The 115,343-nt window shown below is 54.3% G+C and carries 108 protein-coding genes, 1 other RNA gene and 1 pseudogene (2 of these 110 cut by a window edge); 41 read left to right on the top strand and 69 right to left on the bottom strand.

Translation table 11 applies throughout. The features are described from left to right. A protein-coding gene (gene acrR, locus OGV67_RS02950) for a multidrug efflux transporter transcriptional repressor AcrR (RefSeq protein WP_286464914.1) crosses the window boundary here: on the bottom strand, positions 1–278 show its start. 376 nt of this gene lie to the left of the window's left edge; 278 of the gene's 654 nt are visible here — the first part of the coding sequence; the start codon lies at positions 276–278; its stop codon lies off the left edge, out of view. A gap of 141 nt (positions 279–419) precedes the next feature. Between acrR and acrA the strand changes: the two genes are divergently transcribed. From acrA to OGV67_RS02980, 6 genes are all read left to right on the top strand, one after another. After that, on the top strand, positions 420–1,613 hold the full coding sequence (acrA, locus tag OGV67_RS02955; protein WP_049009804.1) for a multidrug efflux RND transporter periplasmic adaptor subunit AcrA: 1,194 nt from the start codon (positions 420–422) through the stop codon (positions 1,611–1,613). A gap of 22 nt (positions 1,614–1,635) precedes the next feature. Then, a complete protein-coding gene (gene acrB / locus OGV67_RS02960) occupies positions 1,636–4,782 on the top strand; it encodes an efflux RND transporter permease AcrB (RefSeq protein WP_012133513.1) in 3,147 nt (1,048 codons plus the stop codon). Between the two features lie 501 nt (positions 4,783–5,283). After that, positions 5,284–5,658, top strand: a complete 375-nt coding sequence (gene tomB, locus OGV67_RS02965) for an Hha toxicity modulator TomB (protein ID WP_012133514.1) — start codon at positions 5,284–5,286, stop codon at positions 5,656–5,658. Between the two features lie 27 nt (positions 5,659–5,685). Then, positions 5,686–5,904 (top strand): hemolysin expression-modulating protein Hha, encoded by a 219-nt coding sequence (gene hha / locus OGV67_RS02970; protein WP_002892050.1) that lies wholly within the window; start codon positions 5,686–5,688, stop codon positions 5,902–5,904. 183 nt (positions 5,905–6,087) lie between these two features. Next, the gene (gene maa / locus OGV67_RS02975; RefSeq protein WP_047458424.1) at positions 6,088–6,639 is read left to right on the top strand and encodes a maltose O-acetyltransferase; all 552 of its coding nucleotides are present in this window, start codon (positions 6,088–6,090) and stop codon (positions 6,637–6,639) included. A 113-nt stretch (positions 6,640–6,752) separates the two neighbouring features. Beyond that, positions 6,753–7,223: a YlaC family protein gene (locus tag OGV67_RS02980; RefSeq protein ID WP_115615350.1), complete on the top strand. Its 471-nt coding sequence runs from the start codon at positions 6,753–6,755 to the stop codon at positions 7,221–7,223. Positions 7,224–7,300: 77 nt separating this feature from the next. Here OGV67_RS02980 and ykgO read toward each other — a convergent pair whose 3' ends face one another. Together ykgO and OGV67_RS02990 are read right to left on the bottom strand one after the other, a co-directional pair. Beyond that, entirely contained in the window at positions 7,301–7,441 is a 141-nt protein-coding gene (ykgO, locus tag OGV67_RS02985) for a type B 50S ribosomal protein L36 (protein WP_003859006.1), read from the bottom strand. Position 7,442: 1 nt separating this feature from the next. Beyond that, a complete protein-coding gene (locus OGV67_RS02990; protein WP_012133519.1) occupies positions 7,443–7,703 on the bottom strand; it encodes a type B 50S ribosomal protein L31 in 261 nt (86 codons plus the stop codon). 225 nt (positions 7,704–7,928) lie between these two features. Here OGV67_RS02990 and pdeB point away from each other — a divergent pair, with 225 nt between their 5' ends. Beyond that, on the top strand, positions 7,929–9,479 hold the full coding sequence (gene pdeB, locus OGV67_RS02995) for a cyclic di-3',5'-guanosine monophosphate phosphodiesterase PdeB (RefSeq protein WP_115615004.1): 1,551 nt from the start codon (positions 7,929–7,931) through the stop codon (positions 9,477–9,479). Positions 9,480–9,518: 39 nt separating this feature from the next. On the opposite strand, the gene OGV67_RS03000 is transcribed toward pdeB, so the two are convergent. Then, complete coding sequence (locus tag OGV67_RS03000; RefSeq protein ID WP_012133521.1) at positions 9,519–9,872, bottom strand: DUF1428 domain-containing protein; 354 nt, start codon at positions 9,870–9,872, stop codon at positions 9,519–9,521. 79 nt (positions 9,873–9,951) lie between these two features. Beyond that, a complete protein-coding gene (gene yczE / locus OGV67_RS03005; RefSeq protein ID WP_012133522.1) occupies positions 9,952–10,566 on the bottom strand; it encodes a membrane protein YczE in 615 nt (204 codons plus the stop codon). Between the two features lie 86 nt (positions 10,567–10,652). On the opposite strand from yczE, the gene yczR reads away from it, so the two are divergent. Continuing rightward, positions 10,653–12,080 (top strand): MocR-like transcription factor YczR, encoded by a 1,428-nt coding sequence (gene yczR / locus OGV67_RS03010; RefSeq protein WP_071259887.1) that lies wholly within the window; start codon positions 10,653–10,655, stop codon positions 12,078–12,080. A gap of 20 nt (positions 12,081–12,100) precedes the next feature. Here yczR and OGV67_RS03015 read toward each other — a convergent pair whose 3' ends face one another. The 3 genes from OGV67_RS03015 to ffs all read right to left on the bottom strand — a co-directional run bounded on the left by OGV67_RS03015 (position 12,101) and on the right by ffs (position 12,854). Next, on the bottom strand, positions 12,101–12,316 hold the full coding sequence (locus tag OGV67_RS03015; protein WP_012133524.1) for a hypothetical protein: 216 nt from the start codon (positions 12,314–12,316) through the stop codon (positions 12,101–12,103). Beyond that, on the bottom strand, positions 12,313–12,564 hold the full coding sequence (locus tag OGV67_RS03020) for a hypothetical protein (protein WP_012133525.1): 252 nt from the start codon (positions 12,562–12,564) through the stop codon (positions 12,313–12,315). The genes OGV67_RS03015 and OGV67_RS03020 overlap by 4 nt, the downstream gene beginning before the upstream one ends. Positions 12,565–12,757: 193 nt before the next feature. After that, positions 12,758–12,854, bottom strand: an RNA gene (ffs, locus tag OGV67_RS03025) — signal recognition particle sRNA small type. Positions 12,855–12,938: 84 nt separating this feature from the next. Between ffs and OGV67_RS03030 the strand changes: the two are divergent. Further along, positions 12,939–13,328 (top strand): annotated as a pseudogene (locus tag OGV67_RS03030) (MGMT family protein). Positions 13,329–13,363: 35 nt separating this feature from the next. On the opposite strand, the gene OGV67_RS03035 reads toward OGV67_RS03030, so the two are convergent. Next, complete coding sequence (locus OGV67_RS03035) at positions 13,364–13,933, bottom strand: YbaY family lipoprotein (RefSeq protein ID WP_012133527.1); 570 nt, start codon at positions 13,931–13,933, stop codon at positions 13,364–13,366. A 215-nt stretch (positions 13,934–14,148) separates the two neighbouring features. On the opposite strand from OGV67_RS03035, the gene tesB reads away from it, so the two are divergent. After that, positions 14,149–15,009 (top strand): acyl-CoA thioesterase II, encoded by an 861-nt coding sequence (gene tesB, locus OGV67_RS03040; protein ID WP_012133528.1) that lies wholly within the window; start codon positions 14,149–14,151, stop codon positions 15,007–15,009. A 48-nt stretch (positions 15,010–15,057) separates the two neighbouring features. On the opposite strand, the gene amtB is transcribed toward tesB, so the two are convergent. The 5 genes from amtB to decR all read right to left on the bottom strand — a co-directional run bounded on the left by amtB (position 15,058) and on the right by decR (position 21,017). After that, positions 15,058–16,344 carry an ammonium transporter AmtB gene (gene amtB, locus OGV67_RS03045; protein WP_024130590.1) on the bottom strand — a complete coding sequence of 429 codons (1,287 nt, stop codon included), beginning with the start codon at positions 16,342–16,344 and terminating at the stop codon, positions 15,058–15,060. 31 nt (positions 16,345–16,375) lie between these two features. After that, a complete protein-coding gene (glnK, locus tag OGV67_RS03050) occupies positions 16,376–16,714 on the bottom strand; it encodes a P-II family nitrogen regulator (RefSeq protein ID WP_012133530.1) in 339 nt (112 codons plus the stop codon). A gap of 256 nt (positions 16,715–16,970) precedes the next feature. After that, complete coding sequence (locus OGV67_RS03055) at positions 16,971–18,749, bottom strand: SmdB family multidrug efflux ABC transporter permease/ATP-binding protein (protein ID WP_071259890.1); 1,779 nt, start codon at positions 18,747–18,749, stop codon at positions 16,971–16,973. Further along, complete coding sequence (locus OGV67_RS03060) at positions 18,742–20,514, bottom strand: SmdA family multidrug ABC transporter permease/ATP-binding protein (protein WP_071259893.1); 1,773 nt, start codon at positions 20,512–20,514, stop codon at positions 18,742–18,744. The genes OGV67_RS03055 and OGV67_RS03060 overlap by 8 nt, the downstream gene beginning before the upstream one ends. A gap of 44 nt (positions 20,515–20,558) precedes the next feature. Further along, on the bottom strand, positions 20,559–21,017 hold the full coding sequence (gene decR / locus OGV67_RS03065; RefSeq protein WP_012133534.1) for a DNA-binding transcriptional regulator DecR: 459 nt from the start codon (positions 21,015–21,017) through the stop codon (positions 20,559–20,561). 112 nt (positions 21,018–21,129) lie between these two features. On the opposite strand from decR, the gene OGV67_RS03070 reads away from it, so the two are divergent. Continuing rightward, entirely contained in the window at positions 21,130–22,185 is a 1,056-nt protein-coding gene (locus tag OGV67_RS03070; RefSeq protein ID WP_012133535.1) for a PLP-dependent cysteine synthase family protein, read from the top strand. A gap of 52 nt (positions 22,186–22,237) precedes the next feature. On the opposite strand, the gene cof is transcribed toward OGV67_RS03070, so the two are convergent. After that, positions 22,238–23,056: an HMP-PP phosphatase gene (cof, locus tag OGV67_RS03075; protein ID WP_286464919.1), complete on the bottom strand. Its 819-nt coding sequence runs from the start codon at positions 23,054–23,056 to the stop codon at positions 22,238–22,240. Positions 23,057–23,156: 100 nt separating this feature from the next. Between cof and OGV67_RS03080 the strand changes: the two genes are divergently transcribed. Continuing rightward, entirely contained in the window at positions 23,157–24,893 is a 1,737-nt protein-coding gene (locus OGV67_RS03080; protein ID WP_071259896.1) for an SgrR family transcriptional regulator, read from the top strand. A 27-nt stretch (positions 24,894–24,920) separates the two neighbouring features. Further along, on the top strand, positions 24,921–25,616 hold the full coding sequence (queC, locus tag OGV67_RS03085) for a 7-cyano-7-deazaguanine synthase QueC (RefSeq protein WP_049008410.1): 696 nt from the start codon (positions 24,921–24,923) through the stop codon (positions 25,614–25,616). 108 nt (positions 25,617–25,724) lie between these two features. Here queC and fadM read toward each other — a convergent pair whose 3' ends face one another. From fadM to bolA, 9 genes are all read right to left on the bottom strand, one after another. Next, the gene (fadM, locus tag OGV67_RS03090; RefSeq protein ID WP_012133539.1) at positions 25,725–26,123 is read right to left on the bottom strand and encodes a long-chain acyl-CoA thioesterase FadM; all 399 of its coding nucleotides are present in this window, start codon (positions 26,121–26,123) and stop codon (positions 25,725–25,727) included. Between the two features lie 92 nt (positions 26,124–26,215). Beyond that, positions 26,216–26,590: a helix-hairpin-helix domain-containing protein gene (locus OGV67_RS03095; protein WP_049008409.1), complete on the bottom strand. Its 375-nt coding sequence runs from the start codon at positions 26,588–26,590 to the stop codon at positions 26,216–26,218. Positions 26,591–26,739: 149 nt separating this feature from the next. Beyond that, positions 26,740–28,611, bottom strand: coding sequence for a peptidylprolyl isomerase (gene ppiD, locus OGV67_RS03100; protein ID WP_012133541.1), 1,872 nt, complete (start codon positions 28,609–28,611; stop codon positions 26,740–26,742). Positions 28,612–28,834: 223 nt separating this feature from the next. Continuing rightward, positions 28,835–29,107 (bottom strand): nucleoid-associated protein HU-beta, encoded by a 273-nt coding sequence (hupB, locus tag OGV67_RS03105; protein ID WP_003021629.1) that lies wholly within the window; start codon positions 29,105–29,107, stop codon positions 28,835–28,837. A gap of 209 nt (positions 29,108–29,316) precedes the next feature. Beyond that, complete coding sequence (gene lon, locus OGV67_RS03110) at positions 29,317–31,671, bottom strand: endopeptidase La (protein WP_012133542.1); 2,355 nt, start codon at positions 31,669–31,671, stop codon at positions 29,317–29,319. Positions 31,672–31,855: 184 nt separating this feature from the next. Beyond that, positions 31,856–33,130, bottom strand: coding sequence for an ATP-dependent protease ATP-binding subunit ClpX (gene clpX / locus OGV67_RS03115; protein WP_012133543.1), 1,275 nt, complete (start codon positions 33,128–33,130; stop codon positions 31,856–31,858). Positions 33,131–33,259: 129 nt separating this feature from the next. Continuing rightward, on the bottom strand, positions 33,260–33,883 hold the full coding sequence (clpP, locus tag OGV67_RS03120; RefSeq protein ID WP_003021624.1) for an ATP-dependent Clp endopeptidase proteolytic subunit ClpP: 624 nt from the start codon (positions 33,881–33,883) through the stop codon (positions 33,260–33,262). 247 nt (positions 33,884–34,130) lie between these two features. Beyond that, positions 34,131–35,429, bottom strand: a complete 1,299-nt coding sequence (gene tig / locus OGV67_RS03125) for a trigger factor (RefSeq protein ID WP_012133545.1) — start codon at positions 35,427–35,429, stop codon at positions 34,131–34,133. Between the two features lie 347 nt (positions 35,430–35,776). Continuing rightward, positions 35,777–36,094 carry a transcriptional regulator BolA gene (gene bolA / locus OGV67_RS03130; RefSeq protein WP_012133546.1) on the bottom strand — a complete coding sequence of 106 codons (318 nt, stop codon included), beginning with the start codon at positions 36,092–36,094 and terminating at the stop codon, positions 35,777–35,779. 304 nt (positions 36,095–36,398) lie between these two features. On the opposite strand from bolA, the gene OGV67_RS03135 reads away from it, so the two are divergent. From OGV67_RS03135 to OGV67_RS03170, 8 genes are all read left to right on the top strand, one after another. Next, the gene (locus OGV67_RS03135) at positions 36,399–36,977 is read left to right on the top strand and encodes a lipoprotein (RefSeq protein ID WP_012133548.1); all 579 of its coding nucleotides are present in this window, start codon (positions 36,399–36,401) and stop codon (positions 36,975–36,977) included. 44 nt (positions 36,978–37,021) lie between these two features. Next, the gene (ampG, locus tag OGV67_RS03140) at positions 37,022–38,497 is read left to right on the top strand and encodes a muropeptide MFS transporter AmpG (protein WP_115615005.1); all 1,476 of its coding nucleotides are present in this window, start codon (positions 37,022–37,024) and stop codon (positions 38,495–38,497) included. A gap of 458 nt (positions 38,498–38,955) precedes the next feature. Beyond that, on the top strand, positions 38,956–39,903 hold the full coding sequence (gene cyoA / locus OGV67_RS03145) for a cytochrome o ubiquinol oxidase subunit II (RefSeq protein ID WP_115615006.1): 948 nt from the start codon (positions 38,956–38,958) through the stop codon (positions 39,901–39,903). A gap of 19 nt (positions 39,904–39,922) precedes the next feature. After that, the gene (gene cyoB, locus OGV67_RS03150) at positions 39,923–41,914 is read left to right on the top strand and encodes a cytochrome o ubiquinol oxidase subunit I (RefSeq protein ID WP_012133551.1); all 1,992 of its coding nucleotides are present in this window, start codon (positions 39,923–39,925) and stop codon (positions 41,912–41,914) included. Further along, positions 41,904–42,524: a cytochrome o ubiquinol oxidase subunit III gene (locus tag OGV67_RS03155; RefSeq protein WP_012133552.1), complete on the top strand. Its 621-nt coding sequence runs from the start codon at positions 41,904–41,906 to the stop codon at positions 42,522–42,524. The genes cyoB and OGV67_RS03155 overlap by 11 nt, the downstream gene beginning before the upstream one ends. Then, positions 42,524–42,853 carry a cytochrome o ubiquinol oxidase subunit IV gene (locus OGV67_RS03160; RefSeq protein ID WP_012133553.1) on the top strand — a complete coding sequence of 110 codons (330 nt, stop codon included), beginning with the start codon at positions 42,524–42,526 and terminating at the stop codon, positions 42,851–42,853. Before OGV67_RS03155 ends, OGV67_RS03160 begins: the two co-directional genes overlap by 1 nt. An 11-nt stretch (positions 42,854–42,864) precedes the next feature. Continuing rightward, positions 42,865–43,755 carry a heme o synthase gene (cyoE, locus tag OGV67_RS03165; protein WP_072025291.1) on the top strand — a complete coding sequence of 297 codons (891 nt, stop codon included), beginning with the start codon at positions 42,865–42,867 and terminating at the stop codon, positions 43,753–43,755. Between the two features lie 167 nt (positions 43,756–43,922). Further along, on the top strand, positions 43,923–45,287 hold the full coding sequence (locus OGV67_RS03170; RefSeq protein WP_012133555.1) for an MFS transporter: 1,365 nt from the start codon (positions 43,923–43,925) through the stop codon (positions 45,285–45,287). 91 nt (positions 45,288–45,378) lie between these two features. Here the strand turns inward: OGV67_RS03170 and OGV67_RS03175 are convergent, their stop codons facing one another. Further along, on the bottom strand, positions 45,379–45,870 hold the full coding sequence (locus OGV67_RS03175) for a YajQ family cyclic di-GMP-binding protein (RefSeq protein ID WP_012133556.1): 492 nt from the start codon (positions 45,868–45,870) through the stop codon (positions 45,379–45,381). Between the two features lie 124 nt (positions 45,871–45,994). Here OGV67_RS03175 and panE point away from each other — a divergent pair, with 124 nt between their 5' ends. After that, positions 45,995–46,906, top strand: coding sequence for a 2-dehydropantoate 2-reductase (gene panE, locus OGV67_RS03180; RefSeq protein WP_115615007.1), 912 nt, complete (start codon positions 45,995–45,997; stop codon positions 46,904–46,906). Beyond that, on the top strand, positions 46,869–47,459 hold the full coding sequence (gene yajL, locus OGV67_RS03185; RefSeq protein ID WP_012133558.1) for a protein deglycase YajL: 591 nt from the start codon (positions 46,869–46,871) through the stop codon (positions 47,457–47,459). Before panE ends, yajL begins: the two co-directional genes overlap by 38 nt. Positions 47,460–47,564: 105 nt before the next feature. On the opposite strand, the gene thiI is transcribed toward yajL, so the two are convergent. After that, positions 47,565–49,013, bottom strand: coding sequence for a tRNA uracil 4-sulfurtransferase ThiI (gene thiI, locus OGV67_RS03190; RefSeq protein WP_286464921.1), 1,449 nt, complete (start codon positions 49,011–49,013; stop codon positions 47,565–47,567). A gap of 195 nt (positions 49,014–49,208) precedes the next feature. Between thiI and xseB the strand changes: the two genes are divergently transcribed. From xseB to yajO, 4 genes are read left to right on the top strand one after another with little or no spacing between them, the layout of a single operon-like run. Continuing rightward, positions 49,209–49,451, top strand: coding sequence for an exodeoxyribonuclease VII small subunit (gene xseB, locus OGV67_RS03195; protein WP_012133560.1), 243 nt, complete (start codon positions 49,209–49,211; stop codon positions 49,449–49,451). Further along, positions 49,452–50,351, top strand: coding sequence for a (2E,6E)-farnesyl diphosphate synthase (ispA, locus tag OGV67_RS03200; RefSeq protein WP_115615008.1), 900 nt, complete (start codon positions 49,452–49,454; stop codon positions 50,349–50,351). It begins immediately after the preceding gene. A gap of 32 nt (positions 50,352–50,383) precedes the next feature. Further along, the gene (gene dxs / locus OGV67_RS03205) at positions 50,384–52,246 is read left to right on the top strand and encodes a 1-deoxy-D-xylulose-5-phosphate synthase (RefSeq protein WP_047458486.1); all 1,863 of its coding nucleotides are present in this window, start codon (positions 50,384–50,386) and stop codon (positions 52,244–52,246) included. 56 nt (positions 52,247–52,302) lie between these two features. Beyond that, positions 52,303–53,277: a 1-deoxyxylulose-5-phosphate synthase YajO gene (gene yajO / locus OGV67_RS03210; protein ID WP_024130596.1), complete on the top strand. Its 975-nt coding sequence runs from the start codon at positions 52,303–52,305 to the stop codon at positions 53,275–53,277. A 60-nt stretch (positions 53,278–53,337) separates the two neighbouring features. Here the strand turns inward: yajO and pgpA are convergent, their stop codons facing one another. From pgpA to nrdR, 6 genes are all read right to left on the bottom strand, one after another. Then, the gene (gene pgpA / locus OGV67_RS03215; protein ID WP_012133564.1) at positions 53,338–53,853 is read right to left on the bottom strand and encodes a phosphatidylglycerophosphatase A; all 516 of its coding nucleotides are present in this window, start codon (positions 53,851–53,853) and stop codon (positions 53,338–53,340) included. Next, on the bottom strand, positions 53,831–54,808 hold the full coding sequence (thiL, locus tag OGV67_RS03220; RefSeq protein WP_012133565.1) for a thiamine-phosphate kinase: 978 nt from the start codon (positions 54,806–54,808) through the stop codon (positions 53,831–53,833). The genes pgpA and thiL overlap by 23 nt, the downstream gene beginning before the upstream one ends. 75 nt (positions 54,809–54,883) lie before the next feature. Further along, on the bottom strand, positions 54,884–55,303 hold the full coding sequence (gene nusB / locus OGV67_RS03225; RefSeq protein ID WP_000801129.1) for a transcription antitermination factor NusB: 420 nt from the start codon (positions 55,301–55,303) through the stop codon (positions 54,884–54,886). Positions 55,304–55,322: 19 nt separating this feature from the next. Next, entirely contained in the window at positions 55,323–55,793 is a 471-nt protein-coding gene (gene ribH / locus OGV67_RS03230; RefSeq protein WP_001021161.1) for a 6,7-dimethyl-8-ribityllumazine synthase, read from the bottom strand. Between the two features lie 85 nt (positions 55,794–55,878). Beyond that, positions 55,879–56,982, bottom strand: a complete 1,104-nt coding sequence (ribD, locus tag OGV67_RS03235) for a bifunctional diaminohydroxyphosphoribosylaminopyrimidine deaminase/5-amino-6-(5-phosphoribosylamino)uracil reductase RibD (protein WP_115615009.1) — start codon at positions 56,980–56,982, stop codon at positions 55,879–55,881. Between the two features lie 3 nt (positions 56,983–56,985). Further along, entirely contained in the window at positions 56,986–57,435 is a 450-nt protein-coding gene (gene nrdR / locus OGV67_RS03240) for a transcriptional regulator NrdR (protein WP_012904816.1), read from the bottom strand. A 152-nt stretch (positions 57,436–57,587) separates the two neighbouring features. Between nrdR and OGV67_RS03245 the strand changes: the two genes are divergently transcribed. Both OGV67_RS03245 and OGV67_RS03250 read left to right on the top strand, forming a co-directional pair. After that, positions 57,588–58,127, top strand: coding sequence for a SadB/YajI family lipoprotein (locus OGV67_RS03245; protein ID WP_024130597.1), 540 nt, complete (start codon positions 57,588–57,590; stop codon positions 58,125–58,127). A 300-nt stretch (positions 58,128–58,427) separates the two neighbouring features. Further along, a complete protein-coding gene (locus OGV67_RS03250) occupies positions 58,428–59,282 on the top strand; it encodes a nucleoside-specific channel-forming protein Tsx (protein ID WP_012133569.1) in 855 nt (284 codons plus the stop codon). Positions 59,283–59,358: 76 nt separating this feature from the next. Here OGV67_RS03250 and yajD read toward each other — a convergent pair whose 3' ends face one another. The 6 genes from yajD to queA all read right to left on the bottom strand — a co-directional run bounded on the left by yajD (position 59,359) and on the right by queA (position 65,335). Continuing rightward, the gene (yajD, locus tag OGV67_RS03255) at positions 59,359–59,706 is read right to left on the bottom strand and encodes an HNH nuclease YajD (RefSeq protein ID WP_047458501.1); all 348 of its coding nucleotides are present in this window, start codon (positions 59,704–59,706) and stop codon (positions 59,359–59,361) included. A 165-nt stretch (positions 59,707–59,871) separates the two neighbouring features. Next, positions 59,872–60,843 (bottom strand): protein translocase subunit SecF, encoded by a 972-nt coding sequence (gene secF / locus OGV67_RS03260; RefSeq protein ID WP_024130598.1) that lies wholly within the window; start codon positions 60,841–60,843, stop codon positions 59,872–59,874. Positions 60,844–60,853: 10 nt separating this feature from the next. Beyond that, positions 60,854–62,701 carry a protein translocase subunit SecD gene (secD, locus tag OGV67_RS03265; protein ID WP_048902403.1) on the bottom strand — a complete coding sequence of 616 codons (1,848 nt, stop codon included), beginning with the start codon at positions 62,699–62,701 and terminating at the stop codon, positions 60,854–60,856. Positions 62,702–62,728: 27 nt separating this feature from the next. Then, positions 62,729–63,061: a preprotein translocase subunit YajC gene (gene yajC, locus OGV67_RS03270; protein ID WP_012133573.1), complete on the bottom strand. Its 333-nt coding sequence runs from the start codon at positions 63,059–63,061 to the stop codon at positions 62,729–62,731. 22 nt (positions 63,062–63,083) lie between these two features. Beyond that, entirely contained in the window at positions 63,084–64,211 is a 1,128-nt protein-coding gene (gene tgt, locus OGV67_RS03275) for a tRNA guanosine(34) transglycosylase Tgt (RefSeq protein ID WP_012133574.1), read from the bottom strand. 53 nt (positions 64,212–64,264) lie between these two features. Then, the gene (gene queA / locus OGV67_RS03280; protein ID WP_012133575.1) at positions 64,265–65,335 is read right to left on the bottom strand and encodes a tRNA preQ1(34) S-adenosylmethionine ribosyltransferase-isomerase QueA; all 1,071 of its coding nucleotides are present in this window, start codon (positions 65,333–65,335) and stop codon (positions 64,265–64,267) included. 236 nt (positions 65,336–65,571) lie between these two features. On the opposite strand from queA, the gene acpH reads away from it, so the two are divergent. Further along, positions 65,572–66,153: an ACP phosphodiesterase gene (gene acpH, locus OGV67_RS03285; protein ID WP_024130599.1), complete on the top strand. Its 582-nt coding sequence runs from the start codon at positions 65,572–65,574 to the stop codon at positions 66,151–66,153. Between the two features lie 149 nt (positions 66,154–66,302). Continuing rightward, positions 66,303–66,905 (top strand): peroxiredoxin, encoded by a 603-nt coding sequence (locus OGV67_RS03290; RefSeq protein WP_012133577.1) that lies wholly within the window; start codon positions 66,303–66,305, stop codon positions 66,903–66,905. Between the two features lie 151 nt (positions 66,906–67,056). Here OGV67_RS03290 and OGV67_RS03295 read toward each other — a convergent pair whose 3' ends face one another. Beyond that, positions 67,057–68,451, bottom strand: coding sequence for a DUF3999 domain-containing protein (locus OGV67_RS03295; RefSeq protein ID WP_115615011.1), 1,395 nt, complete (start codon positions 68,449–68,451; stop codon positions 67,057–67,059). Beyond that, on the bottom strand, positions 68,448–71,078 hold the full coding sequence (locus tag OGV67_RS03300) for a DUF2339 domain-containing protein (protein ID WP_115615012.1): 2,631 nt from the start codon (positions 71,076–71,078) through the stop codon (positions 68,448–68,450). Before OGV67_RS03300 ends, OGV67_RS03295 begins: the two co-directional genes overlap by 4 nt. 304 nt (positions 71,079–71,382) lie before the next feature. Between OGV67_RS03300 and OGV67_RS03305 the strand changes: the two genes are divergently transcribed. After that, positions 71,383–72,285 carry a LysR family transcriptional regulator gene (locus tag OGV67_RS03305; RefSeq protein WP_024130600.1) on the top strand — a complete coding sequence of 301 codons (903 nt, stop codon included), beginning with the start codon at positions 71,383–71,385 and terminating at the stop codon, positions 72,283–72,285. Here OGV67_RS03305 and malZ read toward each other — a convergent pair. The 5 genes from malZ to phoB form a co-directional block, all read right to left on the bottom strand. Continuing rightward, the gene (gene malZ / locus OGV67_RS03310; protein ID WP_115615013.1) at positions 72,279–74,096 is read right to left on the bottom strand and encodes a maltodextrin glucosidase; all 1,818 of its coding nucleotides are present in this window, start codon (positions 74,094–74,096) and stop codon (positions 72,279–72,281) included. The two genes, OGV67_RS03305 and malZ, sit on opposite strands and share 7 nt — an antisense overlap. A gap of 190 nt (positions 74,097–74,286) precedes the next feature. Continuing rightward, entirely contained in the window at positions 74,287–75,660 is a 1,374-nt protein-coding gene (gene proY / locus OGV67_RS03315; RefSeq protein ID WP_071259923.1) for a proline-specific permease ProY, read from the bottom strand. Between the two features lie 76 nt (positions 75,661–75,736). Continuing rightward, positions 75,737–77,056: a branched-chain amino acid transporter carrier protein BrnQ gene (gene brnQ, locus OGV67_RS03320; RefSeq protein ID WP_012133587.1), complete on the bottom strand. Its 1,320-nt coding sequence runs from the start codon at positions 77,054–77,056 to the stop codon at positions 75,737–75,739. A 408-nt stretch (positions 77,057–77,464) separates the two neighbouring features. Beyond that, the gene (gene phoR, locus OGV67_RS03325; RefSeq protein ID WP_012133590.1) at positions 77,465–78,760 is read right to left on the bottom strand and encodes a phosphate regulon sensor histidine kinase PhoR; all 1,296 of its coding nucleotides are present in this window, start codon (positions 78,758–78,760) and stop codon (positions 77,465–77,467) included. A 67-nt stretch (positions 78,761–78,827) separates the two neighbouring features. Beyond that, entirely contained in the window at positions 78,828–79,517 is a 690-nt protein-coding gene (gene phoB, locus OGV67_RS03330) for a phosphate response regulator transcription factor PhoB (RefSeq protein WP_012133591.1), read from the bottom strand. 187 nt (positions 79,518–79,704) lie between these two features. Here phoB and sbcD point away from each other — a divergent pair, with 187 nt between their 5' ends. Both sbcD and sbcC read left to right on the top strand, forming a co-directional pair. Continuing rightward, on the top strand, positions 79,705–80,913 hold the full coding sequence (gene sbcD, locus OGV67_RS03335; protein ID WP_058669151.1) for an exonuclease subunit SbcD: 1,209 nt from the start codon (positions 79,705–79,707) through the stop codon (positions 80,911–80,913). Further along, positions 80,910–84,053 (top strand): exonuclease subunit SbcC, encoded by a 3,144-nt coding sequence (gene sbcC, locus OGV67_RS03340; RefSeq protein WP_115615014.1) that lies wholly within the window; start codon positions 80,910–80,912, stop codon positions 84,051–84,053. The genes sbcD and sbcC overlap by 4 nt, the downstream gene beginning before the upstream one ends. A gap of 105 nt (positions 84,054–84,158) precedes the next feature. On the opposite strand, the gene mak is transcribed toward sbcC, so the two are convergent. Beyond that, a complete protein-coding gene (gene mak / locus OGV67_RS03345) occupies positions 84,159–85,067 on the bottom strand; it encodes a fructokinase (RefSeq protein ID WP_047458524.1) in 909 nt (302 codons plus the stop codon). A 125-nt stretch (positions 85,068–85,192) separates the two neighbouring features. On the opposite strand from mak, the gene rdgC reads away from it, so the two are divergent. After that, the gene (gene rdgC, locus OGV67_RS03350; RefSeq protein ID WP_024130604.1) at positions 85,193–86,104 is read left to right on the top strand and encodes a recombination-associated protein RdgC; all 912 of its coding nucleotides are present in this window, start codon (positions 85,193–85,195) and stop codon (positions 86,102–86,104) included. Between the two features lie 37 nt (positions 86,105–86,141). Here the strand turns inward: rdgC and ppnP are convergent, their stop codons facing one another. The 5 genes from ppnP to OGV67_RS03375 all read right to left on the bottom strand — a co-directional run bounded on the left by ppnP (position 86,142) and on the right by OGV67_RS03375 (position 88,839). Further along, positions 86,142–86,426: a pyrimidine/purine nucleoside phosphorylase gene (gene ppnP / locus OGV67_RS03355; protein WP_024130605.1), complete on the bottom strand. Its 285-nt coding sequence runs from the start codon at positions 86,424–86,426 to the stop codon at positions 86,142–86,144. Between the two features lie 70 nt (positions 86,427–86,496). Next, positions 86,497–87,174 carry an AroM family protein gene (locus OGV67_RS03360; RefSeq protein ID WP_012133600.1) on the bottom strand — a complete coding sequence of 226 codons (678 nt, stop codon included), beginning with the start codon at positions 87,172–87,174 and terminating at the stop codon, positions 86,497–86,499. Positions 87,175–87,435: 261 nt separating this feature from the next. After that, on the bottom strand, positions 87,436–87,627 hold the full coding sequence (gene yaiA / locus OGV67_RS03365; protein ID WP_012133601.1) for a protein YaiA: 192 nt from the start codon (positions 87,625–87,627) through the stop codon (positions 87,436–87,438). Between the two features lie 26 nt (positions 87,628–87,653). Further along, on the bottom strand, positions 87,654–88,199 hold the full coding sequence (aroL, locus tag OGV67_RS03370) for a shikimate kinase AroL (RefSeq protein WP_047458531.1): 546 nt from the start codon (positions 88,197–88,199) through the stop codon (positions 87,654–87,656). A 181-nt stretch (positions 88,200–88,380) separates the two neighbouring features. Then, positions 88,381–88,839 carry a YaiI/YqxD family protein gene (locus OGV67_RS03375; protein WP_012133603.1) on the bottom strand — a complete coding sequence of 153 codons (459 nt, stop codon included), beginning with the start codon at positions 88,837–88,839 and terminating at the stop codon, positions 88,381–88,383. A 138-nt stretch (positions 88,840–88,977) separates the two neighbouring features. Here OGV67_RS03375 and proC point away from each other — a divergent pair, with 138 nt between their 5' ends. Further along, the gene (gene proC / locus OGV67_RS03380; protein ID WP_047458533.1) at positions 88,978–89,787 is read left to right on the top strand and encodes a pyrroline-5-carboxylate reductase; all 810 of its coding nucleotides are present in this window, start codon (positions 88,978–88,980) and stop codon (positions 89,785–89,787) included. A gap of 15 nt (positions 89,788–89,802) precedes the next feature. On the opposite strand, the gene adrA is transcribed toward proC, so the two are convergent. The 9 genes from adrA to OGV67_RS03425 all read right to left on the bottom strand — a co-directional run bounded on the left by adrA (position 89,803) and on the right by OGV67_RS03425 (position 98,910). After that, positions 89,803–90,900 carry a diguanylate cyclase AdrA gene (gene adrA / locus OGV67_RS03385; RefSeq protein ID WP_012133605.1) on the bottom strand — a complete coding sequence of 366 codons (1,098 nt, stop codon included), beginning with the start codon at positions 90,898–90,900 and terminating at the stop codon, positions 89,803–89,805. A 107-nt stretch (positions 90,901–91,007) separates the two neighbouring features. Next, positions 91,008–91,328 carry a phosphate starvation-inducible protein PsiF gene (gene psiF, locus OGV67_RS03390; protein WP_012133606.1) on the bottom strand — a complete coding sequence of 107 codons (321 nt, stop codon included), beginning with the start codon at positions 91,326–91,328 and terminating at the stop codon, positions 91,008–91,010. A gap of 142 nt (positions 91,329–91,470) precedes the next feature. Continuing rightward, complete coding sequence (gene phoA / locus OGV67_RS03395; RefSeq protein WP_115615015.1) at positions 91,471–92,886, bottom strand: alkaline phosphatase; 1,416 nt, start codon at positions 92,884–92,886, stop codon at positions 91,471–91,473. A gap of 160 nt (positions 92,887–93,046) precedes the next feature. Then, positions 93,047–93,307, bottom strand: coding sequence for an anti-adapter protein IraP (gene iraP, locus OGV67_RS03400; RefSeq protein ID WP_012133608.1), 261 nt, complete (start codon positions 93,305–93,307; stop codon positions 93,047–93,049). A gap of 230 nt (positions 93,308–93,537) precedes the next feature. After that, positions 93,538–94,530 carry a DNA-binding transcriptional regulator IdnR gene (gene idnR / locus OGV67_RS03405; RefSeq protein ID WP_115615016.1) on the bottom strand — a complete coding sequence of 331 codons (993 nt, stop codon included), beginning with the start codon at positions 94,528–94,530 and terminating at the stop codon, positions 93,538–93,540. Positions 94,531–94,613: 83 nt separating this feature from the next. Beyond that, complete coding sequence (locus OGV67_RS03410; RefSeq protein ID WP_024130608.1) at positions 94,614–95,903, bottom strand: MFS transporter; 1,290 nt, start codon at positions 95,901–95,903, stop codon at positions 94,614–94,616. Positions 95,904–95,926: 23 nt separating this feature from the next. After that, positions 95,927–96,691 carry a gluconate 5-dehydrogenase gene (gene idnO / locus OGV67_RS03415; protein ID WP_012133612.1) on the bottom strand — a complete coding sequence of 255 codons (765 nt, stop codon included), beginning with the start codon at positions 96,689–96,691 and terminating at the stop codon, positions 95,927–95,929. A 172-nt stretch (positions 96,692–96,863) separates the two neighbouring features. Then, positions 96,864–98,057 (bottom strand): multidrug efflux MFS transporter, encoded by a 1,194-nt coding sequence (locus OGV67_RS03420; protein ID WP_115615017.1) that lies wholly within the window; start codon positions 98,055–98,057, stop codon positions 96,864–96,866. A 169-nt stretch (positions 98,058–98,226) separates the two neighbouring features. Beyond that, positions 98,227–98,910, bottom strand: coding sequence for an extensin-like domain-containing protein (locus OGV67_RS03425; RefSeq protein ID WP_115615018.1), 684 nt, complete (start codon positions 98,908–98,910; stop codon positions 98,227–98,229). Positions 98,911–99,016: 106 nt separating this feature from the next. Here OGV67_RS03425 and ddlA point away from each other — a divergent pair, with 106 nt between their 5' ends. Next, the gene (gene ddlA, locus OGV67_RS03430; protein ID WP_115615019.1) at positions 99,017–100,114 is read left to right on the top strand and encodes a D-alanine--D-alanine ligase; all 1,098 of its coding nucleotides are present in this window, start codon (positions 99,017–99,019) and stop codon (positions 100,112–100,114) included. 105 nt (positions 100,115–100,219) lie between these two features. Here the strand turns inward: ddlA and OGV67_RS03435 are convergent, their stop codons facing one another. After that, entirely contained in the window at positions 100,220–100,432 is a 213-nt protein-coding gene (locus OGV67_RS03435; protein ID WP_024130610.1) for a DUF2754 family protein, read from the bottom strand. Between the two features lie 267 nt (positions 100,433–100,699). Between OGV67_RS03435 and OGV67_RS03440 the strand changes: the two genes are divergently transcribed. Next, on the top strand, positions 100,700–101,008 hold the full coding sequence (locus tag OGV67_RS03440; protein ID WP_024130611.1) for a YaiY family protein: 309 nt from the start codon (positions 100,700–100,702) through the stop codon (positions 101,006–101,008). A gap of 36 nt (positions 101,009–101,044) precedes the next feature. On the opposite strand, the gene OGV67_RS03445 is transcribed toward OGV67_RS03440, so the two are convergent. After that, the gene (locus tag OGV67_RS03445) at positions 101,045–102,139 is read right to left on the bottom strand and encodes a DUF1615 domain-containing protein (RefSeq protein ID WP_115615020.1); all 1,095 of its coding nucleotides are present in this window, start codon (positions 102,137–102,139) and stop codon (positions 101,045–101,047) included. An 18-nt stretch (positions 102,140–102,157) separates the two neighbouring features. Further along, positions 102,158–103,378: a peptide antibiotic transporter SbmA gene (gene sbmA / locus OGV67_RS03450; protein ID WP_047458548.1), complete on the bottom strand. Its 1,221-nt coding sequence runs from the start codon at positions 103,376–103,378 to the stop codon at positions 102,158–102,160. Positions 103,379–103,771: 393 nt separating this feature from the next. On the opposite strand from sbmA, the gene ampH reads away from it, so the two are divergent. Continuing rightward, positions 103,772–104,929, top strand: a complete 1,158-nt coding sequence (ampH, locus tag OGV67_RS03455; RefSeq protein WP_049011959.1) for a D-alanyl-D-alanine-carboxypeptidase/endopeptidase AmpH — start codon at positions 103,772–103,774, stop codon at positions 104,927–104,929. Here the strand turns inward: ampH and iprA are convergent, their stop codons facing one another. After that, the gene (iprA, locus tag OGV67_RS03460; RefSeq protein WP_047458555.1) at positions 104,930–105,553 is read right to left on the bottom strand and encodes a hydrogen peroxide resistance inhibitor IprA; all 624 of its coding nucleotides are present in this window, start codon (positions 105,551–105,553) and stop codon (positions 104,930–104,932) included. It abuts the gene before it with no gap. 86 nt (positions 105,554–105,639) lie between these two features. Then, positions 105,640–108,561: an autotransporter adhesin EhaB gene (gene ehaB / locus OGV67_RS03465; protein ID WP_012133624.1), complete on the bottom strand. Its 2,922-nt coding sequence runs from the start codon at positions 108,559–108,561 to the stop codon at positions 105,640–105,642. 494 nt (positions 108,562–109,055) lie between these two features. Between ehaB and hemB the strand changes: the two genes are divergently transcribed. Next, complete coding sequence (gene hemB / locus OGV67_RS03470; protein ID WP_115615022.1) at positions 109,056–110,030, top strand: porphobilinogen synthase; 975 nt, start codon at positions 109,056–109,058, stop codon at positions 110,028–110,030. A 168-nt stretch (positions 110,031–110,198) separates the two neighbouring features. Then, positions 110,199–111,914, top strand: coding sequence for a bifunctional ornithine lipid synthase OlsF (olsF, locus tag OGV67_RS03475; RefSeq protein WP_049011960.1), 1,716 nt, complete (start codon positions 110,199–110,201; stop codon positions 111,912–111,914). A 108-nt stretch (positions 111,915–112,022) separates the two neighbouring features. On the opposite strand, the gene tauD is transcribed toward olsF, so the two are convergent. The 4 genes in view from tauD to tauA are tightly spaced (at most 10 nt apart) and all read right to left on the bottom strand, a layout consistent with a single transcriptional unit that may run on beyond the window. Continuing rightward, complete coding sequence (tauD, locus tag OGV67_RS03480) at positions 112,023–112,874, bottom strand: taurine dioxygenase (protein ID WP_104869012.1); 852 nt, start codon at positions 112,872–112,874, stop codon at positions 112,023–112,025. Beyond that, complete coding sequence (gene tauC / locus OGV67_RS03485; RefSeq protein ID WP_286464929.1) at positions 112,871–113,698, bottom strand: taurine ABC transporter permease TauC; 828 nt, start codon at positions 113,696–113,698, stop codon at positions 112,871–112,873. Before tauC ends, tauD begins: the two co-directional genes overlap by 4 nt. Further along, the gene (tauB, locus tag OGV67_RS03490) at positions 113,695–114,462 is read right to left on the bottom strand and encodes a taurine ABC transporter ATP-binding subunit (RefSeq protein ID WP_012133630.1); all 768 of its coding nucleotides are present in this window, start codon (positions 114,460–114,462) and stop codon (positions 113,695–113,697) included. The genes tauC and tauB overlap by 4 nt, the downstream gene beginning before the upstream one ends. A gap of 10 nt (positions 114,463–114,472) precedes the next feature. Beyond that, a protein-coding gene (gene tauA, locus OGV67_RS03495; protein ID WP_115615023.1) for a taurine ABC transporter substrate-binding protein crosses the window boundary here: on the bottom strand, positions 114,473–115,343 show its 3' portion. 92 nt of this gene lie beyond the right edge of the window; the window shows 871 of its 963 coding nt (coding positions 93–963); its start codon lies beyond the right edge, outside the window; its stop codon occupies positions 114,473–114,475.

Below are 115,343 nucleotides of genomic sequence, written 5' to 3' on the forward strand. Positions count from 1 at the left end.
AAAATTTCTCTTAATACTGATAGTGGATCGTCGGGGAATTTTGCCTGATACTCAATCTCAAGCTCACCAATATTGGATTCTGATAGCTCCCAGATTTCACTGAATAAATCCGACTTGTTTTTGAAGTGCCAATAGATTGCACTGCGTGTGACGCCAGCGGCTTTTGCAATCTCCGCGAGCGAAGTGGATGATACCCCTTGTCGCGAGAACAAACGCAGAGCTACATCCAGGATGTGTTGCCGAGTTTCCTGTGCTTGTTGTTTGGTTTTTCGTGCCATATGTCGGTGAATTTACAGGCGTTAGATTTACATACATTTGTGGATGTATGTACCATAGCACGACGATAATATAAACGCAGCAATGGGTTTGTGGACTTTTGACCATTGATCAATTTGAAATCGGACACTCGAGGTTTACATATGAACAAAAACAGAGGGTTTACGCCTCTGGCGGTCGTTCTGATGCTCTCAGGCAGCTTAGCGCTAACAGGATGTGACGACAAACAGGCCCAACAAGGTGGTCAGCAGATGCCAGAAGTTGGGGTTGTGACGCTCAAAACTGAACCTCTACAGATCACTACTGAACTCCCGGGTCGCACCAATGCATACCGTATTGCGGAAGTTCGTCCTCAGGTAAGCGGAATTATCCTGAAACGTAACTTTACGGAAGGCGGCGACATTGAAGCGGGTGTGTCTCTCTATCAGATTGATCCTGCGACTTACCAGGCGGCTTACGAAAGCGCCAAAGGCGATCTCGCTAAAGCGCAGGCGGCTGCAAATATCGCTCAGTTAACGGTTAAACGTTATCAGAAACTGTTGGGTACGAAATACATCAGCCAACAAGACTACGATAGCGCGCTGGCAGATGCGCAACAGGCGAATGCGTCCGTTGTGGCGGCAAAAGCGGCCGTTGAAACCGCACGCATTAATCTGGCGTATACCAAAGTGACCTCCCCGATTAACGGCCGGATCGGTAAATCATCCGTAACGGAAGGCGCGCTGGTACAAAACGGCCAGGCTACCGCCCTCGCGACAGTACAGCAACTCGACCCGATCTATGTGGATGTAACGCAGTCAAGCAACGACTTCCTGCGCCTGAAGCAGGAGCTGGCGAGCGGCAAACTGAAGCAAGAGAACGGCAAAGCGAAAGTCGAGCTGGTCACCAGCGACGGCATTACCTATCCGCAATCCGGTACGCTTGAGTTTTCTGACGTCACCGTCGACCAAACCACCGGTTCTATTACGTTACGCGCAATCTTCCCTAACCCGGACCATACCTTACTGCCTGGTATGTTTGTTCGCGCACGTCTGGAAGAAGGCACCAATCCTGATGCATTGCTGGTTCCCCAGCAGGGCGTTACCCGTACGCCACGCGGTGATGCCAGTGCGTTGGTTGTCGGCGCCGATGACAAAGTGGAAACCCGTCAGATCGTCGCAAACCAGGCGATTGGCGATAAGTGGTTAGTCACTGATGGACTCAAATCGGGCGATCGCGTGATTGTTACCGGGCTGCAAAAAGTGCGTCCTGGCGCGCAGGTTAAAGCGCAGGAAGTCACCGCTGATAATCAACAGCAAGCCGCAAGCGCTAACCCGTCTGAACAGTCTAAGTCTTAACTTAAACAGGAGCCGTTAAGACATGCCTAATTTCTTTATCGATCGCCCTATATTTGCGTGGGTGATCGCCATTATCATCATGTTGGCAGGGGGCCTCGCGATCCTCAAACTGCCGGTAGCGCAATATCCAACGATTGCGCCGCCCGCAGTGACGATCTCCGCGACTTACCCTGGCGCTGATGCGAAAACCGTGCAGGACACGGTGACGCAGGTTATCGAACAGAACATGAACGGTATCGATAACCTGATGTACATGTCCTCAAACAGTGACTCCACGGGTACCGTGCAGATCACCCTGACCTTCGAATCCGGTACGGATGCAGATATCGCGCAGGTTCAGGTGCAGAACAAACTGCAACTGGCCATGCCGCTGCTTCCCCAGGAGGTTCAACAGCAGGGTGTGAGCGTTGAGAAATCATCCAGCAGCTTCCTGATGGTTGTGGGCGTCATTAACACCGACGGCACCATGACCCAGGAGGATATCTCTGACTACGTTGCGGCGAACATGAAAGACGCCATCAGCCGTACGTCAGGTGTGGGTGACGTGCAGCTGTTTGGTTCGCAGTACGCGATGCGTATCTGGATGGACCCAACGAAGCTGAACAACTTCCAGCTCACGCCAGTGGATGTGATTAACGCGATCAAAGCGCAAAACGCCCAGGTTGCGGCCGGTCAGCTTGGCGGTACGCCGCCAGTGAAAGGCCAGCAACTGAACGCCTCCATCATCGCGCAAACGCGTCTGACCTCTACGGAAGAGTTCGGTAAAATTCTGCTGAAAGTGAACCAGGACGGCTCCCAGGTTCGCCTGCGCGATGTAGCAAGAATTGAACTGGGCGGTGAGAACTACGACATCATTGCGAAGTTCAACGGACAGCCTGCGTCTGGTCTGGGGATCAAGCTGGCGACCGGTGCGAACGCGCTGGATACCGCAAACGCCATCCGTGCAGAACTGAAGAAGATGGAACCGTTCTTCCCGTCAGGGATGAAGATCGTTTACCCGTATGACACCACCCCATTCGTGACGATCTCCATTCACGAAGTGGTGAAAACGCTGGTAGAAGCCATCATCCTCGTGTTCCTGGTCATGTACCTGTTCCTGCAAAACTTCCGCGCGACGTTGATTCCGACAATCGCGGTGCCGGTGGTGCTGTTGGGGACATTCGCCGTGCTTTCGGCGTTCGGTTTCTCGATAAACACGCTAACAATGTTCGGGATGGTGCTCGCCATCGGCCTGTTGGTGGATGACGCCATCGTGGTGGTAGAGAACGTTGAGCGTGTAATGTCCGAAGAAGGATTGCCGCCGAAAGAAGCCACGCGAAAATCAATGGGCCAGATTCAGGGCGCGCTGGTGGGGATCGCGATGGTGCTGTCAGCGGTATTTATCCCGATGGCCTTCTTCGGCGGGTCTACAGGGGCTATTTATCGTCAGTTCTCCATCACCATTGTGTCCGCAATGGCGCTGTCAGTGCTGGTGGCATTGATCCTGACGCCAGCCCTGTGCGCCACCATGCTTAAGCCGGTTGCCAAAGGCAGCCACGGGTCAACCAAAGGTTTCTTTGGCTGGTTCAACAACATGTTCGAAAAGAGCACGCACCACTACACCGACAGCGTAGGCAACATCCTGCGCAGCACCGGTCGTTATCTGCTGCTCTATCTGATCATCGTGGTCGGCATGGCTTACCTGTTCGTTCGCCTGCCAAGCTCCTTCTTGCCGGACGAGGACCAGGGAGTCTTCCTGAGCATGGCGCAGCTGCCAGCGGGCGCAACCCAGGAGCGTACGCAGAAAGTTCTCGATGAGATGACCGACTATTATCTCACCAAAGAGAAAGATAACGTTGAATCCGTCTTTGCGGTTAACGGCTTTGGTTTTGCTGGTCGTGGTCAGAACACCGGTATCGCGTTCGTCTCGTTGAAAGACTGGGCCGACCGTCCGGGGGATGAGAATAAAGTCGATGCGATCACCGGTCGCGCGATGGGCGCATTCTCCCAGATTAAAGATGCGATGGTGTTCGCCTTTAACCTGCCAGCGATTGTCGAACTGGGTACGGCAACGGGCTTCGACTTCCAGTTGATTGACCAGGGCGGCCTCGGTCATGAAAAACTGACGCAGGCGCGTAACCAGCTATTTGGCGAAGTGGCAAAACACCCGGATCTGCTGGTCGGCGTTCGTCCGAACGGTCTGGAAGATACGCCGCAGTTCAAGGTCGATATCGATCAGGAAAAAGCGCAGGCGCTGGGTGTTTCCATTAGCGATATTAACACGACGCTGGGCGCAGCATGGGGCGGCAGCTATGTGAACGACTTCATCGACCGTGGTCGTGTGAAGAAAGTTTACGTCATGTCTGAAGCGAAATACCGTATGTTGCCGGAAGATATCGGAAACTGGTATGTGCGCGGTAGCGATGGTCAGATGGTGCCGTTCTCGGCCTTCTCCTCCTCGCGCTGGGAATACGGTTCACCGCGTCTGGAACGCTATAACGGTCTGCCTTCAATGGAAATCCTCGGCCAGGCGGCACCAGGTAAGAGTACCGGTGAAGCAATGGCGATGATGGAAGAGCTGGCAAGCAAACTACCATCCGGCATCGGCTACGACTGGACCGGGATGTCTTATCAGGAACGACTGTCCGGCAACCAGGCGCCTGCCCTGTACGCCATTTCACTGATCGTGGTCTTCCTGTGTCTGGCGGCGCTGTATGAAAGCTGGTCTATTCCGTTCTCCGTTATGCTGGTGGTGCCGCTCGGGGTTATCGGCGCGCTGCTGGCGGCAACCTTCCGTGGCCTGACCAACGACGTTTACTTCCAGGTGGGCCTGCTCACAACCATTGGGTTGTCGGCGAAGAACGCGATACTTATCGTCGAATTCGCCAAAGACTTAATGGATAAAGAAGGCAAAGGTCTGATAGAAGCAACGCTGGAAGCGGTACGTATGCGTTTACGCCCGATCCTGATGACGTCTCTGGCGTTTATCCTCGGTGTTATGCCGCTGGTTATCAGCTCTGGCGCAGGTTCCGGCGCGCAGAACGCTGTGGGCACCGGCGTAATGGGCGGGATGGTCACCGCAACAGTTCTGGCTATCTTCTTCGTTCCGGTCTTCTTTGTGGTGGTACGCCGCCGCTTTAGCCGCAAGAGCGAAGACATTGAGCACAGCCATTCGGTAGAGCATCATTGATTCATCTCCTGTGAAAAGGCCGCGCAAGCGGCCTTTTTTCTGGATAAAAATCATAAAAAGCGCTTATTGTTAGTTTGTTTATTCACCGTAGAATAAATAAGACATATAATCCCCAGCGTGCTAAAGGCTATTCTTAGAGAGTCTGGTCATTTCTTATTTTTTCCGTTAATTAAGAAATCATTAAGATTATTCCTGGTATATCGTGAGTGTAACAGCCTTCTTAACAATCGTTGTTAGCACAAATGACGATAACTCAATGATTGCAAAAACAATAAAAAGATCGCCTCATTTCAGGCATCGTCTTTTACGGTTAAAATGTAAAATTGCGTTGGGGCAACATACTTTTACCTAATTGTAATTTTTCGTAATAGGACGATGAAATCTTTTTTAGAGTGGATTATAGTTAAAACATCAGGAGAAGAGCGCAAGTTCCAGGTCAGTTAGTTGTATCCATCCCGAAAGGTGTTCGGTTAGTTCAAGCCACTAAGAAGGGGATGCGTTATGGATGAGTACTCACCCAAAAGACATGATATCGCACAGCTTAAATTTCTCTGTGAAACCCTGTATCATGACTGTCTTGCAAACCTTGAAGAAAGCAACCACGGTTGGGTTAATGACCCTACTTCGGCAATCAATCTTCAGCTCAATGAACTGATAGAGCATATTGCAACCTTCGCACTTAATTATAAAATTAAGTATAATGAGGACAATAAGCTGATTGCACAGATAGATGAATATCTGGATGACACCTTTATGTTGTTCAGCAGTTACGGCATTAATGCGCAGGATCTGCAAAAATGGCGAAAATCAGGAAACCGCCTGTTTCGCTGCTTCGTCAATGCCACCAGGGCGAATCCTGTTAGCTTGTCATGTTAAAAATTATTACAATCATAGGTAAGATTTATGTCCGATAAACCATTAACGAAAACAGATTATTTGATGCGTTTACGACGCTGCCAGACAATAGACACGCTGGAACGTGTAATAGAGAAAAATAAATATGAATTGTCTGACAATGAATTGGCTGTATTTTACTCAGCAGCAGATCACCGTCTTGCAGAATTGACGATGAATAAGCTCTACGACAAGATTCCCACCTCCGTGTGGAAATTCATTCGCTAATTTTTGCATAACGCTATGGAGAATACGTTCGTTCTGCCTGACCGAGGGTTTCCCTGTATTTACCGTTAATTCCTATTTTACGTCTCGTGATTTAGATCACATCAAGGTAACGGGAACGTTCCCTTAAAAGGCGTTGCGCTTTACTGTACTGCGGCAGTTAATCCACAAACAGAAGAGTGCATAATGAGCGAAGAAAAGCAGAAGATGATTGCCGGTGAGTTATATTGCCCGGCCGATGAGACATTGCGCAACGACCGCCTGCGGGCGCGCCAGTTGCTTCATCGATACAACCACTCCGCACCGGACGAGAAGAATGCGCGACAGGCTATTCTGAGCGACCTGCTAGGCCAGAGCGACGGTGCGTATATTGAGCCCTCCTTCCGCTGTGATTACGGTTACAATATTTACCTCGGCAAAGCATTTTACGCTAACTTCGACTGTGTGATGCTGGATGTCTGCCCGATTCATATCGGCGACAATTGTATGCTCGCGCCTGGCGTGCATATCTATACGGCGACGCACCCGCTGGATGCCACAGAACGCAACAGCGGTAGGGAACTGGGTAAACCTGTAACCATCGGGAATAATGTCTGGATCGGTGGTCGCGCCGTGATTAACCCTGGCGTCACCATTGGCGACAACGCCGTTGTCGCATCGGGCGCCGTCGTGACCAAAAGCGTTCCGGCCAACGTTGTGGTCGGTGGAAATCCCGCGCGAATCATTAAAACGCTGTAAAGCGAATTGTAACTGTTATGATAAATTGTGGTTAATCTGTTACTTTTTTCATGAAGTTCGCCCTTCTAAAATGGGCTGTTCCCTGAATGTTACAGAAATCACAAAGGCAAATGATGACAGAAATACAGCGCCTGCTGACGGAAACGATTGACGATCTCAATGCTCGCGAGAAACGCGACAACAGACCGCGTTTCAGTATTAGTTTTATTCGCAAACATCCGGGGCTGTTTATTGGCATGTATATCGCCTGGTTTGCCACGCTGGCCGTCATGCTGCAATCAGACACGCTGGTGGATTCAGTGTGGCTGCTGGTCGTATTATTCGTCCTGTTGAATGGTTTTTTCTTTTTTGATGTCGCCCCGCGTTATCGCTACGAGGATATCGACGTGCTGGATTTCAGGGTTTGCTATAACGGAGAATGGTATAACACGCGCTTCGTTCCCCCTGCGCTGATCCACGCTATTCTTCAGTCACCGCATGTTGGCAGCGACCAGAAAGCACAATTACAGAAGATGATAACGCGTAAAGGCGAACTCTCTTTCTACGATGTTTTCACGCTCACTCGCACAGAGGCAAGCCGCTAGTTTTCTCACTGTTGCAGATGTAAAAAGTGCGTACCGTCCCTGGCACGCACTGTAGTCCCTGCAATGTTGGCAAATCATTAACGTCTTTTTTTACGACCCTGCACCGCTTTAAAACGTGGATTGGATTTGCAGATCACATATAAACGCCCTTTGCGTTTAACTATCTGGCAGTCCGGGTGCCGCTGCTTTGCGCTACGCAATGAATTCAGTACCTGCATCTTATCCTCGCTTAGCGCCAATAAAATTTCCGAAACGTTTCTGGAAACGTGCTGCGCTGCCTTCGTTATCAAAGGTTTTTTGTTTTCCGGTGTAATAAGGGTGTGATTTAGAAGACACCTCAATGGTGACATACGGATAGGTCACGCCCTCAAGCTCAATCTCACGCTCGGTTTTGATCGTTGACCCCACCTTAAAGTATTCATTCGCACTGGTATCGTGGAACACCACGGTGCGATAGGCAGGATGGATATTCGGTTTCATGACAGCCTCAATATTATGTTATAACGTAACAATAAAATACGCCGCAAATTGCCGCTTTTCAACCCTCATGATGATGTGGTTATCCTTCAACATTGTACGTTTTAAGTCGAAACAAGCCCTTATTGAGCCAGAAAGAGCAAAAGCAGTTAGAATAACGTGATTAAACGAAGGGCTTTTTTACGTTCAGATATACTCGCCATATGCTGCATCAATAAGGATATCACCGTGACAACACGACATTTGGTCAGCCTGGTCACAGGGGTGCTCATTCTGTCTGTCCTTGCCCCTGTGGGATTAAGCCTCTGGCTCGCTCATCGCCAGGTTGAAAAGAAATTTATTGAGGAACTTAACGTCTATTCATCACGCGTAGCCTTACGCGCTGACAAAGTTGCCTCCCAGAGCAAACTGGCGTTAGGCCAGCTAAACGCCTTTCGCGGTACGCCTTGTAGTAATGCGCATTTACTGACAATGCGCCGAATATCTTACAGTCTGCGCTACATTCAGGAAGTGCTATACCTCGACCAAAATATGCCTGTTTGCTCATCGCTGGAGCAAAAAAGCGCCCCCTTCGTTTTCCCCAAACCGGAAAAGATCACCCAGGACGGCTACCGCATATGGCTTACCTCGCAAAATGATTTAGGGCTCAAGCGCTTTATGGTCGCTGTGGGTAAAGGACACTATGTGGTCATGATGGACCCCGCCTCCTTCATTGATGTGATCCCATTTAGTTCATGGCATATTGATGCCGCTATTATTGGCGAAGCAAATAACATCGTGGCCGCCAGTAGCAATCGGCTCGATCCCGACATTATTCGACAATTGCAGCAGTCGCCCGGTCAATACCGGGAAGATCGCAACAGTGTCTACACGATTCAGCGCTCTCCCGAAATGAACATCGCCATCGTGACCTGGGCCTCCACGCTGCCGCTACAAAAGAACTGGTATCGCCAGGCGTTTACCTGGCTGCCGCTGGGGATGATGGCGAGCCTGCTGGCGGCGGCGTTTATTCTGCGCATTCTTCGCCGCTTACAATCACCACACCACCGTTTACTGGACGCCATCCATAACCGTGATATTAAGGTGCATTATCAGCCGATTATTTCGCTGAGTAGCGGGAAGATAGCAGGCGCGGAAGCGCTGGCTCGCTGGCCGCAAACCGACGGCAGCTACCTTTCGCCGGAAATATTTATTCCCCTCGCAGAACAAACGGGGCTTTCCGAACCGCTCACCCACCTGATTTTAGAGACCGTTTTTGAGGAGATGGGAACATGGCTGCGACAACACCCTGAGCAGCACATTTCTATCAATATTGAGGCAACGACCCTTGCGTCGGAGAAACTTCCGGTACATCTCAGTCAGTTGCTTAACCGGAGTCAGATTTCACCGTCGCAAATCGCGCTGGAGTTGACCGAGCGTGAGTTTGCCGATCCCAAAACCAGCGCGCCAGTCATTGCCAGATACCGCAAAGCCGGTCACGCGATTTATCTTGATGACTTTGGCACTGGCTATTCCAGTCTTTGCTACTTACAGAATCTGGACGTGGATATTCTGAAGATCGACAAGTCCTTTGTTGATGCGCTGGCCTACAAAAATGTGACGCCGCATATTATTGAAATGGCGAAAACGCTGAAGCTGAAAATGGTGGCGGAAGGTATTGAAACGACGCATCAGGAGGACTGGTTACGCCAGCACGGCGTGCAGTATGGTCAGGGATGGCTTTACAGCAAAGCGCTGCCCGCCGCAGAATTTATTTTGTGGGCGGAAAAACGGATTTAGAATGGGGACGGCTGGCGGCACGCCGCACAGCCTGTCGCTTCAGTCATCCAGAATGGGAGAGAATCCGCCGTAAATCATGCGCTTGCCATCAAAAGGCATGGCATCGCCAAACTCCTTCATTCGTGGGTCTGACATCATTTTCTGATTCGCCGCGTCGCGAACCTCTTTCGAAGGGTATTCAATCCAGCTAAACACCACCTCTTCGTGATCTTCCGCTTTCACCGCCATGCGAAAGTCAGTCAATTTGCCGTCCGGCACATCATCAGCCCAACACTCAACGACGCGTAACGCCCCAAACTCTTTAAAGAGAGGAGCCGCTTTTGCCGCCATTTCCCGATACGCCTCCTTGTTTTCAGCAGGTACGGCAACCACAAAACCATCAACATACTTCATGAGAAAAACCTCCGAAGCGTACTGCGCGGCAAGCCAATTCTGGCCGCGTCAGTCGTTGTTAAGTCTAGTCGCCATCGCGTTACTCTGCTGTGGGCGAATGACGAACCCGAATGCGTGCCCGGGGTTGATAGCGAAACCACGGCAAGCAGATCTGAATCAGCGGCCCGATAGCCAGCGCATACAATACCGTACCGACGCCCAGCGTCCCCCCCAGCAACCAGCCGCTCAGTAATACCGAAACTTCAATCGCCGTGCGGATGGCGCGTATCGACCAACCGGTGCGCGCGTGAATCCCGGTCATCAGGCCATCTCGCGGGCCTGCGCCGAAACCGGCCCCAATATACATGCTGGTCGCCAGCGCGTTGACCACTACAGCGGAGATCAACAGAACACTGCGGACAAGCAACGACTCAAAAGCGGGCAATACGGCCAGCGCAACATCCGCCGCCAGTCCAATAACGATCACGTTGCTGATGGTGCCAAGACCCGGGCGTTGACGCAGCGGAATCCACAGTAATAACACCAGCACGCCAACGGCGATAATCACCATGCCAATGTTCATTGACAGCAAATTCGCCACGCCAAGGTGGAAAACGTTCCACGGATCGGCCCCTAAGTCCGCACGCACAAACATTGCTGTCGATACGCCATAAAGAGCCAGACCGGTATACAGTTGAATCAGACGACGCAGCATTCTTCCATTCTCCCCGTTCAGATACCTTTCATCTTCACCGCAATTGGCACTATGATTAATGTCCAGTTTTAAAAAAGTGGACTGCTATGTCATCACGCCGCTATGGAAGCCAGTCTCTTCAGCGCCTGCTTGGGCACTGGCAGGAGACTCCCTCACGTACTCCTGTCTGGCGTCAGCTGGCGGAGGCCCTGCGTCTGCTGATTCTTGATGGCCGACTGGCGCTCGATAGCCGACTGCCCGGCGAACGCGAACTGGCCGCCGTATTGAAGATCAGCCGAACAACCGTCGCCAGCGCAATGGCGCAACTTCGGGAAGAAGGCTATCTGGAAAGCCGTCAGGGTAGCGGTTCGCGGGTGATCTTACCGGATGCCATCCACCCTGTGCCCACGCGCGGCGGAGCCAATATGGCATTGGATCTCTCTACCGCCGCGCTCAGCGCAGGCCCTGAAATTCACCAGGCTTACCAGCAGGCGCTTTGCGCAATGCCGCAGCATCTGCTGAGTTCCGGGTATCTGCCGCAAGGCCTGCTCTCTTTACGTGAATCTATCGCCCGGCACTATTGCGAGCGCGGCTTGCCAACCCGCCCTGATGAAATCATGGTGGTCAATGGCGCCGTGAGCGGGCTGGCGCTGCTCCTGCGACTCCTGACGGGCCCGGGCGATCGCGTGGTGGTGGATCACCCGACCTACCCGCTCGCGATCGCCGCGATTCAGGGAGCCTCCTGTCGCCCCGTTGGCGTCTCATTGCCCGAACAGGGCTGGGACACCGCCGGTCTGATGGCGACCATTGCGCAGACCGCGCCGAGAATGGTTTATCTGATGCCGGATTTCCATAATCCCACCGGGCGCTGTATGGATGCCGCCACGCGGCAAGCGGTCGCGGATATTGCCGCCAGAACGCATACCACGCTGGTTGTGGACGAGACGATGGTTAATTTGTGGTACGACGCCCCGCCGCCGCCCCCACTCGCGCATTACAATGCCGACGCGCCGATTATTATGCTGGGATCGGCAGGAAAAAGTTTCTGGGGCGGGTTACGTCTGGGGTGGGTTCGCGCCTCATCACGGACAATCGCCGCGCTGGTACAAACCCGGGATACGTTTGATTTAGGATCGCCGGTACTGGAGCAGTTAGCGACCGGCTGGCTGCTTGATAATGCCGCCAGCTTTCTTCCTGACAGACGGCAGTTGCTGTCCCAACGACGCGACCTGTGTTGTGAACTGATGCACGCGCATTTTCCTGAATGGCGCTTCAGGCAGCCGCAGGGCGGACTCTCTTTTTGGGTGGAGTTACCCGACACGCTGGCCACGCTCTTTGCAACGCGCGCTGAAAGCGAAGGGATTCAACTGGGCACCGGTACGCGTTTTGGTCTCGCGGGTGCGTTTGATCGTTTCTTACGTATGCCGTTCACCCTGCCGGATGAAACACTGCGATCGGCTTTTCAGACATTACAGCCGATATGGGACAACCTGCGCTCACAAAACAGCGCAGGGAAAATACGCAAAATTATCTAATATGGCCTGTCATCGTCGTTTTATTGCTGGCGTGGGACGGGGAAACCTTTCAGGGAAATAATGAAGTTCTCGCCGTCTTTCTTTATTTTTGCCCCGGCATCGCACCAGTCGGAGGCAATACGAAAGAATTCATCACTACCAACATTCCAGTTAAGACGAACATGCTTCACATAGCCGGAACGCAGTAATTCGCAGGCTTCGCCATAATTACTGGCGATTGAGAGTTGTTGTTTCATTTTTTCTTCTTGAGTAATCTGCGTAATGCTTTGATTTCTTTAGGAGTAAGCGGCTCATCCACGGATTCTTCCGTATGCTGACTGTCGATATCACTCGCCGAGACTCCCGCCTCTTCTGCGGCCTCAAATGCAATCAGCAGCAGTTTTTCTGTGGTGATACTTAAGTTCTCATTATTTGCTTCGGCATAATGGCGAAGCTTCTCTTTTAACGTCTCATCGATTTTGACATTTAGTACAGCAGTAGCCATCGTAAAGAGTCCTTGTAAACAGGCAAAACACGTCGTGTGCGACACAGCTATCGTCACCGCGTGAATATCAGGGCACAAACTGATTAATAACGTCCCGATAACACTCTGCCAGCATTTGATGACAAAATAATGACGTTAATATGACAAGAGGAGGAAAATGAAGAGGTTGCCGGACGGCAGAATTGGGTGGGGGCCCTGCCAGCTACATCCCGGCACACACGTCATCTGCTCTGGCTGCTTCCTTCCGGACCTGACCTGGTAAACAGAGTAGCGTTGCGGGAGAACCAACAGAGCCCCCATTGAGAGCGTTGTTAACCAACGCGCAGGCGCATTATCACTGCTGGCCCCTGTAAATGCAACCCATCCAATATCGGATGCTGTTTTCTTGCGCAATGAGGCTTCACTCCCCGGCGATTCACGATTATGCTGGAAGATTATCGCAGGAATGAATGATGGACAGACAAGACACTTTCCCCCAACGCGTCTGGCAAATCGTGGCCTCAATCCCCGAAGGGTTTGTCACGACTTATGGCGACGTCGCCCGCCTCGCCGGTTCACCTCGTGCCGCGCGTCAGGTCGGCGGCGTATTAAAACGATTGCCGGAAGGCAGCACCCTCCCCTGGCATCGGGTCGTGAATCGTCATGGCGCCATCTCCCTGACCGGGCCAGACCTGCAACGCCAACGTCAGGCGTTACTGTCAGAAGGCGTGGTGGTCTCGGGGAGTGGGCAAATCGATATGCAACGATATCGCTGGATTTATTAACCCTCTCCGGCCGGAGAGGGTTGTCCTGTGAGAGCTTAGTACTGTGTCGGCGCCGGTACGGCGGAAGACGGGTTCACCTGCGTCGGTGACGTTGACGGTACGGTTGTCGCTGCGCCGCCGCTGGCCTGAACAGGCACTGCCGTTTGCTGAACCGGCACCAGCGTCAGATCCGCTTTCGTGCCGCCCTGATTAATGACTGGCTGTACGGTATCGGTGATAAAGACCAGTTTGTCATTAATCGTCACGGCGGCGCTCAACAGAATCCGCGCATTTGGCTGGATGTCAGCCGGGTTAAACGGCAGTACAAAGCTAAATGGCGACTGTTTCCCCTCGGTGCGCACCGCTTTCTGCGACAGCACTTTCGACGGCGCATCCGCCAGTGAGGCATCAGACAGCGTCACGGTCAGTACGGCATCCGGTGGCAGGGCCACTTTCTGACGGATCCAGACAGTACCGGAGACATTAGGTTGCTGAATAGTTGACTGTGTAGCCACGCCAGAAGTATTTGGGTCAGGCGCAGGCGTCTGGATATCTGCGCTTCTGTCTGCGCAGGCTGCCAGAGCAACCGCAACCGCTAAACCACTTACCATGTGCACGAGTTTCATTAAATTCTCCTTATCATCAATGCATCAGCGGGAGGTGCTTTACCCGCCGGAAGAGTGGTTAACAAAGACATAACGTGACTAAGTGTGGCATATCTCACTTATTTTTGCCTGGAATTAGTCCGTAATTCAGACTATTGCACCCATCGGACCACTTTCAAAATTGCGTTATACTCTGCCTACCTCGCTTCGGCGCCGTTGTTACCTGGAGAGCACGTATGAGTCAGGCACTGAATAATTTGCTGTCATTGTTAGATCTGGAAAAAATTGAAGAAGGACTCTTTCGGGGCCAAAGTGAAGACTTAGGATTACGTCAGGTTTTTGGTGGTCAGGTGGTCGGTCAGGCGCTGTATGCCGCCAAAGAGACCGTACCTGAACAACGTCTGGTTCACTCTTTTCACAGCTACTTTCTGCGCCCCGGCGACAGCCTGAAGCCCATTATTTACGATGTGGAAGTTCTGCGCGACGGCAACAGTTTCAGCGCGCGTCGCGTCGCCGCCATCCAGAACGGGAAGCCTATTTTCTATATGACAGCCTCCTTCCAGGCGCCGGAAGAGGGATTTGAGCATCAGAAAACCATGCCGGACGCCCCTGCGCCGGAAACGCTGCAATCGGAGACGGAGATCGCCCGCTCATTGGCGCATCTGCTGCCGCCCGTGCTGAAAGAGAAATTTATCAGCGACCGCCCGCTGGAGATCCGCCCGGTGGAGTTCCACAACCCGTTAAAAGGCCACGTTGCGAACCCGACGCGTCAGGTCTGGATCCGCGCCAACGGTACGATACCGGATGATATCCGCATTCATCAGTATCTGCTGGGTTATGCTTCCGATCTGAATTTCCTGCCCGTCGCGCTGCAACCCTACGGCATCGGCTTCCTGGAGAAAGGTCTGCAAATTGCCACGATCGACCATTCAATGTGGTTCCATCGCCCTTTCAACATGAACGAATGGTTGCTGTACAGCGTAGAGAGCACCTCGGCTTCCAGCGCCCGTGGTTTTGTTCGTGGGGAGTTTTACACGCGGGATGGCGTGATGGTCGCGTCGACCGTTCAGGAAGGCGTGATGCGCAATCGCAATTGAAAATGGCCGAATGGCGACGCACAAGCGTCGCCTCCGGCCTGTTGATGATCAGGCGTTATACGCATTCTCGCCGTGGCTGTTGACGTCCAGACCTTCGCGCTCCTGCTCTTCCGGTACGCGCAGCCCAACGGTGATATCCGCCAGTTTGTAGCCGATAAACGCCACTACGCCAGACCAGACGATGGTGATAGCGATACTCTCCAGCTGCACCAGCAGCTGATGCCCCATCGTCACGCCTTCGGCAAACCCTACACCGCCGAGGGTGGTGGACGCAAAGATCCCGGTCAGGATACACCCAACGATGCCGCAAACGCCGTGGATGCCAAACACATCGCAAGGATCGTCCACACGCAGCAGACGTTTAAGCATCGTCACGCCCCACAGACCCGCCAGCCCCGCAACGACACCGAGAATCAACGCGCCGCCGACGCCAATGTAACCACAGGCTGGCGTTATGCCGACCAGTCCCGCGATAGCGCCGGAGCAGGCGCCCAGCAGAGACGGTTTACCGCGCAGCGCCCACTCGCCGAAAATCCACCCCAGAATAGCGGCAGCCGTTGCCACCACGGTGTTAACAAAGGCCAGTGCAGCAATCTCGTTCGCCATGCCCGCCGACCCGGCGTTAAAGCCAAACCAGCCGATATAGAGGATCGCGGTGCCGGTGAAAACCATCGGCAGGTTATGGGGTTTGAACGCCTCTTTACCAAAGCCGACACGCTTGCCAATCAGATAAGCGCCCACAAGACCAGCAATCGCCGCATTGATATGCACGACCGTACCGCCCGCAAAATCCAGCGCGCCGTGAGAAGCCAGCAAACCGCCGCCCCAGACCATATGCGCAATCGGGATATAGGAGAGCGTCAGCCACACCACCACGAAAATCAGTACCGCAGAGAAGCGGATACGTTCAGCCAGCGCCCCTACGATCAGCCCGACGGTAATGCAGGCGAAAGAGCCCTGGAAAGCAACGTGAATATACTGGTAGAAACTGCCCATCACTGCCGTAAGTTCAATATTTTTCAGCATCACCCAGTTGAAGTCGCCAAAGAAGTTGTTCCCCTCGCCAAAGGCCAGCGAATAGCCGTAAACAACCCACAAAATACAGACCAGCGCGAAGGTGACGGCAACCTGCGTCAACATCGACAGCACGTTCTTTCCACGGATCAATCCGCCATAGAACAGAGCAATGCCCGGAATGGTCATGAACAGCACCAGCGCGGTGCAAATCATCATAAAGGCATTGTCGGCTTTATCCACAACCGCCGGAGCCGCCATTGCCAGACCTGGAAGCAAAGCCAGTGAAGCAAGGCCAGTTTTCATCGTTGCTATCTTCATCTTTTCGTTCCCTATCACTGTGTGCCAGGAGTTACAGTGCCGCTTCGTCGGCTTCGCCGGTACGAATACGAATGACACGTTGCAGCTCAGCGACAAAAATTTTGCCGTCGCCAATTTTTCCGGTGTAGGCCGCCTTGCTGATGACCTCAATGACTTCATCAAGCTGGTCGTCGGCAATCGCCACATCAATCTTCACTTTGGGCAAGAAGTTGACGCTGTATTCCGCACCGCGGTACAGCTCGGCATGGCCTTTCTGACGCCCGAAGCCTTTCACTTCGGTGACTGTCAGCCCTTGAATACCAATCGAAGACAGTGCTTCACGGACGTCTTCCAGTTTGAACGGTTTGATTACCACGGTAACCAGCTTCATAGATCCCCTCCTGTCAGAATTCGATAATGTCTGCCGCTTCACGACAGGGATATTGCAAGGGGTGTGCCAGAAATGAAAAACGCGGGATAATTCAGGCTTGTAGGGTGCGGCAGAGGAAGGAGAAGAAAAAACGCACTATAACGGTGCATGGTACGTTACATTTTTGCACCAGATTGTTGATTGCCGGTTGGCGGCGTAAGCACCTTATCCGGCCTACAAGAGCGCATTGTCCGTAGGCCTGATAAGCGCAGCGCCATCAGGCGCTGAGCGATTCCTCACGCGCGCTGGCCGCCAGCTCTTCACCGGCAAGCTGTAGTTGGTACATCTGCCAGTAACGCCCTTGCGCTTCAAGCAGTTGTTGATGCGTACCGCGCTCGACCGCCTGCCCGCGATGCAGCACCAGAATGGTGTCCGCATCAACAATGGTTGACAGGCGATGTGCAATCACCACCAGCGTGGTGTGTTCACGCACTGCCGCCAGCGCTTGCTGAATCGCCTGCTCAGTACCGGAGTCAATGCTGGCGGTGGCTTCATCCAGAATCAGAACCTGCGGCGTATCAACCAGCACCCGCGCCAGCGCCAGCAGCTGTTTCTGCCCGACGGACAGATTATTGCCCTGCTCGCCCAGCCGGGTGTGGATACCCTCGCTCAGACTACGCGCCAGCTCCGCCAGTTGCACGGTTTCCAGCGCCTGCCAGACCTGTTCCTCAGAAATATCGCGCCCCAGCGTGACGTTTGCCAGGAACGTATCCGCCATCACCACCGGGTCCTGCTGCACCATCGCGACTCCCTGACGTAAAACCCCGTGGCTCAACGTTGACAGCGAACGGTCGTCAAGGCGAATGTCTCCCTGTGTAAGCGGGTAATACCCCATCAGCAGGCTGGCGAGGGTACTCTTGCCGCTGCCGGTATGCCCGACCAGCGCCACAAAGCTGCGCGACGGAACGGAGAGCGTAATGTTTTGCAGCACCAGATTGTCGTCACGGTAGGCGAAGGAGACATCATCAACGTCAATCCTGCCCGACTGCAACGGGCGCTCATCCCGACCATAATCCTGGCGTGGGCCGTCCATCAGTTCGAATACGCGCTCCCCCGCCACCGCAGCCTGTTGCAACATCGACTGTTGGGTCGTCAGTTCAATCAATGGCTCGTTCAGACGCCCCAGATAGCTGATAAAGGCGTACAACACCCCGACTTCAATGGTGCCGCGCGAGGTAAAGCTAAACAGCATCAGTAATCCGCAGAGGATCAGCGCGGAGAAAAGGCTGAGCAGCGGGCGCAATAAAAAGCCGTCCAGTCGCAGGGTCTGCATCCGCGCCATATAGTGCGAGCGGCTGGCCTCCCCCATTCTCTCGCCGAACCGCGCCTGCTGGCGGAACTGCTGAATAACGCTCATGCCGTTAATGACCTCATTGAAGCCATCATTGATGTCCGCCAGATATGTCCGCACGCGGCGCACAATCGGCGTGCTATAGCGCTGGTAAATCACCATCACCACCAGCACCGCCGGGAAAATCGCCATCGCGACCAGCGCCATCCGCCAGTCGAGGCTGAACATGGCGACCAGCATCGCGCCAATTAACGCCGCGCTACGCAGCACCGTCGCCACGACCGTGACGTAAAGGTCGCGGATGACTTCCGTATCATTGGTCACGCGAGAGATCAGTTGCCCCACCGGCTGCGTGTCAAAGGCGCTCAGTGGCTGGCGCAAAGCGGCATCCATCACATCGGTACGCAGTTGTTGCACTACGCCGACGGCCGCCTGATTAAACAACAGCGACTGCGCATAATGCAGCCCCGCCGCCAGAAACTGTAAGCCAATGTACGCCGCCACCAGCCCCGCGACCGTGCCCAGCGGCAGGTGGCTCTTCGCGACCATATTGTCGATAAAGTAGCTGATAAGTAACGGGCCGCTGACTTCCGCCGCCGCCGCGATCCACAGCATCACCACGGCGATGGCAAGCGGTTTACGCCACGGCGAACCATACGCCAGCAGCCTTTTCAGGGTCGGCCATAACTGTCCAAAACTACGCATCTGCCGTCTCCTCGTTGATTTCAGGAGCGTCAGTCAGCGTCGCCTCCAGTTGCTGATAGCGATACATATCGCGATACCAGCCCGTTTGCAGCACTAATTCATCATGATCGCCACGCTGGGCGATATGGCCATGCTGCATCACGATAATCTCGTTGGCTTCCGTCAGAGCGGATAAGCGGTGCGCGCTAATAATCACGGTGCGCCCCTCTCCCCACTGGCGTAAATTATGCAGAATCTGGTGTTCGGTACGGCCATCCACCGCCGACAGCGCATCATCCAGAATCAGGATTTCCGCATTGAGCAGTAACGCGCGCGCAATAGAAATGCGCTGTTTTTGCCCGCCGGACAGCATGACGCCGCGTTCGCCCACTTCGGTGTCATATCCTTGAGGCAGACGCAAAATATCCTCATGCACGCTGGCCAGCCGCGCCACCTGTTCAATCTCTTCCTGCGTCGCGTTTGGGCGCCCCAGCGCGATGTTATTGCCGACCGTGTCGGAGAACAGGAACGGCGTCTGGCTGACGACCGCCAGGCGACTGCGCCAGCTATCAAGCTGCAAGCGCGTCAGCGGAATATCATGAAAACGGATATCCCCCTGCGTAATATCGAAATGGCGCTGAATAAGCGAAAGAAGAGTGCTTTTCCCCGCGCCCGTCGGCCCGCAGATCCCCAGCATCTGCCCTGGCTCAAGCTGGAATTGCACATTTTCCAGCGCCGGATGCGCGGTTTGCGGGTAGCTGAATTCACGAATGGAGACCGTCAGCGCTCCCCGCCCTTCCGGCACCGCCTCCGTTCCGTCGTTGACGACCGGCGCTTCCGCCAGCATCGCGCGGATACGGCTGTACGCTGCGCTACCGCGTTCCACAATGTTAAACATCCAGGCCAGCGCTAACATAGGCCAGATCATCAGCCCGAGGTACATCATAAAGCTGGTCAATTCCCCAAGCGTCAGCGTACCGTGCACTACCATCCAGCTTCCGCCGCCGATGGCGAGCAGATTAGCCATGCCGATGGCAATATAAATCGTGGGATCAAAACGGGCGTCGATACGCGCTACCCGCATATTTTTCTTCCCGGTGTCTTCCGCGTCCGCCGCAAACAGCGACGACTGTCGATCTTCAAGGCCAAAGGCTTTGATCATGCGAATGCTAGTCAGGCTCTCCTGGGTACGATCGTTCAGACTGGAAAACGCCGCCTGCGCCAGTTTGAAGCGGTTATGCAGACGGTCGCCGTAGCGCTTGATCATCAGCGCCATAATCGGCATAGGCAGCAGCGCGAACAGCGTCAGTTGCCAACTGAGCTGCGTTGACATCACGATCAGCACGGCGCAGCCCATCACCAGCGAATCCACCAGCGTGAGCACCCCTTCACCGGCGGCAAAGACGACACGATCGACGTCGTTAGTCGCGCGCGCCATTAAGTCGCCGGTGCGATGTCGCAGATAAAATTCAGGATGCTGACGACTGAGCTGGCGGTAGTAATCTTCACGCAGTTCAACCGCCAGTTGATAAGAGGCGCCGAACAGCAACACGCGCCAGACATAGCGCAACAAATAGACGATTACCGCAACCATGGCCATCGTGCCCACCCACATCAATACCTGGCCGGTAGTGAAATGTTGCGCAGTGACGCCATCCACAACGATCCCGACCACTTTGGGCGGGATCAGCTGAAGGACAGCGATAATGATAAGCAAGGCCACGGCGCCGAGATAGCGACGCCACTCCCGACGGAAGTACCAGCTTAATTGAGCAAATAATCGCACGCGTTATATCCTGACATGATTTCCGGCAATATTTTCCGGGAGAATTATTCAATAGGCAGAGCGGTTGTGTACTTAATCTGTTCCATCGCAAAGCTCGACGTTACGTCTGACAATCCCGGAACACTGTTCACCAGACGTTTGTAGAAGTCGTCATAACGCTTCATATCTGCTACCTGAACCCGCATCAGATAGTCGTATTCCCCGGCCATACGCCAGAACCCCAGCACTTCCGGCATTTCGGTGACCACCGTCACGAAGCGGCTGTACCATTCACTGCTGTGATGCTGGGTTTTGATCAGTACGAACGCCGTTAACCCCAGACCCAATTTCTCTGGGTCCAGCAGCGCGACTTTACCGAGGAGAATGCCGTCGTCTTCCAGACGTTTCAGCCGTTTCCAGCAGGGTGTGGTGGTCAGATTAACGGCATCGGCCAGCGCCTGCAAAGAGAGGGTGCAGTCCTGCTGCAACAAAAGCAGCAGCTTACGGTCAATTTTATCTAACATACCCACCCCACAGAGAAGATTTTTCTCCTTACATTCTATTTTAAAGGTGAAATGGCAACAATTTTTTCCGTGCTTTTCGCTAATCTGGGCACAAAATGACAAATGGAAATTAATGATGAATAGCACCTGGGTTAAAAACGCCATTAATGAAATTAACGCTGACTATCAGCGTTCAGCCGACACGCATCTGATCCGGTTGTCGCTACCGGCGTTTCCGGGCATCCAGATCTACCTGAAGGATGAAAGCACCCATCCGACCGGCAGCCTGAAGCACCGTCTGGCGCGTTCATTGTTCCTGTATGGGTTGTGTAACGGCTGGATTAAAGAAAACACAACCATTATTGAATCCTCCTCCGGTTCAACGGCGGTTTCCGAAGCCTGGTTCGCCCGACTGCTCGGCCTGCCGTTTATCGCGGTAATGCCTTCCTGCACGGCAAAACGCAAAATCGAACAAATTGCGTTTTATGGCGGTCGCTGCCACTTTGTCGAAAGCGCCTGCGAGATTTACGCCGCCTCCGAGCAGCTGGCGCACGAACTGAACGGTCACTATATGGATCAGTTCACCTATGCCGAACGCGCCACCGACTGGCGCGGCAATAATAATATCGCCGACAGTATTTTCCATCAGATGCAGCGTGAGCCGAATCCGGTGCCGAAGCATATCGTGATGAGCGCGGGGACGGGCGGCACGTCAGCGACAATTGGCCGCTATATTCGCTGTCATGGGTATGACACGCGCCTGATGGTGGTTGACCCGGAAAACTCGGTCTTCCTGCCCTACTGGCAGGATCGCGACGCCACATTGCGCAGCCCGGTGGGCAGCAAAATTGAGGGGATTGGCCGCCCGCGCGTGGAACCCTCCTTCATCCCGGATGTGGTGGACGAAATGCTGCGCGTACCCGACGCCGCCAGCGTCGCGACCGCGCACTGGCTGGAAACACAGCTGGGCCGTAAAGTGGGTGCCTCCACCGGCACTAATATGTGGGGAACGTTGCAGATTGCGGCCAGAATGCGCGACGCCGGAGAGACCGGTTCTCTCGTCACGCTGCTGTGTGACAGCGGCGAACGCTATCTCGACACCTATTACAATCCCCAGTGGGTTAACGATCACATTGGCGATTTAGCGCCGTGGCAGGCGGAAATTGCCCAACTGCTGAACGTCCGTTAAGCGGCATAAAAAAAGCCAGGCTTTACGGGCCTGGCTTGCTGGAAAGGATCGCTCATTCGGGGGAATAAGGTAGATGCGGATTATCCAGCCAATGCGTTAAAAAGTGAGAGACCGCCTGATTACGACAATGGCCAATCACTGAAAGATGAGGCAGTTCAGCGATCAGTTGCGGCATCGCGTTGCCCATAATCAAACCACGTCCCACGCTCTCCAGCATTTCGCGATCGTTCATCGCATCGCCAAACGCCATGCATTCCGTCAGCGACAGCCCCAAATGGTCGCTTAATACCGCCAGCGCGGAACCTTTATTACAGCCGAGCGGCAGCACTTCCAGGCAATCCACAGCGGAAAAGCAGAGATTCGCCCGCTCACCCAGCGCCTCATTCAGTTGAATACGCAGCCGGATCAGATCGTCGTGATCGCCACAGAAACAGATCTTCGTGACCTGGTGGGCCGGGATACGTTTGACATCCACGATCTGATAGTGGAACCCGCTGTAGACATGCGCCTGTAATAGCGCGGGGATCGCGCTCCCCGTAAACCAGCCGTTATCGTTGAATACGTGCATACTGGCCCGGGTATCCCACGCCTGGTGCAATACGCGATCCGCAATGGCGGGGTCCAGATCCTGGCGATGCAGCATATCGCCTTCCTGCGAATGAATGCGCGTCCCGTTGCCGGTTATCAAAAACGCATCCATTGAGATGGCCCCCAGAATATGCCGCATTTCCAGCACATGCCGACCGGTCGCAAACGTCAAAGTGATATCGCGTTCACGCAGGCGCGCCAGCGTTGCAAGGGTCCCATGACCCAGATGGTGGTTTGGCATCAAAAGCGTGCCATCCATATCAAATGCAGCCAGACGAGCCATCTCTTTCTCCACACTGTGACGCAATTAACTTGTGATTGAGTATCACCTGAGATATACGGAAGTAATAGTGAATAGATAAAATGAATTGTTCCGGGTTTCAATGAGACTTCTCAACCGTTTAAAACAATATCAACGTCTCTGGCAGCCCTCGGCCGGAGAACCTCAGTCGGTCACCGTTGGGGAACTGGCGGAGCGCTGTTTTTGTAGCGAACGCCACATCCGTACGCTACTACGCCAGGCGCAGGAAACCGGTTGGTTAACATGGGAGGCGCAATCCGGGCGGGGTAAGCGCGGTAAACTGCAATTTCTGGTCACGCCGGAGTCACTGCGCAATACCATGATGGAGCAAGCGCTGGAAAAAGGTCAGCAGCTTAATGTGCTGGAGCTGGCACAGCTGGCGCCAGGCGAACTGCGTACCATGCTGCAACCGTTTATGGGCGGGCAGTGGCAAAACGACACGCCGACCCTGCGTATTCCCTACTATCGTCCGCTGGACCCGTTGCATCCGGGATTTCTGCCCGGTCGCGCAGAACAGCATCTTGCGGGACAAATTTTCTCCGGCCTCACCCGCTTTGACAACGCCAGCCAGCGCCCCTGCGGGGATTTAGCACATCACTGGGATATCTCCGCCGACGGTATGCGCTGGGATTTTTATATTCGCTCTACCCTGCACTGGCATAATGGCGATACGGTAGAAACTGCGCAGCTGCACGCGCGCCTGCTGATGCTGCTTGACCTGCCAGCCCTCAATAAATTGTTTATCAGCGTCAAGCGTATTGAAGTCACCCATCCGCAATGCCTGACGTTCATTCTCCATCGCCCTGATTACTGGCTGGCGCACCGTCTGGCAAGCTACTGTAGCCACCTGGCGCACCCGCATCAGCCGCTGTCAGGCACCGGACCTTTTCGGCTGACGTTATTTACGCCGGAGCTGGTACGCCTGGAAAGCCACGACAATTACCACCTTTGCCATCCGCTGCTAAAGGCGATTGAATACTGGATCACGCCTCAGCTTTTTGACCAGGATTTAGGCACCAGCTGCCGTCATCCGGTACAGATTGCCATCGGCAACCCAGAGGAGCTGGCCTCACTTAGCCAGGTAAGCAGCGGTATTAGCCTGGGATTTTGCTACCTGACGCTTAAAAAAGGCTCGAAACTCAGCCTGCAACAGGCGCGTCGCCTGGTAGACATCATTCATCATACGTCGTTATTACAGACGCTGCCGGTAGATGAAAATCTGATCACGCCCAGCAACGCGCTGCTGCCAGGCTGGGTAATGCCGCAATGGAAGGGGCTGGAATCCGTTGAATTACCGAAAAAACTGACGCTGGTCTACCACCTTCCCGTTGAGTTGCACACCATGGCGGAGCAACTCCAGCAATATCTGGCAACGCTCGGCTGTGAATTAACGTTGATTTTCCACAATGCGAAAAACTGGGATAACTGCCCTTCGCTGGCAAAAGCGGATCTCATGATGGGCGACAGGTTGATTGGCGAAGCGCCGGAATATACGCTTGAGCAGTGGCTACGCTGCGATCAACTCTGGCCGCATGTGCTGGATGCCCCTGCTTTCGCCCATCTTCAGGCCACGCTGGATGCCTTACAAACTCAGCCCGGTGAAGACGACCGCTATACTGCGTTACAACAGGTATTCACGAGTCTGATGAATGACGCCACGCTTACGCCGCTTTTTAACTATCACTACCGTATTAGCGCGCCGCCGGGCGTCAATGGCGTTCAACTCAATCCACGCGGCTGGTTTGAGTTTGAGAAAGCATGGCTTCCGCCGCCGCGCGGTGAAGAAGCTGGTCGCGGCCATCCACAGGCGCTACCATAGCGTTTTTCGTTTTTGTCAGGATAAGTTATGAAACGTGCCGTCGTTGTATTCAGTGGAGGCCAGGACTCCACAACCTGTCTGGCGCAAGCGCTGCATCAGTATGATGAAGTGCACTGCGTCACCTTTGATTATGGTCAGCGCCATCGCGCTGAGATTGATGTTGCACGTAATCTGGCCTTAAAACTCGGCGCGCGTGCGCATAAGGTGCTGGACGTAACGCTACTGAGCGAACTGGCGGTCAGTAGCCTGACGCGCGATAACATTCCCGTACCGGACTATGAACCGGATGCCGACGGTATTCCGAATACGTTTGTCCCTGGGCGTAATATTCTGTTTCTGACTCTGGCGGCGATTTACGCTTATCAGGTGAAAGCCGAAGCGGTGATCACCGGCGTTTGCGAGACGGATTTCTCCGGCTACCCGGACTGCCGCGATGAGTTTGTCAAAGCGCTGAATCATGCCGTCACCCTGGGTATGGCGAAGGATATTCGCTTTGAAACCCCGCTGATGTGGATTGATAAAGCCGAAACCTGGGCACTCGCCGATTACTGGGGCAAGCTGGATCTGGTGCGCGAAGAGACGCTGACCTGTTATAACGGCATCAAAGGTGACGGTTGCGGGCAGTGCGCCGCCTGTAATCTGCGCGCCAACGGTCTGAACCATTATCTGGCGGATAAACCGGCAGTGATGGCGGCAATGAAGCAGAAAACAGGGTTAAAGTGATCGTTTTGCCGGATGGCGGTGCACGCACCTTATCCGGCCTGGCGACATTCACCGTGGTCAATGTCGCCCGCAGGCCTGATAAGCGAAGCGCCATCAGGCAACTTTCCGTTACTTCACCATCTGCTCCAGTTTCTCGCGTAACTCACCTTCCAGCGGCAATGCTTTCTGCGTTTTCAAATCAATACAGACAAAAGTAATCTGCGCGTCCACCACAACCTGCCCTTCCGGCTCAAGCGTAATGACCTGGCTTAAAATGCCGCTCTTCCCGTTTAACTGCTGCACCTGACTGGTGACGGTCAGCAGATCGCTCAGCACGGCAGGGCGACGGTAGTTAATATTAATATTCACCACCACAAAAGCGATGTTGCGGGCCGTCATCCATTGAAAGCTGTCACTGTTTTCCAGCCCATCCCAGCGTGCTTCTTCAAGAAACTCAAGATAGCGGGCATTATTAACGTGCTGATAAACATCAAGGTGATAACCACGGACTTTGATTTGTGTTTGCATAGCGCAATAACCTTACGTTGTTGTTATAGGAACAGAGGCCATAACTGGTATGACCTCATTATCCTGGCAAACTTTTGCCACAGTGCAAGTTATTACAGCGTCAGCACCGCCAGATTGCGTTCCACCAGCGAACTCCCCATCCCCGGAACCTGCTTTAAATCATCCACCGTTTTAAACGGCCCATACTCTTCCCGATAGTTGACTATCGCCTGCGCTTTTTTCAGCCCGACGCCATTCATCACCCGCGCCAGATCTTCCGCTGAAGCCGTGTTGATACTGACCCTCGCGCCTTCATCATCGCTGGCCTTTGCAGGCACGGAGGCTTTAGTCTGCGCGGACGCAGACGAATCCGCCTTTGTTTGTACCGCCTGATTTTTCTCTACCGTTCCGGCAGCCAGCGCGTTGTGCGTCATGCCTGCGCAGGCCAGAGTCATCGTGACCAGCAGTGCGTTGATTCCATGTTTCATACTGTTTTCTCCTTGTGTGTTAACAGTGGCATCACGATAGCGGGGCGGCGAAAGGCAAACAAATAGCAAATATCAGAAATGGAAAAGGCCGCGAAGGCGGCCTTTGAGGGTTACAACTTTTTGCAGTTTTTTGCGAAGCGTCTCGGTGATTACTGCTGTTCCAGCGCATCGCCGACTTTGATTTTCGCCGCTTTACGCAGGTTACTCATCAGCGCTTCAAAGGTAATCTGCGCGTTATTCTGGGTAATACCCTGAACCATCGCTTTTTTCTGCTCTTCCGGCATAGAGCCCGCTTTCACGTCGTCCAGCGCCAGCAGCACAACGTTGCCCTGCATATCGTTAGCGACGCCATAGCTCGGCTTATCTTTCTCTGGCAGACCCAGCGCAAACGCAGCCTGGCTTACCGGGTCCTGCCCGGTACGGCTCAGCGTTTTCGCTTCGCCAAAGCTCAGACCGGCCGCTTTCATCGCTTCTGCGCCTTTACCCGCTTTCAGCTCAACCAGCAGTTTGTCAGCATCCAGTTTTGCCTGCTGCTCTGCTTTGTTGTGCTTAACGAGCGCAGCCACCTGCTCTTTCACGTCAGCCAGAGGCTTAACCGCTTCAGGTTTATGCTCGCTGATGCGCAGCACGAATGCGCGGTCGCCATCCACGGTGATGATATCGGAGTTGCTGCCCGGCGTACCGTTCTCGCCAACCAGACCACCGTTGAAGATAGCATCGGCAACCGGTTTAAAATTCAGCTCTTCTGGCAGGTTGTCATGGCTGAACCAGCCGGTTTCAACCGCTTTCACGCCAGCGGCCTGTTCCGCGCCCGCCAGAGATTCGGTATCGTTGCTCGCCGCATCGCTGACTTTTTGTTGCAGCGCGTAATAGGCATCCAGCGCTTTTTCCTGCTTCACTTTCGCGGCAATGTCATCACGCGCTTCGCTCAGCGGTTTCACTTTCGCAGGCTGAACATCATCCAGACGCGCAACCAGGAAGCCAACAGAGGATTTAATCACGCCAGACAACTGGCCTTTTTCTTTCAGACCGGCATTTTTCAGTTCGTCCGGCGTGGTGGCGTCTTCCAGCCAGCCCATATCGCCGCCGTTGCGCGCAGAGATAATATCTGCGGATTTCTCTTTCGCCAGCGCGGCAAAATCACCGCCTTTGTTCAGCGCGTCCAGCACCGCTTTCGCTTCATCTTCCGTTTTAGTCTGAATGACGCTGTAACGGTTACGCTGCGGCTGGGTGAACTGATCCTGATGCTGGTCATAGTAAGACTGGATATCCGCATCGTTGACCGTTTCCTGCATAGCAGCCGCATCCAGCTTGATGTAGCTCACGCGGAACTGCTCCGGGGTCATAAAGCGGTTCTTGTTCTGCTCGTAGTAGCTGGACACTTCCTGATCGGTAGCCTGCTGCTTCGCAGCCAGTGCGTTCACGTCAATCGTCGCTTCACGCACCACACGCTGCTGCGCGACTAACGCCGCCAGCTCGTCCGTTTCACCTTTCAGCATGAAATCAGTACCGGCAACGCCAGCAATCAGTTGCTGGGTGGTGAGCTGGTTACGCAATGCCTGAGCATACTGATCGGCGGTCATCCCCATCTGATTCACAATCGCGTTGTAGCGGTTGTTATCAAATTTGCCGTCAACCTGGAAAGCCGCCGTTGAAAAGATGGCCTGCTTAACCTGTTCGTCGCTGATGCTGAGTTTAAGCTCATGCGCGTATTGATCCAGCAAGGCTTCATCGATAAGACGATTCAGTACCTGCTGACGCAACGTTTTCATGTAGCCTTCATTCGCCGCCAGTTCAGAATACTGATCGCCCAGCTGCTGCTGCATACGATTACGTTCGCTGTTAAACGCATTCTCAAACTGCGAGCGGCTGATTTCCTGGTCATTCACTTTTGCGGCGTAGTTATTGCTTCCGCCAATCAGGTAACCACTCACGCCGGTCAAAATGAACGACACGATAATGATACCGAAAATAATCTTGAGCACGAGACTGTTAGCAGCCGTGCGTAAGCTGTCCATCATGGTGTAACCACACTCCGCTGTAGGTGACTGTTTTGCGTATTCATACTTCACGCAGCATAGCGTTTTCTGAACGCTGCGCGGAAAGCTGTATTGTGACAAGAAACCGGGGTAATTGTCAGCCCACAACCAGCATAAACTCAAATAAAGTAGTACTGGACAAATAAAAAAGGCACATCAGATGATGCGCCCTTGTACTTTGTCACATCCCCAGGGGGAGAAGCTCTTAGTTTACCGCGTCTTTCAGCGCTTTACCTGCACGGAAACCCGGCACTTTAGCGGCGGCGATGGTGATCTCTTTACCTGTTTGCGGGTTGCGACCAGTACGGGCAGCACGCTCTTTAACAGCAAAAGTACCAAAACCTACCAGCGCTACATCATCACCTTCTTTCAGTGATTCAGTGACAGAAGCAATAATTGCATCTAACGCACGTCCAGCCGCAGCCTTAGAGATATCAGCCCCTGCAGCAATTTTGTCGATCAGTTGAGATTTATTCACTCTTCTCTTCCTCTTTTATAATTTATATCGCACCGGAATCCTTCAAAGTGCGACCGCGCAGCAGTTATATCAGGCCTGCCATGCCCTTACAACACCCGTTAATGATGGCAAGCCCGATCCGTCATCTAAATTAGCTATACAAAAAAAGGCTGGCAAGCACGAAATGCCCTGCCAGCCCTGTTTTTCTTAGCGCTATTTGCGCGAGGTCACTATTTTGCGGTGACAACCTGTATGCCGGACGGCTCATTTTGCAACGCAAGAGTCAGAACTTCCTCAATGCGTTTCACCGGATGAATGTCCAGATCGGCAATAACGTTGTCTGGAATCTCTTCCAGATCGCGTTTATTCTCAAACGGAATTAACACGGTTTTGATCCCGCCACGGTGCGCCGCCAGCAGTTTCTCTTTCAGGCCGCCGATAGGCAGTACCTGGCCTCGCAGGGTAATTTCCCCGGTCATCGCCACATCAGCGCGAACAGGATTACCCGTCAGGCAGGAGACCAGCGCGGTACACATCGCAATACCGGCGCTCGGGCCGTCTTTCGGCGTCGCCCCTTCCGGTACGTGAACGTGGATGTCGCGTTTTTCGTAAAAGTCTGGATTAATACCCAGTTTTTCCGCACGCGCACGCACCACGGTCAGCGCAGCCTGAATAGATTCCTGCATAACCTCACCGAGAGAACCGGTGTAAGTCAGTTTGCCTTTACCCGGCACACAGGCGGTTTCGATGGTCAGCAGGTCGCCGCCCACTTCCGTCCATGCCAGACCCGTTACCTGACCCACACGGTTTTCGTTGTCCGCACGACCATAGTCAAAGCGCTGTACGCCGAGGTAGTCATGCAGGTTATCGCCATCGATCACAATGTGTTTCAGCGACTTATCCAGCAGCAGCTGTTTCACGGCTTTGCGGCACAGTTTGGAGATTTCACGCTCCAGGCTACGCACGCCCGCTTCACGGGTGTAGTAACGGATAATGCCGATAATGGCGCTATCCTCAACCGTCAGCTCACCTTTCTTCAGCGCGTTACGCTCGATCTGTTTCGGCAGCAGGTGCTGTTTAGCAATGTTCAGCTTCTCGTCTTCGGTATAACCGGACAGACGAATCACTTCCATACGATCCAGCAGTGGCGCCGGAATGTTCATGGAGTTGGAGGTGGCAACGAACATCACGTCGCTGAGATCGTAATCCACTTCCAGGTAGTGATCGCTGAACGCCACGTTTTGCTCAGGGTCCAGCACCTCAAGCAGCGCAGAGGCCGGATCGCCACGCATATCGGAAGACATTTTGTCGATCTCATCGAGCAGGAACAGCGGGTTTTTAACGCCCACTTTGGCCATTTTCTGGATCAGTTTACCCGGCATAGAGCCGATGTATGTCCGGCGGTGGCCGCGGATTTCTGCTTCATCACGCACGCCGCCGAGCGCCATACGGATATATTTACGCCCGGTCGCTTTGGCGATGGACTGGCCCAGAGAGGTTTTACCTACCCCCGGCGGCCCAACCAGACACAGGATCGGCCCTTTGATTTTGTTTACACGGCTTTGTACCGCGAGATACTCAAGGATGCGATCTTTCACACGCTCCAGACCGTAATGGTCTGTGTCGAGAATTTCCTGCGCCTGACGCAGGTCTTTTTTGACCTTGCTACGCGCGTTCCACGGCACCTGCACCATCCAGTCGATGTAGCCGCGTACAACCGTCGCTTCCGCCGACATCGGAGACATCATTTTCAGCTTCTGCAATTCTGCTTCCGCTTTCTCTTTTGCCTCTTTCGGCATTTTCGCCGCGTCGATTTTACGCTTCAGCGCTTCATTTTCATCCGGCGCGTCGTCCATCTCGCCCAGTTCTTTCTGAATGGCTTTCATTTGCTCATTCAGATAATACTCACGCTGAGATTTCTCCATCTGCTTTTTAACGCGGTTGCGAATACGCTTCTCAACCTGCAACAGATCGATTTCAGATTCCATCATCGCCATCAGATACTCCAGACGTTCGTTAACGTCGGACATCTCCAGCACGGACTGCTTATCCGCCAGTTTCAGCGGCATATGGGCAGCGATGGTGTCCGCCAGACGCGCAGGATCGTCAATGCTATTGAGCGACGTCAGCACTTCCGGTGGGATTTTTTTGTTCAGCTTGATGTAGCCTTCGAACTGACTGATGGCAGTGCGCACCAGCACTTCCTGCTCGCGCTCATCAATCGCTGGCGATTCAAGGTATTCCGCCTTAGCGGAAAAGTGTTCGCCGTTATCTGACAGCGCAGAAATACGCGCGCGCTGCAACCCCTCAACCAGCACTTTGACAGTACCGTCAGGCAGTTTCAGCATTTGCAAAATTGAGGCCACGGTCCCGACGGTGAAAAGATCGTTTACACCCGGCTCATCCGTTGATGCTTCTTTCTGGGCGACCAGCATGATTTTTTTATCATGGTCCATAGCCGCTTCCAGACAACGGATAGATTTTTCCCGCCCTACAAATAAGGGTATGACCATGTGCGGATAAACCACCACATCGCGCAACGGCAATACGGGGATTTCAATGCGTTCAGAGCGCTCAGGATTCATAGAACTCTCTCTTAGTTTAGTGTCCGCCAGGTAATCAGACTGCGCGACTGTGCTTCACGCAGCCATTAACATGTATGTCAGTATATGGGGATGTTTCCCACACATTCAACGCCATGTTTACGGAAAAATAAAAGGGGGGATAAAATCCCCCCTTTTTCGTTAACTGATTGTATGAGTTGGTTAATTATTCACCAGATGCCTGCTGCGCTTCCGGCTTGCCGTAAATCAGCAACGGCTTGCTCTGACCGCCGATGACGGACTCGTCGATAACCACTTTTTCGACGTCTTCCATAGAAGGCAGATCGTACATGGTATCAAGCAGCGCCGCTTCAACGATGGAACGCAGACCACGGGCGCCGGTTTTACGCGCCATCGCTTTCTTCGCGATAGCATCCAGCGCTTCGTCACGAAATTCCAGATCGACGCCTTCCAGGTTAAACAGCGCCTGATACTGTTTGGTCAGGGCGTTTTTCGGCTCTTTCAGGATCTGGATCAGCGCTTCTTCACTCAGCTCATTCAGCGTCGCCACAACCGGCAGACGACCAATGAACTCAGGAATCAGACCAAATTTGATCAGATCTTCCGGCTCAACCTGCGCCAGCAGTTCGCCTTCGCTGGCCTTGTCGGATTTCGCTTTGACCGTTGCGCCAAAACCAATGCCGGAGCCGGTTTCAACACGATTAGCAATCACTTTATCCAGACCGGCGAACGCGCCGCCGCAGATAAACAGGATCTTAGAGGTATCAACCTGCAAGAACTCCTGCTGCGGATGCTTGCGTCCTCCCTGTGGCGGAACGGCGGCAACCGTCCCTTCGATCAGTTTCAACAGCGCCTGCTGTACGCCTTCACCGGAAACGTCACGGGTAATGGACGGGTTGTCAGACTTACGGGAAATCTTGTCGATTTCATCGATGTAGACAATACCACGCTGCGCTTTCTGCACATCGTAATCGCATTTTTGCAACAGCTTCTGAATGATGTTCTCAACATCTTCGCCCACATAACCGGCTTCGGTCAGGGTGGTGGCATCCGCCATGGTGAACGGTACGTCCAGCAGACGCGCCAGCGTTTCGGCCAACAGCGTTTTACCGGAACCGGTCGGCCCGATCAGCAGAATGTTACTTTTGCCCAACTCAACGCCATTGCTGGTGTCGCCGTTGCGCAGACGTTTGTAGTGGTTGTATACCGCGACCGCCAGCACTTTTTTCGCCTGCTCCTGGCCGATAACATAATCGTCCAGATGGTTGCGAATTTCATGTGGCGTCGGCAGCGCACTGCGTTCACGGTGCGGTGCCACTTCCTTAATCTCTTCGCGAATGATGTCGTTACATAGATCAACACATTCGTCGCAGATATACACGGATGGACCGGCAATCAGCTTGCGCACTTCATGCTGGCTTTTGCCGCAAAAAGAGCAGTACAACAATTTGCCCGAGCCATCTTTGCGTTTATCTGTCATGAGTCAAAACCTCTTCTTTGTTCTTTGTGCCGCACACGACGACGCAAATGCCATTCTCAGGCGCAAGTCGCTTGTCAGCGTTGTGCCGCCCCTGGATAGTATTATAGCGGCACACCTGCGCCCTGGGCATCAATTACGATGGGTCAAAATCGAGTCGACCAGACCGTACTCCACCGCTTCAGACGCGGAGAGGAAGCGGTCGCGCTCGGTATCACGTTCAATCTGCTCAAGAGACTGACCCGTATGGTGCGCCATAAGTTCATTCATGCGCCCTTTCACCTTCAGGATTTCACGGGCATGAATTTCAATATCTGTCGCCTGGCCCTGATAACCGCCGAGAGGCTGGTGAATCATGACGCGAGAGTTAGGCAGGCAGAAACGTTTGCCTTTTGCGCCAGCAGTCAGCAGGAACGCGCCCATAGAAGCCGCCTGGCCCATACAAATCGTGCTAACGTCCGGCTTAATAAACTGCATGGTGTCGTAGATAGACATCCCTGCGGTGATAACCCCGCCTGGGGAGTTAATGTACAGGTAGATATCTTTTTCCGGGTTTTCCGCTTCCAGGAACAGCATCTGCGCCACAATCAGGTTAGCCATATGGTCTTCGACCTGGCCAGTCAGAAAAATGACACGTTCCTTAAGTAGACGAGAATAGATATCAAAAGAGCGCTCACCACGTGAGGTCTGTTCAATGACCATCGGCACCAGCGCCATATGGGGTGCAAAGTTATCTCGTTCGCCGCTGTATGACATTTCCGTCTCCTGGATAAAAATTGAAAAAACCTGCTGTACCGATTGTAACCTTATGGACGGATTATCAGCTAGTCCCTCTGTTATGGGTACGGCATCGCCATAATTCAAGCATAACAATCTTTTGTTGTAACGCTAACACTGAAACGCTGTTTTCGCACTCTTCCATGCAAAATGCGTGACAAAAAAAAAGCCCGCCACCTGGAGGTGACGGGCCCTTGTGCGAATTTCGTGCTAATTAAGCGACGAATTACGCCTGCTGGTTCATCAGTTCGTTGAAGGAAGTGGCTTTTTCAGTCACTTTCGCTTTCGCCAGAACGGCTTCAACGGCCTGCTCTTCCAGAGCGACGTTACGCATGTTGTCCATCAGCTCTTTGTTTTTGCTGTAGAACTCGATAACTTCTTTCGGATCTTCGTACGCAGAAGCCATCTCTTCGATCAGACCTTTAACGCGCTCTTCGTCAGCTTTCAGCTCCTGAGTGCGAATCACTTCGCCCAGCAGCAGGCCGACAACAACGCGACGCTTAGCCTGTTCTTCGAACAGTTCACGCGGCAGTTCCAGCGCTTGTTTCTCGTTGCCGCCGAAACGCTGTGCAGCCTGACGACGCAGAACGTCAACTTCGCTGTCGATCAGCGCAGATGGAACGTCGATGTCGTTCGCTTTCACCAGGCCTTCAATCGCCTGAGACTTCACGCGGTTACGCACAGCGCCTTTCAGCTCGCGTTCCATGTTTTTACGCACTTCAGTACGCAGACCAGCAACAGAACCATCTTCAACGCCGAAACGCTTGATGAATTCTTCGGTCAGTTCCGGCAGCTCGCGCTCTTCAACTTTCTTCAGGTTGATAGCGAATTTAGCAGCTTTACCTTTCAGGTTTTCAGCGTGATATTCTTCCGGGAAGGTCACGTCGATAGTGAACTCTTCGCCTGCTTTGTGACCTTTGATACCGTCTTCAAAGCCCGGGATCATACGACCCTGGCCCATCGCCAGTACGAAGTCAGACGCTTTGCCGCCTTCGAACTCTTCACCGTCAACAGAACCGGTGAAGTCGATGGTTACACGGTCTTCTGCATCAGCAGCGCCGTCTTTGTCTTTCCAGGTTGCCTGCTGTTTACGCAGGGTGTCCAGCATCACGTCAACATCGGCGTCGGTCACTTCAACAACCGGTTTTTCAACTTCGATGGATTCCAGACCGGTCAGTTCAACTTCCGGGTAGACTTCAAATTCTACAGCGTAGGTGAAGTCTTCGCCCAGTTTGTATTCGCCCGGAACATAGTTCGGTGCGCCAGCCGGGTTGATTTTTTCTTTGATGATCGCGTCAACGAAGTTACGGCTCATCAGGTCACCCAGAACGTCCTGGCGAACAGAAGCGCCATAACGCTGAGCAACAACATTCATCGGTACTTTGCCCTTGCGGAAGCCGTCAATACGCACTTTCTTCGCTACGTTGACCAGCTCGCTTTTCACAGCGGTCTCGATGCTGTCAGCAGCGATAGTAATCGTTACACGGCGGCCAAGGCCTTGAGTGGTTTCAACTGAAACTTGCATCTTGTTACCTCAAAAAATCACAGTGCTCGGTCAACTCTACTCCGCAAGCACAGGTTGTTGGCTTCGCGGAACCGGGATGTTCTCATAATCAATCACATTCCCTGTCGTCAGAATCATCCCGAAGACATTCCGAAAAATAAGACGCCGCATTATAGCGGCATCACTTTTATGAGTCGAGAACGGTTATCGCGCGTTGCTGCGGCTTTTTTCACAATTCCCGGCTAATTTTGGTCTGAATACTGTACATCTCGCTCAAAATTCAGACAAAACAAAACGGCCCGCAGGCCGTTTTCACATAATCTGTAGCAACATACTGGAAAAGCGCCAACAGTTGCAAATGCGTTTTTCTACGCGATGCTTCCTGCGCCACGGCAAGGAGGCGATGCGAAGATCGTATCCTGCAATCCTTCCCACTCCTTAATGGTATAGGTATGCAGGGCCAGCGCATGTACGGTTGTGGAGAGTTCTGCCGTTAACGTACCGTAAATCATCCGGTGGCGATTAAGAAAACGTTCGCCAGTGAAGCGATCGCTGACCAGCACAACCTTAAAGTGGCTCTCAGAGCCTGCCGGAACATTGTGACGATAGCTTTCATCCACAACTTCGAGGAACACGGGTTCGAACGCTGCCCTTAATTTTTCTTCTATTTGCTCACGTATCATCATGAAATATCTCCTCCGACAACGCTGAGATGTCACCCATCCCTTTAAATACTAGCCGCTTTTACCGTTTACATTACATCATGACAACAAAAATTTAGCGTTCGTCTGATATTTTCATTCAAACGTATGAAGTTTACTGACTTATCCATTCATTTGGTTGCGAAAACCCGAAGTAAGGTGTACCGAGGGTCAGAAAACAGACAACGCGATGAATTTACATGCGTTGACCACTTCCCCTCGCCGTTGGCAATGTTATGATGGCGGGAATTTTTATCTATCACGCTTAAGAGTCACTGAGAGCCCGAACATGTTAAAGAAAATCCTCTTTCCATTAATTGCTCTGGTTATGCTGGCAGGGTGCGCAACACCGCCGACAACCATTGACGTATCGCCGAAAATCACACTGCCGCAACAAGATCCAAGCCTGATGGGCGTTACTGTGAGCATCAACGGCGCCGACCAGCGTCAGGATCAGGCGCTGGCGAAAGTTACGCGTAATAACCAACTGGTTACTCTGACCGCCTCCCGCGATCTGCGCTTCCTGCTGCAAGAAGTGCTGGAAAAACAGATGACCGCACGCGGTTATATGGTGGGGCCAAACGGCGCTGTTAATCTGCAAATCATCGTAAATCAGCTGTATGCCGATGTATCTCAGGGTAACGTTCGCTACAACATCGCCACCAAAGCGGATATCGCCATCATCGCGACGGCGGCAAACGGCAACAAGATGACGAAAAACTACCGTGCGAGCTACTCTGTTGAAGGCGCATTCCAGGCGTCCAACCAGAATATCGCCAACGCGGTTAACAGCGTCCTGACCGACACCATCGCTGATATGTCTCAGGACACCAGCATTCACGAATTCATTAAGCAGAACGCACGTTAATTTCTGTCCAGATGGCCCGGCGCTTGTCGGGCCTGTAGATGCCCATGCCCAACCAATATTTACGTATTTTTCAGCAACCGCGTTCAGCTATCCTGTTGATTCTGGGGTTTGCATCAGGTTTACCCCTCGCACTCACCTCCGGCACGCTACAGGCCTGGATGACCGTTGAGAATATCGATCTCAAAACCATTGGTTTCTTCTCTCTGGTGGGCCAGGCCTACGTCTTTAAATTCCTCTGGTCTCCGGTCATGGACCGTTACACGCCGCCTTTTTTAGGTCGTCGTCGCGGCTGGCTGGTCACCACGCAGATTCTGCTGCTGCTCGCCATTGCGGCGATGGGTTTTCTGGAACCCGGCACGCAGCTGCGCTGGATGGCGGCGCTGGCGGTTATCATCGCCTTCTGTTCCGCATCTCAGGACATTGTCTTTGACGCGTGGAAAACGGATGTTCTGCCTGCGGAAGAACGCGGCGCCGGAGCGGCGATTAGCGTACTGGGCTATCGGCTAGGGATGCTGGTCTCCGGTGGGCTGGCGCTGTGGCTGGCGGATCGCTGGCTCGGCTGGCAGGGGATGTACTGGCTGATGGCGGCGCTGCTTGTGCCCTGTATTATCGCCACGCTCCTGGCCCCTGAACCTGAAGATTCCATTCCAGTGCCTAAAACGCTGGAACAGGCGGTCGCCGCTCCGCTGCGCGACTTTTTTGGCCGCAACAACGCCTGGCTGATCTTGTTGTTAATCGTGCTGTATAAGCTGGGCGATGCGTTCGCCATGAGTCTGACCACCACCTTTTTGATTCGCGGCGTTGGTTTTGATGCCGGTGAAGTCGGCGTGGTCAATAAAACGCTGGGACTGCTGGCGACGATTGTCGGCGCGCTGTACGGCGGCATCCTGATGCAGCGCCTTTCCCTTTTCCGCGCGCTGCTGATTTTCGGCATTCTGCAAGGCGTTTCCAACGCCGGTTACTGGCTGCTTTCCGTGACGGACAAACATATGTTCAGCATGGCCGCAGCGGTCTTCTTCGAGAACCTGTGCGGCGGGATGGGAACGGCGGCCTTTGTCGCATTGTTAATGACGCTGTGCAACAAATCGTTTTCCGCCACCCAGTTTGCCCTGCTCTCCGCGCTCTCTGCGGTGGGACGCGTGTATGTCGGCCCCGTTGCCGGATGGTTTGTCGAAGCGCATGGCTGGCCCACGTTTTATCTCTTCTCCGTCGCAGCGGCCGTGCCTGGCCTTCTGCTTCTGCTGGTTTGTCGTCAAACCCTTGAACACAGTTGGGAAAGCGAAAGCTTCATCCCCCGTACGGAATTTCGCGGGGCGTATGGTCTGGCGCTGCTGACGCTAATGGTCGGTTGCGGCCTGCTGGCGGTATGGCTGTTGCTGCTGACGATGAACGCCGTGGACTACACTCGCTTCTCCTTCCTGCCCGAACTGCTTGAGGCGGGGGTCATGGTGGCGATATGCGGCATTTTGTTCGGCGGGGTGCTGGATTATCTGGCGCTACGCAAAACACGTCTTGTGTAAGCGGGCAACGTTATTTGCCGTTGTAATAACAGAGCGAAATTATAACGGCTAAATAAGCAGCAGTTGCGAAAAATAATATTTGTTGTTTTGTGCGCAATAGCATCTGGAAATTATTGACGCCTTTTATAGATTTTATTTTCCTTACTCGATTCAGCCAATATAGTTTTATTTTTTGTTTTTCATTTGTCTCTTTGTTGATAATTAATTGTTAAACAATTGTTTTAATTTTACATTGGTTATACCAATTACCCTGCAAGTCCTGCCTTCCTGCCCTCTTTCGTTATAACGTGATGTTGCAACAGGTTCTTAAAGTCAACGCGACATATCCTGCAACATATGTGACATGCCCGGCAGAACCCAGTAACACAGATCCAATCATGTTTACAGTAATGTAACCTTCCCGTAAAATGCCCACACACTTTAAACGCCACCAGGTCCCGTGGAATTGAGGTCGTTAAATGAGACTCAGGAAATACAATAAAAGTTTGGGATGGTTGTCATTAATTGCAGGCACTGCATTACTCAGTGGCTGTAATTCTGCACTTCTTGACCCCAAAGGACAGATTGGACTGGAACAACGTTCACTGATACTGACGGCTTTTGGCCTGATGTTGATTGTCGTTATTCCCGCCATCTTGATGGCTGTTGGTTTCGCCTGGAAGTACCGTGCGAGCAATAAAGATGCGAAGTACAGCCCGAACTGGTCACACTCCAATAAAGTGGAAGCTGTGGTCTGGACGGTGCCGATTCTGATCATCATTTTCCTTGCTGTACTTACCTGGAAAACCACTCACGCTCTTGAGCCAAGCAAGCCGCTGGCGCATGACGAGAAGCCCATTACCATCGAAGTGGTTTCCATGGACTGGAAATGGTTCTTCATCTACCCGGAACAGGGCATTGCAACCGTGAATGAAATCGCCTTCCCGGCGAACACTCCGGTTTATTTCAAAGTGACCTCCAACTCCGTGATGAACTCCTTCTTTATCCCGCGTCTGGGTAGCCAGATTTATGCCATGGCCGGTATGCAGACTCGACTGCATCTGATCGCCAACGAAGCCGGTACCTATGATGGTATTTCCGCAAGCTATAGCGGCCCTGGTTTCTCCGGTATGAAGTTCAAAGCTATCGCCACGCCGGACCGCGCCACATTCGACCAGTGGGTTGCTAAAGCTAAACAGTCACCGAACACCATGAGCGACATGGCTGCGTTCGAGAAAGTGGCTGCGCCAAGCGAATACAACCAGGTGGAATATTTCTCCAACGTGAAACCGGATTTGTTTAAAGACGTCATTAACAAATTTATGGCTCACGGTAAGAGCATGGACATGAGCCAACCGGAAGGTGAGCACAGCTCGCATGAAGGCATGGAAGGCATGGACATGAGCCACGCGGAATCCGCTCACTAAGGGGCCGAGGAAGAAAACGATGTTCGGAAAATTGACACTGGATGCAGTCCCGTTCCATGAACCTATCGTCATGGTTACGATCGCTGCCATTATCGTCGGGGGTCTGGCGCTTTTAGCCTTGATCACTTACTTCGGTAAGTGGACCTACCTATGGAAAGAGTGGCTTACTTCGGTTGACCACAAGCGTCTTGGCATCATGTATGTCATCGTCGCAATTGTTATGTTGATACGCGGCTTTGCCGACGCCATCATGATGCGTAGCCAGCAGGCGCTGGCTTCTGCGGGTGAAGCGGGCTTCCTGCCGCCGCATCACTACGATCAGATCTTCACCGCTCACGGCGTGATCATGATCTTCTTCGTGGCAATGCCATTCGTTATCGGTCTGATGAACCTGGTGGTTCCGTTGCAGATCGGCGCGCGTGACGTTGCGTTCCCGTTCCTGAACAACCTGAGCTTCTGGTTCACCGTTGTCGGCGTTATCCTGGTTAACCTGTCTCTGGGCGTTGGTGAGTTCGCACAGACCGGCTGGCTGGCTTATCCGCCGCTCTCGGGAATAGAGTACAGTCCGAGTGTCGGGGTCGATTACTGGATCTGGAGTCTCCAGCTATCCGGTATCGGTACGACGCTGACCGGTATCAACTTCTTCGTGACGATTCTGAAGATGCGTGCGCCGGGCATGACCATGTTCAAGATGCCGGTATTTACCTGGGCATCGCTGTGCGCGAACATCCTGATTATCGCCTCCTTCCCAATTCTGACTGTCACCATCGCGCTGCTGACCCTGGATCGCTATCTGGGCACCCATTTCTTTACCAACGATATGGGCGGCAACATGATGATGTACATCAACCTGATTTGGGCCTGGGGCCACCCGGAAGTGTACATCCTGGTTCTGCCGGTCTTCGGGGTGTTCTCCGAAATCGCTGCAACCTTCTCGCGTAAACGCCTGTTTGGTTACACCTCGCTGGTTTGGGCGACCGTGTGTATCACCGTTCTGTCGTTCATCGTTTGGCTGCACCACTTCTTCACCATGGGTGCGGGCGCGAACGTAAACGCCTTCTTCGGTATTACCACGATGATTATCGCAATCCCGACCGGGGTTAAGATCTTCAACTGGCTGTTCACCATGTACCAGGGGCGTATCGTCTTCCACTCAGCGATGCTGTGGACGATCGGCTTTATCGTGACCTTCTCGGTCGGCGGTATGACTGGCGTTCTGCTGGCGGTTCCGGGCGCGGACTTCGTTCTGCACAACAGCCTGTTCCTGATTGCGCACTTCCATAACGTTATCATCGGCGGTGTGGTCTTCGGGTGCTTCGCCGGTATGACCTACTGGTGGCCGAAAGCGTTCGGCTTCACGCTGAACGAGACCTGGGGTAAACGCGCATTCTGGTTCTGGATCATCGGCTTCTTCGTGGCGTTTATGCCGCTGTACGTGCTGGGCTTCATGGGGATGACCCGTCGTCTCAGCCAGCAGATTGACCCGCAGTTCCATCCAATGCTGCTGATTGCCGCCTGTGGCGCCGCGCTGATTGCACTGGGCATCCTGTGCCAGCTGATTCAGATCTTCGTTTCTATTCGCGACCGCGAGCAGAACCGCGACCTGACCGGCGACCCGTGGGGCGCGCGTACGCTGGAGTGGGCAACCTCTTCTCCGCCTCCGTTCTATAACTTTGCCGTTGTGCCGCACGTTCACGAGCGTGATGCCTTCTGGGAAATGAAAGAAAAAGGCGAAGCGTACAAACAGCCTGCGCATTATGAAGAAATTCATATGCCGAAAAACAGCGGTGCGGGCATCGTTATCGCCGCCTTCTCCACTATTTTTGGTTTCGCCATGATCTGGCATATCTGGTGGCTGGCGATTGCAAGCTTCGCAGGCATGATCATCAGCTGGATTGTTAAGAGCTTTGACGAGGACGTGGACTACTACGTACCAGTCCCGGAAGTCGAAAAACTGGAAAACCAGCATTTCGATGAGATTTCTAAGGCAGGGCTGAAAAATGGCAACTGATACTTTAGCGCAAACGCACGCGACTGCCCACGCGCATGAACACGGGCACCACGATGCAGGCCAGACCAAAATCTTCGGATTTTGGATCTACCTGATGAGCGACTGCATTCTGTTCTCTATTCTGTTCGCAACCTATGCCGTTCTGGTGAACGGCACCGCAGGCGGCCCGACAGGTAAGGACATTTTTGAACTGCCGTTCGTTCTGGTTGAAACTTTCCTGCTGTTGTTCAGCTCCATCACCTACGGCATGGCGGCTATCGCCATGCACAAGGATAACAAGAGCCAGGTTGTCTCCTGGCTGGCGTTGACCTTCTTGTTTGGTGCCGGATTTATCGGGATGGAAATCTACGAATTCCATCACCTGATTGTTGAAGGCATGGGCCCGGATCGCAGCGGCTTCCTGTCTGCGTTCTTCGCGCTGGTCGGTACGCACGGTCTGCACGTCACCTCCGGTCTTATCTGGATGGCGGTGCTGATGGTGCAGATCGCCCGTCGCGGCCTGACCAGCACTAACCGTACCCGCATCATGTGCCTGAGCCTGTTCTGGCACTTCCTGGATGTGGTGTGGATCTGTGTGTTCACTGTTGTTTATCTGATGGGGGCGATGTAATGAGTCATTCTACCGATCACAGCGGCGCGTCCCACGGCAGCGTAAAAACTTACATGACAGGTTTTATTCTGTCGATCATCCTGACGGTCATTCCGTTCTGGATGGTGATGACGGGTACAGGTTCCCCGGCCGTGATTCTGGGGACTATCCTGGCGATGGCAGTGGTGCAGATTCTGGTGCATCTGGTGTGCTTCCTGCACATGAATACGAAATCAGACGAAGGCTGGAACATGACGGCCTTTGTCTTTACCGTGCTGATCATTGCCATTCTGGTGGTGGGCTCCATCTGGATTATGTGGAACCTGAACTACAATATGATGATGCACTAAGAGCGGCGGTTATGATGTTTAAGCAATACCTGCAAGTAACGAAACCAGGCATCATCTTTGGCAACCTGATCTCGGTGATTGGGGGATTCCTGCTGGCTTCTAAAGGCAGCATCGACTATCCCCTGTTTATCTATACGCTGGTCGGGGTGTCACTGGTTGTGGCGTCGGGTTGTGTATTTAACAACTACATCGACAGGGATATCGACAGGAAGATGGAAAGGACCAAGAATCGGGTGCTGGTCAAAGGCCTGATTTCTCCTGCTGTCTCGCTGGTGTACGCCACCTTGCTGGGTATTGCTGGCTTTATGCTGCTGTGGTTTGGCGCGAATCCTCTGGCCTGCTGGCTGGGGGTGATGGGCTTCGTGGTGTATGTCGGCATTTATAGTCTGTACATGAAACGCCACTCCGTTTACGGCACGCTGATTGGTTCTCTCTCCGGCGCTGCGCCGCCGGTGATTGGCTACTGCGCCGTAACGGGCGAATTCGACAGCGGCGCGCTGATTCTGCTGGCGATCTTTAGCCTGTGGCAGATGCCGCACTCTTACGCCATCGCGATTTTCCGCTTCAAGGATTATCAGGCTGCCAACATTCCGGTTCTGCCGGTGGTGAAAGGCATCTCTGTGGCGAAGAACCATATCACGCTGTACATCATCGCCTTCGCCGTTGCGACGCTGATGCTCTCCCTGGGCGGCTATGCCGGATATAAATATCTGGTGGTCGCGGCAGCCGTGAGCGTCTGGTGGCTCGGTATGGCCCTGCGCGGTTACAAAGTGGAAGATGACAAAGTCTGGGCGCGTAAGCTGTTCGGCTTTTCCATCATTGCCATCACTGCGTTAAGCGTGATGATGTCCGTCGACTTTATGGTGCCGGACTCACACAGCCTGCTGGCTTCGGTCTGGTAACACCCGCCCCGCAACAAATCTTCTGCCGGATAGTGGCTTACGCCTTATCCGGCATTTTATTGCCTGATAAAATCCCCCTCACAAACGCAACATTTGTTCATTAAGCACGTATTTACCCCACCCGTTTACCGCTTTACACTAGTCGCGGATTTTATACAGAGGTGGGAATGAACGATTACAAAATGACGCCGGGTGAGTTGCGCGCCACCTGGGGTTTAGGGACTGTATTTTCTTTGCGCATGCTTGGCATGTTTATGGTCCTGCCGGTTCTGACCACCTATGGTATGGCGCTTCAGGGCGCCAGCGAAGCCTTGATCGGCATTGCTATCGGTATTTACGGCCTGGCGCAAGCCGTTTTCCAGATCCCCTTTGGGTTACTCTCAGACCGCGTCGGGCGTAAGCCGTTAATTATCGGCGGTCTGGCCGTGTTCGTGCTGGGTAGCGTGATCGCCGCGCTGTCTGACTCCATCTGGGGGATTATTCTTGGCCGCGCGCTGCAAGGCTCTGGCGCAATCGCCGCCGCCGTCATGGCGCTGCTGTCTGACTTAACCCGCGAGCAAAACCGAACCAAAGCGATGGCGTTTATCGGCGTCAGTTTTGGTATTACCTTCGCCATTGCGATGGTGCTTGGGCCGATCGTCACCCACAAACTGGGGCTGAACGCCCTGTTCTGGATGATTGCCGCACTCGCCGCGCTCGGCATCGCCCTGACCGTTTGGGTTGTCCCTAACAGCACGACCCACGTATTGAACCGTGAATCCGGCATGGTGAAAGGCAGTTTCAGCAAAGTGCTGGCCGAACCTAAGCTGTTGAAGCTTAACTTCGGCATCATGTGTCTGCATATTCTGCTGATGTCGACCTTCGTCGCCCTCCCCGGCCAGCTTGCCGCTGCCGGTTTCCCCGCCGCCGAACACTGGAAGATTTATCTGGTCACAATGCTGATCTCATTTGGCTCCGTAGTCCCGTTCATTATCTACGCCGAAGTCAAACGCCGGATGAAGCGGGTCTTTCTGCTGTGCGTCGCGTTGATACTGATTGCCGAAGTCGTGCTGTGGGGCGCAGGCGTGCACTTCTGGGGGTTAATTGCCGGGGTACAGCTGTTCTTCCTCGCTTTTAACCTGATGGAAGCCCTCCTCCCCTCGCTGATCAGCAAAGAGTCTCCTGCCGGTTATAAGGGCACTGCGATGGGCGTTTACTCCACCAGCCAGTTCCTCGGCGTCGCGATTGGCGGCTCGCTGGGCGGCTGGGTGAATGGTCTGTTCGGCGGTCAGGCGGTATTTCTGGCTGGCGCATTGCTGACCGTCGTCTGGCTGGCGGTAGCAAGTACGATGAAAGAACCGCCGTATGTCAGCAGCTTACGCGTGGAAATTCCGCCGGAGATTGCCGCCGATGACGCGCTAAAACAGCGTCTGCTGGCGACTGAAGGTGTGAGTGAGGTACTGATCGCAGAGAAAGAGCATTCCGCCTATGTGAAGATCGACAGCAAAGTGACCAACCGTTTTGAGGTTGAGCAGGCGATCAGGCTGGCGTGAGAAGTGCCGGATGGCGGCTACCGCCTTATCCGGCCTACAAGACCGCATTGTCCGTAGGCCGGATAAGCGCAGCGCCATCAGGCATCACAACTTAATCGCGGAAGTTTTTGAACTGGAACGGCTGTCCCAAATCCCCGCCGCGCACCAGCGCCATGACGGATTGCAGATCGTCACGGGATTTTCCGGTCACACGGATCTCTTCCCCCTGAATTTGCGCCTGCACTTTCAGCTTGCTGTCTTTAATCAGCTTCACGATCTTCTTCTGAACCGCGCTTTCAATGCCCTGCTTCAGCTTCGCTTCCACAAACCAGGTTTTACCGCTGTGGACGAACGCTTCCGGCACATCCAGCGAACTGCCTTCAATGCCGCGCTTGAGCAGCTTCGCGCGCAGAATATCCAGTAGCTGATTCACCTGGAAATCCGATTCGCTCAGTACTTTGATGGTTTTGTTCGCGTCGTTTAATTCAAACGTGGCCTCAACGCCACGAAAATCAAAGCGTGATTCAACTTCGCGAGTCGCATTATCTACTGCGTTACGCGCTTCCTGAAGATCGACTTCAGAGACAATATCGAAAGATGGCATCTTTTCCTCTCCCTTCGTTTTTGATGCGAAGCATAATACCCGTAACGAGACATAACGAGAAGCTTAGCTGATGGCGCTATACTTAGGCCATAACACTTGGCGCTGTTGCAGGTGAGGAGGAACAATGAAAATTACCGTACTGGGATGCGGAGCCTTAGGGCAACTTTGGCTTACAGCGCTGTGCAAACATGGACATGAAGTACAGGGTTGGCTGCGCGTACCGCAACCCTATTGCAGCGTGAATCTGATAGAGACGGACGGTTCAATATTTAACGAATCCCTGACGGCGAACGATCCTGATTTTCTGGCCAACAGCGATCTGCTGCTGGTCACGCTGAAAGCCTGGCAGGTCTACGATGCCGTAAGAGGTCTGGTTGCCATTCTGCCTGAAACCACGCCGATCCTGCTGATTCACAACGGGATGGGCACAATCGAAGAGTTGCAAAACATCCCGCAGCCGTTACTGATGGGCACCACGACGCATGCCGCCAGACGCGACGGGAATGTCATCATTCATGTCGCCAACGGCACTACCCATATTGGCCCGGCGCGTGAGCAGGACGGGGACTACAGCTATCTGGCCGATATTTTGCAGGGCGTGCTGCCTGACGTCGCCTGGCACAACAACATTCGCGCAGAGATGTGGCGCAAACTGGCGGTAAACTGTGCGATTAATCCCCTTACCGCGCTATGGGACTGCCCCAACGGCGAATTACGCCACCACCCGGAAGCGGTAATGGCGATATGTCAGGAGGTCGCTGCGGTTATCGAGCGCGAAGGACACCATACGTCGGCGGACGATTTACGTTATTATGTCGATCAAGTGATTGAGAGTACGGCAGAAAATATCTCGTCTATGTTGCAGGACATGCGTGCCCTGCGTCATACCGAGATCGACTATATTACGGGTTATTTGTTAAAACGCGCCCGCGCGCATGGCATCGCCGTCCCGGAAAATGCCCGTCTGTTTGAAATGGTAAAGCGAAAGGAGAGTGAGTATGAGCGCATCGGCACTGGTATGCCTCGCCCCTGGTAGTGAAGAGACCGAAGCGGTCACCACTATCGATCTGCTGGTTCGTGGCGGTATTCAGGTCACGACCGCGAGCGTCGCCAGCGACGGAAATCTCACCATTGTCTGTTCGCGTGGCGTAAAACTGCTGGCGGATGCGCCGCTGGTCGAGGTGGCCGACGGCGATTACGACATCATTGTATTGCCTGGCGGCATTAAGGGCGCGGAGTGTTTTCGCGACAGCCCGTTGCTGGTCGAAACCGTTAAGCAGTTCCACCGTTCCGGGCGTATTGTCGCCGCGATTTGCGCAGCGGCCGCCACGGTTCTCGTTCCGCACGATATCTTTCCCATCGGCAACATGACCGGCTTCCCGGCGTTGAAAGACAACATTCCCGCCGAACAGTGGCAGGATAAACGTGTGGTGTGGGACCCGCGCGTGAAGCTGCTGACCAGCCAGGCGCCAGGGACGTCGATTGACTTCGGACTGAAAATTATCGATCTGCTGGTTGGCCGTGAAAAAGCCCATGAAGTGGCGTCACAGCTGGTGATGGCGGCGGGAATTTATAATTACTACGAATAGCGCCGGATGGCGGTGCGTAGGCCGGATAAGGCGGTTACGCCGTCATCCGGCAATACGTTGCGCCTGATAGCGCGATGCATATCAGGCCTGCAATCATGCTAACAATTACGGACGATACACCTTCACATTCTGGAAGCCCTGCTCACGCAGATAGAGCGCCTGCAAACGGCTCATCACGCCGCGCTCACACCACAGCAGCCAGGTTTTGCTCTGGTCAAGATCGCCAAACTTCGTGCTCAGCTTGTAGAACGGCAGAGAAACCACATCCACGCCTTCGATTTTCAGCGGTTTGTCATCCTGCTCATCAACGGAGCGAATATCCAGAATCACGTCGTTCGGGCCAAAGCCGCTGACGGTTTCCACTTCCACCACGTCCTGCCCGGTCTGTTGGGCGATTTCGCGAATATCGACATTGCTCGCTTCCTCAACCACTTTATCGAGAATGCTAAAGTCGAAGTGCTCTTCTTCCGCTTCAATCTTCGCCTTGATCGCTTTCACCGTCGGACTTTTCGAAATAACGCCGCAGTATTCTGGCATCGTGCGGGCAAAATCTTCCGTACCAATCTGGCGCGCCAGGTTGATGATGTGCTCTTTGTCGTAAGAGATCAGCGGGCGCAGGATCAGCGTATCGGAAACGTTGTCGATAAGACGCAGGTTAGTCAGCGTCTGGCTGGAGACCTGCCCCAGCGCTTCCCCCGTCACCAGCGCCTGTACGCCGTAGCGCTCTGCCACTTTCGACGCCGCGCACACCATCATGCGCTTCAGCACCACGCCCATCTGACCGTCATCGACTTTTTCGAGGATCTCGCCGACCACCGGTTCAAAGTTGATGGCGACAAAACGCACGCGATGCGAACTGCCAAAGCGGTTCCACAGGTAATGCGCCACCTGGCGAACGCCGATTTCATGCGCCGCGCCGCCGAGGTTAAAGAAGCAGTAGTGTACGCGGCAGCCGCGACGCATCAGCATATAGCTGGAAACGCCGGAGTCAAAACCGCCGGAGATCAGCGACAGGACATCTTCCTGGGTGCCGATCGGGAAACCGCCGATACCTTCGTAACGGCCTTTAATCAGCAGCAGACGATCGTCTTCCACTTCCAGATGTACCGTCACATCCGGGTTGGTCAGCTTCACGCGCGCCGATTCAATATGCTGATTTAAACCGCCGCCGACGTAACGTTCCACCTCAATGGAGCTAAACTCATGCTTACCACGACGTTTAACGCGCACACAGAAGGTTTTGCCCTCAAGCCGATCGCGATACTGCACCAGCGCTTTCTCAAAGATATCGTGCATATCAGTGAACGGCACATCTTCGACTTCGAGAATATGGTGGATGCCCGGAATACGGGTCAGCGCGTCGCGAATCGCCAGGCGTTGATTTTCATCTTTGGCGCGAACTTCAATGTTATCCCAGTGGCGAACAACGGCGAGGGTCTCATCGTAGTGCTTTAACACGTTACGGATGTTCCCGGTCAGAATTTTTATAAAGCGCAAACGCACAGATTGGCTTTTGATAGTGATTTCCGGGAACAATTTAATGATAAACTTCATGGCGGCAATGGTTCTTAAGCAAGCATCAAGGCTTGTCGTGGAGAAAAGAGTACAGCAGCCCATACATGGAGCTGCATCCAGGCGCGGAAGTATACCACCATCATGGTCGTCCTGTGCACATTGCGCGTTATTTGATAATTGCTCTGAGTCCGTTACCATATCAGAGCTGAAAATATTGAGAGTCAGATATTCATTATGCCGAAGAAAAATGAGGCGCCCGCCAGCTTTGAAACAGCGCTGAGCGAGCTGGAACAGATTGTTACCCGTCTGGAAAGCGGCGACCTGCCGCTGGAAGAGGCGCTGAACGAATTTGAACGTGGCGTGCAGCTGGCGCGTCAGGGGCAGGCAAAGTTGCAACAGGCCGAGCAGCGTGTGCAGATTCTGCTGTCTGACAATGAAGATGCATCTCCTGAGCCTTTTACACCGGATAATGAGTAAATGGATTTTTCGCAGCAGCTACAGGCCTGCGTCGAGCAGGCCAACCAGGCGCTGAGCCGTTTTATCGCACCACTGCCCTTTCAGAACACTCCCGTGGTCGAAACCATGCAGTATGGCGCATTATTAGGCGGTAAACGTCTGCGCCCGTTCCTGGTTTACGCAACGGGCAGGATGTTTGGCGTAAGCCTGTCCACGCTGGATGCCCCGGCAGCCGCCGTTGAGTGCATTCACGCTTATTCGTTGATTCATGACGATTTACCCGCGATGGACGACGACGACCTGCGTCGCGGTCTGCCGACCTGCCACGTCAAATTTGGCGAAGCGAATGCCATTCTGGCCGGAGATGCCCTGCAAACGCTGGCGTTTTCTATCATCAGCGATGCCCCGATGCCGGAAGTGGCCGACCGCGACCGCATTGCTATGATTTCTGAACTGGCGAACGCCAGCGGCATCGCCGGAATGTGCGGTGGCCAGGCGTTGGATCTTGATGCCGAAGGGAAACGGGTGCCGCTGGAGGCGCTGGAGCGTATCCATCGTCATAAAACGGGCTCGCTGATTCGCGCTGCGGTTCGTCTTGGCGCGCTAAGTGCCGGAGAAAACGGACGAAACGCCTTGCCGATACTCGATAAGTACGCAGAAAGTATCGGCCTTGCCTTCCAGGTCCAGGATGACATTCTGGATGTGGTGGGCGATACTGCAACGTTGGGTAAACGTCAGGGTGCTGACCAGCAACTTGGCAAAAGTACCTACCCTGCACTTCTGGGCCTTGAGCAAGCCCGGAATAAAGCCCGGGATCTGATCGAAGACGCCCGCCAGTCGTTAACGCAGCTGGCAGACCTCTCACTCGATACCTCGGCACTGGAAGCGCTAGCGGACTACATAATCCAGCGTGATAAATAAACAAACAACAAGTCTTACTTAATAGGCCTCTGATGAGTTTTGATATAGCCAAATACCCGACCCTGGCACTGGTCGACTCCACTTCGGAGTTACGCCTGCTACCAAAAGAGAGTCTGCCGAAACTCTGCGACGAACTGCGCCGCTATTTACTCGACAGCGTCAGTCGTTCCAGCGGACATTTCGCCTCCGGGCTGGGCACGGTGGAGCTCACCGTGGCGCTGCACTATGTCTATAACACCCCGTTTGACCAGTTAATCTGGGACGTGGGGCATCAGGCTTATCCGCACAAAATTCTCACCGGGCGTCGTGATAAAATAGGCACCATTCGTCAGAAAGGCGGTTTGCACCCCTTCCCGTGGCGCGGTGAAAGCGAATACGACGTACTGAGCGTCGGCCACTCCTCTACCTCCATTAGCGCAGGTATTGGCATTGCGGTCGCCGCAGAAAAAGAAGGCAAAGACCGTCGCACCGTTTGCGTCATTGGCGACGGGGCGATCACCGCCGGGATGGCGTTCGAAGCGATGAACCACGCGGGCGATATCAAGCCGGACATGCTGGTCATTCTCAACGACAACGAAATGTCGATCTCGGAAAACGTCGGCGCGCTGAACAACCACCTGGCGCAGCTGCTTTCCGGCAAGCTCTACTCGTCCCTGCGTGAAGGCGGGAAGAAAGTGTTCTCCGGCGTGCCGCCTATCAAAGAGCTGCTCAAACGCACCGAAGAACATATCAAAGGCATGGTCGTGCCAGGCACGCTGTTTGAAGAGCTGGGCTTTAACTATATCGGCCCGGTCGATGGTCACGACGTGCTGGGGCTGATTACCACGCTGAAGAACATGCGCGATCTGAAAGGCCCGCAGTTCCTGCATATCATGACCAAAAAAGGTCGTGGCTATGAACCGGCGGAAAAAGATCCGATCACCTTCCACGCGGTGCCAAAATTCGATCCGTCCAGCGGCTGCCTGCCAAAAAGCAGCGGCGGCCTGCCGAGCTATTCAAAGATCTTCGGCGACTGGCTGTGCGAAACCGCCGCCAAAGACAGCAAGCTGATGGCAATCACCCCGGCAATGCGCGAAGGTTCCGGCATGGTGGAGTTTTCACGTAAATTCCCCGACCGCTACTTTGACGTGGCGATTGCCGAGCAGCATGCAGTGACCTTTGCCGCCGGTCTGGCGATCGGTGGTTATAAGCCGATCGTGGCGATCTACTCCACCTTCCTGCAACGCGCCTACGATCAGGTGCTGCATGACGTCGCGATCCAAAAACTGCCGGTAATGTTTGCTATCGACCGCGCCGGTATCGTCGGCGCTGACGGGCAGACGCACCAGGGCGCGTTCGATCTCTCTTACCTGCGCTGCATCCCGGAAATGGTCATTATGACGCCGAGCGATGAAAACGAGTGCCGCCAGATGCTGTACACCGGCTATCACTATAACGATGGCCCAACGGCAGTGCGTTATCCGCGTGGCAACGCCGTTGGCGTGGAACTGACGCCGCTGGAAAAACTGCCGATCGGCAAAGGACTCGTCAAACGTCAGGGTGAAAAACTGGCGATTCTGAACTTTGGTACGCTACTGCCGGAAGCGGCAAAAGTCGCCGAATCCCTGAACGCGACCTTAGTCGATATGCGCTTTGTGAAGCCGCTGGATGAAACGTTGATTCTGGAGATGGCTGAGCGTCACGAAGCGCTGATCACGCTTGAAGAGAACGCCATTATGGGCGGCGCAGGCAGCGGCGTTAACGAAGTGCTGATGGCGCATCGTAAAGTCGTTCCGGTACTGAATATCGGCCTGCCGGACTTCTTTATCCCGCAGGGTACACAGGACGAGGCCCGCGCGGAACTCGGTCTGGATGCCGCCGGAATTGAGGCCAAAATCAAGGACTGGCTGGCATAATCCCCTCCCCGCTCCTGCTATGCTTAATCAATAACGGGTATAACAGGAGCGGAACAATGCAATACAACACCTTAGGAAAAACAGATCTACGGGTTTCTCGCCTTTGTCTGGGCTGCATGACGTTCGGTGAACCGGATCGCGGCAATCACGCCTGGACGCTACCGGAAGAAAGCAGCCGCCCCATCATTAAGCGCGCGCTTGAAGGCGGTATTAACTTTTTTGATACCGCCAATAGCTATTCCGCAGGCAGCAGCGAAGAGATTGTGGGTCGCGCGCTGCGTGATTTCGCCCGCCGCGAAGAGGTGGTGGTCGCCACCAAAGTTTTTCATCGCGTCGGCGACCTGCCAGAAGGATTATCCCGCGCGCAAATCCTGCGTTCCATTGATGACAGTCTGAAACGTCTGGGTATGGACTATGTGGATATCCTGCAAATTCATCGCTGGGATTACAACACGCCGATAGAAGAGACGCTGGAAGCGCTGAATGATGTGGTGAAAGCCGGTAAGGCGCGCTATATCGGCGCCTCCTCCATGCACGCCGCGCAGTTTGCCCAGGCGCTGGCGCTGCAAAAACAGCACGGCTGGGCGCAGTTTGTCAGTATGCAGGATCATTACAATCTCATCTATCGCGAAGAAGAGCGCGAAATGCTGCCACTGTGCTATCACGAAGGGATCGCGGTGATTCCGTGGAGCCCGCTGGCACGAGGACGACTGACGCGCCCGTGGGGAGAAACCACCGCACGTTCGGTATCCGATGAGTTCGGCAAGACGCTGTACAGCGAGAGCGATGAGAATGACGCACGGATTGCAGAGCGTCTGACGGGCGTCAGTGAGGATCTTGGCGCAACGCGTGCGCAGGTGGCGCTGGCATGGCTATTGAGTAAACCAGGCATCGCTGCGCCGATTATCGGTACATCGCGGGAAGAACAGTTGGATGAGTTGCTCGGCGCGGTGGATTTGACGTTGAAGCCAGAGCAGATTGCCGAGCTGGAAACGCCGTATAAACAGCATCCGGTGGTCGGGTTTAAATAATATTGCCCGATGAGCATGTAGGCCGGATAAGGCATGTATGCCGCCATCCGGCCTACAGGTTTAAAACAATCCGATGGGCCAATGGTGCCCAATGAAATAAAGCAGACCGGCGGAAATAACCCCTGCGACGATATCGTCAACCATTATTCCCATTCCGCCGTGTACGTTACGGTCGAACCAGCGAATCGGCCAGGGTTTCCACATATCCAGAATACGGAAAATCACAAATCCGGCGGCAACCCACTGCCAGTCCATCGTAGGGAGCGCCATCAGGGTGATCCACATCCCGATAAACTCATCCCAGACAATGCTACCGTGATCGTGAACGCCCATATCCTTCGCCGTTCGGTGGCAAAGATAAACGCCAATACAGATCCCCAACATCACCACCAGCGAGTAGAGCTGCCAGGGCAGAAATGTCATCAGATACCAGAATGGGATCGCCGCTAACGACCCCATTGTTCCCGGAATAATCGGGCTGAGGCCGCTGCCAAACCCGGTAGCCAGCAAGTGCCACGGGTTACGCAGGCTCAGCCGACTTTTGGCAACATCTTTATGGCGTGGCAAAATGGTCATATCCTTTCCAGTCAAAAGTGACAGGCTTTCCGTCACGCATGAAGCTGATGCCTTCCACATCCGCACTCATTTGTCCGATGCAGGTAAACGGTACGCCAAGATTCCCCAGCGCCACATCCAGCGCGCCACGGTTCAACTCCGGTACAGTGAAGCATAATTCATAATCTTCACCGCCGGAAAGCGCCCAGCGCAGCGCCTGCCCGGGATCAACATGACGGGTAACCGCCTCAGAATACCGCAGCGCATCCACATCCACCCGCGCACCACAGCCGCTGGCGTTAACGATATGCCGCAAATCAGAAATCAGGCCATCGGAAAGATCGATCGCCGCATTCGCCAGGTCGCGCAGAGCTTGCCCCTGCAAAATACGCGGCGTCGGGCGCAGGTGCCGCTTAATCAAGTAGTCTGCGTCTTTCGCATCCGCCACCTGTAAGCGATGCTGTAAAATCGCCAGCCCAGCGGCGCTGTCCCCCGGCGTGCCGGTGATGTAAATCCTGTCGCCAGGTTTTGCCCCGGAACGCTTGAGCGCGCGTCCCACGGGCACATAGCCATGAATACCCAGCGTCATCGACAGCGGCCCACGCGTGGTGTCGCCGCCAATCAGCTGCATATCGTAGTAATTCAGCAGGTCAAACAGGCTGTCGCTAAACGCTTCCAGCCACGCTTCGTCAACGTCCGGCAGAGTCAGGGCCAGCGTCAGCCAGGCCGGATCGGCCCCCATCGCCGCCAGATCGCTTAAGTTAACCGCCAGCGCTTTCCAGGCCAGATCGGCAGGATCGATATCAGTCAGGAAATGGTTGCCCGCCACCAGCGTATCGGTACTGATCGCCAGCGTCTGTTTTTCAGGAATATTCAGGAGAGCGCAATCGTCACCGATACCGGTTTCGACGTCGAGACGAGAGCTTCTAACACGGTCAAAATAACGGGCAATCAGGGAGAACTCGCCGCATGCCATACGTTATGCCTCAGCAGAAAAAAAGAAAAGGCCGGAGATAGCGGGAATACATCCCGCCACCAGCCGACCTGGAGATTACTTTTTGTTGGGGCGAATCACAGGTGCTGCTTTGTCCAGTACGCCGTTGACGAACTTGTGGCTGTCTTCGGCACCGAAGGTCTTCGCCAGTTCAATCGCTTCGTTGATGGCCACTTTATATGGCACATCGCTACGTTTAGACAGTTCAAACAGCGCAATACGCAGCACAGCTTTTTCTACCTGACCCAGCTCTTCCAGCAGACGAGATAGGTACGGTTTCATCAATCCGTCCAGGTACGCGCTGTTAGTCGCCACCCCGGACAGCAGTTCACGGAAATACAGAACGTCGACATCTTTTACGTCCTGTTCCGCCAGGAACTGGTATTCAACATCAGCGATGTCGTTCTGGGACAACTGCCAGGAGTAGAGCGCCTGAACGGCACACTCACGAGCGCGGCGACGAGCAGCAGGTTTCACGGATTTCCCCTTACAAAAATCAGGCCTTGATGGCTTTCAATACATTAATCATTTCAAGCGCGGTCAGTGCGGCTTCCGCACCTTTGTTGCCAGCTTTAGTGCCAGCACGTTCAATGGCTTGTTCAATACTTTCAGTGGTCAGAACACCAAAGGCTACCGGGATTTCGCTGTCCTGGGCGACGTGCGCCAGGCCGTTGCTTGCACCGCCAGCCACATATTCAAAGTGCGCGGTACCGCCACGAATCACTGTACCCAGCGCAATCACCGCGTCATATTTACCGGTTTTTGCCAATGCGCCAGCCGCCAGCGGCAGTTCATACGCGCCAGGAACCCAAACCACGGTAATATTTTCATCTTTTACCTGACCAATACGCTTCAGGGCGTCAATCGCGCCTTCTAGCAGGCTGTCATTGATAAAATTGTTGAAACGCGCAATGGTGATGGCGACGCGAGCGTCCGGGGTAGCAACGTTAGCTTCAATAATGTTCATATTCTTCCTTCGGGTTCGATATGGCCCCGCAGGGGGGCGGATTTTATCATAATACTCGACGCGCCGCTTCTCTATTTCGAAGCCTTTACGCGGGAATCAAATGCAGGCAAACATCCGGGCCTACATGGCGTATCTCGTTGAATTTAAAATGGGGTGCCTCGCTCAGTTTCTCAAGCCCCGGCAGCACACATAATCCTCGCGCATCACTTCCTAACAGTTTAGGCGCAACATAGACGATAAGCTCGTCCACCACGCCCGCCTGCAACAACGCGCCCGCAAGCACTGGCCCGGCCTCCACCCAGATGCTGTTAATCTGCTGTTTACCCAACAGCATCATCAGCACCACCAGATCCAGATGACCGTTATGCTCCGGCACCCGCAGGCTGCGAACCGTCTCAGGCCAGATGCGGGAATCGTCCTGCGTACGGGCAAACCAGGTTTCTCCCGGCTGCTGCACAATACGGTGCTCCGGCGTCACGCGGTTTTGGCTATCGAGGACAATGCGAATCGGCTGACGCAGGTTTTCCTGCGGATAGAGAGTCTGGGTTGAGGCATCCAGTTCAGGCCACCGAACCGTTAACGCCGGGTCGTCAGCCAGCACCGTCGCGCTGCTGGTCAGAATCGCGTGGCTTTGCGCCCGTAAACGCTGCACATCGCGCCGCGCCTGCGGGGAGGTAATCCACTGGCTTTCACCGCTGGCCATCGCCGTGCGGCCATCCAGCGATGCGCCGAGCTTGAGCTGCACATACGGGAAGCCGGTGCGCATCCGCTTGAGGAAACCTTTGTTCAGCTGTTCCGTTTCGCTCATCATCAGCCCGTGGCTAACGTCGATCCCCGCCTGCTGCAAACGGTACAGCCCACGTCCCGCGACCTGCGGATTGGGGTCCTGCATCGCCGCAACGACCCGCGCCACGCCAGCGGCAATCAACGCATCGCAGCACGGCGGCGTACGGCCATGATGGCTGCACGGTTCAAGCGTGACATACGCGGTCGCGCCTTTGGCTTTGTCTCCCGCCATACGCAGCGCATAAACTTCAGCATGCGGTTCACCCGCGCGATGATGGTAGCCTTCGCCAACAATTTCGCCATCTTTGACGATCACACAGCCTACATTCGGGTTCGGGTGCGTGGTGAAACGCCCGCGCTGCGCCAGCTTCAGCGCACGCGCCATGTAAAACTCATCCAGCATGGCTTAATCCTGTAGGCGAGCAATCTCTTCGCCGAATTCTTTGATGTCTTCGAAACTCCGATAGACGGAGGCAAAGCGGATGTAAGCCACTTTATCGAGCTTTTTCAGTTGCTCCATCACCAGGTTGCCAATCATTTTGCTGGGAACTTCGCGTTCCCCGGTGGCTCGCAGCTGTGATTTGATGTGATTCAACGCCATTTCGACGTCATCAGAGCTGACAGGGCGTTTTTCCAGCGCTCTTAGCATACCGCTGCGCAACTTCTCTTCGTTGAAAGGTTCACGCACATCGTTACTTTTCACTACGCGCGGCATAACAAGCTCTGCCACTTCAAAGGTAGTGAAACGTTCATTACAGACCAGACACTGCCGACGGCGGCGTACGGAAGAGCCCTCACCCACGAGACGAGAGTCAATAACCTTAGTGTCTACGGCGAAACAGAATGGGCAATGCATACGGCGTCCTGACCAGGTGGTTAACAGAAATCTATTTTACCCTGAACTGGCGCGACAACAAAGGCGGAGCACTTTTGAGACAAAGGATCGATACCTTACGCCCCTTTGCGATCTACCATTAGGGTATCGCGACCATGAAGGAAATAATCTACATGACAAGACGTTACCTAAGAATTCTCCTGGTGGGAAGCCTCTTTAGCCTGAGCGCCTGCGCGCAGCAGAGCGAAGTTCGCCAGATGAACCAAAGCGTCAGCACGCTGAATACGGAAATGGCGCAGTTAAACCAGGAAACCGTGAAGATTACTCAGCAAAATATGTTGAATGCGAAATCCACCAGCGGGGTCTATCTGCTGCCGGGTTCAAAAACGCCTGCCCGCCTGAACAGTCAGATCGGTACGCTGCGTATGTCCCTGGTGAATATTGCGCCCAATGCCGACGGCACACGCGTGACGCTGCGTATTCAGGGTGAGTCCAACGATCCGTTACCGGCGTTTAGCGGTACTGTCGAATACGGGCAGATTCAGGGCACCACGGATAACTATCAGGAAGTGAATGTCCAGAATCAACTGATTAACGCCCCGGCCAGCATCCTGGCGCCGAGCGATGTGGACATCCCGTTACAATTAAACGGATTGACGCCCGACCAGTTAGGTTTTGTCCGCGTTCACGATATCCAGCCTGTTAATCAATAAACCTCCGGCGGAGCGTTTTGTGCGTTCCGCAACATCCCTCCCCTGCTTTTTGTTACTCCCCTGACATCACCGCAATTTTTGCTAAAAGTTGGCAACATTCATGAAAGTCAGTACAATCGCCGCGCTTAAAGTACGCAAACGTGAACGCAATCGATTACGTAGATGATAGATCTGTGAAACAAGACATATTTTTGTGAGCAATGATTTCTATAATAGGCTCCGCAGAAACACGAAATATTTAGAAACGCAAATTGCGCCTTTTTCATTCCCTTCAAGGGATTTCAAACAGTGGCATACAATATGAAAAAAACATTACTTGCAGCCGGTGCAGTGCTGGCGCTCTCATCGTCCTTTACTGTTAACGCAGCAGAAAATGACAAACCGCAATACCTTTCAGACTGGTGGCACCAGAGCGTTAACGTCGTAGGCAGCTACCATACCCGTTTCGGACCGCAGCTCCGTAACGATACCTATCTGGAATATGAAGCATTCGCGAAAAAAGACTGGTTCGATTTCTACGGCTATATGGATGCGCCGGTATTCTTCGGCGGTAACACCAACGCGAAGGGGATCTGGAACCACGGTTCCCCGCTGTTCATGGAAATTGAACCGCGTTTCTCTATCGACAAACTGACCGGAGCCGACCTGAGCTTTGGCCCGTTCAAAGAGTGGTACTTCGCTAACAACTACATCTATGACATGGGTCGTAACAAGTCTGGCCGTCAGAGCACCTGGTACATGGGTCTGGGTACTGACATCGAAACCGGTCTGCCGATGAGCCTGTCTCTGAACGTCTATGCGAAGTACCAGTGGCAGAACTACCTGGCTGATAACGAAAACGAGTGGGATGGCTACCGTTTCAAAGTGAAATACTTCGTGCCACTCACCGAGCTGTGGGGCGGTAACCTGAGCTACATCGGTTTCACTAACTTTGACTGGGGCTCCGATCTGGGCGACTCTCAGTACCGTACCAGCAACTCTATCGCATCCAGCCACATCCTGGCGCTGAACTACGATCACTGGCACTACTCTGTGGTGGCTCGTTACTTCCATAACGGCGGACAGTGGGAAAACGGCGCTCAGCCGGTATGGCAATCCGAAACGGTTAAAGCTACCGGTTGGGGTGGCTACCTGGTTGTCGGTTACAACTTCTAAGCTGTTTATTTGCCGCCCGGCCAGCACAGCGCCGGGCACAGAAAGAGCACCGAACGCGCAACGCGCCGGTGCTTTTTTATTTCTTCTGATCCATCATCGCTTTCAGATTAGCGAAAGGGTTATGCATCGCAGCGCCGACATCTTTCTGCGCATCCTCCCCGGCAATAACGGTTGAGCCATACTGATCGGCTTCGGTATATTTCGAATGCTCATGATCGTGACAGTACAGACACAGCAACTCCCAGTTACTGCCGTCTTCCGGGTTATTGGTGTGGTCGTGATCGATATGATGGACGGTTAATTCGCGCAGGTTAGAGTAAACAAATTCGCGAGAGCATCGCCCGCATACCCACGGAAATAATTTGAGCGCCTTTTCACGATAGCCGTTTTCCAGCCGCGTATAGTTTTTAGGGATAATCGCCATAGTGACTCTGTATCTGCGTTGAATGTAGGGTTATGAGCAAGTTTAACACTCTGCGTACCCCATTGCCCGTGAAGGATGCAGAAGCCCGCTTAACCGCAGGCTTTTTTAGCGATAAAAAAATCCCGGCCATACGACCGGGATTCCAGTAATAACGTGACTGCGTGATTAAGGCAGAATAGACGGCTGATCCGCCCCTTCTTTCTCAACTTTCTGCTGCAACATATGCTCGCGCTTCATGCCCAGCTTCAGCGCCAACGCCGAGGCCACGTAGATCGACGATGCCGTACCGATAGAAACACCGATCAGCATGGTCAGAGAGAAGCCTTCCAGTACCGGACCACCGAAGAGGTACAGCATCAGAATCACCACTAACGTCGTCCCGGAGGTGATCAACGTACGGTGCAGCGTCTGGGTCAACGACACGTTAAAGATTTCGTAAGGCGTCCCGCGACGAATTTTGCGGAAGTTTTCACGAATACGGTCAGATACCACGATACTGTCGTTCAGCGAGTAACCGATAACCGACATCAACGATGCAACGATCGTCAGGTCGATCTCAATATGGAACAACGACAGAATCCCTAAGGTGATAATCACGTCGTGCGCCAGCGCGATAACCACCCCCGCAGCCAGTCGCCACTCAAAGCGGAAACCGACATAAATGAGGATAGAGATCAGCGCGACAATCAGCGCCATCGCACCGGTTTGCGCCAGATCGGCGCCCACGCTCGGCCCGACAAACTCAATACGCTTCACGGCGGCGTTCTGGCTGGTGGCTTCGTTAATGACACTCAGCACCTTGCTACCCAGCACCTGACCACCGTCTTCACCTTCCGTCGGCGGCATACGCACCATAATGTCGTGGCTGCTACCGAAGTTCTGCAACAGCGGCTCGGCAAAGCCCGCTTTTTCCAGCGCATCGCGCATCACGTCCATTTCGGCCGGTTTTTCCAGCGTGATTTCGATAACCGTACCACCGGTAAAATCGAGACCCCAGTTAAAACCGCGCACGCCCATCACCACGATGGCCGCAATCAGCAGGAAACCAGAGATGCCGAAAGCCCAGTAGTCCCAGCGCATAAAGTCATAGACTTTACGGCCGTGGTTCAATTGTTCAACAGTATATTCCTGTGCCACATCGCACTCCTCAGATTGACAGCTTGTTGATGCGTTTGCCGCCATACAACAGGTTTACGATGGCACGCGTACCGACAATCGCGGTAAACATCGACGTCGCCACACCGATACCGGTAGTAATCGCGAACCCTTTAATTGCCCCGGTGCCGACTGCGTACAGGATGATGACTTTAATCAGCGTGGTGATGTTCGCATCGAAGATGGAACTAAACGCGCCTTTATAACCTTCATCAATCGCCTGCTGAACCGTACGCCCGTTGCTCAACTCTTCTTTAATACGTTCGTTGATCAGTACGTTGGCGTCGACCGCCACCGCAAGGGTTAGCACAATACCGGCAATCCCCGGCATACTCAGCGTGGCCCCCGGCAGCAGCGACATGATACCGACAATCAATACCAGGTTGGCCACCAGCGCGCTTGTCGCAATCAGACCGAACTTCTTGTAGAAGAAGATCATGAACAGGATGGAGACCACCAGACCGGCCAGACACGCTTCCAGGCCCTGTTTGATGTTCTGCATACCCAGCGTCGGGCCGATAGTCCGTTCTTCAACAATCTGAATCGGCGCAATCAGCGCCCCGGCGCGCAGCAGCAGAGATAGCTGGCGGGCTTCGTTCGGGTTGTTGATACCGGTAATACGGAAGCTGTTGCCCAGGCGAGACTGGATGTTGGCGATGTTAATCACCTCTTCCTGCTTCACCAGTACCGCACGACCGTTGGCATCTTTCTTACCGCTGTCTTTGTACTCCACAAACAAGGTCGCCATCGGCTTGCCGATATTGTCTTTGGTGAAGTTAGACATGATGTTGCCACCTGCGCTATCCAGCGAGATGTTAACCTGCGGTTGGTTGTATTCGTCCTGGCTGGAAGTGGAGTCGGTGATATGGTCACCGGTCAGGATCACGCGTTTGTACAGCACAACCGGCTGGCCTTCGCGCGTCTGTTTCACTTCCGAGTCACCCGGTACGCGCCCGGATGCCGCCGCAGACTGGTCAACGTTGGTGTTTACCAGACGGAATTCGAGGGTCGCGGTAGCGCCCAGAATCTCTTTCGCACGCGCGGTATCCTGAATACCCGGCAGCTCAACGACGATGCGATCCGCACCCTGACGCTGGACAACCGGCTCAGCCACGCCCAATTGGTTTACACGGTTACGCAGAATGTTGATGTTCTGCTGAACGGCATATTCACGCGCTTCGCTCAGACGCGCATCAGACATGACCGCACGCAGCACCGTATTGCCCTGGCTGGTAATCACCAGATCGCGGTGACGCCCGCTCAGATAAGAGATCGCTTCATCACGCGCTTTGTTATCGCGGAACGTGATGCTCAGACCGTAGTTATCTTCTTTGCGAACAGTGGTATAAGGAATGCCTTTTTCACGCAGGTCGCTGCGCAGGCTATCGATATTTTGCTCCTGAAGTTTACCTAACGCGGTGTCCATATCCACTTCCATCAGGAAGTGAACGCCGCCACGCAGGTCAAGGCCAAGTTTCATCGGCTCGGCTTTAATGGCCGCCAGCCAACGAGGCGTTGCCGGAGCAAGGTTAAGCGCCACGACGTATTTATCACCCAGCACGCCAACCAGCGCTTCACGGGCGCGCAGCTGGATGTCGGTGGTGTCGAAGCGCGCAAGAATAGCGCCCTCTTCCAGAGCCACAGACTTAGCGGTAATTTTTTCTTCTTGTAACGTTTTCTGGACCTGGATCAGCGTTTGCTCACTGGCGGCGACGCCGCGCGCGCCAGTGATTTGAACAGCCGGATCCTCACCATACAGGTTGGGAAGTGCGTAAAGCAGGCCGACGACAATCACGACGACCAGCATGATGTACTTCCACAAAGGATAACGGTTTAACACGGCAGTTCCCTTTGGGAAAACAATAGATTACAGCGCCTTCATAGTGCCTTTCGGCAGAACGGCAGCTACGAAGTCACGTTTGATAACCACTTCAGTGGTGTCATTCAGCGCGATAACGATGTAGCCGGATTCCGCTACTTTCGTTACACGACCCACCAGGCCACCGTTAGTCAGCACTTCATCGCCTTTTGCGATGGAGCTCATCAGGTTTTTGTGTTCTTTGGTGCGCTTCTGCTGTGGACGCAGGATCATGAAGTAGAAAATCAGACCAAACACCACCAGCATCAAAATCAGAGACATCGGGCTGCCCTGCGCCGGAGCACCTGTTGCCGCTACCGCATCAGAAATAAAAAAGCTCATTAAATTTCCCTCATTATTAAAATTAATCAACGTTCAAAGGTGGAACAGGTCGACCCTGACGTTGGTAAAAATCGGTCACGAAGCTCTCTAATTTACCCTCTTCAATAGCCTTGCGTAAACCCGCCATCAAACGCTGGTAGTAACGCAGGTTATGAATCGTGTTGAGTCGCGCGCCCAATATTTCGTTGCAACGGTCGAGATGATGCAAGTAGGCACGCGAATAATTGCGACAGGTGTAGCAATCACACTCGGCATCGAGCGGGCTGGTGTCGCTTTTATGCTTCGCATTACGAATTTTCACCACGCCGTCAGTCACGAACAGGTGACCATTACGGGCATTGCGTGTTGGCATAACACAGTCAAACATATCGATACCGCGACGCACGCCTTCCACCAGATCTTCCGGTTTGCCGACGCCCATCAGGTAACGAGGTTTGTCCGCCGGGATTTGCGGGCAGACATGCTCCAGAATGCGGTGCATGTCTTCCTTCGGCTCACCCACAGCCAGACCGCCGACAGCGTAGCCATCAAAGCCAATCTCTACCAGACCTTTGACGGAGATATCGCGTAAATCTTCGTAAACGCTGCCCTGAATGATGCCAAAAAGCGCATTTTTGTTGCCCAAACCATCAAAACGGTCGCGGCTACGCTTCGCCCAGCGTAAAGACATCTCCATAGAGCGTTTAGCATAGTCCCAGTCCGCCGGATACGGCGTACATTCGTCGAAAATCATGACGATATCGGAACCGAGATCGTACTGAATCTCCATAGATTTTTCAGGATCGAGGAAAATCGGATCGCCGTTGATCGGGTTGCGGAAATGCACGCCCTGCTCGGTGATCTTGCGAATATCGCCGAGGCTGAACACCTGGAAACCGCCGGAGTCCGTCAGGATCGGGCCTTTCCACTGCATGAAATCATGCAGATCGCCATGCAGTTTCATGATTTCCTGACCCGGGCGCAGCCACAGGTGGAAGGTGTTACCGAGAATAATTTGTGCGCCGGTGGCTTCAACTTCTTCCGGCGTCATACCTTTAACGGTGCCATACGTACCGACAGGCATAAAAGCAGGCGTTTCCACTACGCCACGATCAAACACCAGGCGGCCACGGCGAGCGCGTCCGTCGGTAGTATCCAGTTCGAATTTCATTTTCTCTCCATACGCCAGAAAAACAGTCTGACGTTTAAACCTGTGCCGCGAACCTACTTCCCGACACGCTCATTCAAAGCCTGCGGATTGTACGTGATAAACATCGCGTCCCCGTAGCTAAAAAAGCGATAATTTTGTTCTACCGCAGCCTTGTACGCATTCATCGTGTGCTGATAACCCGCAAAAGCGGACACCAGCATAATCAGCGTCGATTCCGGCAGGTGAAAATTGGTCACCAGCGCATCAATCACTTTGTATTGATAACCTGGGTAGATGAAGATTTGCGTATCGCCGAAGAACGGTTCGATCAGGTCGTTTTTCGCCGCCTGCGCCGCACTCTCCAGCGAGCGTACCGAGGTGGTGCCCACCGCGATGATCCGATTGCCCCGCGCTTTTGCCGCCAGCACCGCATCAACCACCTCCTGCGGGACTTCGGCGTACTCCGAGTGCATGATGTGATCTTCAATGGTCTCCACACGCACCGGCTGGAACGTCCCCGCGCCGACGTGCAGCGTCACAAACGCCATCTCAATGCCTTTTTCGCGCAGCGCGGCCAGCAGCGGATCGTCAAAGTGCAAACCTGCGGTTGGCGCGGCAACGGCCCCCGGTTTTTCACTGTAGACCGTCTGATACAACTCACGGTCGGCGTCTTCATCCGGGCGGTCGATGTACGGCGGCAGCGGCATATGGCCGATCGCGTTGAGAATCTCCAGAACCGGGCGCGCGTCGTTGAACTCAACTTCAAACAGCGCGCCATGACGCGCGGTCATGGTGGCGTTAATGCTTTCGTCATCGCCCAACAGCAGTTCCGCGCCCGGTTTCGGCGCTTTGGAAGCGCGAATATGCGCCAGAATGCGTTTGTCATCCAGCATCCGCTCAACCAGCACTTCAATCTTACCGCCGCTGGCTTTACGGCCAAACAGACGCGCCGGGATGACGCGGGTATTATTAAAGACCAGCAGATCGCCAGGGTTGAGCTTATCGAGCAGATCGGTGAAAGTACCGTGCGTCAGCGCGCCCGTCGGCCCGTCCAGTGACAGCAAGCGGCAACGACTGCGCTCAGGCTGCGGATAGTGGGCAATCAGGGATTCGGGTAATTCAAAGGAAAAATCGGTAACGCGCATGACACTGACTCAGACTAAAATAAGAGGCGGGTAGTCTAGTGCCGGGGCGCGCTCCCTGCAACCGTTACCCCTCAAGTTAAGAGATATAAGCTATAGACAAAATCATTCAGGATGTATCGAGGCGGCAACTGAATGAGTCTCCAGGCGCTTACTCAAGTAAGTCGCAGGGGTGAGGCCCGGGGATGGGCCGAGTAACTCGCAGCCAACAAAGAGGCAGTTTGAAGGATGAAGTGGATATGAATTTTCTTGCACACCTGCACTTAGCGCATCTCGCCGACAGCTCGCTTTCCGGCAATTTACTGGCCGATTTTGTTCGGGGAAACCCGGAGGCGAATTTTCCCCCTGACGTGGTGGAAGGGATTTATATGCATCGGCGGATTGACGTCATGACCGATAATCTGCCGGAAGTGCGTGAAGCGCGGGAATGGTTTCGCAGCGAAACCCGTCGTGTAGCCCCCATCACTCTGGATGTGATGTGGGACCACTTCCTGTCGCGCCACTGGTCGACAATATCTCCCGATTTCCCGTTGCAGGCATTCGTGGGCTACGCCCATGCGCAGGTCAGCACTATTTTGCCCGACTCGCCGCCGCGTTTTGTGAATCTGAACGATTATCTGTGGTCGGAAAAGTGGCTGGAGCGTTATCGCGATATGGATTTTATCCAGAATGTCCTCAACGGGATGGCGAATCGCCGCCCACGCCTCGATGCCCTGCGCGATTCCTGGTACGATCTGGATGCGCACTACGATGCGTTAGAAGCACGTTTCTGGCGCTTCTACCCGCGCATGATGGCGCAGGCGCGTCAGAAGTCGCTTTAGCTGCCTGATAAGTGTAACGCCATCAGGCAAAAAATTGATAGGTGAAACCTGTCTCATTGATTGTCAGCACCGCGTTGAGTTGCCCTCTTCCCCTCCCTATACTTGCCCGCGTTGCGTTCCAAACCCCTTAACTTTGCAGGAGTATTTATATGGTACTGGTTACTCGTCAGGCCCCGGACTTCACAGCAGCCGCCGTACTGGGTAGCGGTGAGATCGTTGAAAACTTCAACTTCAAACAGCACACCAACGGCAAAGCAACCGTTCTGTTCTTCTGGCCGATGGATTTCACCTTCGTTTGCCCGTCTGAACTGATTGCTTTCGACAAACGTTATGAAGAGTTCCAGGCGCGTGGCGTAGAAGTTGTCGGCGTTTCTTTTGACTCTGAATTCGTCCACAACGCATGGCGTAACACCCCTGTCGATAAAGGCGGCATCGGTGCAGTGAAATACGCAATGGTTGCTGACGTGAAGCGTGAAATCCAGAAAGCCTACGGTATCGAGCACCCGGAAGCGGGCGTTGCCCTGCGCGGTTCTTTCCTGATCGACGCCAACGGCGTGGTTCGTCACCAGGTGGTTAACGACCTGCCGCTGGGCCGTAACATCGACGAAATGCTGCGTATGGTTGACGCGTTGCAGTTCCACGAAGAGCACGGCGAAGTGTGCCCGGCACAGTGGGAAAAAGGCAAAGAAGGGATGAACGCCTCCCCAGACGGCGTGGCAAAATACCTGACTGAAAACGTCGCCAGCCTGTAATCGGCTCGAATTGAAAAAAGCTCGCTATGGCGAGCTTTTTTATTGCGCTTATCAGGCCTATGGATTTTTGTAGGCCGGATAAGGCGTTCCGCCACCATCCGGCGTAGTGCCCGGTGGCACGCCGTTTCCCGGGCCTACAAACATGTCGCGTTTACGCCGCGCCGTCCTTTTTCACCTCGCGCCAGATTCGCCACGCCATCACCAACAGTACCGCGACGCCTGCAATCAACGCCCCCCACACCAGTAACGTTTTCCAGCGGCTTTGCTGCTCCGCAGCCGACGTTGCCGTCAGCCGCGCCTCACCGCCCAGCGTTACGCGCTGCTGCGTCATCGCCCAGGGCAGGTCGTTAACATCCTGCGTTTTGCGCAGCGACGCCGGGATCAGCATATCCAGCTCAACATCGGCTTTTTCCGCCGCCCGGTTTCCCCAGGCCAGCATATACGGGCCTTTCCCCTGCGTATTGAACACCAGTTGATAACTGTCCCGCGCGCCGCTCAGCGCAGGCAGCGTCTCCGGCAATCGGGCGTTGATGGTGGTCATACGGATAGCTTCAACCTGTTGACCTGAAAGAAGAATATCCTCCGAACGCTTCCCGTCGAGGCGGTACAGGATCGTTTTCGTCAGCGGACGCCACGCCTCTTTTTCCCCGCCGCGCCATGCCAGCTCAACCGGTAAAACGCCCTCGTTTTCCAGCGCAATTCTGAGCGACGTCAGCGGCTGCGGCTGATTCCAGCGCCATACGGCTTCTGTTTCTGACACTTTCTTTGCGTGGGCCTCCAGCGCAATACGCTCCGATGCCGGTTCTCCGCTGTCCGCAATGGCGCTTACGCTATTTAAGGTCAGCGGCGGACTTTGCGAATCGAGAATCACCAGCAGGTAGCGACGGCCTTCCGCAGAGAGCGTCAGGCTGGCGCTGATGGTGTCCATTTTCAGCCGATCGTTATCGCGCGTCAGATCCATCAGCGGCGCGTCTTCTTGCACGAGTTGCCAGTAACGTAAATCACGGCTGGCATAAACGGACGCCTTCCCCTGCCAGTTGCCCGCAGGCGTGTTCCAGTTCAGGCGCAGTTGCGCCAGCGAAAAGACCGCCGTCATCTCTTCCGGCAGAGTCAGTAAATAGCTCTGCCCAATCGCGTTAACATCATCGCTTTCCAGATGAATTTCCACGCCGGTCTTTGAACGCAAGACAAAGGATTCGCTTCCACGGCGCTCCCCTTCCCGCGGTGATACTGGCGACATATCCAGAGGAAAAAGCCGCAGCGCCACCGTCTCTGGCGTGACAGACGGCGTTTTTTGCGCCGTCAGCGCAAAGGGCACCGTATCGCCCTGGCGGTTAAAAACCCGCACATCGCGTAAATCCGGCCAGGCGCTTTGTTGGTAAAGCGCCAGCGGCAGCGAAACGCGATACCACGGCGATGAACCCGTCGCTTCCAGCATCATGCCGGTGGCGTAATCCTGCGGCGTTTCCGGGGCTTCATCACGGCTGAACGCCGGCCACGCCGTACTCAGCAACGCGCTCCAGACTACCGCTTTCATCCATTTCATTTTTCTTCTCCTGCTTTGGGCGGTAACGGTGAGAAATACCCGACGATAAGTACCAGGATCGCCACGCCGATAAAAGCGATGGCACGCGCCAGCCCGCCGCCGCGCGCGCTATCCACCAGCATCAGCTTAACAATGACGGTCCCCAAAAGCACCGCGCCGCATAACCATTCCCGCCGCGAACGGCGACGGGTCGCGAGCAACATCATAATTAACGCCGTCAGCATCCAGAACAGGGCGAAGCAGGTCTGGATCAACCGCGAATGCCACAATGTCTCCATGCTCCACGCCACCTCGCCATACCACGCCAGCGCCCGCATCAGCCCTCCGTTCAACCACCAGAATGCGAGCGCCGCCAGCACCACAGGCGCCCATGCGCGATATTTCGCTAACGGCGACGGCAGAAAACGACGAGAGAAACGCGCAAGGAGGAACAATCCCAGCAAGGCGAAAGCGGCTCCCTCCTCAAGCGGGTTCACCACTGGCAGATAGCGCTGTTGGAAAACCACGCCATCCTGTAAATTCGCCAGCACCAGAAGCAACAGCAGGATCGCTGCCACGGGCGCCAGCGCCAGCGCGCCGTACAACGCAGGCCAGCATTTGAACGGCCACAAATCGCGGCGCAGCGCGGCGTGTACCAGCAGTATGACGATTCCGCCCGCCGCCATCATCAACCCGCTGCGCCAGGCGTCCATTCCCCACGGCAACGACTGCACAAACCAGAACAGCTCCATCCCGAGCGCTAAAAGCGCCATCCAGAACAAGGATAAATGCAGCGTCCGGGAGATGCGCGGCGGCAGATGCGCATCATCACGATAAAGCATGAGCACCGCACAAGGCAGCGCCACGCACCACGCCAGATTTTGCCAGCCTGCGGCGAAAATCTGGCGTTCTTCAATCTGGTACAGCAATGCCAGCAGCATCGCAGGCCACAGCAGCCAGGGGCTGTAACCTAACGCCCGCCAGGCGAGCCGCCCGCTCAGATAACGCCAGAGCCAGGCGGACGCGGCGAGTAGCGCCAGCACGCCAGACCATTCGGCAGCATAACGCGCCAGCGCCAGTTGCGAGGCGCCCGTCAGCGCGACGATCCAGAAGGCGATGCCGCCCGCCAGCAGCGCCCAACCGACCTCCTTCTTCTCGCTGCGCCACAGCCACGCGCCGCCCAGCCAGCACAAACTCAGCACGGCGAAGATCATCATCACCGTCAGCGGCGCGGCGTCATCGGCCAGCGCCCACAACGCGCTGCCCACAGCCAGTAGCATGAGCGCAGTGCCGCTATAGCTCATCCGCCGCTGCTGTTGCTGCATACCCAGCCACAATACGCCAAGCCCCTCCAGAGCCCAGGCCATTGCCGTCCAGCGCGCCGAAAGCGCCAGCGGGATGGCGAGGGTAGTAAACGCGCCGCCCAACGCGAGCGCCGCCAGCACCAGCGGCCTTCCCATCGACGGGTAGCGGCGCAGCGCCAGCCACGCCAGCGCCATATAGAACGCGCCGTAGCCCAGCGCACTGAGCGCCGGACCATAATCCATATGTTGGGTAATGGCGTACTGCATGCCAAACCCAACCAGCGGCGGCGCAAACAACAGCACACCATCAACAATATGTTTGCCTTTTTCCTGCGCCCGCAGCGACAGCGCCACGCTCAGCACGCCGAAAATAATGATATTGGCAATCAGGAAAAGCTGGCAGTTGAGCCAGTATTCAGGCTGGTAGTCGCTGACGCCCCACAGACCGCCGACCCCGAAAGTGAATAATAACCCCAGCAGATTAAGCTCACGCCAGTGCTGCCAGACGCTTATGGCAAGAATGCCTGCCGACAGCAGGAGATAGAACGAGAACAGCGCCACATAGTTCCCGCTGCCCGTCGACAGCAGCAGCGGCGCAAGATAACCGCCCAGGCTGGCCAGCATCGCCAGGCTAAGCGCTTTTTGCAAAATAGCCAGCCCTACGCTTGCGGCGCAAATCAGCACCAACAGCGCAAACGCCAGCGTCATCGGCAGCATTTGCCACAGCCGAAATGCGCCAAAGACGGTCAGATAGAGCGCGCCTGTCGCGCCGCCTTGCAGGATCAACGCATAGACCGGCTGTTTGCGTCGCAAACGCCAGCCTGTCGCGAGCAGCACTACGGCACACAGCGCCGCAGTGACAAGACGCAGTTCAAGCGGAAACAGCGCGTGTTCAACCGTATAACGCAACAGGAAGGATAAACCGAAAAAGAGGAGCAGAATGCCCAGCTTCGCCAGCGGATTTCCCTGCATAAACCAGCGCGCCAGCGAGGTGAAAACGCCGCCGAACGCGGAAGGTTTCGCCGTTTTCGCAGGCGCCGGGAGCGGTTTTGCGAGGGTTTCCTGCGCAGCCCAGGGATTTTCCGGCTCAGATATGGCCGCTTCGATGGCATCAGGCGGCGATGGCGCGACACGCTCTTTCGCAGATAGCGAAGGTTCCGCCGTCACCTGTACCGCAGGCGCTTCTTCCGCACGCTGCTGTTCAAGTTGCTCAACCCGTCGGCGCAACACCGCCAGCTCAAAGCGAACCGCCGCGCTGCGGTTGAGCGCGACAATCGCGAGAATGGGAACCACCACCAGCGCGAAGAATAAAACAATGCAGCCAAGGATTAAAAGCTCATCCATGTTTCCACCTTCACTGTACAAGGACAGACCAGAATGACATAGATTATTACATTTTTGCCATCCCTGAAGGTGAAAATGCCGGATCGCAGCGTAAACCAGAACGCGGCTTCGGGGCGAATAGAGCCGACCATTTTGAATGCATTATTGAGGAAATGAACCATGCTAATAACGTGGTTATTTCATCTTATTTTGCATAACAGACACCCTCAAAAAAATGCCATGCTTTGGTCTAAATTATTCACTGGCATTGTTTTTCGACAGTCTGTACAACGTACTTATTTCATTTTCAGGATATTTTCAGATCATGCGAATCAATCTGGACGTTCTGCTCATTCTTGATGCTATCGACAAACACGGCTCGTTTGCCGCTGCGGCCGGGTCGCTGTTTAAAACCCCCGCGGCGCTTAGCTATATGATTCAGAAACTGGAAAACGATCTCGATATTGAGCTTCTCGATCGCTCCGGCCACCGGGCGAAATTTACCGATACCGGACGGATGATGCTGGAAAAAGGGCGTCTGCTGCTCAACGCCGCAAAAGACCTGGAGAAACAAGCCGTGCAGTTAAGCTCTGGCTGGGAAAAAGAGCTGGCGATAGCGCTGGATGATTCCTTCCCTTTCGAGACGCTGCTGCCCGTTATTGATGCGTTTTATGCGCTGAATAAGCAAACACGCCTCAATTTTACACACCATACGCTGGCGGGATCGTGGGAAGAGCTGACGCACAACGGCGCGGACATCATTCTCGGCGCAATTAACGAGCCTCCGACCTCCGCCGCCTGGTCATATAAAATGCTCGGCACCCTGGACAACGTATTTGTGGTCGCGCCTTCGCACCCGCTGGCCGCCGCCACGGACGGTCTGACCAATGAGCAACTCTGTCTGCATCGGGCGGTGGTGATCAGCGACAGCGCCCGCTTCTGCCATCCCCTGCAATCCAATTTAATGGATGAGCAGCCGCAAATTCGCGTGGATGACTTCGACAGCAAAGTGACGCTGCTGCGCGCCGGTTTAGGGTGCGGATTCCTCCCCCGCCATATTGTCAGACCGTGGCTTGCCACCGGCGAGCTGGTGGAAAAATCCGTCATCTCTTTTCGGCAGAAAGATGTCGCCTATATGGCATGGCGCAACCACAGCGACGGTCTGGCGCAGCGCTGGTGGCGAGAAGCCCTGCTCGCCAGCCCGGAAGTCGCGCAGCTCTATCAGTGATTCACCCAGACCGTAGCGGAAATGGCGGGCAGGCTGAGAACGCCCTCAGCCAGTTGGCCTTTCCCCTCTTTGCCTCGCCATTCGCTGACGTTAAGCAACGGTGAGGCAGGCAATACGACCTCACAGGCCTCGCCCCGGTTGATCGCCACCAGTACGCGCTGCTGGTGATAGACTCGCACAAAAACCACCACATCTTCTTCGGCATAAATCACCTGGCAACCGCCGTGACGTAGCGCCTGCGTGCGCTGGCGAAGTTTCCCCAGACGCTGGTACAGCGCCAACAGCGTGGCATCCTGTTTTTCAACCTGCCACGGGAACGGCTTACGACAGAACGGATCGTTATTGCCGTCCAGCCCCACTTCATCGCCGTAATAGATGCAGGGAACGCCAGGCCAGGTAAACAGCCAGACAACCGCCAGCGGCAAACGCGCCACGTCTTTGCCCAGCAGCGATTTGAAACGGGCGGTATCGTGGCTGTCCAGTTGGTTAAACATCCGTAACTGCTGCTGATGCGACAGGCCAGCACGGTAGTTATCCATCCAGGCGATGCAGGTTTGCGCGTCAATGTGCTGCGGATCGTAAGAGATATCGGTATTGGCGAGAAATCCCCACAGCGGGAAAGTAAAGCCGCGATAGTTCATGGCGGCGTCTTCCGCATCCGCCTGGAGCCATTGCCGCGCATCGCCAAAATGCTCGCCAACGATATAGGCGTCAGGCTGCGTCTCTTTTGCCGCCTGCGTAATGCCGGCAACGTGTTGCAGGTTATTGCGCGCGCCTCCGGCCTCGCCCAGCATATGCACCACATCAAGCCGCCAGCCGTCCATATGCCACGGTGCTTTCAGCCAGTGACGCACAATGCTGTCTTCACCGCGGTAGATTTCATTGACCAGGCTTTCCGACTGGAAATCCAGCTTGGGCAGACTCGGATACCCCAGCCAGTCCAGCGCCACGCCCTCCGGGGAGAAAGAGTACCAGTCACGCCAGGGCGAATCCGGGTTGTGGCATGCGCCGCCGCTTCCCCGATTGTGCCTGTCAAACCAGGTGTGCGAGTCGCCGCTATGGTTAAAGACGCCGTCCAGCACCAGGCGCATTCCCTGCTGCTGCGTATGCTGCCGCAGGCGCAACAGCGCCCGATCGCCGCCAAACTGCGGATCAACGTGACGATAATCTTCCGTATCGTATTTATGGACGCTTGGCGCGCTAAAGACCGGGTTCAGGTACAGCGCCGTCACCCCCAGTTTTTTCAGGTACGGCAGTTTCTCGCTGATCCCGTCCAGATCGCCGCCGTAGAACGTCGATCCCCCGGCCTGCGCAGTCACCGGATCGTCCCAGTCGTGCAAGACGATATCCTGACCGGCGGCATGATGGTAATAGACATTATCCTGTTCCGCTTCGCGCGGCTGGCTGCGGGCAAAGCGATCCGGGAAGATTTGATAGAAAATCTGATCGGCGACCCATTGCGGGCCATTGTCCGGCACATCGACGGCAAACTGCTCCAGCCGCGCGGGCGGGAAACGGCTAAATCCCTGCGGCGTGAACCACAGCTGGCGATCGTGCCAGAGCAGCTTAAAGCTGTAGCGACGGCGCGGCTGTCCGCTGGCGAGATCGATCGCCGCCCGCCACGCCGTGACGCCCGGTTGCGGTTGACTGCGCAGCCGATGCATCGCCAGCGAGATTTCTTCATTATCGTTCTCAGCGCGTAGCGTCACACGCTGGGGTGGGTTTTCCCCGCTCAGCCATAACGTAATGGTCAGTTGTTCTTTGTTTTGCTTAACAAATGGGGCAACCGGAAGGTGCCAGGCGTTCAACATCACGTATCCCCTTTGATGAAAATGAAGCCACCTTGCCATAGCGACATCAAGGATAACTCATCATCTTAATGTTTATTGGGGGAGGAGTCCGGGGGAGGATATTGTTTGATACTGCCGGGCGGCGACTTCGCCTGACCCGGCCTACGGTTGCCTGTAGGCCGGATAAGCGTTAGCGCCATCCGGCGGGGAATCACCCCACTTCAGCCAGTTGGCGGTCGCGGCGGCGTTTAAACATCCAGCCGACCAGCAGCAGTGCGATCCAGGCGAAACCGACGTACAGCGAAATACGGGTATCTGGATGGTAGCCGATAAGCGCGATAATAAAGACCAGGAAGATCAGGCCCGTAACGGTTGTCGCCACGCCGCCCGGCACTTTAAATTTCAGCGCCTTCACCTCATCCGGCGGCAGACGGCGGCGGAACGCAATCTGCGACAGCAGGATCATAATCCATACCCATACCGTGGCGAAGGTCGCCAGCGAAGCAATCACCAGGAAGACGTTTTCCGGCATGATGTAGTTCAGGTAAACCGCGAACAGCAGCGCAATGGTCATCACCATAACCGTCACCCACGGAATACCGCGACGCGACGTTTTAGCGAACACTTTCGGCGCACTGCCCTGCTCCGCCATACCGTGCAGCATACGCCCCACGCCGAACACGTCGGAGTTAATCGCCGACAGCGAAGCGGTCAGCACCACAAAGTTCAGGATGCTGGCGGCAAACGTAATGCCAAGATGCTGGAAGGTCAGGACGAACGGGCTGCCGCTGGTGCCAACCTGGTTCCACGGGTAGATAGACATGATGACGAACAGCGTACCCACGTAGAACACCAGAATACGCATCGGCACGGAATTGATGGCGCGCGGAATAGATTTCTCCGGGTCTTTCGCTTCTCCGGCGGTGATGCCGATAATTTCAATCCCGCCGTAAGCGAACATCACCATTTGCAGCGACATCACCATCCCCAGCCAGCCGTTACTGAAGAACCCGCCGTTGCTCCACAGGTTGTGGACCCCGGTCGGCTGCCCGCCGTTGCCAATCCCCCAGATAATGATGCCGAAGCCGGCGACAATCATGATGATGATAGTGGCGACTTTAAAGAACGAGAACCAGAATTCCAGTTCGCCGAATACCTTCACGCTCATCAGGTTGATGGCGCAGATAAGTAGCACCACGCTCAGCACCCAGATCCAGTGCGGCACCGTAGGGAACCAGACTCCCATATAGATACCGAAGGCGGTCACGTCGGCAATGGCGACAATCAGAATTTCAAAACAGTAAGTCCAGCCGGTAATGTAACCGGCGAGCGGGCCGAGGTTTTCCTGCGCATAGCGCGAGAACGAGCTGGCGGCGGGGTTATGCACGGACATTTCGCCCAGCGCGCGCATAATAATGTACGCCGCGACCCCGCCGATAATGTAGGCCAGCAACACGCTTGGCCCGGCCATTTTGATGGCGTCTGCCGAGCCATAAAATAATCCGGTGCCAATTGCCGATCCCAATGCCATAAAGCGAATGTGCCGGGTGCTCAGCCCACGCTTTAGCTTGTTATTGCTTTCCATCAATTCCGAACCCATCAAAATAATAAAAAAACCACGGGGCCTGTAGCCCCGTGGTTAAAACATACTGTCAGTGATCTTAGTGAGCGCTGGAGGTCACTTGTCGACCTGCGGCGCGATCCCAGATAATTGCCAGAACAACCATCACCACTGTTGGCATCAACCACGCCAGCCCCTGTTCCGCCAGCGGTAAACGCTGGGTCCAGGCCGGTAAGATGTCACCAATCGCAGAGGCTTTAATCCCGTCAAGGATACCAAAAACCAGGCTGATAAACATCGCCGGAGCAATGACGCGGGAAGAATTATGCCACCATGAGCGGGTAAAGCTTAATACAACCAGTGCGATACACGGCGGATAGATGGCTGTCAGCACCGGAATAGAAATCTGAATCAGATGGCTCAGACCCAGATTCGATACCACCATTGAGAAGCCGCCCAGAATAAACACCAGCGTGCGATAAGAGAGTGGGACGTACTGCGCAAAGAACTCCGCACATGCGCAGGTCAGGCCAACCGCCGTCACCAGACAGGCGATGAAAATCAGCGCCGCCAGCAGCAGGCTACCCGCGCCGCCGAAGGTATGCTGAACGTAAGCGTGCAGGATTGCCGCGCCGTTAGCAGATTGATCGACCAGCGTCGCGCTATCCGATCCCAGACGGAACAGCGCAAGATACAGCAACGTCAAACCCACACCCGCCATCAGGCCCGCCCAGACGGTATAACGGGTCAGCAGACGCGCTTCTTTAACGCCGCGCGAGCGCGCCGCATTGACGATAACGATACCAAACACCATTGCGCCCAGCGTATCCATCGTCAGATAGCCATTCACAAAGCCATTAGAGAACGCCGCGTTCTGGTAGGCGTCCATCGCGTCGCTAATCGGGCCGGCAGGCCAGATGATTGCCGCAACGGAGAGAATAATCAGCGCGATGATTTTCAGCGGCGCCAGGAAGTTACCCACCGTGTCCAGCAGCTTGCCCGGATAGAGCGATACCAGAATCACAATGGCGAAATACACCAGGCTGTAGATAAACAGCGGCAGTGCGGAATCGCCGGTCAGCGGCGCAATCCCGACTTCAAAGGAGACGGTCGCCGTACGCGGCGTTGCGAATAACGGCCCCACCGCCAGATAACAGACGGTCGCCAGCAGAACGCCAGCCACTTTACCAATCGGGGTGCTCAGGCTATCAACGCCACCGCCGACTTTCGCCAGCGCCACAACGGTAAGTACCGGAAGACCAACGGCAGTAATCAGAAAGCCGAACGCCGCAGTCCAGACGTGTTCGCCTGCCTGCAAACCGACCATCGGCGGAAAGATAATATTGCCTGCGCCAACGAACAGCGCAAATGTCATAAAGCCCAGAGCGATAATATCGCGCGATTTTAACTGATGGGTCATAAAGTTTTACTGCCTGTGGATGTGGTGTTGAAAACGTTAAATTTTCTGCCCTTCCCTGCGGGACGATACAGCGGCATTTTTAAGCAATTCCAGCGGGATATGCTCCTGGGCTGGCGCGGCGAAGAATAGTTTTTCGATTTACCGCGTAAATGCAGTCGGTATGACAGCATCTGGAGCGCAATTTAAACGCTTATAACGTTTTAAAGCAAGGTGAGATCCAAAAACCAGAAGAATATAGCGATATGAAATTAGCAACCAGTACAAAACGCTATCTATAAGAAAAAGTCATGGCTAATCATGCGAACAAAAAAGCATCAGACGTTGAAAAATTCAGCGGAGTCTTCTTTACTGCAAAGAAAATAAGCCAGCATCCGCTGGCTTATGGAAAGCTAACCTTACGAACCACAATTAAGCGCAATTTTTGGCAATTAATCGTTCCGGCAGCACAAAGCTGAAGCGCGTCCCTTTACCCGGCGAACTGTCGATAATCAATCGACTCTCGTGATGATTCAGCGCATGTTTCACAATCGCCAGACCTAATCCGCTTCCCCCGGTTTGCCGCGACCGCGCTTTGTCCACACGGTAGAAACGCTCCGTCAGACGCGGAATATGCTCAGGCGCAATCCCCGGCCCGTTATCTTCCACGCTGAACTCCGCACCGTGGGTTACATGCTGCCAGCGCACGGTAATATGCGTTCCCGCAGGCGTGTGATTCACCGCGTTATAGACCAGGTTCGAAATCGCGCTGCGCAACTGTTCTTCGTTGCCCAATACGCTCAGCCGGGCATCCACTTCAAACGTAAAGGTGTGTTTCTGCTGGCTGAGCGCTTGCGCCTCACGCTCAACAACGCGCAGCATCATCGGCACATCCACCCTTTCGTTCAACAACAGCGCGGGCGCCGCCTCAATTTTCGACAGCGTCAGCAGTTGTTTCACCAGTCCTTCCATCCGGTGCGTTTGCTCACGCATCGTATGCAGCGCCTTCTCCCGCGTCGCGCCTTCCAGAGGCTGCTCCTGCATCATCTCCAGATAGCCCTGCAAGACGGTGAGCGGCGTGCGTAGTTCATGGCTGACGTTTGCGAAGAAATTGCGCCGCGCGCCTTCAAGCTGGTGCATCTGCGTCACGTCGCGCGCGACCATCAACAGTTGCTGATCGGTATAGGGCATCACGCGGATCTCCAGATGCCGTCCGGTGTTGAGCACCAGGTTGAGCGGCCGGATAAAATCGCGTGTTTTGAGATACTGCGTAAATTCCGGGTAGCGCAGCAGGTTCAGAATGTTTTGCCCGTTGTCGTCCGGCCAGCGCAGCCCAAGCACCTGTTGTGCCAGTCCGTTACACCAGAAAATCCCGCCGTCTTCGGTTGTCAGCACCACCGCGTCGGGGAGGGATTCCGCCCCGCTGCGAAAGCGCTTAATCAGGTTTCCCAGTTCGCGACGCCGCTTTTTATTACGCAACTGCATCTGGTGCAGACCGTACAGCAGCGGCTCCCAGCTCCCGCGTCCCGGCGGCGGCGTCATACTCATATCGACCCACAGCCACCAGGAGAGGCGCAATAAATTCCAGAAATGCCAGATCAGCAATCCCGTTACCGACGCCAGTAAAAACCAGGGCAGATAACCAAAAAAAGCACTGAGGATAAAAGCGGGGATGCAGCAGAGGATCAGCTCCAGCACCAGCCTTTTCCATGACAGCCGTTCCAGCACGCGTCACACTCCCTTCAGAATAGTAAACCCGCCCGCCACACCGAGATGCCGGTCTGGCGGCAAGGTATTAAAAACGGGTCGAAAAGCGATACCCGGTTCCGCGTACCGTTTGCACCATACGATCGTGACCGCTGTGCTCCAGCGCTTTACGCAAACGACGAATATGTACATCGACCGTACGGTCTTCAACATACACATTCGTTCCCCAGACATGGTTGAGGAGCTGCTCGCGACTGTAGACGCGCTCAGGGTGCGTCATAAAGAAGTGTAACAATTTAAATTCGGTCGGCCCCATATCGAGCGGATTTTCCCCGGTCATCACGCGGTGCGAGGTTGGATCGAGACTAAGCCCCTGCATCTCAATCACCTCTTCTACCGCCATCGGCGAAATGCGGCGCATCACAGCTTTGATACGCGCCACCAGCTCTTTAGGGGAAAACGGCTTGGTGACATAGTCATCCGCCCCGGTTTCCAGCCCGCGCACGCGGTCTTCCTCTTCGCCTCTTGCCGTCAGCATAACCACAGGGATATCCCGGGTCATCGCTTCACGCTTGAGGTGTTTAATAAACTGAAGGCCCGACCCGCCGGGCAACATCCAGTCAAGGAGGATTAAATCCGGCCAGGGTTCATTCAGTTGGTTCACAGCACTGTCATAATCTTCGGCTTCTACTGGCTGAAAGCCATTTTGCTCGAGCACGAAGCAGACCATTTCACGAATTGGAGCTTCATCTTCTACGACCAGAATACGTCTCGCCATGATTTGCCCTGTTTAAATAAGTCGTTGTCATCAATGCGGCGCCATTATGCGTCAGATTTATGACAGATTTATGAAAAAGATAGTCGACATTCGGCTCAGGTTATTGATTTATGACAGTCACGAAACAAGATATTACCGTTCCCGACGGGTTATAATCCTGCCCACGCTTTTTCGTCATGGAACCGTTATGCGCATCCTTCACACCTCTGACTGGCATCTGGGACAAAACTTCTACAGCAAAAGCCGCGCCGCCGAGCACCAGGCGTTTCTCGACTGGCTGCTGGAAACCGCGCAATCTCACCAGGTGGATGCGATTATTGTCGCGGGTGACATTTTTGATACAGGATCGCCGCCAAGCTATGCCCGCGAGTTGTATAACCGGTTTGTTGTCAATTTACAGCAAACCGGCTGTCATCTGGTGGTGCTGGCCGGAAACCATGACTCCGTCGCCACGCTCAACGAATCCCGCGATATTCTGGCGTTTCTCAACACCACCGTGGTCGCCAGCGCAGGCCACGCGCCGCAGTACCTTTACCGTCGCGACGGCACGCCGGGCGCCGTGCTTTGCCCGATTCCGTTTTTACGCCCGCGCGACATCATCACCAGCCAGGCGGGGCTTTCGGGCAATGAAAAACAGCAGCATCTGCTCGGGGCGATCACGGATTATTACCAACAACAGTATCAGGAAGCCTGTAAGCTGCGCGGCGACGGCGATCAAACTCTGCCGGTTATCGCCACCGGGCACCTGACCACCGTTGGCGCCAGTAAAAGTGACGCGGTACGTGACATCTATATTGGCACGCTGGATGCTTTCCCGGCGCAAAACTTCCCTCCTGCCGATTATATCGCGCTGGGACACATTCACCGGGCGCAGATCATTGGCGGCACGGAACACATCCGCTACTGCGGCTCTCCGATCGCGCTGAGCTTTGATGAGTGCGGCAAAAGCAAATGCGTCCATCTGGTCAGTTTTGCAAACGGCAAATTACATCAAGTAGAGAACCTCACCGTTCCCGTCACTCAACCGCTGGCGGTGCTGAAAGGCGATCTGGCCTCCATCACCGAACAACTTGAGCAATGGCGCGATGCTCACCAGGAGCCTCCCGTCTGGCTGGATATTGAAATCACCACTGACGAATACCTTCACGATATGCAGCGCAAAATTCAGGCATTAACGGAGTCGCTGCCCGTTGAGGTTTTACTGGTGCGCCGCAGTCGGGAAAATCGCGAACGCATTATGGCTAACGAACGACGTGAAACCCTGAGCGAACTGCGCGTGGAAGACGTTTTTACCCGCCGTCTGGCGCTGGAAGAGCTGGATGAACCCCAGCGTGAACGTCTGACGCAGCTTTTTACCACCACCCTACATTCGCTGGCCGGGGAGCATGACGCATGAAGATTCTCAGTCTGCGCTTGAAAAACCTCAACTCCCTGAAGGGAGAATGGAAAGTCGATTTCACGGCAGAACCTTTTGCCAGCAACGGGCTGTTTGCCATCACCGGGCCGACCGGCGCGGGGAAAACCACGCTGCTCGACGCCATCTGTCTTGCGCTCTATCACGAGACGCCGCGCCTGAGCACCGTTTCGCAATCGCAAAACGATCTGATGACCCGCGATACGGCCGAATGCCTCGCCGAAGTGGAGTTCGAGGTTAAAGGCGAGTCTTACCGCGCTTTCTGGAGCCAGAACCGCGCCCGCAATCAGCCGGACGGAAACCTGCAAGTGCCGCGTGTGGAGCTGGCGCGCTGCGCCGACGGAAAAATCCTCGCCGATAAGGTCAAAGATAAGCTGGAGATGACGGCATCGCTCACCGGGCTGGATTACGGACGCTTTACCCGCTCCATGCTGCTGTCGCAGGGGCAGTTCGCTGCGTTTCTCAATGCGAAGCCGAAAGAGCGCGCCGAGCTTCTGGAAGAGCTGACCGGAACCGAAATCTACGGGCAGATCTCCGCGCTGGTGTTTGAAAAGCACAAGACCGCCCGCACCGACCTGGAAAAGCTTCAGGCGCAGGCCAGCGGCGTCTCGCTGTTAGCGCCGGAGCAGCAGCATTCCCTCAATGAAAGTTTGCAGGCGCTCACTGACGAAGAAAAACAGCTGCTCGCCCGCCAGCAGCTTCACCAGCAACATCTGCACTGGCTGACCCGTCAGAATGAGTTGCAGGCTGAAATGAATCGCCGCCAGCAGGCGCTGCGGGTCGCCCAGGAAGAACAGGAAAACGCGCAGCCGCAGCTGGCCGCGCTGAAGCTGGCGCATCCTGCCCGGCAGTTACGCCCACACTGGGAACGCATTGAGGAACAAACCGCTGCCGCCGGGCGCACACGCCAGCAAATTCAGGAAGTAAATACTCGCTTACAAAGCGTATTACACCTGCGCAGCCGCATTCGACACAGCGCTCAACAACAATCCGCCGAACTGCGCGCCACCATGCAGACGCTGACCGGGTGGCTCACCGAACATGAACGCTTCCGCTTGTGGAGCAGTGAACTGGCAGGCTGGCGTGCGCTGTTTGCTCAACAGTCCAGCGATAAAGCGCAGTTGCTTAAATGGCAGCAGCAGTGTGCAAGCGATATCCGCAAGCGTGACGCGCTTCCACCGAATCCTCTGACGCTTACGCCAGAAGAGGCTACGGCAGCGCTGGCGCAGCATACGCAGCAGCAGCCGCTGCGTCAGCGTCTCGCCAGCCTGCATGGGCAGATAGCGCCTAAGCAAAAACGACGGGAACAACTGCAAACTGCGATCCAGAATAGTCAGCAGGAGTTGGCCCGACGCAATGCGGCACTGGAGGATAAGCGACAGAAATATAAAGAAAAAAATCAGCAGTTCATGGATGTGAAAACGATTTGCGAGCAGGAGGCGCGCATCAAAGATCTGGAAAGCCAGCGAGCGCTGCTGCAATCCGGCCAGCCATGCCCGCTCTGCGGATCGACCTCGCATCCGGCGATTGCATCCTATCAGGCACTCGAACCCGGCGTGAATCAGGCGCGGCGCGATGCACTGGAAAAAGAGGTCAAGACGCTGGCGGAAGAAGGCGCCGCCTTACGCGGGCAACTGGAAACATTAACGCAGCAGCTACACCGCGACGAAAGCGAAGCGCAGGCACTGGTAAAAGAGGAGCAAGCGCTCACTCAAGAATGGCAGACGCTGTGTGACGCGCTGAAAGTTACGCTGCACCCTCAGGACGATATTTCACCGTGGCTGACCGCCCGGCAGGACTATGAACAACAGCTGTATCAGCTCAGCCAGCGCCATATGTTGCAGGCGCAGATCGCCGCCCATACCGGGCAGGTTACGCAATTTCAGCAGCAAATCGACCAGCGTCAAACTACGCTGCTGTCTGAACTGCGCCGCTACGGGTTATCCCTGCCCGCCGACGGAGAAGAAGCGTCGTGGTTAAACGCCCGCGCGGATGATGCGCAAACATGGCAACAGCGCCAGACGGAACTGGGTGAGCTACAAACGCGCATCGCGCAGTTGACTCCCCTGCTGGAGACACTACCGGAAACAGATATTCTCCCGGAGAGCGATGAGCGCGTGGCGCTGGATAACTGGCGGCAGGTACATGATGATTGCGTTTCGCTACAGAGCCAGTGGCAGACCTTGCAGCAGCAGGAAGCGCAGGAAATGCAGCGGGTAGCACAGGCGCAGGCGCACTTTGAGGCCGCGCTCAAGGCCAGCGTATTTGACGATCGCGCCGCCTTCCTTGCCGCGCTACTGGATGATGAGGCCATCGCCCGCCTCGAACAACATCGCCAGGCGCTGGAAAACCAGTTACAGCAGGCGCAGGCCTTAGCCGCTCAGGCGAACCAGGCGCTGGCAGAACATCAACAACATCCGCCCGAGGGGCTGGATCTCACGCTCACACCTGAACACATTCAGCAGGCCGTGACGCAATTAACCGGACAACTGCGGGACAATACGACGCGTCAGGGGGAGATCCGCCAGCAACTCAAACAGGATGCGGATAACCGCCAACAGCAGCAGTCTCTGATGCTGGAGATTGAAAACGCCTCGCAGCAGGTGGAGGACTGGGGTTATCTGAACGCGTTAATCGGCTCTAAAGAGGGCGATAAATTCCGCAAATTTGCTCAGGGACTGACGCTGGATAACCTGGTCTGGCTGGCGAACAATCAGCTGACTCGCCTGCATGGTCGTTACCTGCTCCAGCGCAAGGCCAGCGAAGCGCTGGAACTGGAGGTTGTCGATACCTGGCAAGCGGATGCCGTTCGCGATACCCGCACGCTGTCGGGCGGCGAAAGTTTCCTGGTCAGTCTGGCGCTGGCGCTGGCGTTGTCCGATCTGGTCAGCCACAAAACGCGCATCGACTCCCTGTTCCTTGATGAAGGGTTCGGCACGCTGGACAGCGAAACGCTGGATACCGCGCTGGATGCCCTGGACGCGCTGAATGCCACCGGTAAGACGATTGGCGTAATAAGCCATGTGGAAGCGATGAAAGAACGCATTCCTGTGCAAATTAAGGTGAAGAAAATCAACGGGCTGGGTTACAGCAAACTGGATAAGATGTTTGCTGTGGAATAACGGTTGTTCTGCCGGATGGCGGCGTCACCGCCTTATCCGGCCTACAGGGAGCACGTTGTAGGCCCGGTAAGCGTAGCGCCACCGGGCATATCCGGCAAAAAACGATTACTCCTGCGGCCACAACCATGCCGCGCCGCGAACGCCGCTGGAATCGCCATGTAACGCCTTACGAACCGGCGTTTCGCATTCGCCGCCAAAAACAAACGGTTTAATCAACGATGGCACGGTGTTGTACAACCGGTCGACATTGCTCATCCCGCCGCCTAACACGATAACGTCCGGGTCGAGGATGTTGACCACATGGGCTAACGATTTCGCCAGGCGCAGTTCATAACGGCTAAGCGCCCGTTCCGCCAGCGCGTCCTGCTCGTTAACCAGACGGATAATGTCATTCCCTTTCAGCGGATGACCACTCAGACGATGGTAATCCGTGGCAAACCCGGTTCCTGAGATAAAGGTTTCAATGCAGCCTTGTTTGCCACAATAGCAGGGCACTTCTTCACGGTAGCGCAGTTCATCTTCATCCATCCACGGCAAGGGATTGTGCCCCCACTCGCCTGCCGTACCGTTGCCGCCGGTATGCGCCCGACCGTTCAGCGCCACGCCAGCCCCGCACCCGGTACCGATGATCACCGCAAAAACGGTCTGCGCTCCGGCCGCCGCGCCATCCACCGCTTCGGACACCGCCAGGCAGTTGGCGTCGTTCGCCAGGCGCACTTCCCGCTGCAAACGCGCACTCAAATCTTTATCGAACGGCTGACCGTTAAGCCAGGTTGAGTTAGCGTTCTTTACCACGCCGGTATAGGGCGAGATCGAACCTGGAATACCCATCCCTACCGTACCCGTCTGGCCCGTCGCCTTTTCCGCCATCTCGACCAGCGAAGCGATGGTCTCTATCGTTTGTCGATAATCATCCCGCGGCGTAGGCAGACGATGGCGAAACAGCTGTTCCCCCGCATCGCCGAGCGCAATCACTTCCGTTTTCGTGCCGCCTAAATCGATACCTATACGCACACATCGCTCCTCATTTTTAGGGAATATCAACAGAGTAGAGGCGGGTGTTCTGGTTGGCAATGCAAGCCCGCCGACAATTCGTTATTATACCCGCTGGATTTAACGACAAGGCCGTGGAAATTATCATGCTGTGGTTCAAAAATTTAATGGTTTACCGTCTTAGCCGCGATATTTCGTTGCGCGCCGAGGAGATGGAAAAACAGCTAGCCTCGATGACGTTTACCCCTTGCGGCAGCCAGGATATGGCAAAAATGGGCTGGGTTCCGCCAATGGGCTCGCACAGCGATGCGTTAACGCATACTGCCAATGGCCAAATTATTATCTGCGCGCGCAAAGAAGAGAAGATTCTGCCGTCGCCGGTGATCAAGCAAGCGCTGGAAGCGAAAATCGCCAAACTGGAGGCTGACCAGGGGCGCAAGCTGAAAAAAACGGAAAAAGACTCGCTGAAAGATGAAGTGCTGCACTCACTGCTGCCGCGCGCCTTTAGCCGTTTTAGTCAGACAATGATGTGGATCGACACCGTTAACGGTCTGATCATGGTCGATTGCGCAAGCGCTAAAAAAGCGGAAGATACGCTGGCGTTGCTGCGTAAAAGCCTCGGCTCGCTGCCGGTGGTTCCGCTGGCGCTGGAAAATCCTATCGAGCTGACGCTCACCGAATGGGTGCGTTCCGGTACGGTGGCGCAGGGATTCCAGTTGCTGGACGAAGCAGAGCTGAAAGCAATGCTGGAAGACGGCGGCGTGATCCGCGCGAAGAAACAGGATCTGGTCAGCGACGAGATCGCCGTGCACATTGAAGCGGGTAAAGTGGTCACGAAACTGGCGCTCGACTGGCAGCAGCGCATTCAGTTCTTGATCTGCGATGACGGTTCGATCAAACGCCTGAAGTTCAGCGATGAACTGCGCGATCAAAACGAAGATATCGATCGCGAAGACTACGCTCAGCGTTTTGATGCCGATTTCATTCTGATGACGGGTGAGCTGGCGGCGTTAATTCAAAGCCTGGTTGAAGGTCTGGGCGGCGAAGCGCAACGCTAAGTGAATATTCCCTCTCCGCCGGGAGAGGGAAGCGCCATTATAAATAGCGGCAAAGATAGGACGTCGGTTCAGCCACCTGCAAATGGAACTCACTTTGGCCAGGGACGTTAAACACCTCGCCCGCCGCGTAGACTTTCCACTCGGTTTCCCCCGGAAGCAGTACGTTCAACGCGCCACTGACCACCGTCATCTCCTCCGGCGCGGCAGTGCTAAAGGCATATTCGCCTTCCGCCATCACGCCGACACTGGCGCGACCAGTACTGCTGCTGGTAAAGCCGATCGATTTCACTTTGCCGGAAAAGTATTCGTTACTTTGTAGCATAAACTGGCCCTTTCTCATGGTTACGTTAAGCACCAATATAGGGTCGCGACCTTCTGCCTGTCACGCAAAATTAACCGAGTAATTCCGAAGCCAGCCGTGCAATCAATACATTAGAGAGCAAGACCGGAACATCCAGCGCTCTTTGCAATAAATCACGATGACGCTGATTAAATCCAATGGAATCCAGCATGATCACATCCGCGCCCTGTTCCAGCAAATCTTTACCGGCATCAATCAGTTGTTGTTCCGATCCCTGCACGGGATTCGCCAAAGAAAAGACCGGAGGACGTTGTAAGACCTGCCATTTTCTCGCCTGCACATCCAGTAACTCTTCAACCGGCACAATCACGCCCACCTGGTGGCCATCAACAATCGACGCCACTAACGGCGGGATAATACGCAACGGCTCCAGCAGGATCGTGTTACGCGCGGTCATACTGTTAATCGCGGCGGTATTCATCAATAAAATGACATCGTAGCCCTGGTTATCCAGCACTTCGATAATACTTTGCAGGTCGCGCTCCACTTTCTGGCGCGAAACATGGACGATTTGGTTATCGCTGAGCAACGTTAATAGCGGATCGTCTCCGGCCTCGACGGCGTACTCCGCCAACACCTCTTCACGGCTGATCTCACCCAACAGACTATGATGGGTAATATGTTGCTCATCGATATACTCCGTCAGAAGCGGCAGCACTTCGCTCATTGGCACAACGCCGATCGTGAGGATAGCCAACGACGCACTCATTTTCTGTTCCACCTTCTTTTTACTTCGTCGTTAATTCCCGGGTAAATGCCTGAACACTTACCTGCCCTGCGCTACAAATGCAGAAAAGCGTAGCAGGAGATCGGCAATGCATTATGTAAAGATTCCAAATCACTCCAGTAGTATATTGTTATCGTTTAATTTTCAGTTTTAGCAGAATGCGGCAATGAGTGAAAAGTGTGATGCAAGTACGTTGTGACGTGACTCAGGCGCCTTGCCGGGCGTTCCACACGTCAGGATTTATCAGCTTTTATCGGGATCTTCATAGCGCGTTTTGGCATCCATCGCTTCCTGCGCGGAAGGATGCTCGCTGATCAGTGCGTTAGGTTCGGGATAGTCGGCGCGGAGCTGATACCAGGTCACCGTCTGACCTGGCGTTCCTTTCTCAACGGTGACGATATACGCTTCCCGGGGATAAGGCGGTTTTGTTGGCATAGTTCTTCCTTTTTACTGGATGAACTTTAATTATAGACGCCGCCCTGCAATCGTTGCGCCGCCTGCGACAACGCCGCAAGAATTTCAGAAACAACCTGGTCAGGGGCATGGCTCGCATCGATGATGTAATGCGCGGCTTCACGATACAGCGCGTCGCGCTGCTCAAGCACTTCCTGCACCTCTTCACTTAAGGGCTTGCCGGTTAGCGTCGGGCGCAGTCCCTCTTCTGGCGCGGCCTCCAGCCGGTTCACCAGCGTGGACACTGGCGCGCTTAAATAAATCACAATGCCATTTTCGCGCATATAGCGACGATTGTATTCGGTGAGGATGATCCCTCCCCCCGTCGCAACCACCGTTGACGGCGCGGTAACCGCCTTCAGCGCTGCTGTTTCTCTGGCGCGAAAGCTGTCCCACCCTTCCCGGTCAACAATTTCCGCAACCGTCATCTGGACGTGCGATTGCAACCACCGATCGGTATCGACAAACTGGAAATCCACTGCCTGCGCAAGCGCCATACCGGTTGTTGTTTTACCACAGCCGCGAGGGCCAACAAGAAAGAGAGGTTGCGTCATAGCGGGCTTTCCCCAGAGAGCCGCAAAGGTGCGGGATCTGATGTCATCAAAGTAATAATCATACCACCAAACTAGTACATCGTTAAATGTAAATAAATCATTCCACAAAAACCGTGAAAGTTTGTACGCGCTTACTATAACAAGAAATCATCAGCAGCAAAGTGTAAAAATAACATTACATTTAGCGCGTTCTGCGCTGGACTTCCAGCCACCACTTATCCAGCTCGGCGGCGAAATGCTGGCGATCGCGCGGAGAAAGGCTGTCCGGCCCGCCCGTCTGAATCCCGCTGGCGCGCAGGGTATCCATAAAGTCACGCATTGTCAGGCGTTCGCGGATCGTTGACTCCGTATAGCGTTCGCCGCGTGGATTCAGCGCCGCCGCCCCTTTTTCCAGCACTTCAGAGGCCAGCGGGATATCCGCCGTAATGACCAAATCTCCGGCTTCGCACTGACGCACAATCTCGTTGTCAGCGACATCAAATCCGGCGGGTACGCGCAGTGTACGGATAAAACGCGAAGGCGGTACGCGTAAATTCTGGTTCGCCACCAGAATAAGCGGCATCTGCATACGTTCAGACGCACGGTACAGAATCTCTTTAATCACATTTGGACACGCATCCGCATCCACCCATATTGTCATAACCGCTCCAGGCTCATGTGCAATCGTCTATTGTCTCGTGCTTTTGTCTTCCGTCAAAGTGCTGTTTCTCCTTCATGAGACTTTCAATCCACGTTAAGCTAATAACCCCAACTAAAAATACGCATAGGGAGTGACGAAATGGAGAAGAAAATCGGTTTTATCGGTTGCGGTAATATGGGAAAAGCCATTCTGGGCGGCCTGATTGCCAGCGGTCAGGTTCTCCCCGGGCAAATCTGGGTCTATACCCCGTCCCCGGATAACGTCGCCGCGCTGCACGATCGGTACGGCATCAATGCGGCGCAGAGTGCGCAGGACGTCGCGCAGGTTGCGGATATCGTTTTCGGCGCCGTGAAGCCGGGCATCATGATTAAAGTGCTGAGCGAAATCAGCTCCAGCCTGAACAAGGACTCATTAGTCGTCTCTATCGCTGCGGGGGTCACGCTCGATCAGCTGGCGCGCGCGCTGGGGCACGATCGCAAAATTGTTCGCGCGATGCCAAACACGCCGTCTTTAGTCAACGCGGGCATGACCTCCATAACGCCAAATGCGCTGGTCACGCCGGAAGATACCGCTGACGTGCTGAACATTTTCCGCTGCTTTGGCGAAGCGGAAGTGATTGCCGAGTCGATGATCCACCCCGTCGTTGGGGTCAGTGGTTCCGCTCCGGCTTACGTCTTCATGTTTATTGAGGCGATGGCCGATGCCGCGGTGCTGGGCGGAATGCCTCGCGCGCAGGCCTATAAATTCGCCGCGCAGGCCGTAATGGGCTCCGCCAAAATGGTGCTCGAAACGGGTAAACATCCGGGTGAACTGAAAGATATGGTGTGTTCGCCTGGCGGGACGACCATTGAAGCCGTTCGGGTGCTGGAGGAACGAGGGTTCCGGGCGTCGATTATCGAAGCGATGGCGAAGTGTATGGAAAAATCAGAGAAACTCAGTAAATCCTGAGCCAGTTGCCGGACGTCAGGCCGCCACTTCTGTACGGTTACGTCCGGCGTTCTTTGCTTTATAAAGCGCCATATCCGCCGATTTCAGCCATTCCCGGTAGTGTCCGATTTGCGTGGTCAATGGCGCAACGCCCACGCTGATGCGCAAAATAACCTGTGGCGCGCACGGCAGGCGTAACGCGTTTAATCGCTCATGAACCCGCGACATCGCGGCAATCGCGTTATCCGCTGGCGTACCGCACATGATCACCGCAAACTCGTCGCCGCCAAAACGTCCTATCACATCGCTGCCGCGCAGCGTCATCTGCAACTGGCGCGTCAGGGCAATAATCGCCTCATCTCCGACATCGTGCCCCCAGGTATCGTTAATGCTCTTAAAGTGATCGATATCGATGATGAGCAACGTGGCGTCCCGGTGGTAGCGGCGACAGTTATCAAATTCATTACGCAACAATATTTCCCAGTGACGCCGGTTATAGACCCCGGTCATGCCATCCCGCATGCTCATCACCTGTAGCCTGCGTTTATGTTCCGCCAGCTTAGTCGCCGTCTGGTAACTCACCCAGGCAAACAGCAAGGGATAAATCACAATCACCGGCAGGGAGAACCACCACTCCAGCGGCGCGCTGCGAAAAGCCACGGTAATTCCGGTCAGCTGTAACGTCACCAGACATGACACAACCATTAACACCATACCGGCAATAAAGAGCCGCAGCCCTCCCGCGCCCATCAAATTCATACACATCATCATCAGCAGAGCCGTGGAGGGCAGCACGTTGACGCCCATCACCCCAACCCAGACGCCAGCAAGAATGGCGTCCGCCTTTAAGTTGTATATTTCCCGGCTTAAAGGATCGATGGCTTTACTCGCCAGCTGCCACGCCAGATGCGGCCAGACGAAAGACCAGCCGACCAGAAACAACCACCATCCTCCCGCAATCGGTTGTGAAGCCAGTACGGCGGCGATCGGGAGAAACATCCATCCCAGTCCTACCGCACGCGGCAGTCTCACCCGCCTGGCGAATCGCAGCCCGGAGCGTTGATGGTCATTTTGAGGAGAGTGAGGTGGCTCACTCTGTGCGACCGCTTTTTTGTAAAAGTTTTCATCATTCATTATTTTTTGGGAACATTCTGAAACAATTTTCCCAAATTATAGAGAGGGGGATTGTGAAGGAAGTATGAAATTTCGGGTGAGTGATTTTCTCAGCTCACCCGTTAGCACTATGCGGATTTTTTCAGACAGGCACTCATAAACTTGCTGCGATCGTCGCCTTTCAGCGACTGATCCGTCGCCTGCTGGTTGCACTCACGCATTCTCTGTTGCTGCGGCGTCAGGCTTTTCTCACCAGGGGCAGATTTACTGTTTTTCAGGCAATCGCTCATGTAGGTCTTACGCGCATCCCCTTTTAACGCCTGCGCCGTCGCCTGCTGATTGCAGCTCGTCATACGCTGTTGTTGCGGGGTTAATGTCTTCTCGGCAGCGCCGACGGCGGTTAAAAAAACCAGCCCAAACAGCAGGGTAACCAGTAATGTTATTTTCATAGCACCATCCTTCTGTGAGTGTTGACACTACACGTCATCCTTCTGGTTACGTGCGCCGTAACCGAAGGAGGCTAACTCTAAGTCTGGCTGCTGACGACGAAAATACCACCTGACGGCAAAAGTATTGCCGTCAGGAGTCCGTTTACTTCAGTCCCAACGCCGCTTTCATGGTGTAGAACAGATCGGTCTGGTCCGTTAATCCGACGACATTCGCCGCATGCGGGCCGTATGCGGCAATGCGCAACTGGCTGCCGGTATGTTCCTGCGACTCCTCTTCCGAGTTGCCGTAGCTGATGACCATCACCGCGCCATCTTTGGTATTTAACGCCTGCGTCAGTCCCGGCGCTTTGCTTTCCGGCGCGATAATCTGGCTGGAATGCGCATGATCGGCAGTCACCACAACCAGGGTATTGCCCTCTTTTTTAGCGAATGCGAGCGCACGCTGTACGGCTTCGTCCAGATCGACCGTTTCGCCAATCTGCCCGCATGGGTTGGCGGCGTGATCCTGTTTATCGATGGACGCGCCTTCAACCTGCAAGAAGAAACCTTTTTCATTCTTACTCAACAGCTCAATCGCTTTGTCCGTCATTTGCGCCAGCGTAGGCACGGTATCATCGCGCTGCGGGTTTGCCTTGCAGGTCACCGCAGGTTGTTCAAGGTTGCCGTGATAAGAGGCTTTCGGGCCTTCCCAGCGAACCGGCATGTTGCCGTCGGAGAACAAGCCCAGCAGCGGCTTATCCTGATTTGCCGCCGTTACCGCCTTCAGCGAGTCGGCATCGTTCACCAGCTGATATCCCCGCGCCAGCGCCTGCTCACGCAGCGTTTTCCCCTGCCATTCGCCTGCTGTCGCCATTTCAGCAAAGGTGGCCGCGCCGCCACCAAGCGTAACGTCCGCCCGCGTATTCAGCAGTTGCTCGGTGATCGACCCTTTTCCACCCTTCTCCAGCGCGTTTGTCGGGCAAAGAGTGCTGGTAAGGCTGGGGCCGTAGCATTTGCGTGAGGTTACATGGGAGACTAACGCGGCGGGTGTCGCATCCTGTAATTCTGCGGTCGAGACGTTGCCCGTCGCCAGACCTGCCGCTTTGGCCATCTCCAGGATCGTGGTGTGATCTTTTTCGTGGATATCGACGCCTAACGCGCCGTTATAGGTTTTAACTCCCGTCGACCACGCCGTTGCCGACGCGGCGGAGTCTGTGACGTAATCCGGTTTGCCCGTTTCTTTATCCAGCGCGTAATGAGTGTATTGCCCGGTCAACGGTAAAGCATCAATTCCTTTAAAAAAGCCGCCGGCCCCTTGCGCATAATTTCGCGCCGCAGTGATTTCAGAATCACCCATACCGTCGCCAATCAGCAGGATAATATTTTTGGCCGGTTTATCGCTCAGCGAATCTCGCAGCGCCGCCGTTTGATCGCCCGCTAATCGGCGCGCCCCGCCCGGCGTGGTAATATCTCCCTGTGCGGCACGATTATCCAGCACCGTCATCGCGGACGTCCTGGCATGTGTAATGGGGGTAAACAGCAGAGGTAACAGGGCAATAGCAATAGCGCTTTGTTTCACTTTATTTTCTCCATGTGCCTACCCTAAATAATTCGGGTTACAGAAAGCCAATACATATGCAACCTGAAGTACGACGGGTATAAATACAGTAAAATAAAAAACAAAGCGACTATAGGTAACTGACGTGACAAGGTTATGACAGTGTTTACTCTGAATACGATCAGCTACGAGGATGCCTCAGTAACTTTTTTACATACTGGCGCAGCAATTCCGTATCGTAATCTGGAACGCTGGCATCCGGCTTTACGCCGTCGAGCGCATCCTCAACCTGATGAATGAGCTTCTGCTGCTCATTTTGCGCCATATTACGCAGCATCGCCGTGACAATAATCTCTAACGCTTCTACCTGAGCAACCAGTTCTTTCGACTCTTCTTCTTTTTGGGCGAGCCTCAGCAACAACTCTGAAATGAGATTTTTCATGACCGTATTTCCTTATCCGAGGAATGCTGACGTTATCATTATGGTTCACGACTGCCTAGAGGGTAAAAGTAGTATTTTTATGATAAAGGAAAGACTTTCTGTAAATAATGCGCTGACAAAATGGAGCGAAACGTTTCTCGCGAGAAAATAATTCAACCGTAAAAAATCAGGGTATAAATAGTCACGCCATTGTATAAATTAAAGTTATGGTAAATACGCCAGAATTTAACTTAAAGCGTATCGCCATAATATATTTGATATCCCAGATTGACCCTGTCCAGCGTCTCTTTTCCGCCCAGACGTTTAATCAGCATATCTGCGGCTACGCTTCCCATATCGTAGCGGGGGGTAATCACGCTCGCTATTTTTTGCAAACGTGCTCGGCCGATTTCCAGGCCATGAAATCCGGCAATAGCAACCTGTTGCGGAACGGGGATCTGCTGCGACTGACACTCCAGCAGCGCGCCAACGGCTAAGTCGTCGTTGGTGCAAAAAATCGCGTTAATATCCGATCTGTCGCGCATCGTCTGCAAAAACAACTGACGACCTAAGGCCAGTGACGAAATGGCTTTTGGCACCACATGGTAAGGCTGTAACCCCTGCTCGCTCAGCGCACGCTCAACGCCGCGGTAGCGACTGACATCACGCGGGTCGTCCATTGAGCCGAAAAACGCCACGGCGCGTTTTCCCGCCTCCAGAAACGCCTGAGTCATATCCCACGCGGCTTTTTCGTTATCAATACCAACCTGCATATCCAGACAATGCTCGGTGATATCCATTAACTCCGCCACGGGGATACCGCTGGCGCGCACATACTGCACCATACGTTCAGTATGTTGTTTTCCGGTCAGAATCAGCGCATCAATGTTGTAGGAGAGCAGGTTAAGCACTTCGCGCTCTTCCCGCTCCGGGTCATATTCATAATTAGCGATCAGCGTCTGGTATTGATGAGCGGAAGTCACCGACTCAATCCCCGCCAGGACATCGGCAAAAATCTGGTTGCGAAAGGAGGGAATCAGCACCCCGATCGTTTTACTACGCGCATTAAGCAAAATCTCGGGGGCGCGATTGGGAATATAATTATTCTCCTCCATGATCTTCGAAATCAGCTCGCGGCTACGCTGCGAGACCTGATTGGGATCGCGAAGATAACGGCTTACCGTCATCTTATTTAGCCCAGCCAGCGTGGCGATATCCTGCAAGGTCATCCGATTGTTTTTCATGAAGTTCTCTGCGAAAGACAGCGTGATCAATTCGCAGAGAACCTTAACACAGCCAGCGAGGGACTGCATCTTATCCGACCGGATTAGCCCACCGCTTTCCCGGTTTGTAAGGATGTGGACGACGGCGCCTGATTAGCGCGCACGTTATACATCAATACCACCGAGGCCAGCAGGGAAATCGCCATAAAGGTGTACGAAACGCCCGGCCCGCCCGTCAGGCCATTGAGATACCCCACCAGCCATGCGCCGAGGAATGCCCCTAACGCGCCGAAACTGTTGATTAAGCCCATCGACACGCCCGCCACATTACGCGGCAACAGTTCAGGAATTAAGGCAAAAAACGGGCCGTAAGGTGCGTACATGCAGGCTGCGGCAACCACCAGCAATCCATAAGAGAGCCAGAAAGCGTTGCTCCCCAACAGCCAGGAACATAAGAAAGCGATGGCGGCAATCAGCAGCAACGGCCAGATAAACAGCTTACGGTTTTGAAACTTATCCGATAACCACGACACGGTAAGCATCAGACAGATCGCCGCCAGATAAGGCACGGCGGCCAGCCAGCCGACGGATACGATATCCATTTGGGCCGCTGATTTCAGGATGGATGGCATCCACATCATGAATCCATACACGCCGATACTCCACAAAGCATGTACCGCGCACAGCATGACAACGTTACGCGAGCGCATGGCTTCCCCGTAGTTACGTACCGGTTTAATATGGGTTTGCTCACGATCCATCGCCTGTTGCAGCGTCTCTTTTTCCTCCGCCGTCAGCCAGCTGGCATCGGCCGGTTTATCACGAACCAGCACCCACCAACAAAATGCCCACAGTACCGCCGGGATGCCCTCAATAATGAACATCTCGCGCCATCCCCAGGCCTGAATCAGATAACCGGAGACAATCGACATCCACAACACGGTGACCGGATTACCCAGAATCAAAAAGGTATTCGCCCGCGAGCGCTCGGTTTTCGTAAACCAGTTGCTGATATAAATCAGCATGGCTGGCATCACCGCCGCCTCAACCACGCCAAGAGTAAAACGGATCGCCATCAGCATGGGAATATTACTGACAAACCCCGTCGCGGCGGCACATATTCCCCACAGGATCAGGCTGAAAAAGATCATTTTCCGTACGCTGCGTTTAACGGCGTACAAAGCTCCCGGCACCTGAAAAAAGAAATACCCGAGGAAAAAAAGCGCGCCAATTAAGGATGCGGTTCCTTTCGTAATACCCAGATCGGTTTCAATACCAGCTGCGGCGGCAAAACCATAATTGGCGCGATCGAGATACGCTAAGCTGTAAGTAATAAAAATAATCGGCATTAAATACCACCAGCGCCGGGCTGGTAATTTAGCAAGAGCGTTCATACACATTCCTTTTGATAATGAGTCTATACCGCAGCTAACATTCCGCCGTCGACGAAGAGAATATGACCGTTAACAAAATTCGAAGCCGGGGCCGCAAGATAAACCGCCGCGCCAATCAACTCCTCCGGCTTTCCCCAACGCGCGGCAGGCGTGCGCTGGTACAGCCAGGCGGAAAAGGCGTCGTCGTTCACCAGTGCTTCCGTCATCTCTGTGGCAAAATAGCCCGGCGCAATACCGTTAACCTGAATATTATATTCCGCCAGTTCCACGCACATTCCTCGCGTCAACATTTTCACCGCGCCTTTTGAAGCAGCGTAGGGTGTAATTGTTTTCCGGCCTAATTCACTCTGCATGGAACAAATATTAATAATCTTCCCTTCCCGGCGCGCCATCATATATTTGGCCACCTGTTGAGAAACAAGGAAGACGGATTTCTGATTGACATCAATAACGCGATCCCACTCTGCTTCAGGAAATTCCGTCAGGGGGTAACGACGCTGGATACCGGCATTATTGATGAGAATATCAATCGCCCCAATTTCCTGCTCAATATGCGCAATCGCTTTTTCCACCTCCGCCGCGTGAGTGACATCAAACCCATAACCCACGGCGTCATAACCCAGAGCCGTCAGTGTGCTCGCGGCCTGTTCCGCCCGCTGCTGCGTAATGTCGTTAATCACCAGGCTGGCGCCATGCTCTGCCAGTCCCCTTGCCAGCAAATTACCGATTCCCTGCGCTGACCCCGTAATCAATGCGCGTTTACCTGCAAGACTAAAAATACTTTTCATCAAAAACCTCTTTTTCGATAGCTGTTACGCGTAACTGTATACGCGTAACAGTAGAAAAAAGAAGTTCTCTTACACAACTAATGGTCAATTTGTGATCTACATTGGATTTGGCAGCAAAGAAAGGATCATGTACAGAATGCTTTCTGCACATGATCACGATTAACAGCGGATCTCAGGCAGCGTGACGGCGGCGCAACGCAATCGCCAGTTGCCAGATATTCACCAGCACAATGAGCGCCGTCGCGACAAATACCCAGCGAAAGCCCGCCATCGCCGATACGGACGCCCCCATCAACGGCCCGGCCACATTTCCGAGATACATAAACGACTGGTTATAACCAAAGATACGGCCGGTTATTCGATCGCTGGAATACTTCACCAATAAGGTCTGTACGGCAGGCAGCATCGCGCCATCGGCAAAACCTAACAGAAAACGCAGAACCCCCAACTGGAACGGCGTCGTCACCCACGACATGGCGAAAAACAGCACCACGGCACAGACCAGCGTCGCCATCAAAATCCTTTCCGTCCCGATCCTGTCGCCAAGTTTGCCAAGGCGGGGGGCGGAAATGAGCGCTGAAACGCCAGGCACCGACGCAATTAACCCGCTCAAAAAGGCAATGTTCGTGCTGTCCGGCAGCATGGATTTGATAAACAGCGCCAGGATGGGGCTGATCGAACCGTTACAGAGCTGTATCACCATCGTCGTGAAAAACAGGCTAATCACCAGACCCGGATAGGGCAATGAGGCAAAAACCGCTTTGCCGCTCAGTCGTTCACTCTTTTTGAGAGCCGGACGAACGCCCTCTTTAATTAAAAACAGCGTTACCAGAAAGCTCACCATCAACAGCGTGGCGGTAATAAAAAAGACCGCCCGCAGCCCGATATGATCGGCAATAACTCCGCCCATTAACGGCCCGCCGATCACCCCGCTGATCTGGGCGGTGGAAAGCGTGCTGAGCGCCCAGCCGCTACGCTCTCTCGGCACCTGCGAAGCCACCAGCGCCATCGCGTTAGGAATGTACCCGGAGGTAAGCCCCATGACGCCGCGCAAAAGAAACAGTTGCCAGACATTGGTCGCAAACGCCTGAAGTAAAATCGCGATCGCCATGCCGAGCGATGCGCGCAGTAGCATCAGTTTGCGGCCTTTACGGTCAGCCAGACTGCCCCACATGGGCGAAACAATCGCGGAGATGAGAAAGGTAATACTGAAGGTTAAGCCAGACCACATGGAGAGCGCTTCATGCGAAGTGACGCCCATTTGCGAGATATACAGCGGTAAAAATGGCAGGATCTGACTGATCGCCAGCCCGGTAAAAAAGCAGCCGAACCAGACGGAGATAAGATTAACCTTCCAGGATTCCATAAGTGCTCATAACGATAAATAGCTGAAAACGCTCACCAGCTTAGCAAGTTGCGCCAGCAGAAGCGGTTCCAGAGATGCGGTAACCTCTATTTTGCTATTTTATCTCCCCGTTCATCAGATTTGTGAAATATGTCACATTATATACACGCTCAGAACAGGGATTTATGCTTCAACGACAAAGCCCGTATCCGCGCATACCGAGATGGAAATGGTTGGCGTGCGCGGCGTTGTACTCCGGCCCCAGTCCATTGCCATAATAAGTGCAACTGGCGTTAAGCATCGCGCGCAGCCAGGGGGCGGTTTTCTCATCCTTCCATCCCCGCAGAACCGTAACTTTTCGACCGTCCGCCAGTTGAAAACCGCTGATATCCCACGCCTGCGCGCTGGCATGTTCACTGCGACGCGCATCCGCCCGGTGATAGATATTGCGACAGGCATAGCTGCCAAGGTGCTCAATACGGGTCAGTTGACTGCCCATAAACGACTGGGTTAGCGGTTTCGCCTGGCGCGCCACAAACAGCGCAGAACTCAGCGCCAGCGGGCAAGAGGCCAGGAAACTGCTGCTCAACGACACGGAGCCAAAATGCCTGACCCGTACCACGTCTGACAGCGGACATTCGCCCGCGCTGTCGGCAACGGGTTGCGACGAGATCATTCCCTGGCGATTGGCCTGCTCAAGTAATCCCTGGCACTGTTGCGGCGTCAGACGCTGTAGTTTGAATTTGGTGAGCCAGCCCGGAGGATCGGACAGTTGCAGGGAAACAAAAGGATTGTAATGCGACGGAAGAGAGCGGTAACCCACCACACCCACGGCCCCCAGCAGCACAATCGCAAGCCAATCCTTACCTTTCACGCCCCCTCCTCTCTGATTCCCTTAAACATTATGGCAGAAGCCCGCGAATCCGACGTTTTGTCGTGGTAATGTATACGCTTTGCGTTCGATGGAATGGGTTTTTAAGATGGCAAAATTGCGGGTAGGTATCGTATTTGGTGGTAAATCAGCGGAACATGAAGTGTCTTTGCAATCGGCAAAAAATATTGTCGATGCCATCGACAAAGCCCGCTTTGACGTTGTGCTGTTAGGCATTGATAAACAAGGGCAATGGCATGTCAGCGATGCCGAAAACTATCTGCTGAATGCAAACGATCCCGCGCACATTGCGCTGCGCCCCTCTTCTACCAGCCTGGCGCAGGTTCCGGGCAAACACGAACACCAGTTAATTGACGCACAGAACGGCCAGCCGTTGCCGACGGTGGACGTCATTTTCCCGATCGTACACGGCACGCTGGGGGAAGACGGCTCGCTGCAAGGGATGCTGCGCGTAGCGAATTTACCGTTTGTCGGCTCCGATGTGCTGGGTTCCGCCGCCTGCATGGATAAAGACGTCACCAAACGTCTGCTGCGCGATGCCGGGCTGAACATCGCGCCGTTTATTACGCTGACTCGCGCGAATCGCGATGCGATCCGTTTTGCGGAAGTGGCGTCCCGGCTGGGTCTGCCGCTGTTTGTGAAACCCGCAAATCAGGGCTCCTCTGTGGGCGTCAGCAAAGTCACCAGCGAAGCGCAATATGAACAGGCCGTTGCGCTGGCGTTCGAATTCGATCACAAAGTGGTTGTTGAGCAAGGGATCAAAGGCCGTGAGATCGAGTGCGCCGTGCTGGGCAACGATCACCCACAGGCCAGCACCTGCGGCGAGATCGTCCTGAACAGCGATTTTTACGCTTACGACACCAAATATATCGACGACAACGGGGCGCAGGTCATGGTTCCCGCCCAAATCCCGCAAGAGGTGAACGACAAGATCCGCCAGATCGCCATTCAGGCGTACCAGACGTTAGGTTGTGCGGGAATGGCGCGCGTGGACGTCTTCTTAACGGCGGAAAACGAAGTGGTGATTAACGAGATCAATACGCTGCCGGGATTCACCAACATTAGCATGTACCCGAAACTCTGGCAGGCAAGTGGTTTAGGGTATACCGATTTGATTACCCGTCTGATTGAACTGGCGCTGGAACGTCATGCGGCGGATAACGCCCTGAAAACCAGCATGTCATGATGACGATGCGCCATCTGGTGTTGATCGCCTGATGGCGCTGTGGCTTATCAGGCCTACGGCATTTTGCGCCCGTAGGCCGATGCCGCCATCCGGCACACTACCGCATTAAGCTTCTTCGGTTTTATCATCCTCACGGCGACGAATAATCAGCCCGGCAAGCCAGAAACTGAATACCCACGTCACCAGGCCTACCGCGTAGGTTTGCCATCCTTTTGCTTCAAAGCCCAACAACCCCACCACGCCATTCAAAATAAAGATCAGCCCAATGGCGAAAGCATAATAGTGCCAGTCACGGCGAATTTTTACAGGCAGGTTCATGACAGCTCCGACGCTAAAACAATAAAAAATCATCCTCGCACATTTCTGCCTGAGCGTCTGTGGCCTGTGCGGAATTTCTCAAATGTTAATTAATTTAGATTAAGGTAACAAAATTGTGACATCAAACAAAAAATCCGCAATCCAGGAGTCATCCCTGAGTGAAATTACCATCATTCTGATATTGACAAACACGATGACCTGTCAGACTTCACGATAAGCCGCTGGCATGACGCCAGATTCGTGCAGAAGACTATCCCGGAGGTCTTTATGGCTGACTTTACCCTCTCAAAATCCCTGTTTAGCGGGAAACATCGAGATACCTCCTCCACGCCAGGTAATATCGCCTATGCCGTGTTTGTGCTGTTTTGCTTTTGGGCAGGGGCGCAGATCCTGAACCTTCTGGTTCACGCGCCTGGCGTTTATGAACATCTGATGCAGATGCAAGAGACCGGACGCCCCCGCGTGGAAATTGGATTAGGCGTCGGCACCATTTTCGGACTGGTGCCTTTCCTGACAGGTTGCCTGATTTTTGGCGTCATTGCCGTAATTTTGCGCTGGCGTCACCGTCATCAGTAACCCTCCCTGTGCCGGATGACGCCAGGTTTATCCGGCCTACAAATTCATACAACGCGCCCGACGCTCGTCCACACGTTTAGCAAACCACGCGGTAGTGAGATTACGGGTGATCTTCGGACTTTCCAGCTGAATACCTGGCAACATCTCGCGCGGTAATGCCTTACCGGTTTTGGCTTCCGCCAGCTTATACACTTTCTCGTACAACGCCGTCTCCTCAAAAGCGAGGCTGTCTCCCTTTTCCAGTTGACGTCGAATCGCGCTGTCGCTCATGTCCAGCTTGCCCGCCAGCTTACGGATTGCCTGTTCCGTTTTCCCGGCCGCTTTGCTGTCATAACGAATCAAGTCGCCGTCCAGCGCCAGCTTAACGCCGCTGGCTTTACTGACCGCATTCTGAAATGCCGCATTACGACTGGCGTACCAACCGGCATTAAAATCAGCAAAACGGAATACAGGCGCGCTGTAATTCGCCGGATAGTTCAACAGATGCCAGGTTCCAAACCACAGTCCGCCACGGCGGCTAAAGACCTCCTGGCGAACCGTCCCGTTCATGGTCCACGGATAACCTTTTGTGTGCTGTTCGGCAAAGGCGATGCTGACCTGCATCGGCCCGCCTGTATGCACCGGATTAAGCGAACCGAACAGCGTCTGCCCCATCGGCACCATATTAATAAAATCATCAAAAATCGCGCTGAGCTGTTTTTCCGTTTTCACCGCGTCCAGACGTTCGCTGTAGCTTTTTCCGTTCGGGGAGTTAATTTTCAGCGCGGTATGCACCAGAAAAACAGGGATATGCATCCGCTCAGCACGCCTGTCGATCTCCTGCCAGGCGATTTTGCTCAACCCCGGCACCACCGGGTCCGCCTGATAGTTAGACTCCTGCTGCGCCACCGCCAGCACCGAGCAGACATTCTCAACCGTTGGCGCCAGCCCCTGGCTTTCGAAGGTCTTTGCAATGTCCTGCGCCCACGCGTCCCTGTCTTTTACGCTGGCGGGCATTTTCTGGCGCACCACGCTTGCCACATCGACAGGTTTTTCCCCTTTTTTCAGCGGTTGCGAAGGCTGGCTACTACACCCTGCCAGCACCAACGCAGCCAGGAATGATAAAGGGTAAAGACGGGACGCCGCCGACATAACGTTTCCTTTTGTTTGTTAGCTAAATGTATTCGTCACTTCCTGGATATCCTGCCCATCCAGTTCGCGCTCAAAGCTGCGCAGACGTTTGTAGATGGACATCAGTTCCACCAGCGTGGTCCAGGAGTTAATCAGATACTGGAAGGAACCGCGCACCTGACCAAACACGTTGGTAATCTGCGTCATCAGGCCCAGCGTAATCGTACCGGCAACAATCGACGGAAACAGCAGGAACAGACCGAAAACGTTATCCACCTGTAGATAGAGAATGCGCGCAATGTTGAAGTACATATAGTGGAAGTAGAGGCGGAAATAGTTCTGGCGCACCGCGCTGAACAACTCACGCACGGTGGGCGGCGTAGCGCGGCTGGCGTCATCTTCACCATAGACCAGCTCTTTACGGTAAGCGGCCTCAACCCGCTGGTTTTTAAACTCCAGCCCCGGCAGTTTGATCCCCACCACGGCCAGCAATCCTGTTCCCATCAGCGACCAGATGATAGCCGCGATAACCAGCCCATAAGGAATATGCCCGACGATCGGCAGATCCGGTACGTGCGCAGACAGCGTAACCAGTACGGGTAAAAAGGCGATCAACGTCATGATGGCATTGATAAAGCTTACGCCCATATTCTCCAGCGTAGAGGCAAAACGCATCGTATCTTCCTGCACACGCTGCGCGGCGCCTTCAATATGGCGCAAATGCTGCCAGTGCGCCATGTAGTGTTCGTTCATCGCGGTACGCCAGCGAAACACATAGTGGCTGACGAAGAAATTGTTCATCACGCCAATCACTACGGCAATCAGCGCTATCCCGAGAAACACGCCGACTTCACGGTAAAACTGTTCGATAGTGACCTTATGCGGCGAGCTCAGCGCCGTCTGGATCAGGTCGTAAAACGGCGCGTACCAGGCGTTGACCGCCACGCCCACTTCCACCAGAAACCAGGTCACAAAGATGATCAACGAAGTGCCCAGAATCGACCAGTATTGCCAGCGATGCGGGCTATAAATAAACCAGAACATCGCAAACAATCCGACGCAAAGGACGTAGTACGCGTAGAAAATCAGGTAGTCCAGCGACCAGAAGCGTGCGGCACTGATGGGAACATCACCGGAAGCGCCAGTAAGATGCGCAACCCAGGCGCCTCCGCCCGCTTGCCAGAAAATGACGGCGACAAGCGCCCAAAAAAACGCCGAGATAAAAAACGGCCCCGGCTTTGGGAAAAAAGACTTAAACATGATGCTCTCCTGCTAACTTCTTATCGTTATGACGACTGCTGTGCTTTTGCCGCAGCGCTGAGCGCGACAAGACGGGCCTGACCCAACAAAACCGCGACGGAAACCGAGCATTGTGACCCGTATTCGCCAGCTTAGTTCGCACATCGTTTTTTCAGAATTGTTTCAGCGAGTTTCGGCTCCCCTTCAACGACAACAGGAAGGCGAAACCCAAAAACCGACCAAGGTTACCACAAGCGCGGGATCACAAAAGCGGACATTCGCGATTGGGAAAAAATGCCCTGTTTACTCGTCGTTACGTTTTTCACACTATTATTGTCTTTTTAGCGCTTTGCAACGCGCCGCCAGGTAGTATAAATACGCATAGTTTTTTCATTTAACTGATGGACACAACCGTTGAAACGTAGTCTGCTTTTTTCTGCCGTGCTGTGCGCGGCGTCATTGACATCTGTCCAGGCGGCACAGCCAATCACCGATCCGGTTTTCGCTTCCGATATCGTTGATCGTTATGCCAACCATATCTTTTACGGCAGCGGCGCGACGGGAATGGCGCTGGTGGTGATTGATGGTAATCAACGCGTGTTCCGCAGTTTCGGGGAGACTCGCCCCGGCAATAACGTACATCCTCAACTGGACTCCGTTATTCGCATTGCGTCTATCACGAAACTCATGACCAGCGAGATGCTGGTCAAACTGCTCGATCAGGGGACGGTGAAATTACACGACCCGCTGAGCAAGTATGCCCCGCCTGGGGCGCGCGTACCGACCTACAACGGAACGCCTATCACCCTGGTGAATCTGGCGACCCATACCAGCGCCCTGCCGCGTGAGCAACCCGGCGGCGCGCCGCATCGCCCGGTATTTGTCTGGCCAACCCGCGAACAGCGCTGGAGCTACCTCTCTACCGCAACGCTAAAAGCGGCTCCTGGCTCGCAGGCGTCTTATTCCAACCTTGCGTTTGACCTGTTGGCTGACGCGCTGGCAACCGCATCCGGCAAACCCTACACGCAGTTATTTGAAGAACAGATTACGCGCCCATTGGGGATGAAAGACACAACCTTTACCCCCTCCCCCGATCAGTGCAAGCGCCTGATGGTGGCGGAGAAAGGGGCCAGTCCCTGTAACAACACGCTGGCGGCAATTGGCAGCGGCGGCGTCTATTCCACGCCGGGAGATATGATGCGCTGGATGCAGCAATATCTCTCATCCGACTTTTATCATCGCAGTAATCAGGCCGATCGTATGCAGACGCTGATTTATCAGCGAACTCAGCTCACACGGGTGACAGGTATGGACGTGCCGGGCAAAGCCGATGCGCTGGGCTTAGGCTGGGTCTATATGGCGCCTAAAAACGGACGTCCGGGGATTATTCAAAAAACCGGCGGCGGCGGTGGTTTCATCACCTATATGGCGATGATTCCGCAACACAACGTTGGCGCTTTTGTGGTCGTCACTCGCTCACCGCTTACGCGATTTACTAATATGAGCGATGGCATCAACGACCTGGTAACAGAATTGAGCGGAAATAAACCGCTGATCGTGCCTGCGTCCTGATCAATACTCTGAAGGCAAATGGTTGATATTGACCAGTTTGCCTTTTTTCATTTCGATGTAGTTCCCTTTGCGTAACGCGGCGAGCACTTCAGCCACTACGGAACGGGAAATTCGTGTTCTCTGATGAATGTAGTTCATCACGCCAATACGCGCTCGCAACCCTTCATCCCAGTCAACCATCGCGATCAACGTCGCCCGAATTTGATCATACGAGTTGTTGCCAATTAATTGCAGATCGCGCAGTTCCAGAGTTCTGTTTTCCCATGCCAGCCAGCAAAAGGCTTCGCGCCATAACTGGTGTTGCTCAAGGATTTTTATCGCATGGGAAGAAGGAAGAAAATAACCGGTACAACGACTTTCCGTGACTAATTTATATTCGATATCATTTTTCATCACGCCATCAGCAATACCCATAATAAAGGGAGCCTGCGTTATCCCCATAAGCACGTTCTCCCCTCTGCGCAAAGAGATGAGACCGTCTAAAATGACAAACGTATCGCCTTGATTGGCATCATTCGAATAGACAACCTGCTTTTCATCGGCGTATTCAAAGTACGTGCCGTATTTAGACAGGCACTTATCGAGCTTACTAAATTCCTGAAGTGGTTTATTCAGAGACAGCATATGCGCATCCTTGCATTAATGCCCGCCATATCCATGACGGGCATTTCCTTTGATTAAATCACCTGTGTTTTCATCATGAAAAACAATTACCAGGTGTATTTAACGCCCACATTCGCGGACCAGTCTTGATCGACATCACCACCACCGAGGTAGTTGGCATCGGTATAAGCGCTGAAGTTTTTGGTGAAGCTGAACTGAGTGCCCAGACCAACACGTACCGCAGAACCTTCTACGCCGTTATCGATGGAATCGCCATTTACGTCGGCGTCGTTATTTGCGTCGTCATAAACATAGGCCAGTTTGAAGTAAGGCGTCAGCGCCTGATCTTCGCTGTAGGTGAAGGTATAACCTGCATCAACACCCAGTTCATAACGCATGCTGTCATAAGACTGACCGTCAACTTTCATGTCATTGCTGAGCTGATAATCGTCGCCGGACTGGAACAGGCCGGATACGCTACCGTACGGCGTGACATAGCCAGCGTCGCCCAGTTTCCAGTCATAACCCAGTTTCAGACCAAAGCCCCACGCATCCGCAGAGGTGTTGCCATCAACGTACTGGCCGTTGCTCATGTTGGCAGACAGATCGTTGTTGAAGTGAGAGTAGCTCAGGCTACCATCAACAAAGACATTGTTGGCAAAGCGAGCGGAAGAGTAGATATAGGCAGACTGGCTGTCCTGATCCACCTGACCGGTACGGTCGCTCATGTCGCCTTTCGCAAAGCCAGCCGCCGCACCGACAATCCACTTAGCGTTGTTACCGTCAATTTTGGTATCAACACCGACCATGATGCCGTTCACATCCTGATCGTAGTTAATGGTGCCGTTGTCGCCATCAAAGCTGCCGCCAAAGTAGCTCACCCATGCGCCGCCGTTATCAGCCAGACCATGACGAGAGTTGGTCAAACGAGTACCAACGGTGTCTTGTTCCAGGTTCCAGATATTGGTGTTTGCAGACGGGATGCTCAGCGCCATGTTCGCGTAGTCGGTCAGTTCCATCTGTTGCATAACAACAGTGTTGCCTTCCTGCTGAGCCTGATAGGTGTATGCCCCCAGGTCAGCTTTATTCGCTGCGGAGAAGGTGGCTTTGCTGTTCTTGTCGTTAACGTAGATCAGCTCTTTGCCTTTGTAATCAGCGACAGAACCTTCACCGGTCGCGTTATCGATACGCACTTTGTAGTTACCGGTTGCCGCAGCAACGTTATCACCCGCGTTATCGACTTCAGATTGATCGCCAGTCCAGGCATCGCCATTACCGTTGATGGTCAGGTGGCCATCAGAGTTCATCGCGATCACACCGTAGCCGTAGTTAGACTTAGTGATGTCGTTAGTACGATCGTTAGTCAGATCGGCATCCAGCACAAAGCTGTTGCTGTGAACGTTGAAGACACCGGCATTCACGTTACCGTTAGCATCGGTGTAGCTGGTCAGATTCAGGGTATCAGCTTGCAGCGCATACGCGGTGCTGTTGCCCACATCCAGAACGCCGTTGTTGGTGACGTTGATGGTGTTTGCATACAGTGCGGCATCGTACACGCCCCAGCCAGCAGACACATCATCAGCAATCGTGACGGTACTGTTGTTGATTGTCAGTTCATCCGTTGCAACATGACCATCTTCATTGATATTCAGGGCCGCGCCGCCGGTCAGGGAGATGCTGTCAGAAACCAGATCAGAGTCTGCCACATTCACGACGGAACCGCTGTTGATGCTCAGCGTATCAATCAGCGAGGTTTTCGTGGTATCCCACTGTGAACCACCGTTCAGCGTCACATTGAACAGGCCGCTTTGATAGACTTCGTTACCAACAACATGACCATCTTCGCCATACGCGGTGTCATTATTGTCAATGCCGTAAGTGGAGGAAGGCCACAGGCTGTTAGCCGCAATGTCGATCAGCGTCGCAGTGGCATCGGTGCCCGCAGCAAAGCTGTCGTACACGCCATCGCCATCAGAATCAACCTGATGTACGGACATTGCCGCGCCAACCCACTTGCTGCCGTTGTTCAGCGTAACATCCATACGGTCAGTGCCATCCCAGCCGTTGGTGTCCAGGTCAGCGTCCGTATCGCGATAAGTATCCGCCCCGTTCGGGAAGAAGTTTTCGTCAAAGTTGCTGGAGAAAACAACGTCGCCCATCAGGGTAGAATTGCTGAGGTTAACAGTGGTCTGCATTGCGTTATCCGCATTCGGATGCGCAATCGCCGCAATCGCCACGTCATCAGCAGTATAAGAATCGCTGTAATCGCTCGCGTTGTTGGTGTTACCGAACCAACCGGAAGTCCCTTCATCTGACCATGAGCCAGAGGTCACCGTAGAGTCAGTCACCGTGACGGTGTTGTTGAACACTTCAGCGCTGTTAACGCCGGTGCTAACGGTATTATCGTCAATGTCTTCCCACTCATAACCCTGAGTCAGCGTAATACCCGCAACGTGGGAATTATTTTTGATGACCAGGTCAACTTCCTGATCCAGCGTAATCGCAGTACCCAGGTTGTAAACGTCAACAACATGCGTATCCGCCGTACCATCAGTGTACGTGCCATTATAGGTATAATGCTCGTAGTTATCATCGATGGTTGAGTTATCAACAGTCAGCGCCAGACGGTCATAAACATAACCGGTCGCATCACGACCCACGCAATCAGTGGTCATGCACTCAGAGGTGATCATCCCGTGAATGGTGCTGTTTTTGATTGTCAGACTATTACTGTTGGTGTTGGTAGAAAGACCATCATCCAGATAGTAGGTTGAGATTACGCCGTTAACGGTAGCGTTGTTGATAACCGGATAAATATCACCGTTATAAACGCTATCGGTCGCGTAGTTGTTCCAGCCTACGTAACCATCATAATAAACACCATCAGCGTAGGTTGCGTCGTTATAGTGGTTGAATGTTGTGTAGGTGGTTCCAGAAATATCCGTAGAAGCATTTGCCTGAGAGGTGATTGCCAGAGTGCAGGCCAGTGCTAATTGTGAGACTACAAGTTTCTTTTTCCAGGAGTGCATTTGTCATCCCTCCTCAGGGACGTAATATAGTTGATCCATCAATTATCAATGCATAGAAAACATTTTATGTTTCGCAGGTCGATTATGCGGCGTCAGCATTGAAAGGTTCAATTATTCTTTGTTTAATGTCCGAAAGCGGACAATTAAAAAATCACCAGCAAAATCACAGATATTTTTTAAATCGCCAGTTTTCAATAAATTAGAAAGGGAAATAGGAGTTACTTATTTAACTGAATGATATATGATGAAGAAATAAAGAAATCACCAATAAATAAAGGACAGAAGAGCTTAAAACAATATTTAATAAAATTAAAACCAGAAATAAATGTATCACTAACAAAAATAATCTTATTCATAGAAATACTAATTGCGAATATTTAATCGCTTCATTAACAGCAACCCGCAATACTTCACATAAGGACAACTTTCGTAAAACACCTCGCGGCAGGTTCAGGTATACTCGACGTTTCGATTCCACAAACATCAGGCATACCATGACAGACCTAATCCAACGCCCTCGTCGCCTGCGCAAATCCGCTGCGCTGCGCGCCATGTTTGAAGAGACAACACTCAGTTTAAACGACCTGGTGTTGCCGATTTTTGTTGAAGAAGAACTCGACGACTACAAAGCGATCGACGCCATGCCTGGCGTCATGCGCATTCCTGAAAAACACCTGGCGCGCGAGATTGAACGCATCGCCAACGCCGGCATTCGTTCAGTGATGACCTTCGGCATTTCCCACCATACCGACGACACCGGCAGCGATGCCTGGAAAGAAGACGGCCTGGTGGCGCGCATGTCGCGCATCTGCAAGCAAACCGTGCCAGAAATGATCGTGATGTCTGACACCTGTTTCTGTGAGTACACCTCCCACGGTCACTGCGGCGTGCTGTGCGAACACGGCGTCGACAACGATGCAACCCTGGCGAACCTCGGTAAACAAGCGGTGGTCGCCGCCGCTGTGGGCGCTGATTTTATTGCCCCTTCCGCCGCGATGGACGGTCAGGTGCAGGCGATTCGCCAGGCGCTGGATGCCGCCGGGTTTACGGATACGGCCATCATGTCCTACTCCACCAAGTTCGCCTCCTCTTTCTACGGCCCGTTCCGTGAAGCGGCCGGTACGGCACTGAAAGGCGATCGTAAGACCTATCAAATGAATCCGATGAACCGCCGTGAAGCGATTCGCGAGTCGTTGCTCGACGAAGCGCAGGGCGCGGACTGCCTGATGGTGAAACCCGCTGGCGCTTATCTGGATATTCTGCGTGATATCCGCGATCGTACCGAATTACCGCTCGGCGCGTATCAGGTCAGCGGCGAATACGCCATGATCAAATTCGCCGCGATGGCGGGCGCGATCGACGAAGAGAAAGTGGTGCTGGAAAGCTTAGGCTCGATCAAACGCGCGGGCGCGGATCTGATCTTCAGCTACTTCGCGCTGGATCTGGCGGAGAAAAAAATCCTGCGTTAATCCTTTCTGAGATGCAGTGCCTGCTGGTACTGCGCTTATCCGGCCTACGGGATTGACATCTGTAGGCCGGGTGCCGCCATCTGGCACTGTCACAAAACGTCACCTCATCGTCATACAAACGACATTTGTACCTTCTACTGTCAGCACAGGACGGGAGGAGGAGCCGCTATGTTTAGTCTCGATAACGTACTCGACGACCTGTGGCCTCAGGCGAGGCCGACACCCTGGCAAAAAAATCTGCTCAGGCGGTTGCTGTATGAAGAAGAATTTCAGCAATTTGCATCCCGCCATCCCCATCTGAAAGGGGTGGACATGGTGGAACAGGTTCTCGAACACCTTGAAATACGCTGCGATATCCCCGCACACGACCTCGAAAACATCCCCGCACATGGCCCGCTGGTCATCATTGCCAACCACCCGACAGGCACGCTTGATGGGCTGGCCCTGCTGTATGCCATCTCGCGTGTGCGCCGTGACGTGAAAGTAGTGACCAACCGCCTGCTCTCGCATCTGCAACCGCTCAGCTCACTTTTCATTCCCGTGGACAACATCGGCGGGCGCACGCCAAAATCATCGCTACAACAGATAGATGCGCATTTACAGGCTGGCGGAGCGTTAATTTTCTTTCCGGCGGGCGAAGTAGCGCGCTTCACATCGCAGGGAATCAGGGAAGGCCGATGGCATTCCGGGTTTATCCGGGTGGCGGAGAAATACCGCACGCCGTTGCTTCCCGTACATATCAACGCGCGTAACAGCTCGCTGTTTTACGCCAGCAGCCTGGTGTCCCCCACCTTCGCATTGCTGCTCCTGATGCAGCAGATGTTTCGTCGGCGTCGCAGCAGCCTGCCGCTCCGCATCGGCCAACAAATCGCCTGGACACAGTGGTCCGCCACGAAAACCAACGTCCGCGAGCAGGCCGAAAAATGCCGTCAGCACGTCGCGGCATTAGGTAAAGGACGCCCTGGGTTATTCACCACCGAAAGTACGATAGCCCGCGCAGAAGACAGAGCGCACCTCAAACGCGATCTCGCCCAGGCGGAATGCCTTGGGCACACCGCCGACGGGAAGCACATTTACCTCTGGCAGCGCAACGGCAAAGAGGATGTCCCCATCCTGCGGGAACTGGGGCGGCTGCGTGAAATCGCCTTTCGCGCGGTTGGCGAAGGCAGCGGAAAGCGTCGGGACACCGACCGCTATGATGACGACTATCTGCACCTGATTTTATGGGACGAAGACGATCTGGAAATTGTTGGCGCCTATCGGTTCATTCCCTGCGCGCAGCAGCAGGAAAAACGCGGCATAGAAGGGCTTTACAGCTACAGTTTGTTCCATTACGACGAGCAGATGGCGCAAGTGATGCAGCACGGCATTGAGCTGGGTCGCAGTTTTATCCAGCCGCGTTACTGGGGACGTCGCGGGCTGGACTATCTCTGGTCTGGCATTGGCGCTTATCTGGCGCGCTATCCGCAATACCGATACCTGTTCGGCCCGGTGTCTATTTCCGGCGGTCTGCCTGCGGATGCGCGGGATTTACTGGTGGCCTTTTATCGCCTGTGGTTCCCGCCGACGCACCCGCTGGCAATATCACGCCAGCCCTACCCCGCGTCATTGCCGGACGTACTGGCGCAGTTTGAAGGCAAAAGCTACAACGACGATCTGACGCGGCTGAAATCGCTGCTCGGCAATCTGGGCTGCGGTATTCCCCCGCTCTACAAACAGTACTCCGAACTTTGCGACCCCGGCGGCGTGCAGTTTATTGATTTCGGTAACGATCCGGCGTTCAGCAACTGCGTGGATGGTCTGGTGCTGGTCGATTTAACCTATCTGAAGGCAAACAGGTATCAGCGCTATATTGGCGCGCATTTGGGTTTCCAGGCAGGATAAGGCGTTTACGCCGCCATCCGGCGCGGTGCCACATTGAGCCTGATGGCGCTGCGCTTACCAGGCCTGCATTTCCCTAACCGTTCCTTAACCGAATAGTGAGATTATCTATTACGGCACGCGATAAAACGGCTTATCTCCCAGAATCGTCGCCCGGTGCATAATGCGCCGCTGCGGCAGGTAATCAGCGTTGGCATAATGCTGGGTGACGCGGTTATCCCAGATGGCTACGTCATCAGGCTGCCAGCGCCAGCGCACCTGAAACTCCGGTTTTGTGATGTGCGCAAACAAGAATCCAAGCAGCGCCTCGCTCTCTTTTTCCGTCACATCGACAATCCGCGTGGTAAAGCCTTCATTCACAAACAGCGCCTGTTTGCCGCTCACCGGATGGGTACGCACCACCGGATGCAGCAAAGGTGGATGTTTTGCTACCGCCTCAAGCCAGCGCTGATGCTCCTCATCAGTTTTGCGGTATTTGTATTCCGGGAACGATTTACGGAAATCATGCTCCGCCCGCAAACCGCTCAGCAACTGGCGAAACGGTTCGGAAAGCGCGTCATATGCGGCAATGCCGCTGGTCCATAGCGTATCCCCGCCGGTAGAGGGCAGTTCCTTTGCCGCCAGAATCGCCCCTGCTGGCGGCGTCTCAATAAAGGTCACATCGGTGTGCCAGTTATCATTATCCGGCGGGTTATCGTTATGGGTATCCAGCACGATAATCTCTTCGACGCCTTCGGCGTGGGGATAGACCGGATGAATATGCAGATCGCCAAAACGCTGTGCCAGCGCGCGCTGTTGCTGTGGCGTAATGGCTTGTTCACGCAGAAAAACCACCTGGTGGCGCAGCACCGCGTGATACAGCTGTTCGAATTGATTATCGCTCAGCGGGCGGGTCAGATCCGCGCCGGAAACCAGCGCGCCAATATACGGCCCCAGCGGGGTAATGCTCAGACGTTCACTCATTGTACTTCTCCATGCCAGGGCGTCAGGCGGCGCTGAAGCGCACGCAGACCCAGTTCTAAAATAAACGCGATCACTGCAATCACCGCGATCCCCGCCAGCACCACGTCGGTTGCCAGAAATTCCCCGGCGGACTGCACCATAAACCCTAAACCCCGGGTGGCGGCAATCAGCTCAGCCGCCACCAGCGTTGACCAGCCCACGCCCAGGCCAATGCGTAATCCGGTGAGGATCTCCGGCAGCGCGCCGGGCAGAATCACAAACCACAATACCTGTACTCGTCCGGCGCCTAACGACTGCGCCGCACGAATGCGAACCTGCTGCGCGCTTTTGACGCCCGCCAGCGCCGACATGGCGACCGGGGCGAAAATCGCCAGATAGATCAGCAGGATCTTGGAGGTCTCGCCAATCCCGAACCAGATCACCATCAGCGGTAAATACGCAAGCGGCGGAACAGGTCGGTAGAGTTCAATGATCGGATCGAGAATGCCGCGTATCGTTGGGCTTAGCCCCATCGCAATGCCCACCGGAATGCCGATAATCACGGAAGCCAGCAGCGCCAGCAGAATGCGCGTCAGGCTCGCCGCCAGATGCTGCCACAGCGTGGCGTCCATAAACCCTTGCGGCCCGGCGATGGCGATCAGTTTTTGCAGCACCTGCCCCGGCGGCGGCAGAAACAGCGGGCTGATTAACTGCAACGCCGCTACGCTCCACCACACGGCCAGAATCACCGCTAATGTGCTGATACTCAGGGTAATGCGACGAGAGAACGGCCAGCGCCATTTCAACCCGCGTTGACGCAGCTTATCGTTGATGACCACGCTCATGAGAAGGCCTCCCGTTGTTCAAAGACGCGGCTTAACACATACTCCCGCGTCTCGATAAACTGCGGATCGGATTTAATGCTGCGGCAGGATTCTCCCCCCACAAAGCGGCGGGCGAAATCAAGCGACAGCCGCTCCTGCACGCGACCGGGGCCAGGAGAAAGCAGCACCAGCTCCGTCGCCATAAACACAGCCTCTTCAATATCATGCGTAATGAGCAATACCTGCTTGCCGGTCTCATGCCAGAGTTTCAGCAACAGCGTTTGCATCTGCTCACGGGTGAAAGCGTCCAGCGCGCCGAAAGGCTCATCCAGCAGCAGGAGTTGAGGATTTGCCGCCAGCGCGCGGGCGATGCCGACACGCTGGCGCTGCCCGCCGGAAAGCTGCCAGATAAAGCGTTTTCCCGCCCCTTCCAGCCCGACTTTTTTCAGCATCTGCTGCGCAACGTGCTGACGCCGGGTTTTGTCCGCTCCCGCCAGTTGCAGGCCAAGTCCGACGTTATCCTGCACGTTGCGCCAGGGCAGCAGCCCTTCGTTCTGAAAGACGACGCCGCGCTCCGCACCCGGCCCATCGACCCGTTTTCCCGCCAGTTGGATCGTGCCGTGCTGATAAGGCAAAAAACCGGCGATCAGATTCAGCAACGTGGTTTTCCCACACCCTGACGGGCCCAGCACCACTAACAGCTCACCGCTGTCGAGCGTCAGATTGATATCTTCCAGCGCCGGTTTACCGGCGTAATCAGCAAAGAGATGGGAAACTTGCAGCATCCGCGCCTCCTTATTGCACAAAGCGATCGGTGACGTACTGGCTGTAATCCGTCGCGACGGCGGGCACTTTGCCCTGCTCTTTCAGGAACTGCGCGGTGTCGATAATCGCTTTATTGACCGGCCCGTTCAGCTCAACGGCCTGCTGTTGCGCCGTCAGGTAGGTATTGCCTTTCACCAGCCCCGGCACGTCCGTTTCCGGCACGCCGCTTAAGCGCGACAGTTTGCTGATGTTATCCGGCTGCTGAAGCCACGACTCAGGATTGGCGATATAGGGTTGCTGCGCGTCGATGGCGCTTTTCGCGAATGCTTTGACCACCTCTGGATGTTTTTCCGCGAAGTCTTTACGCACTACCCACACATCCAGCGTCGGCGAACCCCATTCGCCGACTTTCCCCGAGTCTGTCAGCACGTTCCCGTCTTTTTCCAGCGCGTTAACGGCGGGTGCCCAGACGTAAGCGCCGTCAATATCGCCACGCTGCCAGGCGGCAATGATCGCCGGTGGTTGCAGATTGATGATTTCGACCTGCCCGGGCTTAATGCCCCAGTGTTTCAGCGCGGCCAGCAGGCTGTAATGGGTGGTGGAGATAAACGGCACCGCAATGCGTTTGCCGATGAGATCCTCCGGCTTAGCGATCGTTTTCTTCACCACCAGCGCTTCGGATTCCCCCAGTTTTGACGCCAGCAGGAAAACCTCAATCGGCACCTGTTGGCTGGCGGCGACCGCCAGTGGGCTGGAGCCAAGGTTGCCGATCTGTACATCACCGGAAGCCAGCGCGCGCACGATGCTCGCGCCGCTGTCGAATTTACGCCAGTCAACGGTCGCCCCGCTCTCTTTGGCGAAGGTGTTATCCGCCTGCGCCACTTTCGCCGGTTCGGCGGAT

This window comes from Citrobacter sp. CK188, assembly GCF_030333525.1.
Taxonomy (GTDB): Bacteria; Pseudomonadota; Gammaproteobacteria; order Enterobacterales; family Enterobacteriaceae; genus Citrobacter_B; species Citrobacter_B koseri.

Coding starts and splice junctions, on each gene's coding strand:
- tig (WP_012133545.1), bottom strand. CDS start 35,429: ATGCAAGTTTCAGTTGAAACCACTCAAGGCCTTGGCCGCCGTGTAACG.
- clpX (WP_012133543.1), bottom strand. CDS start 33,130: ATGACAGATAAACGCAAAGATGGCTCGGGCAAATTGTTGTACTGCTCT.
- panE (WP_115615007.1), top strand. CDS start 45,995: ATGAAAATTACCGTACTGGGATGCGGAGCCTTAGGGCAACTTTGGCTT.
- lon (WP_012133542.1), bottom strand. CDS start 31,671: ATGAATCCTGAGCGCTCTGAACGCATTGAAATCCCCGTATTGCCGTTG.
- ribD (WP_115615009.1), bottom strand. CDS start 56,982: ATGCTGGATGAGTTTTACATGGCGCGTGCGCTGAAGCTGGCGCAGCGC.
- OGV67_RS03175 (WP_012133556.1), bottom strand. CDS start 45,870: ATGCCATCTTTCGATATTGTCTCTGAAGTCGATCTTCAGGAAGCGCGT.
- iraP (WP_012133608.1), bottom strand. CDS start 93,307: ATGAAAAATCTCATTTCAGAGTTGTTGCTGAGGCTCGCCCAAAAAGAA.
- sbmA (WP_047458548.1), bottom strand. CDS start 103,378: ATGTTTAAGTCTTTTTTCCCAAAGCCGGGGCCGTTTTTTATCTCGGCG.
- yajC (WP_012133573.1), bottom strand. CDS start 63,061: ATGAGCTTTTTTATTTCTGATGCGGTAGCGGCAACAGGTGCTCCGGCG.
- OGV67_RS03245 (WP_024130597.1), top strand. CDS start 57,588: ATGACAAGACGTTACCTAAGAATTCTCCTGGTGGGAAGCCTCTTTAGC.
- OGV67_RS03160 (WP_012133553.1), top strand. CDS start 42,524: ATGAGTCATTCTACCGATCACAGCGGCGCGTCCCACGGCAGCGTAAAA.
- thiL (WP_012133565.1), bottom strand. CDS start 54,808: ATGGCATGCGGCGAGTTCTCCCTGATTGCCCGTTATTTTGACCGTGTT.
- brnQ (WP_012133587.1), bottom strand. CDS start 77,056: ATGACCCATCAGTTAAAATCGCGCGATATTATCGCTCTGGGCTTTATG.
- ykgO (WP_003859006.1), bottom strand. CDS start 7,441: ATGCAGGTACTGAATTCATTGCGTAGCGCAAAGCAGCGGCACCCGGAC.
- OGV67_RS03410 (WP_024130608.1), bottom strand. CDS start 95,903: ATGAACGCTCTTGCTAAATTACCAGCCCGGCGCTGGTGGTATTTAATG.
- bolA (WP_012133546.1), bottom strand. CDS start 36,094: ATGATGATACGTGAGCAAATAGAAGAAAAATTAAGGGCAGCGTTCGAA.
- ispA (WP_115615008.1), top strand. CDS start 49,452: ATGGATTTTTCGCAGCAGCTACAGGCCTGCGTCGAGCAGGCCAACCAG.
- nrdR (WP_012904816.1), bottom strand. CDS start 57,435: ATGCATTGCCCATTCTGTTTCGCCGTAGACACTAAGGTTATTGACTCT.
- rdgC (WP_024130604.1), top strand. CDS start 85,193: ATGCTGTGGTTCAAAAATTTAATGGTTTACCGTCTTAGCCGCGATATT.
- acrB (WP_012133513.1), top strand. CDS start 1,636: ATGCCTAATTTCTTTATCGATCGCCCTATATTTGCGTGGGTGATCGCC.
- hha (WP_002892050.1), top strand. CDS start 5,686: ATGTCCGATAAACCATTAACGAAAACAGATTATTTGATGCGTTTACGA.
- glnK (WP_012133530.1), bottom strand. CDS start 16,714: ATGAAGCTGGTTACCGTGGTAATCAAACCGTTCAAACTGGAAGACGTC.
- OGV67_RS03300 (WP_115615012.1), bottom strand. CDS start 71,078: ATGGATGAGCTTTTAATCCTTGGCTGCATTGTTTTATTCTTCGCGCTG.
- queC (WP_049008410.1), top strand. CDS start 24,921: ATGAAACGTGCCGTCGTTGTATTCAGTGGAGGCCAGGACTCCACAACC.
- dxs (WP_047458486.1), top strand. CDS start 50,384: ATGAGTTTTGATATAGCCAAATACCCGACCCTGGCACTGGTCGACTCC.
- OGV67_RS03250 (WP_012133569.1), top strand. CDS start 58,428: ATGAAAAAAACATTACTTGCAGCCGGTGCAGTGCTGGCGCTCTCATCG.
- OGV67_RS03135 (WP_012133548.1), top strand. CDS start 36,399: ATGTTAAAGAAAATCCTCTTTCCATTAATTGCTCTGGTTATGCTGGCA.
- psiF (WP_012133606.1), bottom strand. CDS start 91,328: ATGAAAATAACATTACTGGTTACCCTGCTGTTTGGGCTGGTTTTTTTA.
- OGV67_RS03095 (WP_049008409.1), bottom strand. CDS start 26,590: ATGAAACATGGAATCAACGCACTGCTGGTCACGATGACTCTGGCCTGC.
- queA (WP_012133575.1), bottom strand. CDS start 65,335: ATGCGCGTTACCGATTTTTCCTTTGAATTACCCGAATCCCTGATTGCC.
- yaiA (WP_012133601.1), bottom strand. CDS start 87,627: ATGCCAACAAAACCGCCTTATCCCCGGGAAGCGTATATCGTCACCGTT.
- hemB (WP_115615022.1), top strand. CDS start 109,056: ATGACAGACCTAATCCAACGCCCTCGTCGCCTGCGCAAATCCGCTGCG.
- xseB (WP_012133560.1), top strand. CDS start 49,209: ATGCCGAAGAAAAATGAGGCGCCCGCCAGCTTTGAAACAGCGCTGAGC.
- yajD (WP_047458501.1), bottom strand. CDS start 59,706: ATGGCGATTATCCCTAAAAACTATACGCGGCTGGAAAACGGCTATCGT.
- sbcC (WP_115615014.1), top strand. CDS start 80,910: ATGAAGATTCTCAGTCTGCGCTTGAAAAACCTCAACTCCCTGAAGGGA.
- idnR (WP_115615016.1), bottom strand. CDS start 94,530: ATGAAAAACAATCGGATGACCTTGCAGGATATCGCCACGCTGGCTGGG.
- OGV67_RS03080 (WP_071259896.1), top strand. CDS start 23,157: ATGAGACTTCTCAACCGTTTAAAACAATATCAACGTCTCTGGCAGCCC.
- pgpA (WP_012133564.1), bottom strand. CDS start 53,853: ATGACCATTTTGCCACGCCATAAAGATGTTGCCAAAAGTCGGCTGAGC.
- maa (WP_047458424.1), top strand. CDS start 6,088: ATGAGCGAAGAAAAGCAGAAGATGATTGCCGGTGAGTTATATTGCCCG.
- tomB (WP_012133514.1), top strand. CDS start 5,284: ATGGATGAGTACTCACCCAAAAGACATGATATCGCACAGCTTAAATTT.
- olsF (WP_049011960.1), top strand. CDS start 110,199: ATGTTTAGTCTCGATAACGTACTCGACGACCTGTGGCCTCAGGCGAGG.
- OGV67_RS03445 (WP_115615020.1), bottom strand. CDS start 102,139: ATGTCGGCGGCGTCCCGTCTTTACCCTTTATCATTCCTGGCTGCGTTG.
- acrA (WP_049009804.1), top strand. CDS start 420: ATGAACAAAAACAGAGGGTTTACGCCTCTGGCGGTCGTTCTGATGCTC.
- OGV67_RS03295 (WP_115615011.1), bottom strand. CDS start 68,451: ATGAAATGGATGAAAGCGGTAGTCTGGAGCGCGTTGCTGAGTACGGCG.
- yajO (WP_024130596.1), top strand. CDS start 52,303: ATGCAATACAACACCTTAGGAAAAACAGATCTACGGGTTTCTCGCCTT.
- ehaB (WP_012133624.1), bottom strand. CDS start 108,561: ATGCACTCCTGGAAAAAGAAACTTGTAGTCTCACAATTAGCACTGGCC.
- clpP (WP_003021624.1), bottom strand. CDS start 33,883: ATGTCATACAGCGGCGAACGAGATAACTTTGCACCCCATATGGCGCTG.
- tauB (WP_012133630.1), bottom strand. CDS start 114,462: ATGCTGCAAGTTTCCCATCTCTTTGCTGATTACGCCGGTAAACCGGCG.
- OGV67_RS03360 (WP_012133600.1), bottom strand. CDS start 87,174: ATGAGTGCGTCGTTGGCTATCCTCACGATCGGCGTTGTGCCAATGAGC.
- OGV67_RS03375 (WP_012133603.1), bottom strand. CDS start 88,839: ATGACAATATGGGTGGATGCGGATGCGTGTCCAAATGTGATTAAAGAG.
- yajL (WP_012133558.1), top strand. CDS start 46,869: ATGAGCGCATCGGCACTGGTATGCCTCGCCCCTGGTAGTGAAGAGACC.
- OGV67_RS03435 (WP_024130610.1), bottom strand. CDS start 100,432: ATGAACCTGCCTGTAAAAATTCGCCGTGACTGGCACTATTATGCTTTC.
- iprA (WP_047458555.1), bottom strand. CDS start 105,553: ATGCTGTCTCTGAATAAACCACTTCAGGAATTTAGTAAGCTCGATAAG.
- OGV67_RS03290 (WP_012133577.1), top strand. CDS start 66,303: ATGGTACTGGTTACTCGTCAGGCCCCGGACTTCACAGCAGCCGCCGTA.
- ddlA (WP_115615019.1), top strand. CDS start 99,017: ATGGCAAAATTGCGGGTAGGTATCGTATTTGGTGGTAAATCAGCGGAA.
- OGV67_RS03055 (WP_071259890.1), bottom strand. CDS start 18,749: ATGCGTAGTTTTGGACAGTTATGGCCGACCCTGAAAAGGCTGCTGGCG.
- OGV67_RS03000 (WP_012133521.1), bottom strand. CDS start 9,872: ATGAAGTATGTTGATGGTTTTGTGGTTGCCGTACCTGCTGAAAACAAG.
- cyoA (WP_115615006.1), top strand. CDS start 38,956: ATGAGACTCAGGAAATACAATAAAAGTTTGGGATGGTTGTCATTAATT.
- OGV67_RS03440 (WP_024130611.1), top strand. CDS start 100,700: ATGGCTGACTTTACCCTCTCAAAATCCCTGTTTAGCGGGAAACATCGA.
- ppnP (WP_024130605.1), bottom strand. CDS start 86,426: ATGCTACAAAGTAACGAATACTTTTCCGGCAAAGTGAAATCGATCGGC.
- cof (WP_286464919.1), bottom strand. CDS start 23,056: ATGGCTCGTCTGGCTGCATTTGATATGGATGGCACGCTTTTGATGCCA.
- cyoB (WP_012133551.1), top strand. CDS start 39,923: ATGTTCGGAAAATTGACACTGGATGCAGTCCCGTTCCATGAACCTATC.
- OGV67_RS02980 (WP_115615350.1), top strand. CDS start 6,753: ATGACAGAAATACAGCGCCTGCTGACGGAAACGATTGACGATCTCAAT.
- fadM (WP_012133539.1), bottom strand. CDS start 26,123: ATGCAAACACAAATCAAAGTCCGTGGTTATCACCTTGATGTTTATCAG.
- ribH (WP_001021161.1), bottom strand. CDS start 55,793: ATGAACATTATTGAAGCTAACGTTGCTACCCCGGACGCTCGCGTCGCC.
- ppiD (WP_012133541.1), bottom strand. CDS start 28,611: ATGATGGACAGCTTACGCACGGCTGCTAACAGTCTCGTGCTCAAGATT.
- adrA (WP_012133605.1), bottom strand. CDS start 90,900: ATGAATGATGAAAACTTTTACAAAAAAGCGGTCGCACAGAGTGAGCCA.
- phoB (WP_012133591.1), bottom strand. CDS start 79,517: ATGGCGAGACGTATTCTGGTCGTAGAAGATGAAGCTCCAATTCGTGAA.
- ampG (WP_115615005.1), top strand. CDS start 37,022: ATGCCCAACCAATATTTACGTATTTTTCAGCAACCGCGTTCAGCTATC.
- proY (WP_071259923.1), bottom strand. CDS start 75,660: ATGGAAAGCAATAACAAGCTAAAGCGTGGGCTGAGCACCCGGCACATT.
- yczR (WP_071259887.1), top strand. CDS start 10,653: ATGTCATCACGCCGCTATGGAAGCCAGTCTCTTCAGCGCCTGCTTGGG.
- proC (WP_047458533.1), top strand. CDS start 88,978: ATGGAGAAGAAAATCGGTTTTATCGGTTGCGGTAATATGGGAAAAGCC.
- decR (WP_012133534.1), bottom strand. CDS start 21,017: ATGTTAGATAAAATTGACCGTAAGCTGCTGCTTTTGTTGCAGCAGGAC.
- tgt (WP_012133574.1), bottom strand. CDS start 64,211: ATGAAATTCGAACTGGATACTACCGACGGACGCGCTCGCCGTGGCCGC.
- aroL (WP_047458531.1), bottom strand. CDS start 88,199: ATGACGCAACCTCTCTTTCTTGTTGGCCCTCGCGGCTGTGGTAAAACA.
- OGV67_RS03170 (WP_012133555.1), top strand. CDS start 43,923: ATGAACGATTACAAAATGACGCCGGGTGAGTTGCGCGCCACCTGGGGT.
- OGV67_RS03035 (WP_012133527.1), bottom strand. CDS start 13,933: ATGAAACTCGTGCACATGGTAAGTGGTTTAGCGGTTGCGGTTGCTCTG.
- OGV67_RS03155 (WP_012133552.1), top strand. CDS start 41,904: ATGGCAACTGATACTTTAGCGCAAACGCACGCGACTGCCCACGCGCAT.
- tauD (WP_104869012.1), bottom strand. CDS start 112,874: ATGAGTGAACGTCTGAGCATTACCCCGCTGGGGCCGTATATTGGCGCG.
- OGV67_RS03305 (WP_024130600.1), top strand. CDS start 71,383: ATGCGAATCAATCTGGACGTTCTGCTCATTCTTGATGCTATCGACAAA.
- sbcD (WP_058669151.1), top strand. CDS start 79,705: ATGCGCATCCTTCACACCTCTGACTGGCATCTGGGACAAAACTTCTAC.
- amtB (WP_024130590.1), bottom strand. CDS start 16,344: ATGAAGATAGCAACGATGAAAACTGGCCTTGCTTCACTGGCTTTGCTT.
- tesB (WP_012133528.1), top strand. CDS start 14,149: ATGAGTCAGGCACTGAATAATTTGCTGTCATTGTTAGATCTGGAAAAA.
- thiI (WP_286464921.1), bottom strand. CDS start 49,013: ATGAAGTTTATCATTAAATTGTTCCCGGAAATCACTATCAAAAGCCAA.
- tauC (WP_286464929.1), bottom strand. CDS start 113,698: ATGAGCGTGGTCATCAACGATAAGCTGCGTCAACGCGGGTTGAAATGG.
- idnO (WP_012133612.1), bottom strand. CDS start 96,691: ATGAAAAGTATTTTTAGTCTTGCAGGTAAACGCGCATTGATTACGGGG.
- OGV67_RS03070 (WP_012133535.1), top strand. CDS start 21,130: ATGATGAATAGCACCTGGGTTAAAAACGCCATTAATGAAATTAACGCT.
- OGV67_RS02990 (WP_012133519.1), bottom strand. CDS start 7,703: ATGAAACCGAATATCCATCCTGCCTATCGCACCGTGGTGTTCCACGAT.
- OGV67_RS03015 (WP_012133524.1), bottom strand. CDS start 12,316: ATGAAACAACAACTCTCAATCGCCAGTAATTATGGCGAAGCCTGCGAA.
- yczE (WP_012133522.1), bottom strand. CDS start 10,566: ATGCTGCGTCGTCTGATTCAACTGTATACCGGTCTGGCTCTTTATGGC.
- malZ (WP_115615013.1), bottom strand. CDS start 74,096: ATGTTGAACGCCTGGCACCTTCCGGTTGCCCCATTTGTTAAGCAAAAC.
- cyoE (WP_072025291.1), top strand. CDS start 42,865: ATGATGTTTAAGCAATACCTGCAAGTAACGAAACCAGGCATCATCTTT.
- OGV67_RS03420 (WP_115615017.1), bottom strand. CDS start 98,057: ATGGAATCCTGGAAGGTTAATCTTATCTCCGTCTGGTTCGGCTGCTTT.
- acpH (WP_024130599.1), top strand. CDS start 65,572: ATGAATTTTCTTGCACACCTGCACTTAGCGCATCTCGCCGACAGCTCG.
- OGV67_RS03020 (WP_012133525.1), bottom strand. CDS start 12,564: ATGGCTACTGCTGTACTAAATGTCAAAATCGATGAGACGTTAAAAGAG.